General features: G+C 37.4%; 100 protein-coding genes, 1 tRNA gene, 1 riboswitch and 1 other annotated feature (2 of these 103 only partly in view). Of the genes, 74 read left to right on the forward strand and 27 right to left on the reverse strand.

The features are described from left to right. The 6 genes from IGJ37_RS02325 to IGJ37_RS02350 form a co-directional block, all read left to right on the forward strand. Positions 1-1183, forward strand: the 3' portion of a protein-coding gene (locus IGJ37_RS02325; protein WP_002384914.1) for an AI-2E family transporter. Its footprint begins 32 nt before the window's first position; only the last 1183 of its 1215 coding nucleotides appear in the window; the start codon falls outside the window, past its left edge; its stop codon occupies positions 1181-1183. A gap of 174 nt (positions 1184-1357) precedes the next feature. After that, a complete protein-coding gene (locus IGJ37_RS02330; protein ID WP_002363168.1) occupies positions 1358-2737 on the forward strand; it encodes a hemolysin family protein in 1380 nt (459 codons plus the stop codon). Between the two features lie 173 nt (positions 2738-2910). Next, positions 2911-4485 carry a peptide chain release factor 3 gene (locus IGJ37_RS02335; protein ID WP_002355543.1) on the forward strand — a complete coding sequence of 525 codons (1575 nt, stop codon included), beginning with the start codon at positions 2911-2913 and terminating at the stop codon, positions 4483-4485. Between the two features lie 174 nt (positions 4486-4659). After that, positions 4660-5103: a DUF3290 domain-containing protein gene (locus IGJ37_RS02340; protein ID WP_002361249.1), complete on the forward strand. Its 444-nt coding sequence runs from the start codon at positions 4660-4662 to the stop codon at positions 5101-5103. Between the two features lie 15 nt (positions 5104-5118). Next, a complete protein-coding gene (locus IGJ37_RS02345; RefSeq protein WP_002355545.1) occupies positions 5119-5766 on the forward strand; it encodes a DUF421 domain-containing protein in 648 nt (215 codons plus the stop codon). Positions 5767-5832: 66 nt separating this feature from the next. Beyond that, on the forward strand, positions 5833-6903 hold the full coding sequence (locus IGJ37_RS02350) for a hypothetical protein (protein WP_002363169.1): 1071 nt from the start codon (positions 5833-5835) through the stop codon (positions 6901-6903). A gap of 42 nt (positions 6904-6945) precedes the next feature. Here IGJ37_RS02350 and IGJ37_RS02355 read toward each other — a convergent pair whose 3' ends face one another. Continuing rightward, a complete protein-coding gene (locus IGJ37_RS02355) occupies positions 6946-7260 on the reverse strand; it encodes a DUF1827 family protein (RefSeq protein ID WP_002355547.1) in 315 nt (104 codons plus the stop codon). 194 nt (positions 7261-7454) lie between these two features. Next, a complete protein-coding gene (locus tag IGJ37_RS02360) occupies positions 7455-9695 on the reverse strand; it encodes an ATP-dependent Clp protease ATP-binding subunit (RefSeq protein ID WP_002386935.1) in 2241 nt (746 codons plus the stop codon). Between the two features lie 301 nt (positions 9696-9996). Between IGJ37_RS02360 and IGJ37_RS02365 the strand changes: the two genes are divergently transcribed. From IGJ37_RS02365 to ptsP, 3 genes are all read left to right on the forward strand, one after another. Beyond that, positions 9997-10188, forward strand: a complete 192-nt coding sequence (locus IGJ37_RS02365; RefSeq protein WP_002366170.1) for a hypothetical protein — start codon at positions 9997-9999, stop codon at positions 10186-10188. A 170-nt stretch (positions 10189-10358) separates the two neighbouring features. Further along, a complete protein-coding gene (locus tag IGJ37_RS02370) occupies positions 10359-10625 on the forward strand; it encodes a phosphocarrier protein HPr (RefSeq protein WP_002355551.1) in 267 nt (88 codons plus the stop codon). Next, positions 10625-12352 (forward strand): phosphoenolpyruvate--protein phosphotransferase, encoded by a 1728-nt coding sequence (gene ptsP, locus IGJ37_RS02375; RefSeq protein ID WP_002361251.1) that lies wholly within the window; start codon positions 10625-10627, stop codon positions 12350-12352. The genes IGJ37_RS02370 and ptsP overlap by 1 nt, the downstream gene beginning before the upstream one ends. Positions 12353-12396: 44 nt before the next feature. On the opposite strand, the gene IGJ37_RS02380 is transcribed toward ptsP, so the two are convergent. From IGJ37_RS02380 to IGJ37_RS02390, 3 genes are read right to left on the reverse strand one after another with little or no spacing between them, the layout of a single operon-like run. Continuing rightward, positions 12397-13476, reverse strand: coding sequence for a DUF916 and DUF3324 domain-containing protein (locus IGJ37_RS02380; RefSeq protein WP_025190676.1), 1080 nt, complete (start codon positions 13474-13476; stop codon positions 12397-12399). 35 nt (positions 13477-13511) lie between these two features. Then, complete coding sequence (locus tag IGJ37_RS02385; RefSeq protein WP_010777416.1) at positions 13512-14249, reverse strand: WxL domain-containing protein; 738 nt, start codon at positions 14247-14249, stop codon at positions 13512-13514. Positions 14250-14303: 54 nt separating this feature from the next. Further along, positions 14304-16679 carry a hypothetical protein gene (locus IGJ37_RS02390; protein WP_430598955.1) on the reverse strand — a complete coding sequence of 792 codons (2376 nt, stop codon included), beginning with the start codon at positions 16677-16679 and terminating at the stop codon, positions 14304-14306. Positions 16680-16942: 263 nt separating this feature from the next. On the opposite strand from IGJ37_RS02390, the gene tig reads away from it, so the two are divergent. Both tig and IGJ37_RS02400 read left to right on the forward strand, forming a co-directional pair. Then, positions 16943-18226 carry a trigger factor gene (tig, locus tag IGJ37_RS02395; RefSeq protein WP_430598956.1) on the forward strand — a complete coding sequence of 428 codons (1284 nt, stop codon included), beginning with the start codon at positions 16943-16945 and terminating at the stop codon, positions 18224-18226. A 111-nt stretch (positions 18227-18337) separates the two neighbouring features. After that, on the forward strand, positions 18338-19000 hold the full coding sequence (locus tag IGJ37_RS02400; RefSeq protein ID WP_002355557.1) for a hypothetical protein: 663 nt from the start codon (positions 18338-18340) through the stop codon (positions 18998-19000). Between the two features lie 46 nt (positions 19001-19046). On the opposite strand, the gene IGJ37_RS02405 is transcribed toward IGJ37_RS02400, so the two are convergent. From IGJ37_RS02405 to IGJ37_RS02420, 4 genes are all read right to left on the reverse strand, one after another. After that, positions 19047-20969 (reverse strand): PTS fructose transporter subunit IIABC, encoded by a 1923-nt coding sequence (locus tag IGJ37_RS02405; RefSeq protein WP_002366176.1) that lies wholly within the window; start codon positions 20967-20969, stop codon positions 19047-19049. A gap of 23 nt (positions 20970-20992) precedes the next feature. Then, positions 20993-21910: a 1-phosphofructokinase gene (gene pfkB, locus IGJ37_RS02410; protein ID WP_002363177.1), complete on the reverse strand. Its 918-nt coding sequence runs from the start codon at positions 21908-21910 to the stop codon at positions 20993-20995. After that, positions 21907-22659, reverse strand: coding sequence for a DeoR/GlpR family DNA-binding transcription regulator (locus tag IGJ37_RS02415; protein WP_002381250.1), 753 nt, complete (start codon positions 22657-22659; stop codon positions 21907-21909). Before IGJ37_RS02415 ends, pfkB begins: the two co-directional genes overlap by 4 nt. 135 nt (positions 22660-22794) lie before the next feature. Continuing rightward, positions 22795-24354, reverse strand: a complete 1560-nt coding sequence (locus IGJ37_RS02420; protein WP_002358694.1) for a ClC family H(+)/Cl(-) exchange transporter — start codon at positions 24352-24354, stop codon at positions 22795-22797. A gap of 164 nt (positions 24355-24518) precedes the next feature. Here IGJ37_RS02420 and pcrA point away from each other — a divergent pair, with 164 nt between their 5' ends. Next, positions 24519-26777 carry a DNA helicase PcrA gene (gene pcrA / locus IGJ37_RS02425; protein ID WP_002363179.1) on the forward strand — a complete coding sequence of 753 codons (2259 nt, stop codon included), beginning with the start codon at positions 24519-24521 and terminating at the stop codon, positions 26775-26777. Between the two features lie 125 nt (positions 26778-26902). Further along, positions 26903-28933 carry an NAD-dependent DNA ligase LigA gene (ligA, locus tag IGJ37_RS02430; protein ID WP_002363180.1) on the forward strand — a complete coding sequence of 677 codons (2031 nt, stop codon included), beginning with the start codon at positions 26903-26905 and terminating at the stop codon, positions 28931-28933. Here ligA and IGJ37_RS02435 read toward each other — a convergent pair. After that, positions 28930-29145 (reverse strand): hypothetical protein, encoded by a 216-nt coding sequence (locus IGJ37_RS02435; RefSeq protein ID WP_002384936.1) that lies wholly within the window; start codon positions 29143-29145, stop codon positions 28930-28932. The two genes, ligA and IGJ37_RS02435, sit on opposite strands and share 4 nt — an antisense overlap. On the opposite strand from IGJ37_RS02435, the gene IGJ37_RS02440 reads away from it, so the two are divergent. The 8 genes from IGJ37_RS02440 (at position 29111) to IGJ37_RS02475 (ending at position 35985) form a co-directional block, all read left to right on the forward strand. Beyond that, on the forward strand, positions 29111-29197 hold the full coding sequence (locus tag IGJ37_RS02440) for a hypothetical protein (protein WP_306173767.1): 87 nt from the start codon (positions 29111-29113) through the stop codon (positions 29195-29197). The two genes, IGJ37_RS02435 and IGJ37_RS02440, sit on opposite strands and share 35 nt — an antisense overlap. A 317-nt stretch (positions 29198-29514) precedes the next feature. Next, positions 29515-29820 carry an Asp-tRNA(Asn)/Glu-tRNA(Gln) amidotransferase subunit GatC gene (gene gatC / locus IGJ37_RS02445; protein ID WP_002355569.1) on the forward strand — a complete coding sequence of 102 codons (306 nt, stop codon included), beginning with the start codon at positions 29515-29517 and terminating at the stop codon, positions 29818-29820. Beyond that, positions 29820-31289 carry an Asp-tRNA(Asn)/Glu-tRNA(Gln) amidotransferase subunit GatA gene (gene gatA / locus IGJ37_RS02450; protein WP_002368026.1) on the forward strand — a complete coding sequence of 490 codons (1470 nt, stop codon included), beginning with the start codon at positions 29820-29822 and terminating at the stop codon, positions 31287-31289. Before gatC ends, gatA begins: the two co-directional genes overlap by 1 nt. Continuing rightward, positions 31289-32719, forward strand: coding sequence for an Asp-tRNA(Asn)/Glu-tRNA(Gln) amidotransferase subunit GatB (gene gatB / locus IGJ37_RS02455; RefSeq protein WP_002358703.1), 1431 nt, complete (start codon positions 31289-31291; stop codon positions 32717-32719). Before gatA ends, gatB begins: the two co-directional genes overlap by 1 nt. Positions 32720-32737: 18 nt before the next feature. Further along, positions 32738-33826 (forward strand): diacylglycerol kinase, encoded by a 1089-nt coding sequence (locus IGJ37_RS02460; RefSeq protein ID WP_002355572.1) that lies wholly within the window; start codon positions 32738-32740, stop codon positions 33824-33826. A gap of 199 nt (positions 33827-34025) precedes the next feature. Then, complete coding sequence (rlmD, locus tag IGJ37_RS02465; RefSeq protein ID WP_325814960.1) at positions 34026-35399, forward strand: 23S rRNA (uracil(1939)-C(5))-methyltransferase RlmD; 1374 nt, start codon at positions 34026-34028, stop codon at positions 35397-35399. After that, entirely contained in the window at positions 35400-35528 is a 129-nt protein-coding gene (locus IGJ37_RS02470) for a hypothetical protein (RefSeq protein ID WP_002355577.1), read from the forward strand. It begins immediately after the preceding gene. Positions 35529-35667: 139 nt separating this feature from the next. Further along, the gene (locus IGJ37_RS02475; RefSeq protein WP_325814961.1) at positions 35668-35985 is read left to right on the forward strand and encodes a thioredoxin family protein; all 318 of its coding nucleotides are present in this window, start codon (positions 35668-35670) and stop codon (positions 35983-35985) included. A gap of 42 nt (positions 35986-36027) precedes the next feature. Here the strand turns inward: IGJ37_RS02475 and IGJ37_RS02480 are convergent, their stop codons facing one another. Next, a complete protein-coding gene (locus IGJ37_RS02480) occupies positions 36028-36873 on the reverse strand; it encodes a helix-turn-helix domain-containing protein (RefSeq protein WP_002392183.1) in 846 nt (281 codons plus the stop codon). Between the two features lie 398 nt (positions 36874-37271). Between IGJ37_RS02480 and ptcA the strand changes: the two genes are divergently transcribed. From ptcA to IGJ37_RS02525, 9 genes are all read left to right on the forward strand, one after another. Next, positions 37272-38291 (forward strand): putrescine carbamoyltransferase, encoded by a 1020-nt coding sequence (gene ptcA, locus IGJ37_RS02485; RefSeq protein WP_002355587.1) that lies wholly within the window; start codon positions 37272-37274, stop codon positions 38289-38291. A gap of 66 nt (positions 38292-38357) precedes the next feature. Continuing rightward, positions 38358-39734, forward strand: coding sequence for an APC family permease (locus tag IGJ37_RS02490; protein ID WP_002355588.1), 1377 nt, complete (start codon positions 38358-38360; stop codon positions 39732-39734). Next, positions 39727-40824 (forward strand): agmatine deiminase, encoded by a 1098-nt coding sequence (gene aguA / locus IGJ37_RS02495; RefSeq protein ID WP_002364800.1) that lies wholly within the window; start codon positions 39727-39729, stop codon positions 40822-40824. The genes IGJ37_RS02490 and aguA overlap by 8 nt, the downstream gene beginning before the upstream one ends. A gap of 11 nt (positions 40825-40835) precedes the next feature. Beyond that, on the forward strand, positions 40836-41765 hold the full coding sequence (arcC, locus tag IGJ37_RS02500) for a carbamate kinase (RefSeq protein ID WP_002355590.1): 930 nt from the start codon (positions 40836-40838) through the stop codon (positions 41763-41765). Between the two features lie 196 nt (positions 41766-41961). Further along, complete coding sequence (locus IGJ37_RS02505) at positions 41962-43548, forward strand: amidase family protein (RefSeq protein WP_263307437.1); 1587 nt, start codon at positions 41962-41964, stop codon at positions 43546-43548. A 554-nt stretch (positions 43549-44102) separates the two neighbouring features. Then, positions 44103-44801 (forward strand): nicotinamide riboside transporter PnuC, encoded by a 699-nt coding sequence (pnuC, locus tag IGJ37_RS02510; RefSeq protein WP_002355593.1) that lies wholly within the window; start codon positions 44103-44105, stop codon positions 44799-44801. Between the two features lie 8 nt (positions 44802-44809). After that, a complete protein-coding gene (locus IGJ37_RS02515; RefSeq protein WP_002355594.1) occupies positions 44810-45454 on the forward strand; it encodes a deoxynucleoside kinase in 645 nt (214 codons plus the stop codon). Positions 45455-45803: 349 nt separating this feature from the next. Beyond that, positions 45804-46235, forward strand: coding sequence for a hypothetical protein (locus IGJ37_RS02520; RefSeq protein WP_002355595.1), 432 nt, complete (start codon positions 45804-45806; stop codon positions 46233-46235). 112 nt (positions 46236-46347) lie between these two features. Continuing rightward, entirely contained in the window at positions 46348-46734 is a 387-nt protein-coding gene (locus tag IGJ37_RS02525) for a DUF1149 family protein (protein WP_002407350.1), read from the forward strand. Positions 46735-46780: 46 nt separating this feature from the next. Here IGJ37_RS02525 and IGJ37_RS02530 read toward each other — a convergent pair whose 3' ends face one another. Further along, positions 46781-47116, reverse strand: coding sequence for a hypothetical protein (locus IGJ37_RS02530; RefSeq protein WP_325814965.1), 336 nt, complete (start codon positions 47114-47116; stop codon positions 46781-46783). A gap of 297 nt (positions 47117-47413) precedes the next feature. On the opposite strand from IGJ37_RS02530, the gene IGJ37_RS02535 reads away from it, so the two are divergent. The 15 genes from IGJ37_RS02535 to IGJ37_RS02605 all read left to right on the forward strand — a co-directional run bounded on the left by IGJ37_RS02535 (position 47414) and on the right by IGJ37_RS02605 (position 64084). Next, positions 47414-48805, forward strand: coding sequence for an L-cystine transporter (locus IGJ37_RS02535; protein ID WP_325814966.1), 1392 nt, complete (start codon positions 47414-47416; stop codon positions 48803-48805). Positions 48806-49079: 274 nt separating this feature from the next. Next, complete coding sequence (locus IGJ37_RS02540) at positions 49080-49460, forward strand: VOC family protein (protein WP_002358720.1); 381 nt, start codon at positions 49080-49082, stop codon at positions 49458-49460. A gap of 152 nt (positions 49461-49612) precedes the next feature. Further along, a complete protein-coding gene (locus IGJ37_RS02545; RefSeq protein WP_002355600.1) occupies positions 49613-50779 on the forward strand; it encodes a serine hydrolase domain-containing protein in 1167 nt (388 codons plus the stop codon). A gap of 98 nt (positions 50780-50877) precedes the next feature. Beyond that, positions 50878-51588, forward strand: a complete 711-nt coding sequence (locus IGJ37_RS02550) for a DUF1003 domain-containing protein (protein WP_002355601.1) — start codon at positions 50878-50880, stop codon at positions 51586-51588. 537 nt (positions 51589-52125) lie between these two features. Continuing rightward, entirely contained in the window at positions 52126-53076 is a 951-nt protein-coding gene (locus IGJ37_RS02555) for a rhodanese-related sulfurtransferase (RefSeq protein ID WP_002378042.1), read from the forward strand. Between the two features lie 178 nt (positions 53077-53254). Then, the gene (locus IGJ37_RS02560) at positions 53255-53638 is read left to right on the forward strand and encodes an LPXTG cell wall anchor domain-containing protein (RefSeq protein ID WP_002364792.1); all 384 of its coding nucleotides are present in this window, start codon (positions 53255-53257) and stop codon (positions 53636-53638) included. Next, on the forward strand, positions 53638-54369 hold the full coding sequence (locus IGJ37_RS02565; protein WP_325814968.1) for a WxL domain-containing protein: 732 nt from the start codon (positions 53638-53640) through the stop codon (positions 54367-54369). Before IGJ37_RS02560 ends, IGJ37_RS02565 begins: the two co-directional genes overlap by 1 nt. A gap of 16 nt (positions 54370-54385) precedes the next feature. Beyond that, a complete protein-coding gene (locus IGJ37_RS02570; protein WP_325814969.1) occupies positions 54386-55165 on the forward strand; it encodes a WxL domain-containing protein in 780 nt (259 codons plus the stop codon). 19 nt (positions 55166-55184) lie between these two features. Further along, complete coding sequence (locus IGJ37_RS02575) at positions 55185-57284, forward strand: lectin-like domain-containing protein (protein ID WP_002413653.1); 2100 nt, start codon at positions 55185-55187, stop codon at positions 57282-57284. A 22-nt stretch (positions 57285-57306) separates the two neighbouring features. Beyond that, positions 57307-58047, forward strand: a complete 741-nt coding sequence (locus IGJ37_RS02580; RefSeq protein ID WP_002375974.1) for a WxL domain-containing protein — start codon at positions 57307-57309, stop codon at positions 58045-58047. Between the two features lie 75 nt (positions 58048-58122). After that, positions 58123-59217, forward strand: a complete 1095-nt coding sequence (locus IGJ37_RS02585) for a DUF916 and DUF3324 domain-containing protein (RefSeq protein ID WP_325814970.1) — start codon at positions 58123-58125, stop codon at positions 59215-59217. A gap of 196 nt (positions 59218-59413) precedes the next feature. Continuing rightward, a complete protein-coding gene (locus tag IGJ37_RS02590; protein ID WP_002381257.1) occupies positions 59414-59863 on the forward strand; it encodes a hypothetical protein in 450 nt (149 codons plus the stop codon). A 3-nt stretch (positions 59864-59866) separates the two neighbouring features. Continuing rightward, positions 59867-61315 (forward strand): helix-turn-helix domain-containing protein, encoded by a 1449-nt coding sequence (locus IGJ37_RS02595; RefSeq protein WP_325814972.1) that lies wholly within the window; start codon positions 59867-59869, stop codon positions 61313-61315. Between the two features lie 109 nt (positions 61316-61424). Continuing rightward, positions 61425-63329: a heavy metal translocating P-type ATPase gene (locus tag IGJ37_RS02600; protein WP_325814973.1), complete on the forward strand. Its 1905-nt coding sequence runs from the start codon at positions 61425-61427 to the stop codon at positions 63327-63329. Between the two features lie 35 nt (positions 63330-63364). Further along, the gene (locus IGJ37_RS02605) at positions 63365-64084 is read left to right on the forward strand and encodes an MgtC/SapB family protein (RefSeq protein ID WP_002361276.1); all 720 of its coding nucleotides are present in this window, start codon (positions 63365-63367) and stop codon (positions 64082-64084) included. Positions 64085-64131: 47 nt separating this feature from the next. On the opposite strand, the gene IGJ37_RS02610 is transcribed toward IGJ37_RS02605, so the two are convergent. After that, positions 64132-64869 (reverse strand): amino acid ABC transporter ATP-binding protein, encoded by a 738-nt coding sequence (locus tag IGJ37_RS02610; RefSeq protein ID WP_002355616.1) that lies wholly within the window; start codon positions 64867-64869, stop codon positions 64132-64134. A gap of 1 nt (position 64870) precedes the next feature. Beyond that, the gene (locus tag IGJ37_RS02615) at positions 64871-67039 is read right to left on the reverse strand and encodes an amino acid ABC transporter substrate-binding protein/permease (protein ID WP_325814974.1); all 2169 of its coding nucleotides are present in this window, start codon (positions 67037-67039) and stop codon (positions 64871-64873) included. Positions 67040-67317: 278 nt separating this feature from the next. Between IGJ37_RS02615 and uvrB the strand changes: the two genes are divergently transcribed. The 8 genes from uvrB to IGJ37_RS02655 all read left to right on the forward strand — a co-directional run bounded on the left by uvrB (position 67318) and on the right by IGJ37_RS02655 (position 78024). Beyond that, complete coding sequence (uvrB, locus tag IGJ37_RS02620) at positions 67318-69315, forward strand: excinuclease ABC subunit UvrB (RefSeq protein ID WP_033601197.1); 1998 nt, start codon at positions 67318-67320, stop codon at positions 69313-69315. A gap of 117 nt (positions 69316-69432) precedes the next feature. Beyond that, positions 69433-72252, forward strand: a complete 2820-nt coding sequence (gene uvrA, locus IGJ37_RS02625) for an excinuclease ABC subunit UvrA (protein WP_325814975.1) — start codon at positions 69433-69435, stop codon at positions 72250-72252. 171 nt (positions 72253-72423) lie between these two features. Beyond that, a complete protein-coding gene (locus tag IGJ37_RS02630; protein WP_002366200.1) occupies positions 72424-73218 on the forward strand; it encodes a YusW family protein in 795 nt (264 codons plus the stop codon). 165 nt (positions 73219-73383) lie between these two features. Further along, positions 73384-74271 (forward strand): RNase adapter RapZ, encoded by an 888-nt coding sequence (gene rapZ, locus IGJ37_RS02635; protein WP_002355625.1) that lies wholly within the window; start codon positions 73384-73386, stop codon positions 74269-74271. Beyond that, positions 74271-75266, forward strand: coding sequence for a gluconeogenesis factor YvcK family protein (locus IGJ37_RS02640; protein WP_002355627.1), 996 nt, complete (start codon positions 74271-74273; stop codon positions 75264-75266). The genes rapZ and IGJ37_RS02640 overlap by 1 nt, the downstream gene beginning before the upstream one ends. 33 nt (positions 75267-75299) lie before the next feature. Continuing rightward, entirely contained in the window at positions 75300-76235 is a 936-nt protein-coding gene (gene whiA, locus IGJ37_RS02645; protein WP_002358736.1) for a DNA-binding protein WhiA, read from the forward strand. A 233-nt stretch (positions 76236-76468) separates the two neighbouring features. Then, on the forward strand, positions 76469-77392 hold the full coding sequence (locus tag IGJ37_RS02650) for a PEP phosphonomutase (protein ID WP_002358737.1): 924 nt from the start codon (positions 76469-76471) through the stop codon (positions 77390-77392). Positions 77393-77505: 113 nt separating this feature from the next. Further along, complete coding sequence (locus IGJ37_RS02655; RefSeq protein WP_002361283.1) at positions 77506-78024, forward strand: DsbA family protein; 519 nt, start codon at positions 77506-77508, stop codon at positions 78022-78024. A 44-nt stretch (positions 78025-78068) separates the two neighbouring features. On the opposite strand, the gene clpP is transcribed toward IGJ37_RS02655, so the two are convergent. Continuing rightward, the gene (gene clpP / locus IGJ37_RS02660; RefSeq protein ID WP_002355633.1) at positions 78069-78662 is read right to left on the reverse strand and encodes an ATP-dependent Clp endopeptidase proteolytic subunit ClpP; all 594 of its coding nucleotides are present in this window, start codon (positions 78660-78662) and stop codon (positions 78069-78071) included. 195 nt (positions 78663-78857) lie between these two features. Here clpP and IGJ37_RS02665 point away from each other — a divergent pair, with 195 nt between their 5' ends. Continuing rightward, positions 78858-79376: a hypothetical protein gene (locus tag IGJ37_RS02665; RefSeq protein WP_002355635.1), complete on the forward strand. Its 519-nt coding sequence runs from the start codon at positions 78858-78860 to the stop codon at positions 79374-79376. Positions 79377-79396: 20 nt separating this feature from the next. On the opposite strand, the gene IGJ37_RS02670 is transcribed toward IGJ37_RS02665, so the two are convergent. Further along, positions 79397-79801, reverse strand: coding sequence for a DUF1622 domain-containing protein (locus IGJ37_RS02670; protein WP_002383026.1), 405 nt, complete (start codon positions 79799-79801; stop codon positions 79397-79399). 464 nt (positions 79802-80265) lie between these two features. Between IGJ37_RS02670 and IGJ37_RS02675 the strand changes: the two genes are divergently transcribed. From IGJ37_RS02675 to IGJ37_RS02700, 6 genes are all read left to right on the forward strand, one after another. Next, positions 80266-83163, forward strand: coding sequence for an isopeptide-forming domain-containing fimbrial protein (locus IGJ37_RS02675; protein ID WP_430598959.1), 2898 nt, complete (start codon positions 80266-80268; stop codon positions 83161-83163). A gap of 24 nt (positions 83164-83187) precedes the next feature. Beyond that, on the forward strand, positions 83188-83571 hold the full coding sequence (locus tag IGJ37_RS02680) for a bacteriocin transport accessory protein (RefSeq protein WP_016616410.1): 384 nt from the start codon (positions 83188-83190) through the stop codon (positions 83569-83571). A 173-nt stretch (positions 83572-83744) separates the two neighbouring features. Beyond that, on the forward strand, positions 83745-84254 hold the full coding sequence (locus IGJ37_RS02685) for an SA1002 family membrane protein (RefSeq protein WP_325814982.1): 510 nt from the start codon (positions 83745-83747) through the stop codon (positions 84252-84254). 29 nt (positions 84255-84283) lie between these two features. Next, the gene (locus IGJ37_RS02690) at positions 84284-86071 is read left to right on the forward strand and encodes a glycerophosphodiester phosphodiesterase (protein ID WP_325814983.1); all 1788 of its coding nucleotides are present in this window, start codon (positions 84284-84286) and stop codon (positions 86069-86071) included. 25 nt (positions 86072-86096) lie between these two features. Further along, positions 86097-86504 (forward strand): NUDIX hydrolase, encoded by a 408-nt coding sequence (locus tag IGJ37_RS02695; protein ID WP_002355645.1) that lies wholly within the window; start codon positions 86097-86099, stop codon positions 86502-86504. A gap of 233 nt (positions 86505-86737) precedes the next feature. Then, positions 86738-86938: a cold-shock protein gene (locus IGJ37_RS02700; protein ID WP_002355647.1), complete on the forward strand. Its 201-nt coding sequence runs from the start codon at positions 86738-86740 to the stop codon at positions 86936-86938. A 656-nt stretch (positions 86939-87594) separates the two neighbouring features. On the opposite strand, the gene IGJ37_RS02705 is transcribed toward IGJ37_RS02700, so the two are convergent. Then, positions 87595-87666: transfer RNA gene (locus tag IGJ37_RS02705), tRNA-Arg, on the reverse strand. Positions 87667-87724: 58 nt separating this feature from the next. On the opposite strand from IGJ37_RS02705, the gene rpoN reads away from it, so the two are divergent. The 7 genes from rpoN (at position 87725) to IGJ37_RS02740 (ending at position 96461) form a co-directional block, all read left to right on the forward strand. Further along, positions 87725-89056 (forward strand): RNA polymerase factor sigma-54, encoded by a 1332-nt coding sequence (gene rpoN, locus IGJ37_RS02710; protein WP_002363213.1) that lies wholly within the window; start codon positions 87725-87727, stop codon positions 89054-89056. A gap of 200 nt (positions 89057-89256) precedes the next feature. After that, entirely contained in the window at positions 89257-91134 is a 1878-nt protein-coding gene (locus IGJ37_RS02715) for an acyltransferase family protein (RefSeq protein WP_325814984.1), read from the forward strand. 125 nt (positions 91135-91259) lie between these two features. After that, the gene (locus IGJ37_RS02720; protein WP_002378048.1) at positions 91260-91955 is read left to right on the forward strand and encodes an ABC transporter ATP-binding protein; all 696 of its coding nucleotides are present in this window, start codon (positions 91260-91262) and stop codon (positions 91953-91955) included. After that, entirely contained in the window at positions 91948-92640 is a 693-nt protein-coding gene (locus IGJ37_RS02725; RefSeq protein WP_325814986.1) for a hypothetical protein, read from the forward strand. The genes IGJ37_RS02720 and IGJ37_RS02725 overlap by 8 nt, the downstream gene beginning before the upstream one ends. Positions 92641-92715: 75 nt before the next feature. Continuing rightward, positions 92716-92811: riboswitch (SMK box riboswitch) on the forward strand. Continuing rightward, positions 92809-93993: a methionine adenosyltransferase gene (metK, locus tag IGJ37_RS02730; RefSeq protein ID WP_002355656.1), complete on the forward strand. Its 1185-nt coding sequence runs from the start codon at positions 92809-92811 to the stop codon at positions 93991-93993. (Overlaps the previous riboswitch by 3 nt.) A gap of 171 nt (positions 93994-94164) precedes the next feature. Beyond that, complete coding sequence (locus IGJ37_RS02735; protein WP_048949526.1) at positions 94165-95631, forward strand: MDR family MFS transporter; 1467 nt, start codon at positions 94165-94167, stop codon at positions 95629-95631. Positions 95632-95669: 38 nt separating this feature from the next. Next, positions 95670-96461, forward strand: a complete 792-nt coding sequence (locus IGJ37_RS02740) for an alpha/beta hydrolase (protein ID WP_002355660.1) — start codon at positions 95670-95672, stop codon at positions 96459-96461. A gap of 76 nt (positions 96462-96537) precedes the next feature. Here the strand turns inward: IGJ37_RS02740 and IGJ37_RS02745 are convergent, their stop codons facing one another. Then, complete coding sequence (locus IGJ37_RS02745) at positions 96538-97200, reverse strand: TetR/AcrR family transcriptional regulator (protein ID WP_010819775.1); 663 nt, start codon at positions 97198-97200, stop codon at positions 96538-96540. Between the two features lie 253 nt (positions 97201-97453). On the opposite strand from IGJ37_RS02745, the gene erfC reads away from it, so the two are divergent. The 5 genes from erfC to IGJ37_RS02770 all read left to right on the forward strand — a co-directional run bounded on the left by erfC (position 97454) and on the right by IGJ37_RS02770 (position 103844). After that, positions 97454-99169, forward strand: coding sequence for a multidrug ABC transporter ATP-binding protein/permease ErfC (erfC, locus tag IGJ37_RS02750; RefSeq protein ID WP_002355662.1), 1716 nt, complete (start codon positions 97454-97456; stop codon positions 99167-99169). Then, complete coding sequence (gene erfD, locus IGJ37_RS02755; protein ID WP_002358756.1) at positions 99169-100938, forward strand: multidrug ABC transporter ATP-binding protein/permease ErfD; 1770 nt, start codon at positions 99169-99171, stop codon at positions 100936-100938. Before erfC ends, erfD begins: the two co-directional genes overlap by 1 nt. Before the next feature lie 409 nt (positions 100939-101347). Next, on the forward strand, positions 101348-101953 hold the full coding sequence (locus tag IGJ37_RS02760) for a TetR/AcrR family transcriptional regulator (protein ID WP_002355664.1): 606 nt from the start codon (positions 101348-101350) through the stop codon (positions 101951-101953). 138 nt (positions 101954-102091) lie between these two features. Then, positions 102092-103171 (forward strand): ABC transporter permease, encoded by a 1080-nt coding sequence (locus tag IGJ37_RS02765; protein WP_002355665.1) that lies wholly within the window; start codon positions 102092-102094, stop codon positions 103169-103171. 4 nt (positions 103172-103175) lie between these two features. After that, on the forward strand, positions 103176-103844 hold the full coding sequence (locus IGJ37_RS02770) for an ABC transporter ATP-binding protein (protein WP_002363221.1): 669 nt from the start codon (positions 103176-103178) through the stop codon (positions 103842-103844). Positions 103845-103901: 57 nt separating this feature from the next. Here IGJ37_RS02770 and IGJ37_RS02775 read toward each other — a convergent pair whose 3' ends face one another. From IGJ37_RS02775 to IGJ37_RS02795, 5 genes are all read right to left on the reverse strand, one after another. Continuing rightward, positions 103902-104465, reverse strand: a complete 564-nt coding sequence (locus IGJ37_RS02775) for a class I SAM-dependent methyltransferase (RefSeq protein WP_002355667.1) — start codon at positions 104463-104465, stop codon at positions 103902-103904. After that, on the reverse strand, positions 104465-105433 hold the full coding sequence (locus IGJ37_RS02780) for a TIGR01212 family radical SAM protein (RefSeq protein ID WP_002355668.1): 969 nt from the start codon (positions 105431-105433) through the stop codon (positions 104465-104467). The genes IGJ37_RS02775 and IGJ37_RS02780 overlap by 1 nt, the downstream gene beginning before the upstream one ends. A 15-nt stretch (positions 105434-105448) precedes the next feature. Further along, on the reverse strand, positions 105449-106099 hold the full coding sequence (locus IGJ37_RS02785) for a phosphatase PAP2 family protein (RefSeq protein ID WP_325814988.1): 651 nt from the start codon (positions 106097-106099) through the stop codon (positions 105449-105451). A gap of 167 nt (positions 106100-106266) precedes the next feature. Next, positions 106267-107292: a DUF4097 family beta strand repeat-containing protein gene (locus tag IGJ37_RS02790; RefSeq protein ID WP_325814989.1), complete on the reverse strand. Its 1026-nt coding sequence runs from the start codon at positions 107290-107292 to the stop codon at positions 106267-106269. Then, a complete protein-coding gene (locus IGJ37_RS02795; RefSeq protein WP_002381265.1) occupies positions 107292-107951 on the reverse strand; it encodes a DUF1700 domain-containing protein in 660 nt (219 codons plus the stop codon). Before IGJ37_RS02795 ends, IGJ37_RS02790 begins: the two co-directional genes overlap by 1 nt. Before the next feature lie 316 nt (positions 107952-108267). On the opposite strand from IGJ37_RS02795, the gene IGJ37_RS02800 reads away from it, so the two are divergent. Beyond that, a complete protein-coding gene (locus IGJ37_RS02800; RefSeq protein WP_325814990.1) occupies positions 108268-110481 on the forward strand; it encodes an autolysin in 2214 nt (737 codons plus the stop codon). A gap of 50 nt (positions 110482-110531) precedes the next feature. Beyond that, positions 110532-110764, forward strand: a binding site (T-box leader). 120 nt (positions 110765-110884) lie between these two features. Next, entirely contained in the window at positions 110885-113299 is a 2415-nt protein-coding gene (leuS, locus tag IGJ37_RS02805) for a leucine--tRNA ligase (protein WP_002364766.1), read from the forward strand. Positions 113300-113353: 54 nt separating this feature from the next. Here the strand turns inward: leuS and IGJ37_RS02810 are convergent, their stop codons facing one another. From IGJ37_RS02810 to IGJ37_RS02825, 4 genes are all read right to left on the reverse strand, one after another. After that, the gene (locus IGJ37_RS02810) at positions 113354-113578 is read right to left on the reverse strand and encodes a DUF3955 domain-containing protein (RefSeq protein ID WP_002383054.1); all 225 of its coding nucleotides are present in this window, start codon (positions 113576-113578) and stop codon (positions 113354-113356) included. Positions 113579-113674: 96 nt separating this feature from the next. Next, positions 113675-114118, reverse strand: coding sequence for a DUF2798 domain-containing protein (locus tag IGJ37_RS02815; protein WP_325814991.1), 444 nt, complete (start codon positions 114116-114118; stop codon positions 113675-113677). Between the two features lie 175 nt (positions 114119-114293). After that, on the reverse strand, positions 114294-115127 hold the full coding sequence (locus IGJ37_RS02820; protein WP_002355679.1) for an amino acid ABC transporter substrate-binding protein: 834 nt from the start codon (positions 115125-115127) through the stop codon (positions 114294-114296). A gap of 10 nt (positions 115128-115137) precedes the next feature. Continuing rightward, positions 115138-115343, reverse strand: partial view of an amino acid ABC transporter ATP-binding protein gene (locus IGJ37_RS02825; protein WP_002358764.1) — the 3' end only. Its footprint extends 430 nt past the window's final position; 206 of the gene's 636 nt are visible here — the last part of the coding sequence; the start codon falls outside the window, past its right edge; it ends in the stop codon at positions 115138-115140.

Raw genomic sequence — 115343 nt, forward strand, 5'->3', positions numbered from 1 at the left:
ACAGCAACAATTGAATAAAAATAAAGGAGGAGCCGCTGTGATTAATCGATTTAAAGAATCGAAATTATTTTTCTGGTCAGTTGAATTACTTGTCGTGGCCATGCTATTATTTATTGCTTCGAAAATTAATTTCTTATTTGCACCGATTGGGACATTCTTTTCAACGTTGTTTGCCCCAGTCTTAGTAGCAGGCTTTTTGTATTATTTACTAAATCCTGTGGTCAATCTACTAATGAAGACGAAAATGAAACGAATTTATGCCGTCTTACTGGTATTTTTATTACTAATCATCGCATTAGTTCTGATCTTATTAACAATTATCCCTAAGTTGGCAGATCAGCTAGCTAGTTTAGCATCAAGTATGCCGGATTTCTTTAAACAAGTGGAGACCTGGATTTATGAGATTGCGGAGTTACCTATTTTTAAACAAATTGATTTAACAAGCTATATTGAAAAAATGGATATTTCTTATGCAAATATTATCCAACAATTTTTAAGTAGTTTATCAAGTAGCTTAGGTTCAATCGTATCAACGGTGGCGTCAACCACCATTGTTTTGGTCACTGCGCCATTTATTTTATTTTATATGTTAAAAGATGGAGACAAGCTAGTACCAGCGATTCAACGTTTTTTACCTGAAAAAAGAAAAGATGATATTGTGGATCTTTTAGGACAATTGAACCAAACCTTATCCAGTTATATTAGTGGACAAGCGATTGAATGTTTATTTGTCGGTACATTTACGATTATTGGGTATTCATTGCTTGGCGTTCGTTATGCCTTTTTATTTGGTGTCATTGCCGGCTTTACGAATTTGATTCCCTATCTAGGACCTTATCTAGGATTAGCGCCCGCTGTCTTAGTGACTATCTTTAATGAACCCGTCAAAGCAGCCTTATGTTGTTTAGTGGTGCTAGTGGTTCAACAATTGGACGGAAATATTATTTATCCAAACGTTATCGGAAAATCTCTAAAAATCCATCCATTAACGATTATTTTAATTTTATTGGTAGCAGGAAATTTAGCAGGTTTGCTAGGTATTTTCCTCGGTGTCCCATTTTACGCAATCTGCCGGACCATTATCTACTATGTTATTGATATGGTCAAAGCGGGTCGTAGTGAAAAAGTTACCAATGCTGTTCTTTTAGGGAATGAAACAAATACGAAAGAAAATAACGGTTAATGATTGAATCCGCTAATCTTTCGTGCTATGATTTTATGGATTAGGATAGAAAATAACCTGTCATAATACTGATTGTGTCTGTTTCTAAGCCTAACCATAAAAAGAGGAAGAACGTTAAAAGAGTACGAAAGTACAGCCTCGGAATTATCAACAATTAAGGAGAGAGAGAACATTATGAATAATGCTGACCCTGAGAGTCAGTCGCTAATTGCGCAACTTCTATTATTAGTCGTGTTGACGTTTATCAATGCCTTTTTGGCAGCGGCGGAAATTGCAGTCGTATCTGTTAACAAGAATCGTGTGGAACAAAAAGCGGAAGACGGCGACGCAAAAGCTCAAAAATTGCTTAAGGTATTGCAAGACCCCAATAACTTTTTATCCACAATCCAAGTAGGGATTACTTTGGTTAATATCCTATCTGGTGCTTCATTAGCAGAGACTTTATCTAGTCGTTTGGCCCCTGTATTAGGTGGCGGCGCCGCAGCTAAGAGTCTTGCCAGTATCATTATCTTAGCATTGTTAACGTACGTTTCTATTGTATTTGGTGAATTATACCCTAAACGAATTGCTATGAATAAATCAGAAGAAGTCGCTCAATTGACTTCTGGTGCAGTCCGCTTTTTAGGAGTTATCGCGCGTCCCTTCGTTTGGTTGCTATCGGCTTCGACCGATTTATTATCCAAAATCACACCAATGACTTTCGATGATGCCGATTCGAAGATGACACGAGATGAAATGCGCTACATGCTTGAAACAGAAGGTGTTTTGGAAAACGAAGAACTAGAAATGCTACAAGGTGTCTTTTCATTAGATACAAAAGTGGCACGAGAAGTAATGGTTCCTCGGACAGACGCATTCATGGTTGACATCCAAGATGATGTCCAAGAAAACATCAATTTAATTTTAGGAGAAAATTATTCTCGGATTCCTGTTTATAGTGAAGACAAAGATAAAATTGTTGGTATTTTACATACCAAAACGTTACTAAAAGCTGCACGTAATTTAGGCTTTGAAAACATTGAATTAGGCGCGATTATCCAAGAACCATTATTTGTCCCAGAAACCATTTTTATTGATGATTTACTTTATGAGTTAAAACGAACACAAAACCAAATGGCGATTTTACTAGATGAATATGGCGGTGTTGTCGGTTTAGCAACACTAGAAGATTTACTAGAAGAAATCGTTGGTGAAATTGACGATGAAACAGATGAAGTAGAAAATTTATATACACAAGTGGCTGACAATGAATATTTGGTTCAAGGACGCATGTTAATTGACGAATTTAATGAAGTATTTGAAACAGATTTACACATGAGCGATGTTGATACAATGGCAGGTTACTTAATTACAGCATTAGGAACCATTCCTGATGAAGGGGAAAAACCTTCTTTTGAAGTGGGCAATATTAAGTTAACTGCTGAAGAAATGGAAGGCACACGTTTGCTAGTCTTACGCGTTCATTTCTACGATGAAGAAACTGTCGATGAAGAACCAGAAGAAAATCGTCGTTTTTTCCGTAAAGAAATGGAAGATGACGAACCAAGACGTTAAAAATAACCTGTGACATCAGTCGTTTTGACTAATGTCGCAGGTTTTCCTTTTAAAAAACAGCCAACAGCAGCTCTTTATTCTCAAGGCTTGACATGATATACTAGCAAAGGTTAATCAAAAATTATGCTGAAGAAAATAAATAAATAAACATCACAAGTGATAAGGAGATTTTTATGACGATCAATCAAAAAGAAGCAGTCGATAGTCGCCGTACGTTTGCGATTATTTCCCATCCGGATGCTGGGAAAACAACGATTACTGAACAATTATTATTATTTGGGGGCGCCATCCGCCAAGCTGGAACAGTCAAAGGGAAAAAAACAGGGAACTTTGCCAAATCTGACTGGATGGAAATTGAAAAACAACGGGGAATTTCGGTAACGAGTTCTGTGATGCAATTTGACTATCAAGACAAACGGATTAATATCTTGGACACCCCAGGGCATGAGGATTTCTCAGAGGATACGTATCGGACCTTAATGGCCGTGGATAGTGCTGTGATGGTTATTGATAGTGCCAAAGGGATTGAAGCACAAACGAAAAAACTTTTCCAAGTTGTTAAAAAACGTGGTATTCCAATTTTTACTTTTATTAACAAATTGGACCGTGACGGACGGGAACCATTGGAACTTTTAGAAGAATTGGAAGAACTATTGGATATTGAATCTTACCCAATGAACTGGCCAATTGGTATGGGAAAAGGCCTAGAAGGTCTATACGATATTTATAATGAACGTGTGGAATTATATCGTCCAGAAAATAATGGTGGGGAGCGTTTTATTCCTTTAAAAGATGGCGATATCCCAAGCGATTTACCATTGCACAATAACAGCGTTTATCAACAAGTGTTGGAAGATGTTGAGTTATTGGTAGAAGCAGGCGATGAATTTAGCGAGGAAAAAATCGCTCGTGGTGATCAAACGCCAGTCTTCTTCGGTTCTGCTTTGACAAACTTTGGGGTTCAAACATTTTTAGAAACCTTCTTACAATTTGCGCCTGCGCCACATGCGCATAAAACAGAAGAGGGTGGCGAAGTAAGTCCTTACGAAAAAGAATTTTCAGGCTTTGTCTTTAAAATTCAAGCGAATATGAACCCAGCCCATCGTGATCGAATTGCCTTTGTTCGAATTTGTTCAGGTGTTTTTGAAAGAGGCATGGACGTGACCTTAGGTAGAACAGGTAAAAAAGTCAAATTAAGTAACGTGACACAATTTATGGCGGATGCCCGCGAAAACGTCACAGAAGCTGTTGCAGGCGATATTATCGGCGTGTATGACACAGGAAATTACCAAATTGGCGATACTTTGTATGAAGGGAAAATGAATGTTCAATACGAAGAGTTGCCGTCATTTACCCCTGAATTATTCATGAAAGTGACTGCCAAAAACGTAATGAAACAAAAATCTTTCCATAAAGGAATTTACCAACTGGTTCAAGAAGGAGCCATTCAATTATACAAAACATATTTAACAGAAGAATATATCATTGGCGCCGTAGGTCAATTGCAGTTTGAAGTTTTCCAATATCGAATGTCCAATGAATACAATGCTGAAGTGGTAATGACGCCAATGGGTTCTAAAATTGCCCGCTGGATTAATCCAGAAGATTTAGATGAACGCATGAGCTCTAGCCGAAACATTTTGGCACGGGACCGTTTCGACCAACCATTGTTCTTATTTGAAAACCAATTTGCGGAACGCTGGTTTGCTGATAAATATCCAGATGTTGAACTGAAAAGTTTGATGTAAAATTAATTTGTAATCAATCAGTAGCTGAATCTTTAGAAGATTGAAGCTCGGCGCAGTCATTCTCAAGATGATTGCGCTGAGCTTTTCTTGTTATAAGGTATTAAAGCAGGCGTGATTGTTTTTTTTGAGATAGAATACTTACTATAACGAACCTATCAAGGAGTGGACAAGAACATGAATTTTTATGGCATCGAGTATTTAAAAAGCCAATCTAATTTAAATGATTACTTAAAGTATTTTTTTATTTTTGCTTTGTTAATCGGGCTAGTCATTGTGTTTAGTTTTTATGTGCGACATCAAATTCAAACGAAATATCGTGAATTAAGTATTATTATTTTTTTATCATTATTATTTGTTTTAGGGGTTCAATATTCCAATTATCAACTGAACCAAAATCAGCATTCACAATCTTCACAAATGGTACATTTTGTCGAACAAGTGGCACGGGAAAAAAAGGTTTCTCCAGAAAAAGTTTATGTCAATGGTACACAATTGGCTGACGGAACCATAGTTAAAATTGACGAAGTGTTTTATAAAATGAGTTTAAGTACGGATCAGCAGTCTTATACGTTACAAGAAACGTATTTATTAACACCAACGATTGAAATCATAAAGTAAAGTGAGGGAAAATTAATGCAGTTTTATAGTCCAATTATTATTAAATTTGCTTTAGGTATTATTTGTTTAATTGTCCAAATTAATTTGATGGGAAAAGGCAATTTGGCGCCCACATCGGCTATGGACCAAGTGCAAAACTATGTATTGGGGGGCATTATTGGTGGTGTTATTTATAATGATTCAATTACGGTGCTCCAATTTGTATTAGTGTTAATTTTGTGGACATTATTAGTCTTAATTTTAAAATTTGCAAAAGAACACAATCGCTATGTGAAGCAAATTGTGGATGGTAAACCCATTACTTTAATCAAGGATGGACAGGTTGTGGTGAAGGAATGTTTGAAAAATGGTATTTCTGCAAATGATCTAATGTTTAAATTACGAGCAAATGGTATTTATGAAGTCCAGCTTGTTAAACGGGCGGTTTTAGAACAAAATGGTCAATTAACAATCGTCGAATATGGCGATGAAAGTATTCGTTATCCGATTATTGTGGACGGTCAAGCCAACATGGATGTCCTAGAGTTAATCAAAAAAGATGAGCACTGGCTATTAACGCAAATCCAAGAACAAGGATTCCAAAGATTACAGGAAATCTATTTAGGTGAGTATTTATCTGGACAGTTAAGTTTATCGCCGTATGAAGAAAAAACGATTTCTTAGCTATACTTTTCATTCTACTTATATTAAAATTAAATGGTAATTCAATGAGTTTTAAAAGGAGGAAAAATGAAAACTAAAAAGATAGTTGTCGGGTTATTTTGTTCAATGATTATTTTAATGGGGTGCCAACCAGATCAACGAACTGAAAAAATGAAAGAAAGTACTGAAGCAGAAGCAGTCCAAGTAACGAGTGGTGCCTCGGCAGCCACTAATGCCACTTCTGTAAAGCAGGAGGAGCAGACAAACACGAATGATCAACCGAAGGAGAGTGCTGCCAAAGTGAGTTATGAGCGTAATGGACATACCTTTGAAGTTGATGCTGTTTCTGGCGCTACAGTAGAAGCTAATAATGGACAATCAGGAATTAGTCCAGAAGAAAAAGCTCAGAAGATGTATTGGTCAGGTCGTCCAGAAATCGGGGAAGTTCAAGGGGATTATTATCATCATGAAGTCGTGTTTGATGGCGGCTATACGGCTTTAATTGATGTCGTTGTTAAGGATCAACAAATTCAGTTAGTAGAATTTGATGAACGTGGACCTAAAAACTATTATTCTGAAGAATGGGCAGGAGTGACAAAACGTTTATCCGGCTATGCAAATTTTCAAGCGAACAACGCCCGAACTGATCAATCGTTAGTGACCGTTGTTAATACGATGACTTTTCTAGAAAATCAAATGGTTGCTGAAAATCGCCTAGATGGCGCATTCCAGACAGCCAAAGGTCAATCCAATAGCGCTAATAATGGCTATCTTCCTGCTGCTAGGGCTTTAGCCAAGGAAATCAAAGAACCTTCAAAAGAACATTATACAAGTCTAACAGAAGATTTTGGGGAGGGGCTTTCTGGACGTTTAACTGTTATTACGTTAAAAGATTCAGGGAAAATAACCGATCTTCGTTATGATGAATATTTTGCAGATACAGAAGAAGAGATTAAAGACGCAAAACTGAAGGCTTATTCTCGCCAATCAAAATATTTTTCTAAAGATTATGCTCAAAAATCGGGGGAAAATTTCAAAAAAGAAGTGGATGACTTAAGAAAAAAAGCAATCGAGGAAAATAAATTAGTCAGTCCGACAAATGAGGAAGCCTGGTCGGAAAATTATCAAAGGCTTGTAAAAAAAATAACGTCACAATAAATTAAAAAAACTGCCAAAGTGGGGAAACTTCGGCAGTTTTTTTTAGTTTTCCATGAGGGAAACTTTTAATGGAACAGACACTTCGGTCACATGGTTTAACTCAATGATAGAAATTTCATCTGGGTCATAAGCCTCTTTAGGTAATCGTTTTAACAGTTTTGCTAAAATTTCTTTTACTTCTGTCGGACGAATGCGACGATTTTTATTCATAATCAGAACTTCCACATGGTGAGCTGCTTCTGAATAGACAGCGGTCGTGTTTCCTGCTGAGTAGACTTTTACAAAGTAAGCATCCGTGTTTTCCAATTGTTTATTTACTAATTGTTTGTAGCTATTGGTCACATTCACTAATTTCATTTTATCACCTCATTATAGTTGTGTGCTGCAAAAGAGCGTTTCCAATTATGTACAGGAGTTCCAGATTGAATTTTTTCTATGAGGAACAAGTATACGAATATCTTTCTTCTATTATAGTTTTTTTTGATGAAAATAAAAAGTGAAAAGCATAAAAAAATCCGCACGCATTGTTATTAATGCGTGTGGATTTTTGATTATTCTGCTTGGTCAGATGTTGAAGTTTCTGTTTTAGTCACTTCTTGTGCGCCAGTTACGATAATTTTACCTTCGTTATCTAACGCTGCGACTAATTGATGATTTTCAGGATGATCTAGATAGTATTCAGCAATGCCGTCTTCAATTTGTTCTTGAATTGTTCGACGTAAAGGACGAGCGCCCATTGCAGGATCATAACCTAAATCAACGAGTTTCTCTTTGACTTCTGTTGGAACCTCAATGTGTAATTTTTGTTTAGCTAATAAGCCATTTACTTCTTCTAACATCAAGCTGACAATGTTCATCAGGTTTTCTTTGCTTAATGCTTTGAATTCGATAATACCATCGAAACGGTTAAGGAATTCGGGGGTGAAGAAGTTGTTCAATTGACCTAAAACGGATTTAGTCACACCTTCACGGGCAGCACCGAAGCCAACGTTGGCTTCCACAGCTCCTGTTCCAGCATTACTTGTCATGATAATGATGGTGTCTTTAAAGCTGACCGTACGACCTTGTGCATCTGTTAAACGACCATCGTCGAGAATTTGTAAAAACATGTGTAAAACATCAGGATGCGCTTTTTCAATTTCATCCAATAAAATTAAACTATAAGGATTACGACGGACTTTTTCTGTGAGTTGTCCAGCTTCGTCATACCCAACATAGCCTGGAGGAGAACCAATCAGTTTAGAAACACTGTGTTTTTCCATATACTCACTCATATCAAAACGAACCATCGAATCTTCTGAACCGAATAGCTCAAAAGCTAATTGTTTTGCTAATTCTGTTTTACCAACGCCTGTTGGCCCAACAAATAAGAAGGAACCAATTGGGCGGTTTTGTTTGCCTAGGCCTACACGATTGCGACGAATCGCTTTAGCTACTTTATCGACGGCATCATCTTGTCCGACAACATGAGCTTTTAAGTCAACAGCTAAATTTTTCAATTGGGTTTGTTCTTTTTCTTTTAAGTCACCGACAGGAATGCCAGTTTTTTGTTCCACAATGGCTTCAATATCTTTTTCAGTGATGACGGGTGTTTCTTCATCGCTGATTTGTTTTTCTTTCATTGCTTGTAATTTATTGATTTGATCACGATAATAAGCCGCTTTTTCAAAATCTTCTTCTGCGGAAGCTTGTTGTTTTTGTTGTTCCGCTTCTGCTAATTTTTTATCAATTGTTTTTGGATCGACGAGTTGAATAGTTAGATTCATTTTTGAACCAGATTCATCTAACAAGTCAATCGCTTTATCTGGTAAAAAGCGATCTTGAATGTAACGATTGGATAAGTTTGCTGCTGCGTTAATCGCTTCATCTGTATATTTAACATGATGATAATCTTCATAACGTTTTTGCAAACCATGTAAAATCGTTATGGTTTCGGCAACGGTTGGCTCATCTACTTGGACTGGTTGCATCCGACGTTCTAAGGCAGCATCTTTTTCAATAATACGGTACTCATTTAAAGTTGTGGCACCGACTAATTGTAATTCACCACGTGCTAAGGCTGGTTTTAAAATATTGCCAGCATCCATATTGCCATCACCAGCAGCACCAGCACCCACAATTTCATGGACTTCATCAATAAATAAAATGACATTTTCAGCTTCAGTGATTTCTTCAATCAATTTTTGCATCCGTTCTTCAAATTGTCCGCGAATACCAGTTCCTTGAACAAGTGAAACCACATCTAAACGAATGACTTCTTTGTCCAATAATTTTTGGGGCACATCGCCATCGACAATTTTTTGGGCTAAACCTTCAACAACGGCTGTTTTACCAACACCTGGTTCACCGATTAAAACGGGGTTGTTTTTTGTACGGCGATTTAAGATTTCAATGACACGCTTAATTTCTTGATCACGTCCTACCACAGGATCGATATCTCCTTGGCGTGCCGCTTCGGTGATGTTAATCCCATACTCGCCTAGTAAACCTTGACCAGCGCCAGCGCCTCCGCGAGGGGGTTGACCTCCATTACCACCATCACCAAATTGAGTGGGTGGTGTTTGTTGTTCATAAGGATTACCTTGTTGCATTTGGCGAGAAAGAGAGCGATATAAATCGTCTAAACTCCCAAAGCCAAAAGGGTCTTGTCCCATATTTTGAGGGGAATTATTTGCTTGATTTTTTAATTTTTGATAGCAGCTTTGGCAATAGTCCAGTTGTTTTCTTTGACCATTCACATTTGCATATAAATGAATTGTTGCTTCATTTTGTTGACAATTTTGACAAATCATTGAATGAAACACATCCTTTCAAAATAACTGAGGCCAGAAAAATAGTTGTTTGCTCTATTATTTCTAGTAAACAGACCATTTTTCCTCAAACCAGCCAAGTACTAGATAGCAGGAATAAATTCTGTCTATAAAATCACTTGACCATTTTTGACCTTTGAGGTTATTATAGCATTTTTTGTAAGAGAATCAAGTAAAAGACCTTGTTTAAAAAAAGGCAAAGATTCGATTTTTTTACAGACAATTGCGCCATTTTCAAGTAAACTATAAGAGTTGATATTTAAGAGAAAGAGTGGTGAAATCAATGGCTGAAAATCCTTTTGTAGAAAAAATTGCTTCATTAAAAGCTGGAGAAATCTCTGAATTAATCGTGGAGCAAAATGAATTTTTCCAATTTCGTGATGCTTGGATTTCTTTGCCTGACCGCGCGGAAATTGTTGGAGAAGCGGGGTTAAATGGACGAATCATTTATCGTTACCAAAAAGAGGAAGAATAGTCAGTGCAAAACATCACGAAATTTAAGCAAAAAGTGTTGTGTAAGATAGAAAAAAATGGTAATCTTAGAAACTGAAAGGGTCTTTTTTCGAGTAGACGTTTGATTTTAGCGTATCAAGAAAGGAAAACCCTAACATAAAAATTTTTTATTTACGAAGGAGACCGATTTATATGGAAAAGAAAGAATTTCACATTGTAGCAGAAACAGGAATTCACGCACGTCCAGCTACTTTATTAGTACAAACTGCAAGCAAATTTAACTCAGATATTAACTTAGAATACAAAGGTAAATCTGTTAACTTAAAATCAATCATGGGCGTTATGTCTTTAGGCGTTGGTCAAGGTTCTGACGTAACAATCACTGTTGATGGTGCTGACGAAGCTGAAGGAATGGCAGCAATCGTTGAAACATTACAAAAAGAAGGATTGGCTGAATAATGTCTGAGATGCTAAAAGGGATTGCCGCAAGTGATGGCGTTGCTGTTGCTAAAGCTTACCTGCTAGTTCAACCTGACTTGTCTTTCAACAAAACTTCCGTAGAAGATACTGATGCAGAAGCAACTCGCTTAGACGATGCTTTAGCAAAATCTACTGAAGAGTTGCAAGCAATTCGCGACAAAGCAGCTCAAAGCCTTGGTGAAGCAGAAGCGCAAGTTTTCGATGCTCATTTAATGGTTTTATCTGACCCAGAAATGGTTGGTCAAATCAAACAAAATATCCAAGACAACAAAGTCAATGCAGAAGCTGCCTTGAAAGAAGTTACGGATATGTATATTGGTATGTTTGAAGCAATGGACGATAATGCTTACATGCAAGAGCGTGCAGCAGATATTCGTGACGTTGCCAAACGTATCTTAGCACATTTATTAGGTGTGACTCTTCCAAATCCTTCAATGATTAACGAAGAAGTAATCGTGGTTGCCCATGACTTAACACCTAGTGATACTGCACAATTAGACCGTACGTATGTTAAAGCCTTTGTTACAGACATCGGCGGACGTACTTCTCACTCAGCAATCATGGCTCGTTCGTTAGAAATCCCTGCAATCGTTGGTACAAAAGAAATTACTGACAAAGTAAAAGCAGGCGATATTTTAGCAGTGAACGGAATCATTGGGGATGTTATTATTGACCCAACAGATGCTGAAAAATCTGAATTTGAAGCAGAAGCAAAAGCTTATGCAGATCAAAAAGCAGAATGGGATAAACTAAAAAATGCAGAAACAGTGACAGCTGACGGCAAACATGTTGAGTTAGCTGCAAACATTGGTACACCAAAAGATTTAGAAGGCGTACACAAAAACGGCGGCGAAGCTGTTGGTTTATATCGTACAGAATTCTTATACATGGATTCATCTGACTTTCCAACTGAAGAGGACCAATACCAAGCGTATAAAGCAGTTCTTGAAGGAATGGAAGGAAAACCAGTTGTGGTTCGTACAATGGATATTGGTGGGGACAAAGAGCTTCCTTACCTAACATTACCACACGAAATGAACCCATTCTTAGGTTACCGTGCATTACGTATTAGCTTATCAGAACTAGGTGACGGCATGTTCCGTACACAAATGCGTGCATTATTACGTGCGTCTGTTCATGGTAACTTACGTATCATGTTCCCAATGGTTGCTACTTTGAAAGAATTTAGAGCAGCGAAAGCAATCTTTGAAGACGAAAAACAAAAATTAGTCAACGAAGGTGTTGAAGTTTCAAACGATATCCAAGTAGGTATTATGATTGAAATTCCAGCAGCTGCCGTATTAGCTGATAAATTTGCCAAAGAAGTAGACTTCTTTAGTGTTGGAACCAACGACTTAATCCAATACACAATGGCGGCAGACCGTATGAACGAACGCGTTTCTTACTTATACCAACCATACAACCCATCAATCTTACGTTTAATTAAAAATGTAATTGATGCAGCACACGCTGAAGGTAAATGGGCTGGTATGTGTGGTGAAATGGCGGGCGATCAAACAGCTGTTCCATTACTATTGGGTATGGGCTTAGATGAGTTCTCAATGAGTGCTACATCTATCCTTAAAACACGTAGCTTGATGAAACGTCTAGACACAACTAAAATGGCTGAACTTGCTGACCGCGCATTAAAAGAATGCGACACGATGGAAGAAGTCGTTGCATTAGTTGAAGAATATACAAAATAATTAAGTGATTATGAAAGCACATCGACAATTGTCGATGTGCTTTTTTATTGTTGCGATTCACGTATTTTTTTCTTGAAATAATAAATCGTGCTTCCCAAAATGAATAGAAAAACTAGCGTGATGCTACTCACCAGTTTCCAAGGGAAATTGGTGTGTTTTTCAGGTGGGAGGTTGACGGCGGTAGCATTGTATTTTTTAGCTTCTTTTTCTTGGATAACTAAGTGTTTTTCCCACGAATAGTCTTGATAGCCATCGTTTGCTTTGATTTTTACAGTATAATTTCCAGGAACAAAAGGTTGTTCCTTTAAGTCAATCCGATAATTAAAATTTGTATTAGGGGCCATTGTTAACGACTCTTGGTGATTTTCGTAGCGAGGTTTAGCTTCTTTTTCATAATATAAAGAGGCATCGACTTGTAATTTTTTAATCATAGCCGCTTGTTTGTTTTGGAGATTCATTAATACGCGGTTACGACCGTTAGCTTGATCGGTTTTTACTTCATTTAAAGATAATTCTGGCTGAACAGGTTCATCTGTTTCACTAAGTAAGACACCGACTACATAAGAAAAACGATTATTGATGGCCACGCCGTTTTCTGAGTGAGCAGGTTGTTCATCTGACTTTTGTTCAAAGTAGAGTCCTCCTAAAACATACCCATTAAATGGTTTTTCCGGTAAAGTAAGCTGACATTCAACAGTCTTGGTTGAGTGTTTAGGTAGGTGGATTTCTTTTGGTAATTGCGCAATCTCATTAAAAGTAAAAGGTGCAGACGGATCTTTTTTTGTTTCAGCATGAGAATAATCTGCCAAGCCATTATCATTAGTAATCGCTGCATTGGCTGAAGCTAGCACGGTAATGTCGTTGGCTGTTTGATTCGTTAGTTCGATTTGTAGCTTTTGTGTTTGGTTTGGAGCGACACGTAAATCAAAATAACTTGTTTCTTTGGTTCGTTGATTGTCGGGTAAAATGGCTTTTACAGAAAAAGTCATTTCGCTTGCTTCTACAGAATAAGAGCCAATAAAAAATAAAAAAATGATGACGCTAATAGCATGGAGCCATTTAAAAAGCTGCTGATTCATAGTGTGCACTCCTTTTTGACAATTTTTTATAACAAGGTATTGCATGAAACAACTTCATGCAATACCTTGTTTGTTTTCTTTTAAAGTGGTGTATCATCCAAAATCCAAGTAAGCGTTGTTTTATATTGTTTAGCTGCAACTTTTTTCGTTGTCGCAGGAACAGTTAATTGAATGCCTTGAGCAGCGGTCGCTCCGCTACCAAAAGCTAATGTCCAAGTGCCCATTCCTGTTGAAAGAGCGGCAGTCGCCACAGGAGAAGTGGCGGCACCAGTTGGATCCAAGGTTACTGGGACCGTTAATGGCGCCAAAGAAAGTAACTGTGTTGAATTGGGTGTTGCTGCTAAAAAGGTCAAGGACGCATTATCCAAAACAGCGGGTGTTGAATCACTTGTAGCAAATTGCGCACTCTGTTTAACTGATAATTTCCAGCCAAGATTTAGACCACGTTTGTCAGTTACTTGGACATAGTTTGGCACGCTAATTAAATCGCCAGTACTATTTTGCACTTGATCCAGTTGTGCCGAATAGATCGCTGTTCCGGCTTGAATTTGCTTTGATCCAAAATGGATATTTGAAACATAGTCAATACTAAGGGGGCCGGCTGTACCAGGTTGATGAGGATCAGCAGGATTAGGTGTCACAGGCTGAGAAGGGTTCGTCGGGTTGACAGGTGGCGTGACAGTATTATCAAGAGTAAACGTAATATCAGCGTTGGATTGAATAGAAGCGACTTGAGCTGCTTCAACTTTTGGACTATTTAAAAGCATAAGAGGCGTAGCAACGAACAAAATGCTTGAAATGCGCACGATCTTTTTCATTTTTTATTCCTTCTTTCTTGTTTATTTTTAACTTTTAAAAAAGCTAAATCCTAATTAGAGGGGTGTATCAGAAAGAATCCATTGTAATTCGGCAGTGTAAGATTCTTTGACCGTTAAGTTAAGGTCAGGAGCAACGCTTAAAAAAAGTCCATTTTGTTGGTTCCAAGGAATTTCTACATTGTTATCGTCCGTTGCGGTGTATTGATAAACTTCGGTTGCTAAAGAGGAGATAGGAAAATCACTACCATTTTTTCGATAAATGAAAGCTTGCTGGATCGTTTTATTTGTAGAAGTTGAATGCATGGGCTGACTCTCTCTTACCAACAAATGCCATGGTGTTTTTGCAACTCGACCATCGGCAATGAGGAAAGGAGCGCTGATGGTCAATGGTGAGTATATGGTTCGTTTGCTGGGAAAAGGTAAATTTTTAAAGGAAACTGTAGTTGGTATCTGCACAAAACGGAGGGTACCGTTTTTGATAGGTAAAGACTGTTCCTTAGTGATTGGCGTAATTGGCGTTCCGCCACCATCATTGCCAGTAACCGTGCTAGAAAATAAAAGAAATTGGTTTATCCATTCTTCTGTAACCGTTGCTGTATATTGTAAGGTGAATTGTGTATTGGCTTCTGTAAAATTATCTGCTGGCAGCGAATTGTGATAACTCCAATACGGCAAACCAGTGGAACTATCAGTTAAAAGTTGAAGCCCAGCTATTGGCGTACTTAAACCTGCTGCTGATTGTTTTGTTAATGTAGCAGCTGAAAGTTGGGACAGTCCTTTAGGCACCGTTGCTCGTAATTGCTGATTCATCCACGTTGCTGGTTGATTGGTTAAACGTGTGGTTAACGTAAAACGAATTATTTGACCACTTACGACAGAGTTTGCAGCTTCCCAGAGCCCTTGTGCATTTTTCCGCTCAATGATTTGCGTGACCGTTAGTTGAGGCACAGAATAAGCAACTGTTTGAGAAACAGTAGAACTGGTTAGCAAAGGCAGGCCAGTGCGATTGCTGAGCCCTTGGACCCACAAGCTGACCGTTTCTCCTCCTTGGAAAGTGGGTAAATTAGCAAATTGAAAATGGCCATTGGAATCTAAGGACGTTGTGTAAATAGAACCACCATTTATTTGTACTTTAACTTGATAGGTTCCGTTAGATACTTGAGAAGCTTTACCTGAAAGTTGAGTTGAGCCGGCATTGGCGACTACGTTTGTGACTGGTTGGATTGACCAATTGACACTTTGGTCAGCTGAGGGGCTGCTTTGAATATAGTCGGTTGACGTTTTGGAACGAGCAAAGACAATTGTAGAGAGAGTGTCGCCATATTCTAATGGTGAAGCTAACGATGTCGAGAAATTTCCGGCTGCATCGACAGAAATCCCTTTCACCACAATGGGGGTAGTGGTGCCATCATGGCGGTTCAAGGTTAATTGAACAGAGTAGTTATAGTTTGGGTCTTGTACTTGTTGAATGGTCCCTGTTACAGTAGTGTCCAGATGATTTGGTTGAGTTAGTTTGGCTGGTGTGACTTGAGGAACGGGATAATTCCCTAAACTAAGTTGAGCTTTGCTAATTACGCCTGTTTTTGTATTATTCCCAATAATAATATTAATTGCGCCTAATCCAGTGCCAACATCTGTAAAGGTTCCTCGAATCGGATAGTCTTTGCCGTTAAGAGCAGGAGGGATTGAAATTCCTCGTTTATAAAGTGCGCCGACATCAAACGAAATGGCGGCAGACCATTTGGTTCCGGGAAGTAACACCAAGGTGCTACTTGGAAAAGTCAGATAAACAGAATGATAAGTGCTACTATAAGAGAGACTGACGCCGTTAGTTGAACTGTGAATATCTTGAGTGGCTGTTCCTGGATAACTGACAGTCCCTGTTAAAAGAGTCAGAAAATCTTGTTGCTTTAGAGTGTCGTTATCTAACTGGCTTGAAATTTCTGTAGGAAGTTGAATAGCAATAATCGGTCGATCATTAATTGCTAAGCCGATAAGTGTCACACTGTATTCATACGAAAGTGTGATAATATCTTGGTTATACGTTCCCGTGCTTAAGGTACTTTTTAAGGTGCTATTACCAACAGAAACACTAGCTGGCGTAGGTGCCATAGGTTCATCGTTTTCAGAGGAATCATGGGTTTGCTCGGTTTCTTGTTCCACGATATCGGTTGCTTGAGTTGTTTGTTGTTCTGTTGAAACTGAGGTAAATGTTTTACTAAAAGTAGAGGCGTGAGTTGTAGGGTTCAGTGTTTCAGAATGAGCTATCAAAGGTTGAGTCAGCGATAAAAAAAGCCATGATATGATGCAAGAAAAGATTCCCCAGACGAACTTATTCAAAACCATCCTCTCCTTTTTTGATATTATATGTATAATGGCGAAAATATATAATGCGTAAATATTGAGTACATACATTCTATAATGGGCCATTCATAAAGTAAAGCGATTACATCCGATGGTAAACAAGATATTTTGTTCACAATCTTTTAGTGTTTTAAGAAGGAAATTTCTCGAAATTCTATGCTTTTTTAATCCGAAAAAATTAAAAAACTGATAGTTTGCTAAAAATCGAGTCTTTCTTTCACTTCTTAGCACTTAAAATATTTACATTTTCCTAGGGATAGTGTACTATTTAAAGGTATGCATAAATAAAGTTTGATGTATAAAATTAAATGTTATTCGGAGGGAAACAAATGTCTGCGAAATGGGAAAAAAAAGGCACTAATGATGGTGTATTAACTTTTTCAATCGAACAAGCAGTAATCGAAAAAGGATTAACGCAAGCGTTCAATAAAGTGAAAAAAAACTTAAACGTACCTGGTTTCCGTAAAGGAAAAGTATCACGTACTGTTTTTAACCGTATGTATGGAGAAGAAGCGTTATACGAAGATGCGTTAAACGCTGTTTTACCAGAAGCATATGAAGCGGCTGTTTTAGAAGCAGGAATTGAACCAGTAGCACAACCAAAAATTGATGTTGAAAGCATGAATAAAGGGGAAGACTGGGTTATCACTGCTGAAGTAACTGTAAAACCTGAAGTAAAATTAGGCGAATACAAAAACTTAACAGTGTCTAAACAAGACCGTGAAGTAACAGATGAAGACGTGGAAGCACGTTTGAAACGCGAACAAGAATCTCAAGCTGAATTAGTAATCAAAGAAGATGCCGCTGCTGAAAATGGCGACACTGTAGTTATCGACTTTGAAGGCTTCTTAGGCGACGAAGCATTTGAAGGCGGCAAAGGCGAAAATTACTCATTAGAACTAGGTTCTAATTCATTTATTCCAGGCTTTGAAGACCAATTAGTTGGCAAAAAAGCTGGCGAAGAAGTAGAAGTAAGCGTTACTTTCCCTGAAGATTACCAAGCAGAAGATTTAGCTGGTAAAGAAGCAGTCTTCAAAGTAACTGTTCATGAAGTAAAAGCAAAAGAATTACCAGAATTGGATGATGAATTTGCAAAAGACGTTGACGATTCAGTAGAATCATTAGACGAATTAAAAGAAAAATTCCGTAAAGAATTGACAGAAGCAAAAGAAGCAGCAGCTGAAGAAGCAAAAGACGAAGAAGCAATTCGTTTAGCTGTTGAAAATGCTGAAATCGTTGAATTACCACACGTAATGGTTCACGACGAAGTTCACCGTTCAATGGATGAATTCTTAAACAACATGCAACGCCAAGGAATTTCTCCTGAAATGTACTACCAATTAACTGGTTCTACAGAAGAAGATTTACACAAACAATTTGAAGGCGAAGCAGAAACACGCACAAAAACAAACTTAGTGATTGAAGCAGTTGCCAAAGCTGAAAACATCGAAGTAACACAAGAAGACATCGATGCTGAAGTGAAAGATTTAGCAGAACAATACAACATGCCTGAAGCGCAAGTACGCAAAGTATTAAACAACGACATGTTAGAACACGATATTCGTATGAAACGTGCTGTTGAAACAATTACTGAAACAGCTGTTGAAAAATAAACATTTTTAATAAGCTCTTCATTTGATAGAGTTTTCTAAAACTGTAGATGGAAGGTGTCTTTCATCTACAGTTTTTTTCATATAAAATAACTTTTGAAAGGGTGTGTCAAAATGGATAAAAATTATTCGAAAATTAAATATGGATTAGTGGTGTTTGGCATCTTATGCTTGACGTACAATCTCTGGGAATTTTTTACGGCTAAGTATTCAACAAAACAAGGTGTGACGTTCGTTATCGAATGTTTACTTGGAATTGGTCTAATCTTTTTACCGGATCTTGTCAATAAATTTTTAAAAATTATTATGCCACCGACTATCGTTTATTTTTACTGGTTTTTCTTATTTATTTCAGTATTCCTAGGAACCTCGTTGCATATGATCTCAATCATTTCGTTCTGGGATAAAATTTTACACTTTGTTAGTCCGATGCTGTTAACTGCTGTGGGTTATGGTATTGCTGCTTTCCTATTGAAGAAAACGAAGTACGCCGATGTTTCCCCGTGGTTATTTTTATTATTTGGGTTTGCATTTGCAGGGCTTTGTGGCGTCTTCTGGGAATTCTGGGAATTTATCTGCGATTCATTAGGGAACATGAACTTACAACGCTATAATATGTCCAACGGCCAACCATTTATTGGGCGTGCTGCTTTAATGGATACGATGGGGGATTTATTTACCAATACCCTTGGGGCCTTTGTGATGGGCGTGTACACGTATATCAGAAGCAAAGGAAATCCTGAGTATTTAGAAAATTATGCGATAAAGAGAAAATAATAAAAAAGCGATTCAACCATGGTTGAATCGCTTTTTTGCTGTTTTTTTAAGCAGGTACTTCGACAGGTTTTTTCAAAAGTCCGTAGACAATTCCTGAAATAATCGCCCCAATTAAGATGAACAATAGATATAGTAATGGATTACTTAATAGGAAGACGACGAAGATTCCTCCATGTGGTGCCAATAATTTGATACCAAACGCACCAACCAACGCACCAGTAAAGGCAGAACCTACCACGAAACTTGGAATCACACGTAATGGGTCAGCTGCTGCAAAAGGAATTGCCCCTTCAGTGACAAAAGAAAGTCCCATTACAATATTGGTTAAGCCGGCATCTTGTTGATCTTTTGTAAATTTATTTTTAAATAAACGAGTTGCTACGAAAATTGCTAATGGAGGAACCATTCCGCCAGCCATTACAGAAGCCATGACCACGCTGCCACCTTCTGCAACAGTACTTGCTAGCGTAGCTGTACCGAAAACATAAGCAGCTTTGTTAACTGGTCCACCTAAGTCGATGGCCATCATACCAGCTAATAAGGCACCAAGTAAAGCTGCATTTGTGCCATCTAAGCCAAGTAGGAAATGATTTAACGCATCATTAATTGCTTTCATTGGGATGTTAATGACTAACATTAATAAGCCTGTAATAATCAAACCAAAAACTGGATAGAATAAAATGGTTTTAATTCCATCTAATGATTTTGGCAAGCCTTTGAAAACTTTACGTAAAAGAACCACTACATAACCAGCTAAGAAACCACCGATTAGGGCCCCAAGGAACCCAGCTCCTCCAGCGTTTGCTAACGCACCAGCGGCGAAACCAGCAACTAAGCCTGGACGATCCCCGATACTAGAAGCAATAAAACCAGCTAAGACAGGTAACATAAAGCCAAATGCTGCGCCACCAATTTGGTTAAACCAGCTAGCTACGTCATTGTAATTCCCTAAATTGGCTAATTGATCTTGAGGAACCCCGATAAATTGATCAATCATAAAGGAAAGAGCAATGGCAATTCCGCCACCAATAACGAAAGGTAACATATGAGAAACACCATTCATTAAATCTTTATAGATACGAGAACCGATTGAACCTTCCGCTGAATCCTCTTGATCGCTTGCAGCCGAGTCACTGCCATGGAAAGTAGGAGCTTCACCACTAATGGCTAAGTTAATTAGTTCTTCGGTTTTACGAATTCCATCACTGACGGGACGATTGACTAATTTTTTACCATCAAATCGATTCATTTCTACTTTTTTATCGGCTGCAACAATCACGCCATCAGCACGAGCAATATCTTCAGCAGTTAAACGATTTTTAATTCCTTCTGAACCGTTTGTTTCTACTTTAATGTCTACGCCCATTTCTTTTGCTTTTTTCTTCAGCGCATCTTCGGCCATGTAAGTATGAGCAATTCCTGTAGGACAAGCAGTCACAGCAATAATATATTTACGATTGCTTTCTGGTGCTGGCGTTGTTTGTTCTTGTTCTGCTTTTTCTTCCGCTTCTTTTTGATCTTCTGCTGCTTGGAAAAGAGCTTGTACTGCTTCTGGAGTTTCCGCTTCTTTCAATTTACCAACAAATTCTGGATCGATAAGTAATCGAGAAAGGGCCGCAAGCGCTTGGAGATGTGTATCATTGGCGCCTTCTGGAGCAGCAATCATGAAGAATAGATAAGTAGGTTGTCCATCTAGTGCTTCATAATCAACACCTTTTTTACTTTTAGCGAAAAGAACTGTCGGTTCTTTTACGGCACTGTTTTTTGCGTGAGGCATAGCGATGCCGTCGCCTAAACCAGTCGATGTTTGTGCTTCGCGTTTTAAAATTCCTTCTTTGTAAGTGTCAATGTCAGAGATGCGGCCACCATCGTATAATTTTTGGACCATTTCATCAATCGCGCCTTTTTTATCAGTAGCTTGTAAATCCATAATCATGACATCTTTTATTAATAAATCATTAATGTTCACTCTATTTTCCTCCCTTAGTGGATTTATTCTGAAATTTTTTCAATTGTTACTTCGTGAATAAGTTCTTGGATAAAATCTTCTGAGGCTAAATCATCAGAAAATGCGGTCGCGCTACCGCAAGCGACACCCCATTTGAAAGCCTCTAAAGGATCTTGTGTTTTTGAAAAGTTGCCAATAAAACCAGCAATCATTGAGTCGCCAGCGCCGACAGAATTTTTCAGTGGACGTTTTAAAACGTTGGAACGATAAACACCTTCTGTTGTGAAAAGTAATGCACCATCACCAGCCATTGAGATAATTACGTGTTGTGCTCCTTCTTCTAGTAACCGATGTCCATAAGGTAAAATATCTTCAACACTTGTAAAGGTTGTATGGTATAATTCTGCCAACTCATGATTATTTGGCTTGACCAATAAAGGCTTTTGTGACAAAGCGTTCATTAAATCTTCACCTGTCGTATCAATAACAAATTCTGCGCCTTTTTCCTTCACAATTTGGATTAATTCTTCGTAAAATCCTTTGCGTAGAGAAGCAGGTGTACTTCCTGAAAGAACAACAATATCACCAGCCTGAACACGACTAACTGCTTGTTTTAGTTCTTGAATTTCTTCGTTTGTTAGAGCAGGTCCTAAGCCGTTAATTTCTGTTTCAGTATCTGATTTCAATTTAATGTTGATTCGTGTATCAGCAGACACGGGAGTGAAATTCGTTTGGATTTCTTCTTTTTTCAACCAATCGGCAATGAATGAGCCTGTAAAACCACCTAAAAAACCTAAGGCAGTGGATTCTGTCTCCATACGTTTTAAAATACGTGAAACGTTGATTCCTTTGCCGCCAGGTAATTTAAAATCATTCGTCATCCGATTTAAATCACCAATTTGTAGATGATCGACATGAACGATAAAGTCGATAGAAGGGTTTAAAGTCACTGTGTAAATCATTTGTTTGCCTCCATTAAAATAGTTTTTTGCTGGAATCCTTGAAGCGATTCAGCAGGGCAGTAGTCAGTTAGTAAAGTAACTGACTCTAATTCTTCCACTTTGGTAAACGTTACTTCATTAAATTTTGTATGATCCAGTAAAACATAGGCTGTTTCTGCTTGATGAATAGCCAAGGCTTTTAGCGCTGCTTCTTCGGGATCAGGCGTCGTTAAACCAAACTCTAAATGTGCGCCGTTAGTTCCTAAAAAAGCTTTGTTAAAACGAAAATGTTGTAGCTGTTCCATACTAGTGGCACCAATGATTGCTTTAGTGGAGAGCTTCAAAGTACCACCAAGCATAATAGTGGGAATTTCCATATCGCTAAGTTTTGCAGCGTGATGCACGGAATTCGTCACTACATGGATTTGTTTCCCAACTAAAAAAGGGATCATTTCTAACGTGGTTGAACCAGCATCTAAATAGATCATATCGCCATCTTGTACACAACTAGCGGCTAAAGAAGCAATCTTTTGCTTTTCGTGCGTGTTTTTGATTGATTTTTCCGTCATGTTTTGTTCAAAGCCTAAATTAAGAATACGCTTAGCGCCGCCGTGAATGCGTTCTAACAAATTGGCGTCTTCTAATTCTTGTAAATCGCGGCGGATTGTGGATTCTGAAGCATTGAACAAGCTAGCAAGTTCTTGCGATTTGACGACTGATTTTTGATCTAACAATTGTAAAATTTTTTGATGTCGTTCTTCCGTAAGCATTTTCATCCCTCATTTCATGGATATAATAGCACAAATGAAAACGCTAATCAATCTAAAACGGTCAAAAACATTCAAAAAAATTAAAAAACAGTCATAAAAAAAGAAAGCTGCTGAACTCAGGTTCAGCAGCTTTCTTTAATTCACTAAATCATTCGGTAAAGTTTTTTGATAAATCTCTTTTTTGACTTGGTAAGCGAGTTTTTCATCGGTCAAAATAATGAGCACATCGCCAACATGCATAACAGTATCACCATGTGTTAAAATTTCCGATTCGCCACGGCGAATGGAAGTGAGCAACATTTGTTTAGGCCAGACAAAATCACGTACCATCGTATCATCTAAGGAACTTTCTGCAGTGATAGGTAATTCAATAATCGTTTTGTGGCCACGAATATTACTTACTTTAGAAGGAACCAAACGTTCTAATAAGCTTTCATAAATTGGCTTGCCGCCAAGACTATCGATGGTAATATAACTAACTAAAGCGACAACCCCTAAAGACATTAAATGAGAAAAATTGCCGACCATTTCTGTTACTAAAATAATCGCTGTTAACGGTGCTTTACCAATCGCAGTAAAATAACCAGCCATGGCAAAAATTAAAAAGTTTTTCACAAAAATTGGATCCATCCCTACGTATTGGACAAGTAGACTGCCATACAATGTTCCGATAATGGCACCTAAAGTTAGAATAGGCAAGAAAATACCACCAGGGAGATTCGAACCGTAAGAAACCATTGAAAAAACAAAACGTAAAACCAGTAAGCCGACTAAAGCCCAAATAGTGGCCGGTTGATTGCCTAAAGCTAAAACAATTTGATTCCCACCGCCAAGTAAATGTGGAAAGAAATAACCAATCGGTAAAATCAAAATAAAAGGAACAAAACCATAATAATTAGAAGAAAGGCCTTTGATTTTTCCATATACTTTTGGTAAGGACAACAATGTTTTTTGATATATCCAACCTAATAATCCTAGCAAAACGCCCAGCAGTACTAATGTCCAATAGTACTCTAAAGGCAAAGATTTAACCGGACCAATATAAAGAACTGGCTGCAATCCGAAGAAATGCAAAGAAACAAAGTTAGCGGAAATGGCCGCAGAAAAAGAGGTTAACCAAACTAAAGGTGAAAAGGAATGGTGAACCTCTTCTAGAACAAATAAAAGTCCTGCGATTGGTGCATTAAAAGCGGCGGCTAAACCAGCACTGGCACCACTACTGATTAAAATTTTTTCTTCAGACTTGGTGCTTTGCCGCCATTGACTATAGCCTTGTCCAACCACTGCACCTAGTTGAATTGAAGGACCTTCACGTCCCAAAAATAGCCCAGGACTAATCGCTAAGATCCCACCGATAAATTTTTTCCAAAGCACTGGAAACCAATGAATTTCTAATTGACCTTGAAGTTGTCCTTCCACTTGGGGAATGCCACTGCCTTTAATTGCTGGTTCGCTTTTGATCAGTCGTCCTAATAAATAAGCAAGCACGAGAGAAAATAAGAACCAAGGAATCATCCAAAAGGGTTTTTCGTGAAACGTTTGATACAGATGCACGACTTGTTCGCCAATTTTTTCAATGCCTAAGCGAAATAAGCTGACAACAAAGCCGACCAGGATTCCGACGACGATGCCTTTAAGGATAAAGCCGATTCGGGTACCATCTAATTGTTTAATTTCATGTACATCATTATTCATTTCATTTTTAGCCTCCATCACTACTTACTAATGTACTGCGGTTTGACTTGATTTACAAGAAAATTTCATATAAAAAGAAAAAGATTTTTTGTTCTTTTCTAAAGAACTTCAAAGGGATTTTTGGTATACTGTATAAGATTGAAAAAAGAGAGAGGACGTTTAATATGACACAAAAACATGCCTTGGTTCAGGGAATGAATCCTCGACAAGAAGAAGCCGTTTTGCATACAGAAGGACCACTGTTAGTCATGGCTGGTGCTGGTAGTGGAAAAACGCGGGTTTTAACACACCGAATTGCCTATCTAATTGAGGAAAAAGAAGTAAATCCATGGAATATTTTGGCGATTACGTTTACCAATAAAGCTGCTAAAGAAATGAAAGAGCGTGTAAATAAATTACTGGAAACGGGTGGCGAAGATGTATGGGTCTCCACTTTTCACTCCATGTGTGTAAGAATTTTACGTCGTGATGTGGATCAGATTGGTTACAACCGTAATTTTACAATTATTGACCCATCGGAACAAAAAACATTAATGAAACGCATCTTAAACGACTTAAATATTGATTCAAAAAAATATGATCCTCGCTCAATTTTAGGTACGATTAGCAATGCCAAAAATGAATTACAAACGCCTGAAAAAGTTGCTGAAATGCAAGGTTCCTTATATGAAGAAATTGTCGCAAAATGCTATGAAGCCTATCAAAAAGAATTACGCAAAAACCAATGTATGGATTTTGATGATTTGATTATGAATACGATTCGTTTATTCAATGAACAACCAGATACGTTGGCTTTCTACCAAAATAAATTTCACTATATTCATGTGGATGAATACCAAGATACCAATCATGCACAATATACCTTAGTCAATTTATTGGCTGCACGTTTCAAAAATCTGTGTGTCGTAGGTGATGCCGACCAAAGTATCTATGGTTGGCGCGGGGCGGATATGCAAAATATCTTGGATTTTGAAAAAGATTATCCAGATGCCAGTGTAATTTTGCTAGAACAAAATTATCGATCCACCAAAAACATTTTGGCGGCTGCGAATGATGTCATCAAAAATAACCGTAACCGCCGCGAGAAAGAACTGTGGACAGAAAATATAGACGGTGAAAAAATTGTCTATTATCGTGGGGACACAGAACGGGATGAAACACAATTTATTGTGAGCCAAATCCAAAAAGAAATGCGGGAAAATGACCGAATTTATGGTGATTTTGCGGTATTATATCGGACCAATGCTCAATCCCGTGTAGTGGAAGAAATGCTCTTGAAATCTAATATTCCGTATACCATGGTGGGCGGACATAAATTCTACGACCGTAAAGAAATTAAAGATATTTTGGCTTATTTAAGTTTGATTGCCAATCCAGATGATTCGATTAGTTTTGAACGAATTGTCAATGAACCAAAACGAGGAATCGGTAAAAGTTCAATTGAAAAATTACGGCTATTTGCGGATACGCATGGTTGGGCTTTGCTGGAAGCTGCCCAAAATGTTGATTTGGCAAATATTTCAGGAAAAGCGGGTAAAGAGCTTGGTAATTTTGGCATGATGATTCAAGACTTAACGAAAACAGTGCCCTATTTAACGATTACAGAATTGGTGAAAGAAACTTTACAACGTAGTGGTTATCGGGAAGCTTTGATGGCGCAAAATAATTTAGAGTCTCAAGCTCGCTTAGAAAACTTGGACGAATTTTTATCTGTGACACAAGAATTTGATAAACGTTTTGAAGCGCAAAATAACGACGATCCAAATGGCGAAGAAACAAAATTGGCGGATTTTTTAACAGATTTAGCCTTGGTTTCTGATCTAGATAATTTAGAAGAGAGCTCTTCACAAGTAACCTTAATGACGTTGCATGCGGCCAAAGGGCTGGAATTTCCAGTGGTCTTTTTAATGGGCTTAGAAGAAGGGGTTTTCCCATTATCACGTGCCATGCTAGAAGAAAGTGAACTGGAAGAAGAACGGCGCTTGGCTTATGTTGGTATCACACGAGCGGAAGAAGCCCTGTTCTTAACGAATGCTTATTCGAGAACATTATATGGTCGCACGCAATATAATCGACCAAGTCGCTTTTTAGAAGAAATTGAGGCGGAGCGTTTAATGAAACAAGGGGCGGCGGCCAATTTACAGAAAGCTCCAGCGCGCACCTTTGATCCTAAAGTATTCAAGCCCAGCGCAAGTAAACCAGCTTATACACAGCCAGCTACAAAATCAGTTAGCAACAAAGTGGCAAGTGGTGGCGAAAAAGTTTCCTGGCAAGCAGGTGATAAGGTCCAACATAAAGCATGGGGCGTTGGTACAGTCGTTCGTGTAGGCGGTTCGGCCAAAGACTTAGAGTTGGACATTGCTTTCCCTGAAAAAGGCATAAAACGGTTGTTAGCGGCATTTGCACCTATTGAAAAAATTTAACATGCAAAATAGATCAGCGATTTAATGAGAAATCATCATTAGATAAATTCTTTTTATTTTCTATCTTAGTGTAAATGTGTTAAAAAGACGATAAGAGCATTACACTTATGAGGAGGAGTTCTACGATGGAACAACAACCATTAACATTAACGGCGGCGACAACTCGTGCGCAAGAATTAAGAAAACAACTCAATCAATATTCCCATGAATATTATGTCAAAGATCAACCATCCGTAGAAGATTATGTTTACGATCGTTTGTATAAAGAGTTAGTCGATATTGAAACGGAGTTTCCTGATTTAATCACGCCAGATTCGCCGACACAACGTGTAGGTGGCAAAGTTTTATCTGGTTTTGAAAAAGCTCCGCATGACATTCCAATGTATAGTTTAAATGATGGGTTTAGCAAGGAAGACATTTTTGCTTTTGATGAACGTGTTCGTAAGGCGATTGGTAAACCCGTTGCTTACTGTTGCGAGTTGAAAATTGATGGGTTAGCAATTTCATTACGTTATGAAAACGGGGTGTTTGTACGCGGAGCAACACGAGGCGATGGAACGGTTGGTGAAAACATTACAGAGAACTTACGAACGGTTCGCTCTGTGCCAATGCGTTTAACGGAGCCCATTTCAGTGGAAGTTCGTGGCGAGTGCTACATGCCCAAACAATCCTTTGTCGCATTGAATGAAGAACGTGAAGAAAATGGCCAAGATATTTTTGCCAATCCTCGGAATGCAGCGGCGGGAAGTTTGCGCCAATTAGATACAAAAATTGTGGCGAAACGGAACTTAAATACGTTTTTATACACAGTTGCTGACTTTGGGCCAATGAAAGCGAAGACGCAGTTTGAGGCATTAGAAGAGCTTTCTGCAATTGGTTTTAGAACCAATCCCGAACGGCAATTATGTCAGTCAATTGATGAAGTCTGGGCCTACATTGAAGAATACCATGAAAAGCGGAGCACTTTGCCATACGAAATCGATGGAATTGTGATTAAAGTGAACGAATTTGCGTTGCAAGATGAATTAGGTTTCACTGTCAAAGCACCTCGCTGGGCGATTGCCTACAAATTTCCACCAGAAGAAGCAGAAACAGTAGTGGAAGATATTGAATGGACAATTGGGCGCACGGGGGTGGTCACTCCTACTGCAGTCATGGCTCCTGTACGAGTCGCGGGAACCACGGTTAGTCGGGCAAGTTTGCATAATGCAGATTTTATTCAAATGAAAGATATCCGTTTAAATGATCATGTTATTATTTACAAAGCCGGCGATATTATCCCAGAAGTAGCGCAAGTCCTAGTTGAAAAACGTGCAGCCGATAGTCAGCCTTATGAAATGCCGACACATTGTCCAATTTGTCATAGTGAGTTGGTGCATTTAGATGAGGAAGTGGCGTTACGTTGTATTAATCCAAAATGCCCTGCGCAAATTAAAGAAGGGCTGAATCACTTTGTCTCACGAAATGCAATGAACATTGATGGCTTGGGGCCAAGAGTGTTAGCACAAATGTATGACAAAGGATTAGTGAAAGACGTAGCGGATCTGTATTTCTTAACAGAAGAACAATTAATGACTTTGGATAAAATCAAAGAAAAATCAGCAAACAACATTTATACTGCCATTCAAGGGAGTAAAGAAAACTCTGTCGAACGTTTGATTTTTGGCTTAGGGATTCGCCATGTGGGTGCGAAAGCGGCAAAAATTTTAGCGGAGCATTTTGGTGATTTATCAACCTTAAGTCGAGCAACTGCGGAAGAAATTGTGGCTTTGGATTCAATTGGCGAAACAATCGCAGACAGCGTTGTGACGTATTTTGAAAATGAGGAAGTTCATGAATTAATGGCTGAACTGGAAAAAGCCCAAGTGAACTTGACATATAAAGGTCTCCGGACAGAACAATTAGCAGAAGTGGAGTCACCTTTCAAAGACAAAACAGTTGTTTTAACAGGAAAATTAACGCAGTACACTCGCGAAGAAGCCAAAGAAAAAATTGAAAATCTTGGTGGAAAAGTTACAGGGAGTGTTTCGAAAAAAACTGACATTGTGGTTGCTGGCGAAGATGCAGGCAGTAAATTAACCAAAGCTGAAAGCTTAGGCGTGAGCGTTTGGAATGAACAAGAAATGGTCGATGCGTTAGATGCAAGTCATTTTTAAGAAGAAAAATTAACGTTGTCAGATTTTATGTAGTAATTTGATGGTATGCTTATTTTAGTCATAAAAGTTATATGAACGAGGAATTTCTGAGTTGAGAAAGGAGGTTGATGCTTATGCGCAATTCTTCTTACTTTAACGAAAGGAGCAATGTTTTTGTCCGTTGAAGCAGCGCTAGGACTGATGATTGGTTTTGCAACACTTGTTGTGACCATTATCTTCGGTATCTTAGCGCTTGTCTTAGACAACAAAAATAACCGTTCATAAGCTTTGAGGAGCTGAACGGTTAAGCGTTTGAAATAAAACCAATAACTCAGTAAGCCGCTAGTTCTTATAACTAGTAGTGGCTATTAGAGAGGTATGTTCCTGCATATCTCTCTTTTCATTTTCATAATAACATATTTCCGTCATTTTTGCGAGCGACAAATTATCAATGAAATTCAAGGTTTCATCTAAAATATCCGACCATTTTATGGTAGAATAGGAACAGAGTGAACAGCTGTGCTAAGCTGTTTAAAGAAATACAATCCAATTGATTAATCTGAAAATGAAAATTTCAGTAAATGATAGAAAGAAGGGTATCTATGGCAATTACAGAAGAACAAGTCAAACATGTCGCTAAATTATCAAAATTATCTTTCTCCGAAGAAGAATTAGCGGACTTTACCAATCAACTAGATAAAATTATTGATATGGTGGAATTACTAGAAGAAGTAGATACAACAGGGGTTCCTTTTACTTCAAATGTGAATGAATCAATCAATGTCATGCGTGAAGACGTAGCGACACCAGGAATGGACCGTAAAGAATTAATGCGGAATGTTCCGGAATCAGAGAATGGTTACATTAAAGTGCCTGCAATTATGGATAACGGGGAGGCAGGAGCCTAATGGAAAAATTATACGACAAATCGTTAACAGAGTTACATGATTTATTGGTCTCAAAAGAAATCACTGCAGTTGATTTAACCGAAGAAACATTAAATCGTATTCAAGATACAGAAGAACAACTAGGTTCTTTTATCACAGTTAGTGAAGAAAAAGCAATGGCATTAGCCAAAGCGATTGACTTAAAAGGCATCACTGAAAGTAATCCATTAGCTGGGATTCCTATTGGGATTAAAGACAACATTGTCACAAAAGATATTTTAACAACAGCTGGCTCAAAAATGTTACACAATTTTGACCCAATTTATGATGCGACCGTGATGGATAAAGTCTATCAAGCGGATATGATTCCAGTCGGAAAATTGAACATGGATGAATTTGCCATGGGCGGAAGTACGGAAACGTCTTACTTCAAGAAAACAAAAAATGCTTGGGATCAAACGAAAGTCCCTGGTGGTTCTTCTGGTGGTTCAGCTTCTGCTGTCGCAGCCGGACAAGTCCCAGTTTCTTTAGGGAGCGATACAGGTGGTAGTATCCGCCAACCAGCCGCATTCAACGGTATTGTGGGCCTAAAACCAACTTATGGACGTGTGTCTCGTTTTGGTTTGATTGCTTTTGCTTCAAGTTTAGACCAAATTGGTCCATTGACACGAAATGTTAAAGACAATGCCTTAGCTTTAAACGCAATTAGTGGTTATGACGAAAAAGACGGCACTTCTGCAGGCGTTTCTGTTCCTGATTTTACGGCAGATTTAACTGGCGACATCAAAGGCATGAAAATTGCTTTGCCAAAAGAATACTTAGGTGAAGGGGTACAACCTGATGTTCGTGAAGCGGTATTAAAAGCAGCAGAAACATTTAAATCTTTAGGAGCAACGGTGGAAGAAGTTAGTTTGCCACATTCTAAATACGGCGTAGCGGTTTATTATATTATTGCCTCTTCAGAAGCAAGTTCAAACTTACAACGCTTTGATGGTATTCGTTATGGCTACCGTTCCGAAAATGTCCAAAATCTAGAAGATGTCTATGTTAATTCACGTTCTGAAGGTTTCGGAACAGAAGTTAAACGTCGGATTATGTTAGGAACCTTCTCTTTAAGTGCTGGTTATTATGATGCGCACTTTAAAAAGGCTGGTCAAGTCCGTACACTAATCAAACAAGATTTTGAGAATGTCTTTGCGGATTATGACTTAATCATTGGCCCATCCACACCAACAGTTGCCTTTGGTCTAGGGGAAAACATCAATGATCCAATCACAATGTATATGAATGATATTTTAACCATTCCTGTCAACTTAGCAGGACTACCAGGCATGTCCATTCCAGCAGGCTTCTCAGAAGGCTTGCCAGTTGGTTTACAAATTATTGGGAAACATTTTGACGAGCATACAATGTATAAAGCAGCCTATGCTTTTGAACAAGCGACAGATTTCCATACGAAAAAACCAGTCATTTTAGGGGGGAACGATTAATGAACTTTGAAACTGTCATTGGATTAGAAGTCCACGTAGAATTGAAAACCAACTCTAAAATTTTCTCCTCTGCGCCAGCGCATTTCGGAGCAGAACCAAATAGCAACACAAATGTGGTTGACTGGAGTTACCCAGGTGTTTTGCCTGTCATGAATAAAGGTGCCTTAGAATTTGGTATGAAAGCAGCACTTGCCTTGAACTGTGAAATTTCAAAAGAAACACATTTTGACCGTAAAAACTATTTTTACCCAGATAACCCGAAAGCATACCAAATTTCTCAATTTGATCAACCAATCGGACATGATGGTTGGATTGAAATTGAAGTCGAAGGCAAAAAGAAAAAAATTCGCATTGAACGGGTGCATTTAGAAGAAGATGCTGGGAAAAATATTCACGGCACAGATGGTTATTCTTATGTAGACTTGAATCGTCAAGGTACGCCTTTAATTGAAATCGTTTCTGAAGCAGACATGCGCTCACCAGAAGAAGCGTATGCTTATTTAGAAGCGTTGCGTTCAATTATCCAATTTACAGAAGTTTCTGATGTGAAAATGGAAGAAGGTTCTATGCGTTGTGATGCCAATATTTCTTTACGTCCGTATGGTCAAGAAGAATTTGGTACTAAAGCGGAATTAAAGAACTTGAACTCTATGAACTTTGTAAAAAAAGGTTTAGCTTATGAAGAAAAACGCCAGGCCAAAGTCCTATTATCTGGTGGCGAAATTCAACAAGAAACACGCCGCTTTGATGAAGCAACTAGTACAACGTTGCTTATGCGTGTTAAAGAAGGCTCAAGTGACTACCGTTACTTCCCAGAGCCAGATGTTCCTCGTTTTTCAATTGATGATGAATGGATTGAAAAAGTTCGCGCTAGTTTGCCAGAAATGCCAGCCTCACGTCGTGCCCGTTATATCAGTGAATTAGGTTTACCTGAATACGACGCAATGGTCTTGACTTTAACGAAAGAAATGTCAGATTTCTTTGAAGCAACCTTAGCAAACGGTGCAGATGCGAAACAAGCATCAAACTGGTTAATGGGCGAAGTTTCTGCTTACTTAAACAGTGAAAAAGTTGAATTAGCTGATACTAAACTGACACCAGAAAATCTAGCGGGTATGATTACTTTGATTAACGATGGCACAATCAGCTCGAAAATTGCGAAGAAAGTGTTCAAAGAGTTAATTGAAAACGGTGGAGATGCTAAAGAAGTTGTCGAAGCAAAAGGCCTTGTTCAATTATCTGATCCAGCGCAATTATTACCAATGATTAACGAAGTTTTAGACAACAACCAACAATCAATTGATGACTTTAAAAACGGAAAAGACCGTGCAGTTGGTTTCCTTGTTGGACAAATTATGAAAGCAACTCGTGGACAAGCAAACCCAGGTGTGGTTAACAAGTTATTGCAAGAAGAGCTTTCAAAACGATAAGAAAGTAGCAGGCAAACCATGAAAAAAGCTAGAGTGATTTATAATCCAACGTCAGGAAAAGAGTTAATCAAAAAGAACTTAGCCGATATTTTATCTATTTTAGAAGAATGTGGTTATGAAGCCAGTGCATTTGCGACCACACCAGAAGAAAATTCAGCACGCAATGAAGCACATCGTGCTGCGCGTGCAGGATTTGATTTACTAGTAGCAGCAGGTGGAGATGGGACCATTAATGAAGTCGTGAATGGGATTGCTCCGTTGAAGCGGCGCCCTAAAATGGCCATTATTCCTGCTGGAACGACGAATGACTATGCACGGGCATTGAAGATTCCTCGTGATAATATCGTTAAGGCAGCAGAAGTGATTAAAAAAAATCAAACTGTCAAAATGGATATTGGCCAAGCCGGCAAAAATTACTTTATCAATATTGCGGCGGGTGGTCATTTAACGGAACTGACTTATGAAGTTCCATCAGAGTTGAAAAGTATTTTTGGTTACTTAGCGTACTTAGCCAAAGGAGCCGAAATGTTGCCGCGAGTGAAGCCGATTAAAATGCGCATGACGTATGATGAAGGTGTGTACGAAGGCAACGCATCAATGTTTTTCCTAGGGCTGACTAACTCGGTGGGTGGCTTCGAGCAAATCGTACCAGACGCTAAATTAGATGATGGTAAGTTTTCATTAATCATTGTAAAAACAGCCAATATTTTTGAGATTCTTCATTTAGTTGCGTTAATGTTAAATGGTGGAAAGCATGTTGAAGATCATCGACTAATCTATACAAAGACCAGCTATTTACATGCAGAAACGTTAGAAAAGAACAATAAAATGATGATTAATTTAGATGGTGAATATGGAGGCGATGCTCCAATGACCTTTAAAAATATGCATCAACACATTGAAATTTTTGCAAATGGTGATGCACTGCCGTCCAATGCAATTATGGGTTCTGTCTTAACTGGTAGCGATGAGATTGTCGTAGAATCAGAAGACGAAGAGGAAGAAGCATATAACGAAGCTAGCAAAGAATTTGTCAAAGAAGTTGAACGACTAACAGACGAAGATATTGATGGCGATGGAAAGATTGCCGAAAAAGAAAAGCACTAGGTAGTCCGTGAATAGCTAATGAAAGATTTAGTTGATAAGATCTTTCATTGGCTATTTTTTGACTAAGGGAAAGGGTCTCATTCTTTTATTTACCCAAAAAGCTCAAACGGAATTGCTAAATCGCCATGAAAATTCGTTGTTGCTTTTCTTAGGTATTTTCATTAGAATGAGTGAAGTGTATAAAAAGAAGGAGCGACTTATGAAAAATTATCCAGTAAAGAAAAATGACGTCATTGAAGTAGAAATCATTGACTTGACGCATGAAGGTTTAGGCGTGGCAAAAGTGGACCATTATCCATTGTTTATTGAAAATGCCTTACCAGGTGAAAAACTTGAAATCAAAGTCTTAAAAACAGGCAAAAGTTTTGGTTATGGGAAAGTGTTGACTGTCCTAAAAAGCAGTGAACAGCGTGTGCACGTGAAAGATGAAAACTTTACAAAAGTCGGGATTAGTCCGTTGCAACATTTAGCGTACGGCGCCCAACTATCATTTAAAACGCAACAAGTCGAAAATGTTATGCAACGTGTCGCTAAATTGCCAGGAGTCCCTGTTTTACCAACAATTGGGATGAATGATCCGTGGCATTACCGGAACAAAGCACAAATTCCCGTGCGTAAAATTGACAACCAATTACAAACAGGTTTTTTCCGGAAAAATAGCCATGATTTAATTCCGATGGAACATTTCTATATTCAAGACCCAGAAATTGATGCAGCAATTGTTAAAATCCGTGACATTATGCGTAAATATAGCGTAAAACCTTATAACGAATCTGATAATACAGGGAACTTACGCCATATTGTCGTTCGTCGTGGCTACCATACTGGGGAGATGATGGTTGTTCTAATTACGAGAACACCGAAATTATTCCCAATTAGTAAAATTGTGCCAGATATTTTGGAAGCTATTCCGGAAGTAGTCAGCATTGTACAAAATGTAAATCCAAAACGAACCAATGTCATTTTTGGCGACGAAACCATCTTATTACATGGGTCTGAAAAAATTACAGATACTATTTTTGATTTGAAATTTGAAATTTCCGCGCGTTCATTTTATCAAGTAAATCCACAACAAACAGAAGTGATGTATCAAAAAGTTAAAGAGTATGCGGCTTTAACAGGCAATGAAATTGTGGTGGATGCCTATTGTGGGATTGGAACGATTGGCTTAACTTTAGCCCAAGACGCAAAGCAAGTTTACGGTATTGAAGTAATTGAAGAAGCGGTCAAAGATGCAGAAAATAATGCTAAATTAAACAACATTGAGAATGCCACTTTCACGGCTGGTTTAGCGGAAGAATTATTGCCAAAATTAGTTGAAAATGGCTTGCAACCAGATGTTGTGGTGGTGGATCCACCACGGAAAGGGTTAGACGGTCAATTAGTAAACACATTAATTGAAACGCAACCTGAACGAATTGTTTATGTCAGCTGTAATCCAGCCACACTCGCTCGCGACATTGCATTATTAACAGAAGGTGGCTATGAAGCAAAAGAAATTCAACCAGTGGATAATTTCCCACAAACGACCCACATTGAATCTGTCACGTTATTAACAAAGGCGGTGGATTAAATGAATGAAAAAGAAAAAATGTTAGAATTAATTAAAAAGAAACAAGGTGGTGGCCGTTCTAAAAAAATGGAAACTCCCAAAAATGATCGTAAAAACATGCGCAAAGGGCCTAAAATTTTTAATAAATAAGCGGTTATCAGTAAAAAGTTGTCTCCCATTAATGAAATGGGCGACAACTTTTTTGTTAAAGCATTCCTAGCCAAACAAATAAGTTGTTATTTTGCTAGTAAATCTGTTATTTTAGACAAAAGACAAGGAGGGCTATTCAGTGGAATATGTAACAACATTAGAAGAATTAGAAGAAAAAATTACAGACAATCGTCTACAACCCGTCTTTTTGACAGCAAAAAATTGTAGTGTTTGTACAGTTGATAAACCGATTGTCGAAAAAATTGCAACAAAATATGAATTTCCTACATACATTGCAGAAGCTGATAAAAGTCCAGAAATAATTGGACAATTAAATGCTTTTTCTGCACCGACCATTATCTTATACTATGAAGGAAAAGAAATTCATCGCCAAGCTAAAATTATTAACTTTCAAGAAATTGAAAAGAGAGTTCGACAAGTACAAGAAAATAGTTAATCAAAAAGGAAGCCACCGATCACGGAGAGGCTTCCTTTTTAATTATCTCGCTAAATGTTCAGTTTGTTGTTGAGAAAAAAGTTGATAACTGACAAAAACTTCTGCTCTTTTATTTACTTCTAATTTAACGAAAATATTGTGGATATGTGTTTTTACTGTCCCGATTGATAGGAATAGTTCGTTGGCTATATCTTGATTTGTTTTGCACTCTAAAAGTAACGAAAGCACTTCTCGTTCTCGCTGCGTTAATTGATAGGCATCACAAAAAGGCGCCAAAAGTACGGGTTCATCTGATTGATTTTCTTCCAATTTAGCAGCGTCTTTTTCAAGAACCGACAGAGGAAAATCACGATTACAGAAGTAGATAATGGCGATCGAGAGAATGATTGTATAAATATCTTCAGAAACGTTTCGGTTGTTAATTTTAAAGACAATATCAGAATATTGGTCAATGTTAAAAATAACGAAGGTATCTTCCAAAAGAATCGCCACACCGAAACCAATGCTTAGCCAACCAATAAAACGAAGATATTTTTTCGCAAGGGCTGATAAAGGATCTATTCGTAATTGATAGAGCGCATAGCATCCAAGGTAAATTAAAAATAGCTGATTGGGTAAATAGTACAACCAAACTTTTAAGGCGGAATTTTGTGAAAATGGAATAGCTAGCATCCATAAACCAATTAAAAATAACCAGACAAATTGATAATTTTTAAAAGGACGACCACTAATAGTATTGATAATAGCCAGATAGGCAAAATTACAACAAATAAAAATGATGGTCTTTAAAAAAGGTGCGGTCATAAAGGTCTGATTATATTCGGTTGCAAACGAATTAATGAACTCAGTCATATAAACAATCACATTGTCACAAATAAAAATAACCATTAAAAAGAGAAGCAATAAAAAAATCGGTTGTTTATTTTTCAAGTAAAGATTTAAGGTAAAGGTTGAAGTAAACGAATATAAAATAATCAACAAGATGTTATAAATAAAAACAAATGTCACGATTGGAAACCCCTTTCATCTTTTATTTTAAGTGAATGATTTTTCAAAATAATTATACCATTTTCAAATCTATGATTGGTCAGAAATTAGAGAGAAATCCGCCTAAACTTTTATAAACCCCTGGTGTACCAACGGTTTATAACCATAAATAAACTTTTTTTAATGAAAAATTACGCCAAAAAAGAAAGCGTTTTCTAACTTTTGGTGGATAGTAAACTCTTCGCTAAACTTGGTAAAGTCAATGTGTAAACAAAAACAACTTTTAGGAGGAACACATCATGAAAAGAGATTACGTTACAACAGAAACATATACGAAAGAGGAAATGCACTACTTAGTCGATTTATCATTAAAAATTAAAGAAGCGATTAAAAATGGGTATTATCCGCAACTGTTAAAAAACAAATCTTTAGGAATGATTTTCCAACAATCTTCAACTCGAACACGAGTATCTTTTGAAACTGCAATGGAACAATTAGGTGGACATGGCGAATATTTAGCACCTGGTCAAATTCAATTAGGGGGACATGAAACGATTGAAGATACCAGCCGTGTATTGTCACGTTTAGTAGATATTTTGATGGCTCGTGTGGAACGTCACCATAGTATTGTTGATTTAGCTAATTGTGCTACCATCCCAGTCATTAACGGTATGTCTGATTACAATCATCCAACCCAAGAATTAGGTGATTTGTGTACCATGGTTGAGCATTTACCAGAAGGCAAAAAATTAGAAGATTGTAAAGTTGTCTTTGTCGGAGATGCAACACAAGTTTGTTTTTCTTTAGGATTAATCACAACAAAAATGGGCATGAATTTTGTTCACTTCGGTCCAGAAGGCTTCCAATTAAATGAAGAGCATCAAGCGAAATTAGCAAAAAATTGTGAAGTTTCAGGCGGTAGCTTTTTGGTCACAGATGATGCAAGTTCTGTTGAAGGCGCTGATTTCTTGTACACGGATGTTTGGTATGGCTTGTACGAAGCGGAATTATCTGAAGAAGAACGTATGAAGGTTTTCTATCCAAAATATCAAGTGAATCAAGAAATGATGGATCGGGCAGGTGCCAATTGTAAATTCATGCACTGTTTACCAGCAACACGTGGGGAAGAAGTAACTGATGAAGTAATTGACGGTAAAAATTCTATTTGTTTCGATGAAGCAGAAAACCGTTTAACATCTATTCGTGGCTTATTAGTATATCTTATGAATGATTATGAAGCAAAAAATCCTTATGATTTAATCAAGCAAGCAGAAGCGAAAAAAGAACTAGAAGTTTTCTTAGACACTCAAAGCATTTAACGGCCAACTGTCCACTGATTGAAAAAATGAATCAGTGGACAGTTTATAAAGAGAGGAAGAGTCTTCATGGAGGGGAAAAAGAAATTTAGTTTAACGAGTGCCATTTTATCAGTGATCTGTGTGGTTTTCGTTGCTGAAGCAGCGGCGCCTGTTGCTGCAATAGGTAATTCTCAGTTTTTTTGGTGGATTTTCTTATTAATTGCATTCCTATTGCCATATGGGTTAATTTCATCAGAATTAGGAACAACTTATATTGGTGAAGGGGGCATCTATGATTGGGTGACCAAAGCATATGGTCATCGTTGGGGTGCCAGAGTTTCTTGGTATTATTGGATTAATTATCCATTGTGGCTAGCTTCATTAGCCGTTATGACGCCAGAACTATTAACGACAATTACAGGTATTAAGTTTTCAACACCGATGATGATTATTGTTGAATTAATTTTTACTTGGATTGTGGTTTGGATTAGTTTTTATCCAGTCAGCGACAGTATCTGGATTCTAAATGGAGCTGCCGTAATCAAGATGGTTTTAGCAGTCTTAATTGGTGGGCTAGGATTGTATGTAGCCTTGACGAAAGGTGTTGCCAATGAATTTACCTTGAAATCAATGCTGCCAACGTTTGACTTAAGGAGTTTATCTTTTATTTCTGTAATCATTTTTAATTTGTTAGGGTTTGAAGTCATCTGTACGTTTGCAGATGATATGGAAAATCCTAAGAAGCAAATCCCACAAGCTATTGTAGCAGCGGGGTTAGTCATTGCGGCCATTTATATTTTTTCAGCCTTTGGAATTGGGGTAGCGATTCCCACCGATCAAATTAGTACCGGCAGTGGTATGATGGATAGCTTTAAACTATTGACAGGCTCGACAGAAGGTTGGTTCATTATGTTGATGGCTTTCCTATTCCTTCTTACGTTGTTCGGCAACATGATTTCTTGGTCATTAGGAGTCAATAATACAGCTTGTTATGCTGCTGAAAATGGTGACATGCCTAAATTTTTTGAAAAACGTAGCAAGAAAAATGACATGCCAATTGGGGCTGCTTTGATGAATGGCATTGTGGCATCGGTGGTCATTGTATTAGCACCAATTTTACCTAATCAAGATTTATTCTGGGCCTTTTTCTCCTTGAATGTCGTCCTATTCTTGTTATCGTATATCCCAGTTTTCCCAGCTTTTTATAAGCTTAGAAAAATTGATCCCGATACACCACGTCCGTTTAAAGTTAACGGAAAACCAGGATTTTTAAAAGTTTTAGTGGTTTTGCCAATGATTATGATTATTATTTCACTGATTTTCACAGCAGTGCCTTTAGATTTTAGTCCCGCAGCATTAAATGAAAAATTACCAATCACAATTGGGGCAATCATTTTTATTCTGTTTGGTGAAGTAATTATTTACGTGAAAAAAATTAAGAAGGGAACGAAAGAAAATGGCTAAACGAATTGTAGGAAGTACCCCTAAACAAGATGGCTTTAGAATGCCAGGAGAATTTGAACCACAAGAGAAAGTTTGGATGATTTGGCCAGAAAGACCGGATAATTGGCGCGATGGTGGTAAACCTGTCCAAGAAGCTTTTACTAATGTGGCCAAAGCAATTAGTCAGTTTACACCGATGAATGTGGTGGTTTCTCAACAACAATTTCAAAATTGCCGTCGCCAATTGCCGCCAGAAATTACGGTTTACGAAATGTCAAACAATGACGCCTGGGTCCGTGATTGTGGACCATCATTTGTCATTAACGACCATGGAGAAATCCGTGGTGTGGATTGGACATTCAATGCTTGGGGGGGATTAGTAGATGGTTTATATTTCCCTTGGGACCAAGACGATTTGGTTGCACAAAAAATTTGTGAAATTGAGCATGTAGATTCTTATCGTACAGATGATTTTGTTTTAGAAGGCGGTTCATTCCACGTAGATGGACAAGGAACAGTCTTGACTACAGAAATGTGCTTATTAAGTGAAGGTCGAAATCCACAACTTTCAAAAGAAGCAATCGAACAAAAATTATGCGACTATTTAAATGTTGAAAAAGTTCTTTGGCTAGGTGATGGAATTGACCCAGAAGAAACTAATGGTCATGTGGATGATGTAGCTTGTTTTATTGCACCTGGTGAAGTGGCTTGTATTTACACTGAAGATCAAAATAGCCCATTTTATGAAGCGGCACAAGATGCGTATCAACGTTTGCTTAAAATGACTGATGCTAAAGGACGCCAATTAAAAGTCCACAAATTATGCTGTCCTGTCAAAAATGTAACCATTAAAGGCTCCTTCAAAATTGATTTCGTGGAAGGAACCATGCCACGAGAAGATGGCGATATTTGTATCGCATCCTATATGAACTTTTTAATTACAAATGATGGCGTGATTGTGCCACAGTATGGTGATGAAAATGATCGTTTGGCTTTAGAGCAAGTTCAAACGATGTTCCCAGATAAAAAAATTGTCGGCGTTAATACGGTAGAAGTTGTTTATGGGGGCGGCAATATTCACTGTATCACACAACAAGAACCAAAGCGCTAGGAGGGAAACAGATGTCAAAAATAGTGATTGCATTAGGTGGAAATGCGTTAGGAAATTCTTCGAAAGAACAATTGGCAAAAGCACAAACCGCGGCAAAATCCATTGTTGATTTAATTGAACAAGGCCATCAAGTGGTGATTGCTCATGGCAACGGGCCACAAGTTGGCAAAATTCGCTTAGCTTTTGAGGAAACGAGTCAATCTCCAGAAGATGTCGTGCCGTTTCCTGAATGCACAGCAATGAGCCAAGGCTATATTGGCTATCATTTACAACAAGCAATTGATGAAGAACTAGTAGCCAGAAATTTAGGGGAACAACCAGTTGTTACGTTAATTACACAAGTCGTGGTGGATCCAAAAGACCCAGCGTTTACAAAACCAACAAAACCAATTGGTGGTTATTATGACGAAGAAACAGCCAAACAGTTGATGGCGGAAACTGGGAACGTCTATCAAGAAGATGCGGGTCGAGGCTGGCGACGGGTAGTTCCTTCACCAAAACCAGTTGATATTTACGAAAAAGTTAGCTTGCGAACACTTGTTGATGCAGGACAGATCGTAATTGCTTGTGGTGGTGGCGGGGTTCCTATTGCCTATGATGGTCCAGTCTATCATGGTGTAGATGCAGTCATTGATAAAGACTTTGCGGCAGCAAAAATGGCTGAACTCATTGAAGCAGATGTTTTTGTGGTATTAACTGCAGTAGAACATGTTTTTGTTAACTTTGGTCAAGCAAATCAACAAGCTTTGACCGATGTTACGGTTACGGCAATGCAACAATATATAGAAGAAAATCAATTTGCGCCAGGTAGTATGTTACCTAAGGTAGAAGCGGCCATCAGTTTTGCAGAAAGTAAACCAAACCGCCAGGCGATTATCGGGCTTTTAGAATTAGCTTCGGAAGCAATCAAAGGAGAAAGTGGTACACGAATTACACAATAAATTCTCAGTATTTAACTTTCACAAAAGACTAAAACAAACGCATTTAGCGGACTAACTTAATCGTTAGAGAGTAGGACATCGGTCGTTTTGACGGATGTCCTACTCTCTATTTTGTCTTTTTAACGAACAAAACTGTTAGTTGTCATGCAAAAATAAACATAGTAAGATAATCTTTAAATGGTATAGGAGGATAAAAATGTCTAAATTTTTTAAAGTAATCGGAATAATTGCTGTTTTGTTAGTCATAATAGGCGCTGCAGCGTATTGGTTTATACTCAAAAAGTTCACTCCTGAGGCAGAAACCCCAGCAATGTACAATCAAGAGAGAATCGTTAAAACGATTGAAGACCAATTAAAAGAAACAGATGTACAAAAAGCTCGGACCAAAGCACCGTTGATTATTGAAAAAAATATCACTGAATTACAGCAAGCGATTGCCAACGGAGCATTGACCTATGAAGAACTTACGGCGTTTTATTTGGACCGTATTTTACAGTTCGATCAAATAGATAATGGCATGAACAGCATCTCTGAAATCAATCCGCAAGCAATTAAGGAAGCCAAGGCATTTGACCAGCAAGCCTCTCAAACACCGAAGAAGCCTTTGTATGGTATTCCTGTGACTTTGAAAGAAAATATAAATACGACCAACATGATTTCGAGTGCAGGAGCGTATGCCTTACGCACGTTCAAGCCTAAGGAAGATGCGGAAGTAGTTAAGAAGTTAACAGAGGCGCAAACTTTGATTTTAGGAAAAGTAAACTTATCTGAACTAGCGAATTATATGTCAATGAAAGCACCAAGTGGCTATAGTTCCAAACATGGACAAACACTTAATCCTTATGGGCCACTCAAAATAACACCTTCAGGTTCAAGTTCTGGGAGTGCGGCTAGTGTGACGATGAATATCGGCGCCTTCTCTTTAGGCACTGAGACGATGGGATCGATTGTTTCCCCCGCTTCTCATCAATCAGTGGTTGGTTTTAAACCGACCCACAGTTCAGTAAGTGGCGAAGGTGTTTTGCCATTGGCACCGTCATTAGATACAGTTGGCCCGATTGCCCGAAGTGTCGTTGATGCTGCGCAAGGCTATAATGTGTTTAAGAAAGACACGGTTCCGAGCATTGATTCAACGAAATTTACTAAAAATAACTTACAAGGTCAACGCATTGGGTTGCTAGAAATGCCAAGTGCTGAAGAAGAATTTGCGACTGCTAAAAAGGCCCTCCAAAAAGCTGGAGCAGAAGTGATTCCGTTAACACCAGACATGGAAGGGATTGATGGCGGGAAAGTTATTTCCAATGAATTTAAGTTTGCATTGGAAGAATTTGCGAAACGTTATGACTTACCATTTAAAACACTGGAGGAACTAATTGCGTATAATCAACAAGATAAAAAGGTTCGTGCCAAGTATGGGCAAGATTTATTAGAAGCAGATGTTAAAAAGAAACAACCAGATAAAGAAATCATTCAAACAACCATTAAAAAAGCACAGCAAACGTTTGATGCGTTGCTAAAAAAACAACAATTAGACGGATATGCCTTTATTGATTCTGAAGGTACGGGTTTAAGTGCTGTGGCAGGATATCCTGAATTGACGGTTCCTTTGGCGAAAAACAGTGAAGGACAACCTTATGGGCTGACTTTTACACAAACTGCCAATAAAGAGCAAACGTTATTTGAGCAAGCTTACAGCTTTGAACAAAGTACAAAAGGACGGATAGTACTTTCAGACAACGAGCTGTTGGCAAACAGTAAAAAAATAAATAGAGATGAGCAGTAAAGGGAAACTAGGAATGGCGAAACATCTGTATCAAACCTAATAAAGATAATCGACCTACAAATGAAAGGAATTGCTTGTAGGTCGATTATTTAGGTGAGTCGTTTTTTTTGCTTTTTTAGGCGAATGTTTTCATGTAATAAGTTAATAAGTGGCCAGATTCGAGAAATAAGGCCGTCAATTTTTAAGCATTTCAATAAAAAGAGTGAACGATGGCTGTGTTTGAAGCATAAATATGTACGGTTGCTTCCGCTTTCGCAACATTAATTTGGAGCGCTACCGTCGTAAAGGGTTCTGCCGCAGGAATCATTAGATGGAAACAAATCCATGAATACATAGAAGATTAAAGCAAGATGAAGAAAATATTGTGGCAATAAAGGATATCAGAAAGCTTACGAAATAACTATATGTAGTGTGTTTTTATTTTTTTAATCAATATATAGTATTAAAATCTTCTTTTTATTCCGAAATCTGATTGACTTGTTTTTTAAAACGGAGTACTCTTATTGAGACGTCAACAAATAAAAGTTTGGTTTTAGGAAGGTCGGAAATTTGTTGTGAATAAGAATTTTTTGGTGAATGATTTTAAAGGTTGGGAAACGAGAAGTTACTTGTTTTTAGCTTTGATGGTGGGGGTACAGTTGATTGCATTTGCTATCAATCCATCGAATTGGATTACGTTAGTAGGTGGTTTAGCCGGCATCATTTGTGTGAATTTAATTGCCCAAGGAAAAGTCAGCAATTACATTTTTGGGTTAATCAGTGCAGTGATTATTGGCTATTTTGGGTTAGTGACACGGGTATATGCGGAAGTTCTTTTACAAAGCTTCTATATTATTATGGACATTACAGGGCTTTATGCCTGGCTTCGGGCTAGCGAGGATGGCTCGGGTCAAGTAACCGAAGTAAAAGTTTTAAAAGGTATTCAGTGGTTGTATGCCTTTTTCACGTGGCTGCTCATTGGCGTAGCTGCATATATTTTGTTAGGCTTTGTAAATGATGCGCAACAAACATTAGATGCAATCACGTTCAGTGTTTCAGCGACAGGGATGTTATTGATGATTAAACGTTATCAATCGCAATTCGTGTTTTGGTTACTAGGAAATATTTTTTCAATTTTGTTATGGTTCCGAGCAGGGACGCACGCTGGTGGTGATTATGCGATATTTGTTATGTATTGTATGTATACTTTTAACTCAATTTTTGGTATGTTTAATTGGTTGAAGATAAAAAATAAAATGGAAAAAAATAGGTAGGGAGTTCGATGGCAGTGATTGTTTTAGCAGGTACGATTGGCGCTGGTAAATCTAGTTTAACAGCTTTAATTGCAAACCGTTTAGGTTCAGAAGCCTTTTACGAATCAGTTGATGATAATGAGGTATTACCTTTATTTTATGCGGAACCGGAAAAGTACGCGTTTTTATTACAAATTTATTTTTTAAATAAACGTTTTGATAGTATTAAACAAGCATTAACGCATGAAAATAATGTATTGGATCGCTCGATTTATGAAGATTCATTACTTTTTCATTTAAATGCAGATTTAGGTCGTGCCAACGAAACAGAGGTCAAAGTGTACGATGACTTATTACAAAACATGCTCCAAGAATTGCCTTATGCTGCGCATAAAAAAAGACCTGATTTGTTAGTTCACATTCGTATTTCATTTCCCAAAATGTTGGAACGCATCAAAAAACGTGGCCGTCCTTATGAACAAATTGAGACAGATCCAACGTTGTATGATTACTATCAAATGTTGAACGAGCGTTATGATCAATGGTATGAAGACTATGATGAAAGTCCTAAAATTCAAATTGATGGCGATAAATATGATTTTGTCGAAGATCCTGAAGCGTGTCAATATGTCTTGGCGTTAATTGAGAAGAAAATTGAAGAATTAGAAAGATAAATAAAAAGAAGCAAGTCCGGACTTGCTTCTTTTTGACTTAAAATGTGGATAGATAGGCTAAAGTTGCTACTAAATAAAGGAGTGTAGTGCTAAATTATAGAATCGGATTTTAACCTTCCCCTAAGTTAAAATCGGATAATCTATCCATCGACAGTTTAAGTTTGTATAAAATAGCGGTAGCTATTATCAACGAAGTCATTCATCGGTTGACCTGACTTCTCTAGAAGTATACCATCGAAAATAACCAACAGTTGTTCAAAATTTGGACTTAGTAAGTGTAAATTTTGATTGAAAGTTTCTGTAAATCAATCATTTATTCAAAAAATAATACTCGAAAGAAGGAAGATAAATGGGCCAAATTTGGTTTGAACGCATTCTACGTTGGCGCAAAAAAGCGCAACGATTTTTACAAGGACGTTATGCACGGTTCGATGAATTGAATCGAACGCTGTTGCTAACAAGTGTCGTGCTGGCGCTCATCAATATTTTTACTGGCTATCTTTGGGTTCGGTTATTGATTTTAATCACAGTCGCCTACGTGTATTATCGCTTTTTTTCAAAACATATTCACCCGCGATTGAATGAAAATCAACGGTTTATTCTTCGAAAACAACGCCTAATGCAAAAGGTTCATGCTTTTCGCAAGCGACACATGACTCAGAAAGAGTATCGTTATTTTAAATGTCCAAAATGTCAGCAGTCATTACGTGCGCCGAAAGGACGAGGAACAATCAAAGTCACTTGTTCAAACTGCCAAAATCAATTTATCAAAAAAGTCTGACCTTCTGTGTTTTTTGGTCTAGGCAACTTTCGGACTTGTGGTATACTTGAGAAAAGAAACCATTGGATATTCTAAAAGGGGAATATCTTGTTAAAAAAGGAGAGAAAAAACAATGGAAATTAAACGCCAACAAGAAATTGTTGAAGCGTATCACTATGATATGCGAGTACCTGATTCAGAAGTAGAGACAGATTTACGTGTCAGTTTTTCACCAATTGAAGTAGAAGAAGAAAATTATCCAGAAAACAGCTCAGCACTTGTTGCTCGCTTAGAATTTCGAATTGTCTTTGACGAATTTGTTTTATCAGGGGCGATTAGCCAAATTAATCACATTGTTGATCGTAAAATTGAAAAACAAGAAGATATTTCGCAAGAAGAAGTCGATGAACTTGTGCGTCCTTTATTTAGCATCGTCGAACGTTTATCTTATGAAGTAACTGAAATTGCTCTGGATCGTCCAGGTGTTCAATTGAATTTTCAACAATCAGAAGAAGCTTAAACTTTAAAAACAGCGTTTATAACGGATTCCGTTACAAACGCTGTTTTTATTCTTGTGAAGATTTAGCAACCAAAGCTTTTTTAAACTGTTCATAATTTTTTGTAGCGATATCCACATAAGCAATCGGCTGACCAACTTTGGTGATTTTTTCGGAAAGATAGGGAGCGAGCATTTCATTGTACAAAATGAACGCAGCTTCTGGTACTTCCTCTGAAAGAACATCATAACTGATAAAGTCAATTTCATAGGTTGGTTGAAAAAAGGCTTTGATGTTTTGCTGCTCTTTATTTGAAAAGAGCCAAGGACCCGCATTTGCAGGGCTTCCCACAAATAACGTCGCTCCATCACGGTTGACAGAAAGGATCCAACAAATTTTTTGCATACGCTTACACCTCCTAGAACTAAGTATACCACGTCAGCTTAAAAGAAAGAGGACAAAAAACAAATTATTTTTACAGTGACTAGTAAAACAACGCTTGGTGATAGTTTTAAACTATCACAACGGTTATTTTCTATCAAAAAGTAAGCAAATTATCCCACTATTTGCTATAAAATAAGGTACAATAGAACTATCACTGGAAACAGTTTGCTGTTTTCAGGGTATTTACTGGAGAGTGAGTACCGGGAACCTTTACTTCCTTTGATGTACTTGTCATTAAAAACATAGGGAGGAACTAAAATGACAACATTCATCACTGTATTAGTGATCCTTGTATTTATTGCTGTGTTATTCGGTTTCTACCAAATGCAAAAGAAACATTTAAAATTCTCAACACGTGTCTTTTCAGCATTGGGCGTGGGGATTGTTTTAGGTGCAATTATTCAATTTGCTTTTGGTACAGACAGTAAAATTACTACGCAATCAATGGAATGGATCGGGATTGTAGGTAATGGTTATGTAGCGTTTCTACAAATGCTCGTAATTCCGTTAGTATTTGTATCTATTGTAGGTGCATTTACAAAAATGAAAGAATCCAATAAATTAGGAAAAATTAGCTTTAATGTGTTAGCCACCTTACTAGGAACAACAGCAGTAGCTGCCTTGGTGGGGATTGGAACAACCTTAGCGTTTGGTCTTCAAGGGGCAAAATTCACGCAAGGTGCTGCAGAAACGTCAAGAATTGCCGAGTTAGCGACGCGTCAAGATGCGATTCAAGATTTGACGATTCCCCAACAAATCGTTTCATTTATTCCTAAAAATGTCTTTGCTGACTTTGCGGGAACACGACCAATGAGTACCATTGGGGTGGTAATCTTTGCTGCGTTTGTTGGTGTCGCTTATTTAGGCGTTCGTCGTAAAGCGCCAAAAGAAGCTGAATTTTTTGCAAATTTAATTGATAGTTTATATAAAATTACCATGCGAATTGTTACCTTAGTTTTACGCTTGACCCCTTATGGCGTGTTAGCGTTAATGATTAATGTTGTAGCAACAAGTGATTTTGTTGCGATTATTAACTTAGGTAAATTTGTGTTGGCATCGTATGTGGCCTTAATCATTGTTTTTGCCATTCACATGTTGATTTTAATTACTTTAAAAGTCAACCCAGTTACGTATCTAAAAAAAGTTTTTCCAGTCTTGAGCTTTGCTTTTACTTCTCGTTCAAGTGCAGGAGCTTTACCATTAAATATTGAAACACAAACCAAAGCATTAGGTGTCGATGATGCCACAGCAAACTTTGCTGGTAGTTTCGGTTTATCTATTGGACAAAATGGTTGTGCCGGCGTTTATCCAGCTATGTTAGCAACCATCGTTGCACCAACTGTTGGAATTGATGTCTTTAGTTTACAATTTATTTTAATGTTAGTAGCAGTTGTCACAATCAGTTCATTTGGCGTAGCCGGTGTCGGCGGCGGAGCAACCTTTGCTTCTCTAATCGTTTTAGGCGCAATGAACTTACCAGTTGCAATTGTTGGTTTAGTAATTTCAGTTGAACCACTTATTGACATGGCGCGGACAGCTGTTAACGTTAACGATAGTATGGTTGCAGGCGTGTTAACAAGTGCTCGTATTCATGAATTAGATCGTGATGTCTTAAATGATCGCGACGTTGTCTTAGATGCAAATATCTAAATCAATAAAACGAAAAGAGGTCGGGACAGAAGTGTTTAACTCCGAGAAATAAGAAGAAATTTCCGGAAATTGTTCTTTAATTTTTGGAGAATTTCGGCTTATTTCCGAAGGAGTTGCTTCTGTTCCCGCCGTTTATTAGTTTTTGAGCGTGGGACAAAAATCCAAGGTGATTTTTGTTCCACGCTCTTTTTTTGGATTTTAAGCGAAAGTGCAGTAATTATTTAAAAGAACGTATATAATAAGTTGTTAACTAAATTCAAAAGGACGTGAAGGAATGTTTTCAAACCAAGTAAAGATTATGTTATATGTGAATAATGTTGAGGAATCTAGTCAATTTTGGCAAACGTTTGGCTTTGTTGAAAAGGAAAGAGAGGAAGTTGACGGTACATTGGTGGTAGAAATTGCACCAAGTGAATCAGCAGAAGCGATTATTGTTTTATATGATTTGGCCTTTATTCAAAAACATTCACCAGAAGTGGCGGGGAATACCCCTTCTTTAATGTTTGCTAGCGATGATATCATTGGTCTCTATAAAAAAATGCAAGAGGCTGGGGTTACTGTCGGTGAAATGGTTCAATTGCCAACAGGCTTAGTTTTTAATTTTGCAGATAACGATGATAATTACTTTGCTGTGATGGGGCAAGAAAGTAAATAAAAAACAGCTTGGCACCAGAATCTAGATTGATTCTGGTGCCAAGCTGTTTTTTATAAAAGTTGAAAGTTTTATAAATTTTACTAAAATCTGTAATTTTCATGAAAATATAGCGTATGATAATGCTGTTAATAGAATAGGCGGAGGTAAGCGGTATGCGTAAACGACATGCAAAGAAAAGACATGGAGGAGTGAATTGGCTTTTTATAGTGTGTTTGTTGGTGGTGATTGGTGGTAGTGGTTATTTAATAAAAACGTTCTTTTTCACTAGAGATTCACAAGTTAGTCAAGAATCGAAAGTGGTCTTGGAAGAAGATCGCCGAAGTGATAATTATGCGAATTTAACGAAAGAAATAGTTGCACCAGATAGTGGCGAACTTGATCAAAAAATTCAAGAAACAAATTATATTGGTTCGGCTTTGATCATTAAAGATGATCAGGTTTTAGTAAATAAAGGATATGGCTTTGCCAATTTTGAAAAGCAACAAGCCAACACGCCAAACACAAGGTTTCAGATTGGCTCAATTCAAAAATCTTTTACCACAACCTTGATCTTAAAAGCAATTGAAGAAGGTAAACTTACATTAGATACAAAACTCGCTACGTTTTATCCGCAAATTCAAGGTGCTGAGGATATTACGATTAGCGATATGTTGAATATGACAAGTGGTTTAAAGTTATCAGCAATGCCTAATAATATCGTTACCGATGAAGAAATTATTCAATTTGTTAAACAAAATACCATTCAAGTCAATAAAGGAAAATACAATTATTCCCCAGTAAATTTTGTCCTTTTAGCAGGAATGTTAGAGAAAATGTATCAACGTACCTATCAAGAATTATTTAATAATCTTTATCACAAAACGGCTGGTTTAAAGAATTTTGGCTTCTATGAAACCTTATTGGAACAGCCCAATAATTCAACAAGTTATAAATGGACAGAAGACAATTCGTATAATCAAGTGCTCTCAATTCCCGCAGCTAGTTTTGCCCATGAATTTGGGACTGGGAATGTGGATATGACGACAGGTGATTTGTATTGGTACTTACATCAATTAATGAGTGGACACTTAGTTTCCACCGCACTTTTGCAAAAATTATGGACGTCTTCTCAGCAAAGTTCTTATCATGGCGGCATCTATGTTCATGATAACTATTTACGCTTACACGGCGTTGAAGCGGGTCAACAAGCCCTGGTTTTATTTTCAAAAGATATGAAAACCGGGGTCATATTGCTAACTAATTGTGTGAATCCAGCGAAATACAAAGAATTAATTGGTTCGTTGTTCCATGATGTAACCAATTTAACTGTTAAATTTTAAAGCAGAAGCAACAACGATCACTCCAAAGCCTTTTTAGGTTTCTTCTGAGAGACTTTATATTAAAATAAAGGGAAGAACGATCAAAGGGAGTGACGAAGATGAAGCAATCAAAAAATAAACAAGTTGTAATTGGTGAATCAACGAAAAAAAACATTTATCTTCAAGATATAGAACAGGAAACGCAAGCTTTTATTCTCCAAAACAATCCACAATTGACAGCTGAATCGATGATTACATTGGCGGAGTTACTTAATTATCGTTTGGATTACATGAAACAATTGGTCGCAAATGATTCTGAAAAAATCCAACAACTGAATGAATTGGTGGTTCAACATATCAAAGAAGATAAGCTGATTTCCAATAATATGAATGAAAAGATGGAAAAGAAATTAACCTTTGGCCAACGAGCAGCGGATACCATTGCTAAATTTGGCGGTAGCTGGGTGTTTATTGGCTTCTTTTGCTTCGTGTTGATTGCTTGGATCGTGATTAACTCTACCACTTTATTGGGACAACCATTTGACAAATATCCTTATATTTTGCTAAATCTCGCCTTATCTTGTTTAGCAGCTATCCAAGCACCGATTATTATGATGAGTCAAAACAGACAAGAAGCCCGTGATAGAGAACAAGCGAATAATGATTATAAAATTAACTTAAAAGCAGAAGTAGAAATTAATTTATTACATGAGAAAATGGATTATATTATCAATAATCAACTAGAAAATTTGGTGAAAATCCAAAATATTCAAATTGAACTTTTAGGTGAATTGCAAGAACAACTCGCCGCGACTTCTGAAAAGGAGTAGTATATAGAAGAGGTCGGGACAGAACCGTTTAGCTCCGAGAACCAAGTAGGTACTGATTAACATCTATTTGCTTTGCAAATAGTGTTTCTCAGCAATAAGAAGAAATTTCCGAAAATTTCTCTTTAATTTTTGGAGACCAAGTAGGTATTGTTCATCATCGAATCACTACGTTCTTCGTGATTCTCAACAATTTCGGCTTATTGTTTTCTCGCCAAAGGCTCGTCACAGTTTTATCCTTGTAAGTTCCGAAGGACCTTCACCAAGTAGGTACGATGATTTCATCTGTTCATGCTTCACAGTGAAACATCGCAACTCTTAGAGCTGTAGCTCTTTTGAAGGCTGTACTGTGACGAGACGCATGTCGAGAAAACACCTTAGAAGTTGTTGAGATCGGAGCAACGCGTAGTGTTGGTTCTGTTCCCGCCGTTTATCAGGCTTTTTTTATTGTGTGTAAATACACAAGCAAAATAATCGCTTTCCCTTTTTTATTCACCGTATAATGGGATAGAATGACTTTATACAAAAGGGGAAAACAAGATGAAATACCAAGTATTACTTTATTACAAATATACAACAATTGAAGATCCAGAAGCTTTTGCGAAAGAGCATCTAGCTTTTTGCAAATCATTAAATTTAAAAGGCCGTATTTTAGTAGCGACAGAAGGGATTAACGGAACGTTATCTGGTACTGTCGAAGAAACAGAAAAGTACATGGAAGCAATGCAAGCAGATGAGCGCTTTAAGGATACATTCTTTAAAATTGATCCAGCAGAAGAAATGGCGTTCCGCAAAATGTTTGTTCGCCCACGTTCTGAATTAGTGGCGTTGAACTTAGAAGAAGACGTTGATCCATTAGAAACGACGGGGAAATATTTGGAACCTGCAGAATTTAAAGATGCCTTATTAGACGAAGACACTGTTGTAATCGATGCTCGTAACGATTATGAATATGATTTAGGTCATTTCCGTGGTGCCGTGCGCCCAGATATCCGTAGCTTCCGTGAGTTACCACAATGGATTCGCGAGAACAAAGAACAATTTATGGATAAAAAAATTGTTACCTATTGTACTGGCGGGATTCGCTGTGAAAAATTTTCTGGCTGGTTATTAAAAGAAGGATTTGAAGATGTTGCTCAATTGCATGGTGGTATCGCCAACTATGGAAAAAATCCAGAAACACGTGGCGAACTTTGGGACGGCAAAATGTATGTCTTTGATGACCGAATCAGTGTCGAAATTAATCACGTTGATAAAAAAGTTATTGGGAAAGACTGGTTTGATGGAACACCTTGCGAACGCTATATTAACTGTGCAAACCCAGAATGTAATCGTCAAATCTTAACTTCAGAAGAAAATGAACATAAACATTTAGGTGGCTGCTCATTAGAATGTAGCCAGCATCCTGCCAACCGTTATGTAAAAAAATATAATTTAACAGAAGCAGAAGTTGCTGAACGTTTAGCTTTGTTAGAAGCGGTTGAAGTATAAAAATAATAAAAAAATAAACAAAAAAACTTCGAAAATTATTTTTTGAAGTTTTTTTGTTTATTTTTTTGTCTTTAAAAGTGTTGATTTTAAAGCTTTCTTAGCTAAAACCATTTTATTTTTTAAAAGCGTCTGAAAAAAATAAAAAAATCTAATAAATATTTCTTTTATATAATGTTTATTGGCTGGGCCAGTCAATGTTGAAAATGGGGAAGGAGGAATTCAGATGAAAATCATAAAAAGGTTTAGTTTGGTATGTTTAGGGCTGTTGATCATTGGGTTGCAAACAAAAAGCGTTATGGCTGAAGAAAATAATTATGAATCAAATGGTCAAGCGAGCTTCTATGGTACCTACGTTTATGAGAATGAAAAAGAGTCAAATGACATAGCGTATACCCAACAATCAGAAGAACAGGGAAGAAACAATTTAACTGCTTCTGGACAAGCAGTTTTACCTAAAACAGGCGAGTCTGAAAATCCACTGTATTCCTTGATAGGAGTTAGTTTGTTGGGGGTAGTCATTTATTTAATTAATAAAATGAAACGAGAGAAGGAGCTTATTTAATGAAAAAAACTGTTTTACTTACATCGGCAACCATACTTTTAGGCGTAGGGTTTCAAGCAATAAACGCATCAGCAGCAGAAACTTTTCCGAAAGAATACAATACGGAAGGCACAATTACTTTTGAAGCAGGCGATAACGAAATCACACCGCCAGTTGATCCAGAAAATCCCGATCCTACTGATCCAGTAGACCCAATTGATCCTCCAGGGCCAGGAACGGGTGGTGCTTTATCAATTGATTATGGGTCAAAATTTAAATTTGGCACACAAAAGATTTCTACGGCAGATCAAACGTATTATGCTGCGCCAGATGAAATGAAAGATGGTTCAAAAAAACCAACCTATGTACAAGTAACTGATAAAAGAGGAACGTTAGCAGGATGGAAACTAACGCTTTCCCAACCTGAACAATTTAAAACAGCTACTGGAGAGGAACTAGTCGGCGCTCAATTAACGTTTACAAAGGCAGAAGCTGCCTCAATGGTGGATGAAAAATATAAACCTACTGAAGTCAGTAGTACTATTTCCTTAACACCTGGTGTAAATAATAATCTAGCGATGAACGCTAAAAAAGAAACAGGTGTTGGGACTTGGGTTTATCGCTTTGGTTTAAATGAAGCAACAAATAAAGAAGCTGTCCAACTATTCGTTCCCGGAAAATCTGTAAAGCTTGCACAACAATATTCAACGAAGTTAGTTTGGGCATTAGAAGATACTCCCGCTAATAATTAAATAAAGGAGAAAAGCAATGAAAAAACAATTCACAGGAATCGTTCTATGCAGTACATTTGCAGTTGCTGGTGGGTCCTTACAAGCGAAGGCAGAAGAGCCAAAAGAGTATCGTTCGAATGGTTTAGTAGAATTTATTCCGAACGTAGATCCGACAGACCCGGTTGATCCAGAAAATCCCGATCCAGAAAAGCCAGTCAAACCAATTGATCCGACAGACCCAGAAGGTCCTAATCCAAGTACTCAAGGGCCACTGTCTATTGATTATGCTTCAAGTTTTGACTTTGGGAAAAATCGTATTTCGAATAAAGACCAAGTATATTTTGCAAGAGCACAGCAATATCAAGAAAATCAAAAAGAAACACCAAATTTTGTGCAAATTTCTGATAATAGAGGAACCAATAGTGGTTGGTCTTTAACGGTTACGCAAAAGGAGCAATTTAAAGCAACAAAGGCGACTTTAAATAGTCAGTTGACAGGTGCGCAAATTTCTTTAGCTAACCCGACTGTTAATAGTAATGCGCAAAATGTTGTGAAACCAGAGGCAACAAATAAGATTGCCCTTGTTCCAGGGACCGCATCGCTAGTGGCAGCTGCGAAGCAAGGAACCGGTGCAGGAACTTGGGCTACTTATTGGGGCAAAGTAGAAGTGGTTGCAGAACGCGATGAAACCAATACGGTACACAATGTTAATGTTACAAAAGATGTTGCGCTATCAGTACCAGGGTCAACCCCTAAAGATGCCGTGAAATATCAAACAAAATTATTGTGGACGTTGACGGATGTACCAGGAATTTAAAAAGTAGAGGTGAAGAGAGATGCGAAACAAACAAAGCCTAGTCTTTTTGGCAAGTAGTTTATTCTTACTACTCCTTGCGCCTATTACTAGCGAAGCGATTAGTAATCCTTCGACAAATATCAACGAAGTCAATCGGGAAATAGTGGAGGAATCGGCCAATGATCAGGCAACTAGCGCTCCTTCTCACTCGGAAACATTAGAGCAAGAATCTTCCCTAGAAACGACAACAACAACCGATAATCATCCAGCAGAAACAGACCAATCAACGGCTACTTTAGAACCTAGCAAACAACAAAAGGATGACGATAACAGTGCAACGGAATCGGCGATAGTTGAACCACAGCCGCGCATGTTGGCTGCGCCATACGCTACTTCATTGCCAGATGATCCTAATATCATTCCAATCGACAAGGTATTTCAAGAGCCAATTGGAAATGCAACAAGTATTTTAGAAGGTGGGAAGTTATTACAACTAAACCCAGCTGTTAAATCACAAAAAGGAGCTATTTGGTCAAAAAAACCAATCAGTTTATTGTCGGATTTTACCTTTAAAAGTTATTTGTATTTAGGAAACGAGTATGCAAATGCTGGTGATGGTATGACCTTTACCTTAACGAATGATCCTAGAATGTCCACAACACCTCAAGAAGTCATTGGTTCACCTGGGATGGGAATCGGTGCATACTCCACGAAAGCGGGTCAACCTTATGTTAGAAATGCCTTATCGATTGAGTTTGATACCTATAAAAATACTGGTAGTTCCAACCGAATGGACCGAGAAATTTCACAAGATAAGGGAAATGGGCATTTAGCTTTTGTCACTCCGAAAGCTAATAACAACAGCTATACAGGGGAGCATTCAGGCGTCACCGTTGCGCCAACCTATCTATCTAATGGAACCTGGCGCATGTTGACTGTTCATTGGAATGCCGCAACCAAAGCATTAACATATGATTTAGAAGGTGTGGGCACGAATACGTATGTAGTTTCAGATTTAAATACACAATTTGGCGCAACAACGGTTTATTGGGGCTTTACATCATCCACAGGTGGCAAATACCAAGAGAATGCTTTAGCAATGACACAAATTCCTACCAACGTTACGTCACAAGCAGCCCTTAGCGTGAATGGTCAGGAGTTTAGCTCAGCTGTTGAAGCAGTGAAAAATGATCAGGTGAGGCTACGGAATACGTTGAATATTGACAATGACTTTATCGAAGATCGTCAACCGCAAGTAAGCATTGACTTACCTGATGAATTAGCATATGAAGAAAATTCATTAACGATTGATGGTAAAAAGGTAGCAGCCAAAGATCTGACACAAACAGGGAATCACTTAACAATTGCTTTAAATGACTACCTAGTTTTAAAGAAGGACATGATTATTGAATTAAAAACAACCCTTCAAGATAATACGCCCGAAAAAGTTTTAACTATGAACTTTGACTATTATGAAGAAGGAACCTTACTGCAAAAGTCAAATAATGTAACGATTACTATTCCTAAACCAACAGAAAAAACAGTAACCGTTTTTTATAAAGACGCGGAAGGTAAAGATATTGCTCCACCTAAAAGTGTAACAGGGAAAATTGGTGCACCCTATCAAGAAAAACCCCTAGATATTTCTGGCTATGTTTTTACAAAAGACTCAGGCAATGCGGAAGGAACAATGACAGAGGAAACAAAAGATATTTATTTTTACTATCGTTTAGGGGAACTATATTTTAAAGAGACACCAAAACAGATTACTTTTGGTACGGAAAAGATACGTAATCAACCACTAATTAAACTTGGGCATCCCACCGAAGGACTCAAAGTCGTGGATGAACGTAACGCAAATAATTGGCGCTTGCAACTAAAGCAAACGCAACCGTTAACAAATGATTCAATTGTAATGCCAGATGTTTTTTCTTTCGTTTCAACTGCTGGAAGCTCTCAGATTACAAATGAGGCAATTACGCTTTTAGAAAGTAATCAGAAAGGTGAAACAGATTTAACAGCATTACTTGATGAATCAAAACAACAAGGAATTCAAATCAATGTTCCTGTAGCTTATCAAAGAGTTGGAACATTTAAAGCTCGTTTATCTTGGGCGTTAGAAGACGTACCAGGAAATTAAAGAAAAGAATGGAGAAAAGAAAATGAAAAAAGTAACAACAGTATGTTTATCCACATTTATTTTAGGGAGCTTAGGCATGACTTCTCAAGCCTTTGCAGAAGATGGCGGTAGTTATACATCTAATGGTATCGTAGAATTTACACCAAGTGAAGATCCAACTAATCCGGTTGACCCAACGGATCCAACTAATCCAGTTGATCCTATTGACCCAACAGATCCTGAAGGTCCTAATCCAGGAACAAACGGTCCGTTGTCAATTGATTATGCGTCAAGTCTAGACTTCGGTGTTCAAAAAATCACGTCGAAGGATCAGACTTATTTTGCTGCTACCCAAAAATACAAGACGGTAGGCGCAACCGATGAAGTCAAAGAAGGTCCTAACTATGTCCAAGTAACAGATAACCGTGGAACCGAAGCTGGCTGGTCATTAAAAGTGAAACAAGAAGGACAATTTAAATCAACTTCTGGTAAAGAATTGACTGGGGCAGCTATCACGTTTAAAAACGGAAATGTAGTGACTGCTTCAGATTCAGGCAAACCAACAGGCCCAGCCACAATCACGCTAAATTCAGATGGTAGTCAATCAGATGTAATGAGTGCAGCGAAAGGAAACGGTGCAGGAACTTATTTATTTGATTGGGGAACCGATGCAACTACAGCTGCTAAAAGTATTGAGTTAACTGTTCCAGGTTCTACAACCAAATACGCTGAAAAATACGCCACAAAATTAACATGGACGTTGACAGACGCTCCAGGAAATTAAACGAGTTTTAAAAAGAAGAATAGCGGGGAACATAGTTACCTGCTATTCACTACATATAGAAAAGGAGTAAATAATTTGAACAGAAAAAAACAACGATTTCTTTTTTTTCTGATACTACTAATTCTTTTAGCGTTAGTACCTAGCAATGGTTTTGCCAGTGAATTTAATTTTGCGGTTACGCCTATTCCATCAGAAAAACAAGTAGATAAAGAAAAAACTTACTTTGATTTATTACTAGCACCAAATGAAGAAACTGAGTTGAAAGTGAACTTGCGCAATGATACAGATAAAGAAGTAAAGGTAGGTATTTCCATCAATAGTGCCATTACCAATTCAAATGTAATCGTGGAGTATGGTGAAAATAAGGGGAAAAAAGATCAAAGTTTAGCGTTTGATATAAAAGACTACGTTCAATACCCTAGCTCAGTTCGTTTAAAACCGAAAAGTGAACAAACGGTTTCTATTAACGTCAAAATGCCTAATACACCCTTTGATGGAGTGTTAGCTAGTGGTATCACTTTTAAAGAAGAAACGTCGGATGAAGGCAAACGTCAAGACGATAAGAGTCAGGGGTTATCCATTAAAAATGAATATTCGTATGTCGTTGCATTATTGATGCAACAAAACAAAAAAAAGGTTGAGCCGAATTTACTTTTGAAAAAAGTCTCACCAGGACAGATTAATGCTAGAAATGTGATTTTAGTCAATCTACAAAATGATCAAAAAACATATATTAACCAAGTTGCCTTTTCGGCAGAGATTACCAAAAAGGGACATGAAGAAGTTTTATATAAAGAAGAAAAAGCAAACATGCAAATTGCACCAAATACCAATTTTTCTGTTCCTATTGCGCTAAAAGGGCAACCACTTAAGCCAGGAGATTATCATTTGTCTATGACCGTTGTTGGGAATAAAGATGCTGCAGGCTCATTTAAAAAATCAATAAACAATGAATCGATATCTTTTAGAAATCAATGGCAATTTGAAAAAGACTTTACAATTAATGGTGAAGTTGCCAAAGAATTAAATGAAAAAGATGTCACCTTAAAAGAAAATCATTCGAATTTATATTTGCTGATTGGCTTACTACTATTATTGATAGTGATTTTAATCATTGCCTGGTTGATTTGGCGAAAAAAGAAACAGGAACAAAACGAAAGAGAAATATAAAGAGTAGTTAATTTTTGATTTGATCATCGGCAACGTTTTTGTTTGTTTTTACTTATCAAACATGCAGTTTATTCAACAAACCTAACTCAAAAAAAGAAATAATAAGAAGGAGTATTGTTAAATATCGTCTGATACCACTTTACTAGTTATATTTTTTGTTATGTAGCTAAAGTATTTGGCAATATATGTGAGAAAAATGGATAAATACAAACATTTACTATTATGGAGTACATTGTTACTCTCGTTTTTTCAAGTAACCAATGTGCAAGCAGCAGAAGAACGGAATCCAATTTATAATCCGACCAATCCAACAGAAGAAATTTATCCGATTGAGAATACTGGCACACCAGAAAAAATGGAAGAAACAAATGAAAGTACTATTACTAGCGAAACGCAAGCGGAAGAAAGTAGCGAAGACGTTAGTAAAAAAGAAGTGACAACCAATAATCCAAAAACAAATGAAGAAAGGCCTTCTTCCAAGAAAAGTCAGCATCAAGTATTTTTCACGGATGAATTATTTGATGCTAGCCATATCACCATTGTACCAAATAGCACAGGCGGTGCTGGAACGGAGGGGCAAAACACTTTTTACTTGAATTTCATACGGGAATTAGTAGGAACGGCTATTTATGGGAGAAAGAACTGATAAATGATGAATTATGAAATTTTTTTAAATAAAGAAGATCAACGAAGTTATTCCTTGCTAAGGCATTTAGAAGAAAGTCCCACGCTATCAGGTACTTTTATTGCACTTCGCGAAGAATTATCAATGTCGAATTTTTTAGTCAAAAAAACATTAGAAAAATTAAAAGCAGATATTGACAATCTAAAGTTAAGCGACAGCTTAACTTTAGTCGTTTCTGATGTAGATGTTACACTTGAAATTGATGGAAACTATTCAAGTAAACTTTTGCTCACGAAATACTTAACAGAATCGCTCTCTTTTAAATTAGTGTTGTCTTACTTTAGAGGAAATTATAGTTTGACAAAGTTTGCTGAATGTAATCATGTCAGCACCTCTGTGGCGTATAGTACCTTACAGCGGCTAAAAAAAGCCTTAAAGGAGTATCAGATCTATTTTAGTAAGCGGGAAATTGTCGGCAATCAAAAAGCAATTTCATTTTTTTTGTATAAATTGTTCACGCTTTCCAATCAACCAATTTCCGAATTATATTCGGTAAAAGTCTATAATGAAGCGAAACGTGTATTACAGTCTGTTGAGTTAAACTATACTTTCACCACCTATGAGCGACGCAATTTTTTCCATTATTTAGCTATTATGATTAACAACGAAGGACGTGCGGTGGAAGGGATCGATACGCGTGCACTGAATACATTTTCAGAGGAACTAATAAAAAAATCGCAAGTGGCATGGGCATTGGCCTCAAAATCATTAACGTATACGATTGTTTTTTTCTTGTATTTGCATGGCAAACTAGAGAAAAAATATGTCATTCACGAAGATCCTACGATTGAAAGCCTAACTCGTGTTTTCATTGGAAGTTTTGAAAAAGCATTTAATTGTTTAGAGGAGTCAACAAGGAATACTCTAGAAGAAGGGTTAGCAATTATTCATTTCAATGTTATTTACTTTCCGATTAATATGTTTGACGATTTTGAAATGGATTTACAGTTTTTTAAGCAAACATATCCGGAATTTTATTTTTATTTAATTGAATATATTCGTTGGTTAACAGCAAAACATAAAAAAATTGCGAAAGCCAATCACTGTTTGTTTTTTAACTATCTATTGTTGCTAATTAATCATGTTCCAGTTCATTTAATTGCAGAGCCAGCCAAGGTCCTAATTGATTTTTCTTATGGAAAAGAGTATAACCAATTCATCAAAAAAAATTTATCCGTCTATGTGAATTTAAATGTAGAAATTATTGACCCGTTATCAGATACCTTACCAGATGTGGTGATTACCAATTTAAATAACTTGTATCAAGAAGAACAGAGTAAAGTTATGGTTTGGCTGGATCCACCTCGTTCGATTGATTGGATCAATTTAACGCAATCATTATTGACTATTCAAGAAGAAAAATATCAACAACAAAAAGAATCGACAAAGACAAGCGGTGATCCTATCGAATAGAATCATCGCTTGTCTTTGTGTTTAAGTCTTTACAAAACCACCCAAGTGCTTTATAATATGAATATACATTCATATGAATAGAAAAACATTAATGAGGAGGCGCATAACAATGTCAAAACAAACAGGTGCACACGCACATGAAGAAAAAGGTAAAAACGTTCCAGTTATTCTCTTTTTTACAGGATTGGCTCTTTTCTTTATCGGTTTATTTTTAGGGAACATGCTCTTAGTGAAAAATATTCTTTTCTCGTTAGCTGCTATTTTAGCTGGTTATCATATTATTGGGGAAGGCTTTGGAGATACGTATCGGGATACGAAAAACAATCGAAAGTTTTCGCCTAATATTCATTTGTTAATGACCTTAGCTGCAGTTGGTTCAGCATTAATGGGAAGTTTTGAAGAATCAGCATTGTTGATTTTGATTTTTGCGGCGGCGCATTTCCTTGAAGATTATGCTCAAGGCAAAAGCCAACGTGAAATTACAAAACTATTAAATTTAAATCCAACAGAAGCTCGCTTGATAACAGATGACGGCTCAATTCAAACTGTGTCAGTTGAACAATTGAAGATTGGTGACCGCGTGCAAGTCCTCAATGGTGCGCAAATCCCGACAGATGGCGTCGTGATTGAAGGAAGTACCGCTGTGGATGAATCATCTATTAATGGGGAAAGTATTCCCAAAGAAAAAAATAGTGGTGACCCAGTTTTTGGTAGTACCATGAACGGTTCAGGCACAATTGTTGTTGAAGTAACGAAAGATAGTTCAGAAACAGTTTTTGCAAAAATCGTACAGCTCGTGAACCAATCACAAGAAAATCAATCAGAAATTGCAAGCAAAATTAAACGATTTGAACCGAAATATGTCACACTAGTTTTAGCAGTTTTTCCACTAATTGTTTTAGGTGGCGCATTGCTTTTCCAATTGACTTGGGCTGAAAGTTTTTACAGAGGCTTGGTCTTCTTAATTGCTGCCTCCCCTTGTGCTTTAGCAGCGAGTGCCGTTCCGGCAACTTTATCAGGAATTTCCAATTTAGCAAAACAAGGCGTTTTGTTTAAAGGTGGCTCATTCTTATCAAATTTAGCTGAAGTGAAAGCACTCGCTTTTGATAAAACAGGCACGCTAACAAAAGGCAAACCTGAGGTCACAGATTATCTTTTTGTTGATGGCTTAGAAGATCGCCAAGACGAATTAGTAGCTGTTTTAACAAATATGGAGAAAAAATCCAATCATCCATTGGCGACGGCGATTGTTAATCGCTTTGAAGCAGAAACAACGGCTTTAAATTTAGAAGTAGAAAATATTGTCGGGGTGGGTTTAGTAACGACCATTGCAGACACAACTTTTAGAATTGGTAAACCATCTAGTTTCGAACAAGTGCCAACAATCATTGAGAAACAAACAACGAAATTAGCAAGTGAAGGCAAAACGGTAGTGTACTTTGCCGAAAATGAACAAGTGATTGGTTTGGTGGCATTGATGGATGTTCCTAATGAAGAAGCAATGAACGCCATTCACTATTTCAAGTCACAAAATATTGAAACAACAATGATTACAGGAGATGCAAAACTTACGGGTGAAGCAGTTGGTCGCTTAGTAGGCGTGGACCAAGTTTTTGCTAATGTTTTGCCTGAGGAAAAATCAGCGATTGTTGATCAATTAAAACACGAAGTAGGAATGACTGGGATGGTTGGTGATGGCATTAACGATGCGCCCGCTTTAGTGAATGCTGATATCGGAGTGGCGATGGGTGATGGTACAGACATTGCTATCGATGTTGCAGACGTGGTAGTGATGAAAAATGATCTTTCTAAATTAGGCTATGCTCATCGTGTCTCAAAACGCTTGAATAAAATTGTGCAGCAAAATATTATTTTTTCAATGTTAGTGGTAGCAACGTTAATTATCTTGAACTTTTTAGGTATTGCGAATATCGCATTTAGCGTACTTATTCATGAAGGAAGTACCTTAGTGGTCATTTTTAATGGCTTGCGTTTATTAGTTAATACAAAATAAGTCAAATAGTCACTTGCAAGAAAGGAGAGAAAGCGATGAATTCTTTAAAAATGATTGAACTTTCTCTCACCGACGTTGTCATTCGGATGGCTCTAGCCGTGGTTTTTGGAGCATTGATTGGGTTAGAAAGAAGTATTAAAAGAAAAGGCTTCGGTATCAGTAGTAATGCCATTTTATGTTTGGCCTCCTGTACGATTTCCATTTTACAGATTCAATCGGTGGATATTTTAGTCGATGTGGTGAAACAAAATAGCGCCTTGGCATCCATTATTTCTATGGATATTACACGATATGGCGCCCAAGTGATTAGTGGTGTAGGCTTTCTCGGTGCGGGGATTATCGTTTTTAGAGAAAGGAAAGTTTCTGGGTTAACGACAGCAGTAATGATGTGGAATGTTACTATTATTGGTTTAGTCATTGGGATGGGCTTTTTAACCATTGCATTTATCAATCTCGTGGCAACTTTGCTAGTATTAGCTCTGGCCCATTTTAAACGAAAAACTCCTTTAAAACGATTGCAGCTTATCGTAAAAATGAAGGAACCCATGATTAAAGAAAGCCGACTGCATGAACAACTTCAAGCTTCTTTAGAAAAAGGGGAGCGCTTAGTAGAATTGACTTTGGAATCCGAACAAGAGGCAGTGACAGCAAAGATTTCTTATGTAGGCAAAGAAGATTTCTGGCATTCCAACTTGCACCATCTCTTAAAAGAAAAAGGGCACGTTCAATCTGTCTCTGTCACGGAAACAATTTAATCATAAAATAAAGCACTTGGGCGCTAGCGCGCGCCAAGTGCTTTTGTTTAAATATTTAATACTTTATCTAAGAAATCTTTTGTTCGAGGGTTTTGAGGATTTTCAAAGACTTGCTCTGGCGAACCATCTTCTAGGAAGTTACCGCCATCAATGAACATTACTCGATTAGCCACTTCTTTTGCAAAGCCCATTTCGTGAGTAACGATGACCATTGTCATTCCTTGTTTTGCTAAATCTTTCATTACACCAAGAACATCGCCAACCATTTCTGGATCAAGGGCTGATGTTGGCTCATCGAAAAGCATAATATCAGGATTCATCGCTAACGCACGTGCAATTGCGACACGTTGTTTTTGACCACCAGATAAAGAATCTGGATAGGCATCTTTTTTATCTGCCAACCCAACACGTTCTAAAAGTTCTAACGCTTTTTTCTCCGCTTCGTCTTTTGATAAGCGGCCTAAATCGGTTGGTGCTAAAACAATATTTTCTAAAATAGATAAATGTGGGAACAAATTGAAATGTTGGAAAACCATGCCGATATGTTGACGGACTTGGTTGATGTCCGTATTTTTATCTGTCAAGTTCGCACCATCAATAATAATGTCTCCGCTAGAAGCTTCTTCTAATTGATTCAAGCAACGTAAAAAAGTACTTTTACCAGAACCAGAAGGACCGATGACGCAGACTACGTCGCCTTCGTTAATAGAAACATTAATGTCGTTTAAGACCGTGTTGTCACCATATTTTTTTACTAAATGTTCAACTAAGATTTTTTCAGTCATATTAGTTCACCTTCTTTTCAAGGTTTTTCGCTAATTTAGTTAAACTAGTAATTAAAATTAAGTAGATTAACGCAATAACGAAGTAAACCATTGTACTTTGTAATGTCCGAGCAACAATAATTTTTCCTGTTTGTAGTAGTTCGATTAAGCCAATTGCTGAAAGGATAGTTGTATCTTTCAATGAAATAACAAATTGGTTAATGAATGAAGGAATCATAATGCGAATCGCTTGTGGTAAAATAATTTTTTGCATTGTCCGATTATAGGAAAGACCTAAACTTCTTGAAGCTTCCATTTGGCCAACTGGAACAGCTTTGATTCCGCCGCGCACAATTTCAGAAATATAGGCACTGGCATTTAAAGTTAATGTGATAATCCCAGCAATGAAGACCGGGATATTAAAGCCAAGCACACCAGGTAATCCGAAATAGATGAAGAACGCTAAGACCATTAAAGGAATTCCGCGAATTAAATCAACATAAATGGTTGAAAGTACACGTAATGCTTTGATTGGTGAAACGCTGAATAGCCCAAAAATAACGCCGACAATTAAAGCAAGTACGAAGGAAATCAACGTTAATAGAATCGTCATCCATAAACCGTGTAACAATTGTTTCCAGTTGTTTTGCATAAAGCCAACAAATGTAGATTCGTCAGCTGTTTCTTCTTTGGCTTCGTTGCCATCTTTCACGTAAGTGCCGATAATTTTATCGTATTCACCTGTACGTTTCATTTCTTTTAAGCCTTCGTTAAACATTTCAAGTAGTTCAGGATTTTGCCCTTTTTTGACAGCGAAACCGTAAGAACCACCTTTTTCACGAGGAATTGGCGTCGCTAGTGGTTGATTTTGCGCAACCCCATAGCCAATGACAGGATAATCATCCATCATGGCATCAACTTCGCCAATTTCTAATGCACTGTATAATGCATCAGTTGTGTCTAAATACTTAATTGAGTAATCATATTTCTTTTTATTTTTTTCTAAGAAATCAGCACTTTCAGTACCAATTTTTACACCGACTTTTTTGCCTTTTAAATCATCATACGATTTAATTTTGTCATTGCCTTTTTTGACCGCAATTTGAATACCGCTATCAAAGTAAGGAACAGAGAAGTCGAAGGCTTTTTTACGATCATCCGTAATCGTCATGCCTGCAACCATCCCGTCTGCTTGACCAGATTCAACAGCTTGGACAGCAGAACTAAAGCCAATAAATTTAAATTCAACAGTAAAACCTTGCAATTCAGCTGCGCGTTTGACTAAATCTACATCAATTCCGACATAATCGCCTTGGGCATTTTGAAACTCAAACGGAGCAAACGTAGAATCGCTAGCAATCACATATTTCTCTTTTTTAGGAGTGATTTTTTTCATCTGTTCGCCAGCGTCTTGTGTGTTTGTTTCATCGCCTGTCGCTAAGTAGTTGTTTAAAATTTTATCATAAGTACCATTGTCTTTAAGATTTTTCAAACCAGCGTTGAACTTTTTGATTAATTCAGGGTTTTGGCCTTTTTTCACTGCGAAACCATAAGAACTGCCTGTTTCTTTATCGCCAACTAATTGTAATTTTTGGCCATTTTTAACTGCGTAGCCCAATACAGGATAATCATCAACGATTGCATCCGCTTCACCGTTTTCTAAGGCTTTATAAAGACCCGTTGCATCGTCAAAATTTTTGATGGTGCAGTCATATTTCTCTTTATTTTTTTCAAGGAAATTGGCACTTTCAGTTCCAACTTTAGCCGCAACCGTTTTGCCTTTTAAATCATCATATGATTTAATTTTGTCGTTTCCTTTTTTAACCGCTAATTGTAAACCGCTATCGAAGTATGGATCTGAAAAATCAAAGGATTTTTTTCGCTCATCCGTAATACTCATTCCAGCAATCATGCCATCAATTTGTTTAGACTGAATCGCTTGGACTGCACTATCGAAGCCTAATGGTTTTAAATCCACTTCAAAACCTTGATCTTTGGCAATCGCATCTAATAAATCAACGTCAATACCAATGTATTTTCCTTTTGAGTCTTGGAATTCAAAAGGGGCGAATGTTAAATCCGTTCCAATTGTATATTTCTTTCCTTCTGCATGTGCTGAAGTGCCACTAATGAATGTTAGCAGAGTTACCATCATCACAAAGAAAGAAAGTAAAAAGTGTTTCCTTTTCATAAAATACCTCCTAGTTTTGCATATTGAACAATTATATAGTAAGAAATAGGAAGCTGACAAGTATTTGAACGCTAAAAAGAGAAAAAAACTCTAATTTCCTTACATTGCATGTTATAAAATGTGACATAGAAATTAAGAACAAAAGATTAAGATCAGTTGAAGTCCGAAACAGCAAAAGTGGCGAAAATATGTTCGGTATGTTAAACTAATAAGTGGACATTCTGCCAGAATGGGCCGATAATTTAAGAGAAATTAGACACTTTGAGGGGGAGTTATAAATGATCGAAAGAGAAACTTCCAATACCTTTCATTTGGCTTCTAAATATGAGCCTGCCGGAGATCAGCCAGCCGCTATTGCTGAACTAGTTGACGGTGTCAAAGGTGGAGAAAAAGCTCAAATTTTACTTGGAGCGACCGGAACAGGTAAAACATTTACAATCTCTAATGTGATTCAAGAAGTGAACAAACCAACATTAGTGATTGCACATAATAAAACACTAGCTGGACAATTATACGGGGAATTTAAAGAATTTTTCCCAGATAATGCGGTCGAGTATTTTGTCAGTTACTATGATTATTATCAACCAGAAGCATATGTACCCTCAAGTGATACATATATTGAAAAAGATTCCAGTATTAATGATGAAATTGATAAACTACGCCATTCAGCGACAAGTTCTTTATTGGAACGAAACGATGTCATCGTGGTAGCATCAGTTTCTTGTATTTTTGGTTTAGGGGATCCGCGGGAATACAGTCAACAAGTTGTTTCATTACGTGTGGGAATGGAAATGGATCGTAATGAGTTACTAAAAAGCTTAGTCGATATTCAATTCGAACGAAATGATATTGATTTTCAACGGGGGCGTTTTCGTGTCCGCGGTGATGTGGTTGAGATATTCCCAGCTTCACGGGATGAGCATGCGCTACGTGTTGAATTTTTCGGAGACGAAATTGATCGAATTCGTGAAGTAGATGCGTTAACTGGTGAAATTGTCGGCGAAACAGAGCATGTCGCTATTTTTCCGGCAACACACTTCGTGACGAACGAAGAACATATGGAACACGCCATTTCGCAGATCCAAGAAGAATTAGAAGCACGTTTGAAAGTGCTTCGCAGTGAAAACAAATTATTGGAAGCCCAACGTTTGGAACAGCGAACCAACTATGATATTGAGATGATGAGAGAGATGGGCTATACGTCAGGGATTGAGAATTACTCTCGACATATGGATGGTCGCCAAGAAGGGGAGCCGCCATATACGCTGTTGGACTTTTTCCCAGATGACTTCTTACTTGTAATCGATGAGTCTCATGTAACAATGCCGCAAATTAGAGGAATGTATAATGGCGACCGAGCACGGAAACAAATGTTAGTGGACTATGGTTTCCGTTTACCAAGTGCACTTGATAACCGACCGCTTCGTTTAGAAGAATTTGAACAACATGTAAACCAAATTGTTTATGTATCGGCAACACCAGGCCCTTATGAAATGGAACAAACAGAGACGGTTGTTCAACAAATCATTCGACCAACAGGTTTACTAGATCCAGAAGTAGAAATCCGCCCAATTATGGGTCAAATTGATGACTTGGTGGGCGAAATTCATGAACGGATCGAAAAAGATCAGCGAGTGTTTGTCACAACCTTAACGAAGAAAATGGCTGAAGATTTAACCGACTATTTCAAAGAATTAGGCTTAAAAGTTAAATATTTGCATAGTGATATAAAAACACTGGAAAGAACGGAGATTATTCGCGATTTACGATTAGGCGAATTTGATATTCTAATAGGTATTAACTTATTACGTGAAGGAATCGATGTGCCAGAAGTTTCCTTAATTGCGATTCTAGATGCGGATAAAGAAGGCTTCTTACGTAGTGAACGCTCGTTAGTGCAAACGATGGGACGGGCTGCCCGGAACGCTGAAGGAAAAGTCATTATGTATGCAGATAAAATCACCGATTCGATGCAACGAGCTATGGATGAAACGGCACGACGTCGGGCAATCCAAAAAGCATATAATGAAGAACATGGCATTGAACCAAAAACAATTATTAAAGAAATTCGTGATTTGATTTCTATTTCCAAAACAGCTGATAAAGATGAAACAGTGGTTCAATTGGATAAATCATATGAAGATTTATCAAGACAAGAAAAAGCTGATTTATTAATGAAACTTGAAAGAGAAATGAAAGATGCGGCCAAAGCGTTAGACTTCGAAACTGCAGCCACATTACGAGATACCATTCTTGAATTGAAAGCTGCCAAATAAGTCAACCAACGGATTAAGTAAAAGATACGATGAACCATCGTATCTTTTACTAATCTTTTCTCTATAGAATGACTTGAAATGATTTGACGTAAGAGATTTAGTAAAAGGAGAACATATATGGCAAATGATAAAATTGTGATTCATGGTGCACGCGCCCATAACTTAAAAAATATTGATGTCACGATTCCTCGTGACAAAATGGTTGTTGTAACTGGACTATCTGGTTCTGGCAAAAGTTCATTAGCGTTTGATACGCTTTACGCAGAAGGGCAACGACGTTATGTAGAGAGTCTCTCTGCTTATGCGCGACAATTTTTGGGACAGATGGATAAACCAGATGTTGACAGCATCGATGGTTTAAGTCCAGCTATTTCAATTGATCAAAAGACGACAAGTAAAAACCCGCGCTCAACGGTGGGGACGGTCACGGAAATCAATGATTATTTACGATTGTTATTTGCTCGGGTAGGTCATCCAATTTGTCCTAACGATCATATTGAAATTACCAGTCAGTCTGTTGAACAGATGGTTGATAAAGTCTTAGAGCTACCAGAGCGAGCAAAAATTCAAATTTTGGCGCCTGTTGTGGTCAAGAAAAAAGGCCAACATAAAAAAGTGTTTGAAATGATCCAACGTGAAGGGTATGTCAGAATGCGGGTGGATGGTGAAACCTATGATGTTAGTGAGGCACCAGAACTTGAAAAAAATAAAAAACATGATATTGCGATTGTGATTGACCGTATCGTTGTGAAAGAAGGCATTCGCTCTCGGTTGTTTGATTCGTTTGAAGCGGCTTTGCGTTTAGCTGAAGGTTACGCAATTGTTGATGTGATTGGTCAAGAAGAGATGTTGTTTAGTGAACATTATGCTTGTCCTTATTGTGGGTTCACAGTCGGTGAATTGGAACCGCGCTTGTTTTCATTTAATGCACCATTTGGCGCTTGTCCCGATTGTGATGGTTTAGGTGTTAAATTAGAAGTGGACAAAGACTTAGTGATTCCAGATCCCACTAAAACCTTGAGAGAAGGAGCCATTGTTCCGTGGAACCCTATTAGTTCCCAATATTATCCACAAATGTTGGAACAAGCAGCCACCAGTTTTGGGATTGATATGGATACGCCGTTTGAAGAATTACCTGCAGACCAACAAGAAATTATTTTAAATGGTTCTGGCGAGAAAAACTTTCATTTTCATTATGAAAATGACTTTGGTGGTGTTCGTGATGTGGAAGTGCCATTTGAAGGGATTTTAAAAAATATTAAACGACGTTATCATGAAACAAATAGCGATTTTACACGAGATCAAATGCGGTTATACATGACAGAATTGACTTGTCGAAGCTGTCAAGGGTATCGTTTGAATCCGCAAGCTTTAGCTGTAAAAATCAATGGCACGCACATTGGTGAAGTCAGTGAATTAGCAATAAAAAATGCGGTCCAATTTTTTGAAGGTGTGTCTTTATCTGAACAAGAAACAACGATTGCTCGGCCAATTTTAAAAGAAGTCGAAGATCGGTTAACCTTCTTAAAAAATGTCGGGTTAGATTACTTAACCTTAAGTCGAGCTGCCGGCACACTTTCTGGCGGAGAAGCACAAAGAATTCGCTTAGCAACACAAATTGGATCAAACTTATCAGGCGTTCTTTACATTTTAGATGAACCATCAATTGGTTTGCATCAACGAGATAACGACCGCTTGATTGACTCATTGAAAAAAATGCGGGACTTAGGCAATACATTAATTGTGGTGGAACATGATGAAGATACAATGATGGCTTCGGATTACTTGATTGATGTGGGACCTGGCGCTGGACATCTGGGCGGTGAAATTGTAGCCGCTGGTACGCCGGAAGAGGTTGCTAAAAATCCGCATTCATTGACTGGACAATATCTTTCTGGGGAAAAAGTGATTCCTGTACCAAAAGAACGTCGCAAAGGTAATGGCAAAGCGATCAAAGTCACTGGTGCCAGTGAAAATAATTTAAAAAATGTCAGTGTTGAATTTCCGCTAGGTGAATTTGTTGCTGTCACAGGCGTTTCAGGTTCAGGGAAAAGTACTTTAGTCAATCAAATTTTGAAAAAAGCGCTGGCCCAAAAATTAAATCGTAATTCCAATAAACCTGGGAAACACAAAAGCATCACTGGTTATGAAACCATTGAAAAGATTGTTGACATTGACCAAAGTCCAATTGGTCGAACACCAAGAAGTAATCCAGCGACTTATACTAGTGTTTTTGATGACATTCGCGATTTGTTTGCCCAAACAAATGAAGCCAAGGTTCGTGGCTATAAAAAAGGCCGCTTTAGTTTTAACGTCAAAGGTGGCCGTTGTGAAGCTTGTCGCGGGGATGGTATCATCAAAATTGAAATGCACTTTTTACCTGACGTCTATGTGCCTTGCGAAGTTTGTCATGGCAAACGTTATAATTCTGAGACGTTAGAAGTTCATTATAAAGGCAAAAACATTTCTGATATTTTAGATATGACGGTGGAAGATGCCGTAGAATTTTTCAAACATATCCCTAAAATTCATCGTAAATTGCAAACAATTGTGGATGTAGGCTTAGGCTATGTGACATTGGGGCAGCCAGCAACTACTTTATCTGGTGGAGAAGCACAGCGGATGAAGCTAGCGAGTGAACTTCATAAAAATTCTAATGGGAAAAACTTTTATATTCTGGATGAACCAACAACCGGCTTGCATACCGATGATATTGCGCGATTGCTTCTAGTATTAGAGCGTTTAGTGGAAGCGGGCAATACCGTTTTAGTGATTGAACATAACTTAGATGTCATCAAATCTGCGGATCATGTGATTGATCTAGGGCCAGAAGGTGGCGACGGTGGTGGGACGATCGTGGCGACAGGAACACCAGAAGAAGTTGCTAAAGTCAAAGACAGTTACACAGGATATTATTTAAAACGTGTTCTGAAATAAACATTAATGATTAGATAAAGAACCTTGTTTTTATGGGAAACAAGGTTCTTTTATTATAAAATAACAAATAATTTTTAATAAAAATTAAAAATAAATGTTGACTTAATGTGTAATTAAAAGATATACTATGTTTGTTAACAAAATAACAATGAACACGAAGGGAAGTCTTAAATGAAAAACAAAAAAATAACAACAAGTTTATTAACGGCAGGAATGGTCTTAGCTATCGGAATCACACCTTTTGTACATAGTAACACAATGGAAGCAGCAACTTTAATTTCACAATCAGACCATGAAAAAGTAATGAGTTTTACCAAGAAAGACTTAAAAGAAGCAACGGGCATTCAATTGGAGCCGGCGACAGTACAAGCCGTTCATCAGGAATTAAAGCAACAAATCACCTGGGAAACATTAGGCTATTCCACAATTGATGCGCAAAATATTGCGACACGTTTTACACAAAATACATATCAGGCTCTGGGGATTTTAACAGATATCGCCAACCATTCAGACCTTCAATTGAAAGTCATTACCATTAATAATCCCTATCTAGCAACAGCTAAAATTGGTACCTTTAAGTGGGAAACTGTAACTCCTGAAGTTGGTGGGGACCATGAAACAGCAGACAATGAACTAACAACACCGACACCGACTGTTGCCAGTCTTCAAGAGATTGACGTAGAAATTGAATACGACGAAAATGAAATTGAGTTCACCTATGAAATAAAATCGAACGGAACAATTGAAGCAACGTATGAAGATGAATCTGCTGATTTAGAATTAGAAGGTAAGGCAGCACAAGACAAAATCATGACTCTTTTAGATGGATTGTCAATCAAAACAGCTACAAATGAACAAATTAAAGAACACATTACGAAAAAGTTAGCCGTGAATGAACAAGTAAAACAATTTGAGTTTGAAGCTAATTTTACTGATAAAACAGAAATTGAGTTTGTATTAAAATAACACACAGTTATATAGTATAATTCAGCAATTAAAACAGCGTTGACAAAAATGTCAATGCTGTTTTTCTATGAAAGAATAGAAATCTTTATAAGAATGATTGAAAAGCTTTCTTTGATACGCCCGGGGTGTTATAATATAGTGATGCAAGTGAAGGGAGTGTTGAATATGCCAGAAAATTTACAACTGGTTATTATTACAGGAATGAGTGGCGCTGGAAAAACAGTCGCTGTTCAAAGCTTTGAAGACATGGGCTATTTCTGTATCGACAATTTACCACCAAGCTTAATCCCAAAATTTTGGGAATTAATTAAAGAATCTGGAAAAGTTACCAAGATTGCGTTAGTGATCGATTTACGTTCACGGACCTTCTTTAGAGAAATTCAGGATATGTTAGTCGAACTTGAAAATACTAATTTTATTGATACAACGATTTTATTTTTAGATGCCACCGATGAAGAGTTGGTTTCTCGTTATAAAGAGACACGGCGTGCGCATCCAATGGCGATGGATGGTTTAGTGACAGAAGGTATTCGTAAAGAACGTGCAATGCTGGAAGAAATCAAGGCGGATGCTCAGTTGGTTATTGATACCACGGACTTGTCCCCTCGTCAATTGCGGGAACGTTTGAATAAAGAACTAGCAACGAGAGAGACACACGAATTTCGAGTGGAAATGGTGTCCTTCGGCTTTAAATATGGGTTGCCGATTGATGCAGATATCGTTATGGATGTTCGCTTTTTACCTAATCCCCATTATATTGATGAACTACGGCCGTTAACTGGAATGGATCAACCTGTTTATGATTATGTGATGGGCTTCCCAGAAACAGATGAATTTTATACCAAATTTATCGATTTACTGCGAACAGTCTTACCTGGATATAAAAAAGAAGGTAAAAGTAGCGTCACCATTGCAATTGGCTGTACTGGCGGACAACATCGCTCTGTTGCATTGACAGAACGTGTTGGCGCTGAATTAAAAGAGGAAGATTACCATGTAAATATTACCCACCGCGACCGCTTAAAAAGAAAAGAAACGGTTAATCGCTCTTAATGAAAACCTATCGAATTCGTAAACCGAAGATTGTGGTTGTTGGTGGTGGAACAGGCTTGCCAGTAATTTTAAAAAGTTTAAGAAATCAAAGTGTTGATATTACTGCCGTCGTAACGGTCGCTGATGATGGCGGTAGTAGTGGCGAGCTTCGTTCCTCTATTAATAACATGACACCTCCGGGAGATTTAAGAAATGTTTTAGTGGCATTGTCAGATATGCCACAATTATATGAAGATATTTTTCAATATCGTTTTGATAAATCAGATAGTCATTTTGCCAATCATGCAATCGGTAATTTAATCATTGCTGCTGTCTCGGAAATGAGAGGAAGTACGTATGAAGCGATTCAATTGCTTTCAAAAATGATGCATGTTGATGGACGGATTTATCCATCATCAGAACGGCCATTAACGTTACATGCCGTATTTAAAGATGGCTCAGTGGCGGTGGGAGAATCAAAAATTGCACTGGATCGCAAGACGATTGACCATGTGTTTGTAACAAATACACACGGAGAAGAACAGCCAAGAGCTGCGCGCAAAGTCGTCAAAGCAATTGAAGAAGCAGACATGGTCGTGTTAGGACCAGGGAGTCTTTTTACAAGTATTTTACCTAATTTAGTTATTACAGAAATTGGTGAAGCCATCAAACAAACGGCAGCCGAAGTAGTCTATATTTGTAACATCATGACCCAAAAAGGGGAAACGGAACATTTTACGGATGCCGATCATGTTCGTGTCTTAAACGAACATCTACAAGCGCAGTTTGTTGATACAGTGCTGGTTAACACAGAAAAAGTACCAGAAAATTACATGGATCCTGAAATTTATGATGAATATTTAGTTCAAGTAAAGCATGATTTTCAAGGATTACGTGAAGAAGGATGCCGAGTCATTTCGACAGACTTTTTAGAATTAAGAGATGGCGGAGTTTTTCATGATGGGGAAAAAGTTGTTGAAGAACTTTTCCGTATCGTATTTGGAACGAAATATTAATTAATCAAAAGAATCAAGAGAGGAGGAGCTTAGATGTCTTTTGCCTCGGATGTCAAAAAAGAGTTAACTGGTTTAGAAGTCCATCGAGAACACGCGAAAGCAGAATTAGCAGCATTAATTCGGATGAACGGCTCACTTAGCTTAGTTAATCAACAGTTTGTCTTGAATGTACAAACGGAAAATGCTGCAATTGCTCGTCGAATGTATTCATTGCTGAAAGATCATTACCATGCACAAGCAGAATTATTAGTTCGTAAAAAAATGAAACTAAAGAAAAATAATGTTTACATTGTGCGTCTAAAACAAGATACACAAAAAATTCTAGCTGATTTGGATATTATGGATGGGGTCGTTTTTAATGGCAATGTGTCAAATGAAATCATGGGTAACGCGCAAAAAATGCGTTCCTATTTACGCGGGGCCTTTATGGCTTCTGGCTCAGTTAATAATCCGGAAACAAGTCGCTATCATTTAGAAATTTTTTCAATTTATGAAGAACACAATAATGATATTTGTAAGATGTTGAATTACTATGACTTAAACGCTCGAACATTGGGACGCCGAAATGGGTATATTTGTTATTTAAAAGGTGCTGAAAAAATTGCCGACTTTTTAACATTAATTGGTGCCACGAACTCTATGTTGAAATTTGAAGATGTCCGGATTGTCCGTGATATGCGGAATTCAGTAAATCGTTTAGTGAATTGCGAAACAGCGAATTTAAATAAAACCATTGATGCGGCTTCAAAACAAATTGAAAATATTCAATTTATTGAAAGTACAGTAGGGCTGACGTCATTACCGGAGAAACTTCAGGAAATCGCAGAATTACGGTTAGAGTATCCGGAAGTTAGTCTCAAAGAACTAGGGGAAATGATTCCTTCAGGAGCTATTTCTAAGTCAGGTATTAATCATCGTATTCGAAAAATTAATGAATTTGCAGAAAAATTACGAGAAAAAAGTGCGTAACTTTTCTGCTCCAGAAGTGAAGAATAACATTTCCGTTTGAAGTGCTATCCTTCACTTTTTTTTTAAGCGTGTAAAAAAAATTAAAGTGTGTAAAAAGTGTGTAGCACTGAAATGTAGTGTTGACCTGTGGTTTAAAGAAACGACGTTGGCACGAATGTTGCATGTAATAAAATGCAAGCGATTACTTATTGCTGTTTTTAACTAAAACATTAAAAACTATTGGAGGGGTCAAAATGGTTCAACGATTAATTAGTGCAAATGCATCAGAAATCAAACGGATGTCAAAAGAAGAGCTGTTTCAGAGTATTAAAGCGAGCGAAGGGCGCGTAATTTTATCGGAAAATGTGGTAGTTCATCCATCCGTAGCAGGTGATATCACTTGTGCGGAAATGTCAAAAGCATATGGCGCAGACATGATTTTATTGAATGTTTTCGATGTTAATCAACCGATTGTAGTAGCCGCTTATGAAGGGCAATATACTGCGGAAACATGTGTCCCTAATGATGAGGTTGTTCATCGTTTGAAAGAACTAGTCGGTTTACCGATTGGCATGAATGTCGAACCTGTTGATGAAAATTTAGACTTAGCTTCAACGAGAGTTTCGATTGAACCAGGTAGAAAAGCATCAGCAGCTACTTTCAAAAAAGCCAATGAACTGGGTTTGGATTTTATCTTATTGACAGGTAATCCAGGAACTGGCGTGACCAACGACTTGATTGCTAAGAACGTGGCCTTAGCCAAAAAACATTTTGACGGCATCATTATTGCCGGAAAAATGCACAGTTCAGGCGTAGATGAACCAGTGGTCAGTTTAAAATCTGCTGAACAATTTATTGAAGCGGGCGCTGATATTGTCTTAGTCCCAGCAGTCGGCACGGTTTGGGGCATCGATGATCAACAAGTCAAAGAAGTTGTGGATTTTGCACATTCAAAAGGAAAATTAGTTATGAGTGCCATTGGAACTTCACAAGAAAGTGCTCAACCTGAAGTTATCCAAGCAATCGGCATTAGAAATAAAATTTTAGGCGTAGATATTCAACATATTGGCGATGCCAATATGGGCTTAGTTGGTATTGAAAATATTAAAGAGCTTTCTGATGCGATACGTGGGAAAAGACATACTGTTGCTAGAATGGCTCGTTCGATTAATCGTTAAAAAAGTGAACAGAGGCACGAATTCAGAAAATTTGAATTCGTGTCTTATGATTTTTTTATTGAAAAACGGTATACTAAAAGAGAAATAAAGGTTTGAAAGGATGAGGTTTTTTTATGGATATTTCAGTAATTGATGCAACAAAAGTTAACACAGAAACAGGGCTTCACATTGGTGAGAGCAATGCCCCTGTCAAAATGATAGAATTTATCAATGTTCGCTGTCCTTATTGCAGAAAATGGTTTGAAGAGTCTGAGGAACTGTTAGCACAATCTGTCAAAAGTGGTAAAGTTGAACGTATCATTAAGTTGTTTGATAAAGAAAAAGAAAGTTTACAACGCGGCAATGTGATGCATCACTACATTGACTATTCAGCGCCTGAACAAGCACTGTCAGCATTGCATAAAATGTTTGCTACGCAAGATGAATGGGGAAACTTAACCTTAGAAGAAGTAGCGACGTATGCTGAAAAAAATCTGGGCTTAAAAGAACAAAAAGATGCAACGCTTGTTTCCGCAGTGATTGCTGAAGCCAATGCGGCGCACATTCAATTTGTACCAACGATCATCATTGGTGAGCATATCTTTGACGAAAGTGTCACTGAAGAAGAATTACGTGGATACATTGAAAAATAAAAAAAATGGAAACAGCGACTGTCGCTGTTTCCATTTTTTTATTTTTAATTTAAGGCGCTACTATTTTCCATTACTTCATCGATTAAACCATATTCTTTTGCTTGTTCGGCAGTCATATAGTTATCACGATCGGTATCACGTTCAATCACTTCAATTGGTTGGCCAGTTCGTTCAGCTAAAATTGAATTTAAACGTTGACGAGTGTCTAAAATGTGACGAGCAGCAATTTCAATTTCTGTTGCTTGCCCTTGAGCGCCACCAAGTGGTTGGTGAATCATGATTTCCGCATTTGGTAAAGCGAAACGTTTGCCTTTTTGACCAGCTGTTAATAAGAAGCTACCCATAGAAGCTGCCATTCCTAATACGATAGTTTGGACATCCGCTTTAACGAAATTCATGGTATCGAAAATCGCTAAACCTGCAGAAACGCTGCCACCAGGAGAGTTAATGTACAAGTAAATGTCTTTTTCTGAATCTTGGGCATCTAAGAATAATAACTGTGCAATCACTGAGTTTGCCACGTTATCATCGATAGGGCCGCTTAGCATAATGATGCGGTCTTTTAATAAACGAGAGTAAATGTCATAAGCACGTTCACCGCGAGATGATTGTTCAATAACTGTTGGAATTAAATTCATAAGTAAATCCTCCTATATAAAGAAACTTTTAAAGTCATTCTATCACAAAGCACTTTGAATGCCTATGAAAAGTATACCTCTTTGGTCAATAAAGGTCAACGAAGTCGCTTGAAAAATTTTGTGTCATTTTTTATCCGAAACTTTTGGATTATGTTATACTAAAATGGAAAATTAGAAAAGAGCGAGGGGAAAAATATGTTTGTTTTTATCGCCGGAATGGTCGGTGTAATCGTCGGTGCGCTAATAGTCACAGCAAGTGCTGCCTTACATTCATCTTACAAAGAGCGAAAAGAAGTACGTTATCGTGAACTAGAACATTTGGTTAAAGAAATTGAATCATTGAATTTATTAAATAAAAAAGTCAAAGAAATTTTACAAAAGCGTGAATTATATATAGACAGATCAATTGAATACTTATCGATGGATGATTGTTTCATCAGCATCGATGATTTTATTTATTTGGAATCATTTTCTGCTCAAAATAATTTTTACTTACCGACGTACTTAATTGAAGAATTTTTCAAAAAAATTGCGCATCGTAAAGTCATTTTGACGGCCAGCGAAGTTGCTGAAATGGGTGGTCACACCTATAAAGGCGGCCGTGTTATTTTGGAAAATTTTTCAGACGAGATTTTAGCAATTATTGAAGATAAAAAACGTAAAATGCAGCGTTTGTCTAACGAACCACTTCATTATTTTAAAGCGATTAAATAAAAAAAGAACCAGCGTACCCGCTAATTTTTTGGGGTATCTGGTTCTTTTTCTTGTTGTTCCATATCGGTCATAGTGTCTTCAATTTCTTTATGTAAGAAATAAGAAATAACTGTACGAATGATTACCAAGGTTGCCAATTTCAAAATATCTTGAAAAGTTGGTTTGACAATGGATTCAATAATATCAGCAGCAATTAAAATTTCTAAACTTAACAGAATGTAGCTACCAAGGAAGTTTTTGATGAACGTATTCATTTTGGTTAAGGTAAAGCGGCTTTGATTTTGTCGTTCACTTTTAATGAAATCTTTTCCTGCTAAACAAACACCCCAAACTAAAACAATAATCGAAAAAACATTCAGTCCTAAAATACATAGCTCAAAAAGTGGGGTTAAAAGCGTCATTAACTGATGGGGCCACTCATTCATCGTATTCACTCCTACCAAAAAGCCTTTTCTTTAACTATAACGAAACGGCTGACTAACGTCAAATATTGTTGAAATAAACGGGCTAAACTATTCAGCTTATAGAACAAAACTAAGAAAATTATGAATAGCATCTAACAATTAAGTAAAAGAACTGTAAAGGTTCTTTTACTTTTTTTGTGTAAAAAAAGAGTCTTAAAAGGAATCAAGTAGCAAAAAGTAAGTGAAAACCAACTTTGTCAGTGGATAGTCTTTTCATTAATTTTTAAAAGACAAATTTTACGTTTTCAAGAGCCGAATACTGCCAAGTTTTAGCCTTTAAAGGTGATAGAATCAGAAATTGAGTAAGAGATGTGTCACAAAAGCAAGGAGACACATCGACTTGATGAAAGATTTAAGGAGCTGTAGTTGAAGTAAAGAGAAGCAAGTGTCCCAAACACTAGCGAAAGAAAATAGGGAGGATTAAAATGTTTAAGAAAGCAACGAAATTATTATCGACAATGGTGATTGTCGCTGGAACAGTTGTGGGAAATTTCAGTCCCACGTTGGCTTTAGCCGAAGGAGTGGATAAAGCAGGAGATACAGAAGGAATGACCAATACGGTGAAAGTGAAAGACGACAGTTTGGCTGACTGTAAACGGATATTGGAAGGACAAGCTGCTTTCCCAGTTCAAGCGGGTGAAACGGAACCGGTTGATTTAGTGGTTGTTGAAGATGCCAGTGGTAGTTTTTCAGATAATTTTCCACATGTAAGACAAGCGATTGATGAAGTGGTTCAAGGTTTATCTGATCAAGACCGCGTGATGCTGGCTTCGTATCGTGGCGGAAAACAATTTATATTTCCTGATGGAAAAGTAAAAATTAATTCAGCTGATTATGATATGAATGTGCGTGTTGATACTCAATTAACCCATGATAAAAGCCAATTTGTCTCTGGATTTGGAGATGTTCGGACGTATGGTGGTACACCAACTGCCTCAGGATTGAAACTTGCTTTAGATACGTACAATCAAACACACGGAGATTTAACGAATCGAAAAACATATTTCTTATTAGTGACAGATGGGGTCGCTAATACACGTTTAGATGGTTACTTGCATAAAACCAACACCAATGATTCAATCAATGAATATCCAGATCCAAGACATCCTTTTCAAGTTTCGGTTGAGTATAGTAATGACTATCAAGGTGCAGCAGCAGAAGTTTTAGCGTTAAACCAAGAAATTACTAACCAAGGCTATGAAATGATTAATGCGTATTGGGAAAGTGTTGAATCTTTAAGTTCAGTAAATTCATATTTTGATAAGTATAAAACAGAAGTGGGTCCTTTTGTAAAACAAGAGTTGCAACAAGGATCTAGCACACCAGAAGATTTTATTACAAGCCAATCTATTGATGATTTTACAACCCAATTAAAACAAATTGTCAAAGATCGTCTGGCGCAATCGACACCAGCAACAGCTTCATTAACGATTGCCAATCAATTTGATATTCAATCGGCGACCGCTACGGACGATGCTGGAAATGATGTGCCTGTTCAAATTAACGGACAAACCATTTCAGCAACTAGTACAGAAGGTTACGTAGGAAACATCACGATTCACTACGAAGTCAAAGAAAATACAGCGATTGATGCAGCAACCCTTGTAAGTAGTGGGACAATGAATCAAGGAACAATTGCTAAGGAATTTCCAGAAGCGACGATTCCTAAAAATGACAATGCGCATGCGTGTGACGTGACGCCAGAAGATCCAACGATTACAAAAGATATCGAAAATCAAGAACATTTAGACTTAACCAATCGTGAAGATAGTTTCGATTGGCATGTCAAAACAGCCTTTGGTAACGAAACAAGTACTTGGCAACAAGCCAGTTTAGTAGATGATATTAACCAATTATTAGATATCCAAAAAGTCGTTGTCACAGATGAAAATGGTAAAGATGTTACAGCTAACGGCAAAGTAACACAAGAAAATAACAAAGTAACTTTTGAAATGAATAAAAAAGACGACAGTTATACCTACTTAGCTGGTCACACATACACAATGACTATCACCACTAAAATTAAAGCTGACGCAACGGACGAAGAATTAGCGCCTTATATTGAACAAGGCGGGATTCCCAACCAAGCGGACTTAAACTTTGGCAACGAAGGTGACGTGTTGCATTCCAACAAGCCAACCGTAACACCGCCTGCACCAACGCCAGAAGATCCAACGATTACAAAAGATATCGAAAATCAAGAGCACTTAGATTTAACCAATCGTGAAGATAGTTTCGATTGGCATGTCAAAACAGCTTTCGGTAACGAAACAAGCACGTGGACCCAAGCCAGTTTAGTGGATAACGTCAACCAATTATTAGATATCCAAAAAGTCGTTATCACTGATGAAAATGGTAAAGATGTTACAGCTAACGGTACAGTAACACAAGAAAATAACAAAGTAACTTTTGAAATGAACAAACAAGCAGACAGCTACTCATACTTAGCTGGACATACGTACACAATGACTATTACCACTAAAATTAAAGACGGCGCAACCGATGAAGAATTAGCGCCTTATATTGAACAAGGCGGGATTCCCAACCAAGCGGACTTAAACTTTGGCAACGAAGGGGACGTGTTACATTCCAACAAGCCAACCGTAACACCGCCTGCACCAACGCCAGAAGATCCAACGATTACAAAAGATATCGAAGGTCAAGATCACTTAGATTTAACCAACCGCGATCAAGAATTTAAATGGAACGTCAAAACAGCTTTCGGTAACGAAACAAGCACTTGGACCCAAGCCAGCATGGTGGATGACATTAATAAAGTGTTAGACATCACAGACGTGAAAGTTACTGATGAAAATGGTAAAGATGTTACAGCTAACGGCACAGTAACACAAGAAAATAACAAAGTAACTTTTGAAATGAACAAACAAGCAGACAGCTACTCATACTTAGCTGGACATACGTACACAATGACTATTACCACTAAAATTAAAGACGGCGCAACCGATGAAGAATTAGCACCTTATATTGAACAAGGTGGCATTCCCAACCAAGCCGACTTAAACTTTGGCAACGAAGGTGACGTGTTGCATTCCAACAAACCAACCGTAACACCACCTGCACCAACACCAGAAGATCCAAAAAAACCTGAACCTAAACAACCGCTAAAACCGAAAAAACCGTTGACGCCTACAAATCATCAAGCACCAACGAACCTAGTCAATTTTGGAAAATCAGCAAGTAAAGGAATTCATTTACCAATGACTAATACAACAGTAAATCCACTTTACATGATCGCAGGTTTAATTGTCCTTATAGTGGCTATTAGCTTTGGCATAACAAAAAATAAAAAAAGAAAAAATTAGACAAACTAAAAAGGAAGAAAAAACATGAATAAAAAAATTTCGTTCAGTCTGTTAATTTTGTTACTTAGTTTGTTGGTAGGTTTTACATTTATTCCGCATAAAAAGGAACTAAGTTTTAATGAGTATCAAGAAAAAAAACACTCTGGCGAAACATTTTATGTTGTTTTAAAAAAGAAAAACTGTTCAGATTGTCAGGATTTCGAGAAACTATTACAAGCACCTAAACAGGTTTACTATGTAGAATTAACAAACAAAGAGACCATGAAGGAATGGTCAACATTTATCCGAGAAAATAAAGTTTTACATGTGCCATCTATGTTTAAAATAGATAACGGCCATCTCAAAAAAATTGATGGAGAAGGAGATGCGAATCAATTATTCGCAAACTATCAAAAAATAATGAAGTAAAAAGAATAAAAAGACAAGCCAAGTTTCCTAAATAAAGGAAACTTGGCTTGTCTTTTTTATAGTAATAGTCGTTTATTAAATAACATGTGAAATGTTTTACAAATACATTTTGGTTTGATAAAATAAACACGAATATATGAATTTTCTTTCATTTGTTTTGGGAGGAGGAACGAATGCTTGAATTGATTTTACTTTTGTCGGTGATTCTTTTAGGTTTATTGATTGGAAATAAAAGAGTTGATAAGTGGCTTTTTCTTAAGGCATTACTTTTGTTTTCTGTTATGCTAAGTGTGAGCATCTTAATTTCGGTAGCTATGTATTTATTATTAACAATAGGCGTTGCAAACGTAATAGGGCAGCGGTTAGAGTCGTTATTTCTTTTAGGGATAGTCGTTATCATCAGTACGAGTCTTTTGTTATATTTTTTATTGAATTTAACGACGAAAAAAATTGTTTTACCCATCGCTTTAATGAAAATAATTGAATATTATATTCAATGGGTATTGATTTATGTTACTATTTATCAAGTGATTTTTGATCAGTTTATTGTTTCTTCAGAAGTAAAAAATATGTTACAAGGGACTATTGATGAGCCAGTCGCAATCATTATTGTTATTTTGCCATCATTTATTTCAATTTGGATTGCCGTTGTTTTATTTAGGATTCGTATGGAAGAACTTTAATCAGATACTTTTAGAATGGAGGAGTTTGTATGTCTGCTTGGCAAACATTTAAAAATGGAACAAGGCAATTTTTTAAAGACATCTTGCAGTACTTATGGTTATTTTTTACTTTAAATGTCTTATTATTATTGGTGGGTGGGGCTTTTAGTTGGGCTACTTCCAACGCACTAAAAACTCAAGGTATTCCTTATCTTTCGTTTAATAACCTGAATTTACTGTTAGAAAAGCCGCTTGCTCTGGTTTTATTAATTCTCTTGTTGTTACTTTTTTTAGGTGCAGTTTTTTATCAGTTTACCTTTTTATTATTAGGGATTTTTCAAATACGGCAAGACCATCGCTTTCATTTTAAAGGAGTTACCAAGGCATCTTTTAAGGTTCTTAAAAAGCAAGGTGCCCGTTCGTGGTTATTCTTTTTCGGTTATTTTGTTGTCATTGTCCCTTTTGGTAACCTGATTTTCCAAAGTAATCTATTGACGAAATTTGTGATTCCAGATTTTATTGTTGAATTTTTGTCCCAACGAATTCCTTACTTGGTTGGGTTACTGGCCTTTGGGTTATTAGTCTGGTATTTAGCTATTCGTTTCATTTACACGCTTCCATTAATGATTCTGGAGAGAAAAAAAGCGGGCGAGGCAGTTAAGGCTAGTTGGTCAATGACAAACAAACGATTATGGTTCATTATTCGTAATATTGCATTTGTGACGATCGCGGTATTTGTTTCAACGTATGTTATTTATGTGTTACTTTATCTTCTACAGTTGAAGTTAGATACCTTGAGCGATACCATTAGCTTGCTAGGTGGTATTTTAAATTTAACGGTTGTCCAATTTTTACAGTTTGTCTCTAATGCTTGGCTTTCAGTATTACTGATTAATTTCTTATATACACAATTAAATGTTCAAGCAGAAACGACGAAAAAAGTTGCCTTTGACAAAGAAACGAAACGTAATAAATTAGTGACTATCGGAATGGGCCTAGGACTATTCACCATTTTTGGCGGCTATATAATTTTCAATGCTGTTTACTTAACAGGGCTATTAGAATCAAAACCTTTGATTATTGCGCATCGAGGGGTCACCAATAGTAATGGCGTGCAAAATACTATTCCTGCTATGGAAAGAACCATTAAATTTAAACCAGATTATATTGAAATTGATGTTCAAGAAACCAAAGACCATCAATTTGTTGTGATGCATGATGCAAACCTTCAAGAACTCGCCGGCGTTGATGGCACGCCGCAAGAATTTACGTTGGCTGAATTAACAAAAATGACCGTTAAAGAAAATGGCCAAGAAGCACCAATTGCCAGTTTTGATGATTATTTAGCGAAAGCAAACCAAGCCAAACAAAAATTACTAGTAGAAATTAAAACGTCTAAACAAGATAGTCAAGGTGCGCTATCTAACTTTATTGAAAAATATGAACGTCCTTTGATAAAGAATAACCATCAGGTTCAATCTCTCGACTACAATGTGATCAAAGCGTTTAAAAAAGCCAAATCAAAAGTAAAAGTAAGTTTTATTTTGCCCTATAATTTCACTTTTCCAGAAACACAAGCTGATTTGTATACAATGGAAGCTACCACGTTGAACGATACCTTCATTTTAAAAGCTGACCAACAGAAAAAAGCAGTTTATGCTTGGACAGTTAATGACTCAGAGGTATTGAGTAAAATGCTCTTTATGGACGTTGCTGGAGTGATTACCGATGATTTGGAGTTAGTCAATGAAGAAGTCAATGACTTTGAAAAAAATCCATCGTATGCGGATCGTATTTTGCATTATATTTTTATGCTGCCAAGTGTGGCTTCTCAATAAAAAATGAAGAAAAGGGTTAAACGAAATGAAAAAAGAATTTTCGCGAGTACTTCTTAAAAATCAATCTGATGAAATTCTTATCTTAAAAGATCGGCCAGACACATGGAATTTCCCTGGCGGAAAACAAGAACTTGGTGAATCAGCGCTGGAATGTGCGATTCGTGAAATGAAAGAAGAATTAGCAGTAGAAATTACTGAACTTGAAGAAATTTTTACTGGACCACTCGTTTTTGATTCAATCGTTTGGCAAGGACATTTTTATTTTGCCAAACAAGCCCAAGGAAAAGTTACCCTGAACGAACCAAATAAAATTAAAGGCGTACAATTTATTAAGCGATTTGAGGAAGTAAATTTTTCACCAGGATTAGCTCCGCTATTTGATTATTTGGCGTGTAGCGATTATTTAAAGTTAAACAAAACTAACTGGAAATAGAAAGAATAGGAGTGTCTTTTGCTGGGGCTTTGTCAAGCGCATCTTTGATTATTTTAGAAAGTCCAAGGAAAAGTCGTGGGCATTGTTTATTCCTAATAAATGTGTTATAGTAATTAAGTAATCAATTTTGATAAGTAATTTGAGTTATATATTTAAAAACTATACTTCTCCTTTTGCCACTCAACATTTTTTGCAATAACTTGCATATTTTTATGCACTAGGAGGAAATATATATGAACAACGGTACAGTAAAATGGTTTAACGCAGACAAAGGTTTTGGATTTATTACAGGTGAAGATGGCAATGATGTATTTGCACATTTTTCAGCTATTCAATCAGATGGATTTAAAACTTTAGACGAAGGCCAAGCAGTAACTTTTGATACTGAAGAAGGTCCACGCGGCTTACAAGCAACGAACATCGTAAAAGCTTAATAATGAATGAAAACGGACCACGTGTTGGTCCGTTTTTTTGATAGCTGTTGTCTGATCTCGCCATTAATTACATAGCAAAACAAAGCAGAGGCCATTTAAAGGAGGAGAATCTGAAGACGACCTTAACTGAGCTGTTACTTGTAAGTGGATTATTTTGGCTAGTAATCATAATTGGTATGATTGCTGGTAGCATATTTCTAATTAAGTATTTTAGAGGTCGGAGCTGAACAGTTCTGTTCCCGCCAATTATCAGGTTTTAAGCCTGGGACAAAAATCCAAAGTGATTTTTGCCCTAGGTTCTTTATTTAATTAGGGTATTAAGTTTTAGGTAAAATAATTAACAAATTAAAAGCAATTTACTATATAATCAGAAAGGGATCTTTAAGAGAGAAGCAGGTGTTTGCTTGTCGTAATACTTTGTTTAGCAGATAGAAAAAGGAAACGTTATGCGTTACAATAGGAACGGAGGAATTTTAACCTTATTGGATTTGTAGCTGAAGCAGAACAAATGTTGTCGCGTTAAGTGCGATTGAGCTTACCACAAGCAACATTTGAAAAAAATACGGATAGAAAAATCATTCCTAAACAAGAAAAAAACACTCTTTAGATGAATAAAGAGTGTCCAGAAACGTTGATAAATCAACATATTTAAATAACGCGCCCTGAGGGAATCGAACCCCCGTCTCAAGAACCGGAATCTTACGTGATATCCACTACACTAAGGGCGCGGCACGAATACTAGTTTAGCTGATATTGACAAAAATTACAAGAGGGAGGACGAAAATAATGAAATTTGAGCAACGAATGTCCCAACAACAAAAACAAGTCCAGAAGTTGGCCATGACTCAACAGCTTCAACAATCCATTCAAATTTTACAATTTAATACGGAAGAACTCGCTGCCTTTGTTGAAGCGAAAGCATTAGAGAATCCATTGATTGATTTACAAGTAGACACGCAGTACACCACAGATTTTCCGACAACTAGTCGTTCTTACACCAATCAAGACGAAGAAAATAATTATATGAATCAAATTCCAGACTATCATTTATCATTATTTGAGTCTTTAATTGATCAAATTCATTTGAATTACCGCGATACATACTTGCGAACATTGGTTTTGTTTTTAGTAGAATATATAGATGTGAATGGTTATTTAACGATTTCGTTAGAAGAAGCGGCAGAGAAAACCGAAGCAAGCGCCATTCAAATGCTAGATGCATTAACTTTGTTACAACAGCTAGATCCAGCAGGTGTGGGGGCACGCAATTTACAAGAATGTTTGATGCTACAAACAGAACGAGACGATACCGCGCCTAATTTAGCGTATATTTTATTGGAGGAAGAGTTTGATGCCTTAGTGAGTCGTAAATGGGGCCCGTTAGCTAAAAAATTTGGGATTGAATTAGCAGAAATTCAATTGATTTTTGATTATATACAAACGTTATCGCCAGCGCCAGGGAATATTTTTGATGCGACCGAGGAATTGTATATTCGACCAGATTTAACTGTCCGAATCAAGGAAGATCGAATAGTGGTGATTTCCAACAAAGCTGGTCGACCGACATTAAATTTTCAAGAAAATTATTTCAAACGAATGCAAGAGACTGACGACAAAGAAGTCCAAGAATATATTAAGGATAAGAAAAACGAATTTGAATGGTTAGAGCGCGCAGTGAATCAGCGGGGGGATACAATTTTACGTGTAGGGCAAGAAATTGTGCGCCGTCAAGAAGCCTTCTTTTTAGAAGCAGATCGGCCATTAAAACCAATGACTTTAAAAGAAATTGCGGATGCTTTGTCTATTCATGAATCGACAGTTAGTCGTGCGGTCAATGGAAAATATCTAGAAACCACGTTTGGCGTCTTTGAATTGCGCTCATTCTTCTCAACAAGTATTCTTTCATCAGAAGAAGATGGCGAGGATGTCTCAACAACGATGGTTAAAAAGCAACTACAAAAATTAATTGATGAAGAAGTAAAAAGTAAACCGTTATCTGATCAAAAATTAGTCGAGCGATTAAAAGATTCAGGCATGGAAATATCCCGGCGAACGGTAGCAAAATATCGTGAAGCCCTAGGGATTCCATCTTCATCTAAACGAAAACGATATGAGTAAACAACCAAAGCTTATGAGTGATTTTCATAAGCTTTGGTTGTTTTTTTGTGATTTAAAAAATGCTGGTTTTTTGAATTGTAAAAAAAGCCTAAAGGAGGCAAAGTTTGCTTGCCATTTCCTAGGAAAAAACGTATATTAAAGTTACTTGCTTCTTTAAATAAAGGAAAAGAATAATTTTATAGAAAAGTTGGAAAGCACAAATGAATCAGACAGCAAATAGCAAGAAAAAACGCTATATTACAGGTTTTGATGGCATTCGGACGATCGCTGTAATTGGCGTGATTTTGTATCACCTTTTTCCCCAAGTCATGCGAGGTGGCTACTTAGGTGTTCCGATTTTCTTTGTTGTTTCAGGTTATCTTATTAACGACTTGTTGCGGCAAGAATGGGCAGAAAATCAGACCATTGATTTAAAAGGATTTTATGTGCGAAGGATGAAACGGCTGTATCCAGCATTAATCGTGATGCTTTTAAGTGCAGTTAGTTATATTACACTCTTTCAGCAGGATTTATTAAACAATATTCGCAGCGTTGTCGCTAGTAGTGTTTTTTATTACAACAACTGGTGGCAAATTCTTAAAGGGTTTTCTTATTTTGATGGATTTGCGACACAATCGCCATTTGTACATATTTGGTCATTGGCAGTTGAAGCGCAAAATTATTTAATTTGGCCATTACTTTTTATTCTTCTGGAACGCTTTGTTCGTAAGCGCGGTCGAATTTTCAGTTTAGTTTTAATCGGCGCTTTAATTTCGGTGACGCTGATGGCCGTTTTATATGTTCCTGGCGCAGATCCTACACGTGTCTATTATGGAACAGACACACGTGTTTTTTCTATTTTACTAGGTAGTGCATTGGCGTATGTTTGGCCAAGCACACGTTTGAAAGAAGAAATTCCAGAAGCCTCTAAAAAAATCTTAAATGGCGCTGGTTTAAGTGCCTTAATTCTTTTAGTATTAGCCTTTTTAACATTATCAGATCATACAAATTTTGTTTATTACGGCGGCATGTTTTTAATTAGTTTGGCAGCCACCGTTTTAGTGGCCGTCACTGCACATCCAGGGGCAGATATGAATCGTTGGTTAACGAATCCAGTCTTTACGTGGATAGGTAAACGGAGTTATGGCATTTACTTGTATCAATTCCCAATCATGATTTTTTATGAGGCCAAAATTAAGACCTTATCGGACCATGTTTTTCTACATTCATTGGTTGAAATAGCATTAATTTTAGTCGTGAGCGAATTGTCTTATCGTTTTATCGAACATCCACTGACACGATTGTCTTATAAGGATGTCTGGACTCAATTCACTGAGTTCTTACGGAAACCGTGGGACCTTCGTGAAAAAGGGACAATGGCCTTTATGACAGTGATTAGCGTGATTGCAGTATTCGGTTTAATTGTGGCTCCAGCAAACGCTAAAAGTGCGCAACAAGAGCAACTAGAAAAAAATATTGCGAAAAATCAGCAAAAAATTGAAGAACGTAAAAAAGAAGTCCAAGAAAGTGGCACGAAAAATAGTAGCACGTCCACAGAAAGTAGTACAAAACCGAGTGAAAGCCAAGACGTTCTACCCGCACAACTCACCCCAGAGCAAGTAAAAAAAGCGCAGAATTTAGAAATCACAACTATTGGTGATTCTGTTATTCTAGATGGTGCTAGCGGGTTACAAGATATTTTCCCTAAAATGATTATCGATGGGGAAGTGGGCCGTCAATTGTATAGTAGCATTTCACTAATTGGTGAACTAGACAAAAAGAAAATGCTTAAAGATACTGTTTTAGTGAGTTTAGGTACGAATGGTCCTTTTACAGAGGCACAATTTGATGAATTTATGAAAGCGTTAGGTAATCGAAAAGTTTATTGGATTAATGTTCGCGTCCCAACTAGAAGATGGCAAAATCAAGTGAATAGTTTACTTAGTCAAATGGACAAAAAATACGATAACTTAACGGTCATTGACTGGTTTAATTATAGTAACGCCCATGATGATTGGTTTTATGATGACCGAGTTCATCCAAATGTGGCAGGTGGCGAGCAATATACACACTTTATCGCGGAGAAAATTTTACAGTAGCAAGAAACTTCCAGCTCAGATGAAAGGGGCTGGAAGTTTTTTGTTGCAGATAAAGAAATCGTTTACAAAATATGGTGTTTACGTTACGATAAATAAATAATCATCGTTTTTATAGGAGGTAGATAATGAGAGAAAATCGGAGTGAAAACAGCGAAATTTATGCTGAAGATATTAGTTTTTTCTACAAAAAAAATTATTTTGTTTTGGAAGATATTAATTGGAAAATCGAAAAAGGACAATGTTGGGGGATTCTCGGGCACAACGGTGCGGGAAAAACGACACTAAGTTATTTAGTTTTAGGTTTGCTGAAGCCGAGCAAAGGTGTAGTACATAATTATATAAAAAAAGTAGAATATCTTCCGGAAATGGGTGGTTTCTATGAACGACTGACAGTCAGAGAAAATATACTTTTTAAATTGGAGTTGTCGGGGGAAAAACAAAAGTCAAAAAAACTAAAACAAGTGTTAAAAGAATTTGGATTAATAGACTATGAGTTTAAACGTGTAGATAAATTGTCACAGGGATTAAAAAAAAGAGTTGCTTTAGCAATGCTTTTTTTAAGAGAGAGTGAAGCTTATTATTTTGACGAACCTACGAATGCTTTGGATCCAGAAATGAAAAAGAAGTTACGACAATTAATTATTCATTTAAAAGAAGCAGGAAAAATCATTTTAATTAATAGTCATGATTTAGCTTTCGTTGAAGAAATATGTACTAATTTTTTAATATTAAATAATGGAAAAGTCTGCTTCAATGAGCCAAATATAGGAGTCAATTTAGAAGAAATCTATTTGGAAAAAGTAGGTGAACGCCATGAATAAAGAATTTTTTTATGAAATCCAAGTAGTGATTAAACGTGAGTTTCTGGAATTAAAAAGTCATCTTTGGAAATATTTCGGCTTAATGCTTTATTTGATTTTTTTTACAGTTTTCATTAGTAAAAGCGGCGGTTCAGAAGGAATTGTTTTGCCAAATGAAGCTAACTTATTTTCCAGCTTTACTTTGGCCGGTAGCTTTGCTGCTATGTTTATCATGAGTACAATGCTTCAAGAAAAAAAGCAAAGGACTTTACCTTTATTACTTCTGTCTTCTGTCAGTATAACTAGGGTAGTTATTGGAAAAATAGTGGTTGCTGTAATGATTAGTGTACCTTTTCAAGTGTTTCAACTACTTATTAGTTTTGTTATTTTAAATAACCAACAGAGTCCATATCTTTATCTATTGGCACCACAGAACGTAGTTACTTTACCTTTTATTACTTACCTGTTAGGAAGTTTAGTTCTATTGCTTTCGGTAATTATCAAAGATAAAAAGGTGGCAGAGTATCTTTCTATTTTTTGTTCGCTGACTTTAGGTGGCATTCTCGCAAGTGCCTATATTTTATTCAATGTACAGTTTTCTTTAGTAAAGATTTTACTTTATTTTCTTTTTTTAATAAGTTGTAGTATTTTGCTGACTATGGCAACAAGTAAGATAGTTAAAAATTCGCTATTCTTTATTGAATAGTGTGATAGAAATTTATAATAGGTTAATGATTTTCTTGAAAACCTAAGCTTTTTTTTTAGATATCTGGTATACTGTTTTTGTTACAAGTTCCCGAAAGGATTTAGCAAGTAATTGTCGTTACTTACTAAAGATGCCTTGTAACCGAAACTATTTAGGGGGAATAACATTATGACAGAAAGACATTTATTTACATCAGAATCCGTTTCAGAAGGACATCCAGATAAGGTAGCTGACCAAGTCAGTGATGCAATTTTAGATGCGATTTTGGAGAAAGATCCGATGGCCCGCGTGGCATGTGAAACATCCGTAACAACTGGTTTAGTCCTAGTATTTGGAGAAATTTCTACAACAGCTTATGTAGATATCCAAAAAATTGTTCGTCAAACTGTGAAAGATATTGGTTATACACGAGCAAAATATGGATTTGATGGAGAGACTGTCGCAGTTCTTGTAGCAATCGATGAGCAATCACCTGATATCGCTCAAGGGGTTGACGCAGCCTTAGAAGTGCGTGATCAAGATGAAAAAGACGATATTGGCGCTGGTGACCAAGGCTTAATGTTTGGTTTTGCCGTTGACGAAACACCGGAATTAATGCCATTACCGATCGCGTTAAGTCATCGTTTGGTTCGCCGTTTAGCAGAATTGCGGAAGGAAAAAGTCTTACCTTACTTACGTCCTGATGCAAAATCTCAAGTAACAGTGGAATATGATGATCAAGGTCAACCACAACGTGTGGATACGATTGTCATCAGTACACAACATGATGATGAAACAACCTTAGAACAAATCGAAAAAGACATTAAAGAACAAGTAATCAATGAGGTGATTCCTCATGAACTTTTAGATGATGAAACAAAATACTTTATCAACCCAACTGGTCGCTTTGTAATCGGTGGCCCTCAAGGAGATGCCGGCTTAACTGGTCGTAAAATTATCGTTGATACTTATGGCGGTTATGCTCGTCATGGCGGCGGCGCTTTTTCTGGAAAAGATGCAACCAAAGTTGACCGCTCTGCTAGTTATGCTGCGCGTTATATCGCGAAAAACATTGTTGCTGCTGGTTTGGCGAAAAAAGTAGAAGTCCAATTAGCTTATGCAATTGGTGTGGCGCAACCAGTGTCTATTTCTATTAATACGTTTGGTACGAGTGATCTTCCAGAAAGTAAATTAATCGAAGCAGTTCGTAAAAACTTTGATTTACGTCCAGCAGGTATTATTGAAATGCTAGATTTACGTCGCCCAATTTATAAACAAACTGCGGCTTATGGTCATTTTGGTCGAACAGATATTGATTTACCTTGGGAACAAACAGATAAAGTTGAAGCGTTAAAAGCTAGTTTAGCTGAATAATTAAATAAAAAAAAACAAGAAGTCAGCCAATACTTGGCTGACTTCTTGTTTTTTTTTGCAATAATTTTTTTATGAAAAAGCATTTTTTTAAGACATTTTGTTCTTTTTTGTATAGAATAGCTATGGAGCAATTTAGAAAATTGACAATTGAATAGAAAAGGATGTGAACAAATGGCAAAAGAAACAAATGTGAAGTTAGTCACGGTGAGTGTTTTTGTGGCAACATTTATGACAGCCATTGAAGGGACCATTGTGTCTACTGCGATGCCAACGATTGTCGGCTCGTTACATGGCATGGAAATTATGAACTGGGTATTTTCAATTTATTTATTAACGAATGCGATGTTAACACCGATTTATGGGAAACTTGCGGATAAAATTGGTCGTAAACCTGTCTTCATGATTGGCATTATCATTTTTATTTTGGGCTCCTCGTTGTGTGGCTTTGCTCAAGATATGTTGACTTTAATTATTGCCCGCGCAATTCAAGGTGTGGGGGCAGGCGCAATTTTACCAGTTGCGTTAACGATTATTGCCGATATGTATACATTGGACAAGCGAGCGAAAATTTTAGGCTTAAACAGCGCCGCCTGGGGAATTGCCAGTATTTTTGGTCCGTTAGCAGGTGGTTTTATTGTAGATACAGTCGGTTGGCATTGGATTTTCTTCATTAACGTTCCTATTGGACTTGTTTTATTGGGCTTGATTAGTATTTTCTTAGTTGAACCAAAGCGGGAACGGACCAAGATGCCAATGGATATTTTGGGCAGCGTTACTTTGATGGCAGTGTTGCTAACGTTATTGCTAGGTTTTCAAATGATTAGCGATAATGGTTTTACATTAGTAACATTTGGTTGTTTGAGTTTGAGTGTGCTCTTTTTTGTAGCGTTTGTGATGATAGAAAAACGCGCGCAAGACCCAGTGATTGATTTGCATTTATTTAATCAACCAACGTTTGTTTTAGTAAATCTTATTGCGGCGCTTATTAGCGGTTTCTTAATGGGGATTGATGTCTACATTCCGATGTGGATGCAAGGTGTCTTAGGAAAAAGTGCAGGAATTGGTGGCTTAGTTTTAGCGCCTATGTCGTTACTGTGGATGGCTGGATCATTTATAGCAAGTAGCTTTATGGAAAAATATGCTATGAAAAAAGTTTTAACGATTGGGTTATCGATTCTATTAGTCGGGGCCATCTTTTTAGTGGTAATGCCAATGGCCGTTCCGTTTTGGCTTTTCTTTGTAGTGTCTTCTGTCTTAGGAGTTGGTTTTGGGATTACTATCACAACGACTACGGTGACCGCACAAAGTACAGTGGAGCCTGAAAAAATGGGGGTTGCAACATCGTTTAATACGTTGGTGCGTACAATTGGGCAGACTGTGATGGTGTCAATTTTTGGTGTGATTTTAAATGCAGGAATGTTTGCGAAATTGGAAGCGAGCGCGTTAAACGTCGATGCAGATGTCATGAATCAATTAGTGAATCCACATACTGCAAATTTAATTCCAGCTACGTTGTTAAAACCATTACGCGGTATCCTCTATGCAGGTCTGCATAATGTTTACTTAGTCGGTGCGGGCTTAGTTGTTGTCGCTCTTTTGTTAAATATTTTCGCAAAAGCGCAACGAGCGAAGGTTTAGTGGTACACTAATAGAAAGAGTATTGGAGGGAAAAGTAGATGGCCTTTTTACAAGCAAATATTTATTCAAATGTATTGGAAATGGAAGTGAATGTGAACGTAATTTTACCACAAGAAACGGTAAAAAAAGTGGGCACAAGTACCCAAGCAGCATTGACAGATATTCCCGTGTTGTATTTATTACATGGGATGGGAGGAAATCACAGCGTCTGGGCTCGCAGAACCTCTATTGAGCGGTATGTCGCTGATTTGGGGATTGCTGTCATTATGCCGTCCACGGATTTAGCTTGGTATACGGACACGCAATACGATATGAACTATTGGACGTTTATCTCAGAAGAATTACCGAAAATTTGTCATCAACTCTTTCCACAGTTAAGTACAAAACGAGAAAAAACCTTTGCCGCTGGTTTGTCAATGGGTGGTTATGGCGCCTTGAAATTAGGATTAGCGAAACCAGAATCTTTTGCAGCCGTTGCTTCTTTGTCTGGGGCAGTCAGTTTATCATCCACTAGTTTTGGGGAATTATTAAAAGTCCGTAAGCGAAGCTATTGGGAAGGTATTTTTGGCCCGTTAGATCAAATTGAAGGTTCTATTCACGATCCGCTGTATTTACTACAACAATTAGTAGAAAGCCAAACAGAAATGCCCCAATTTTACCTTTGTTGTGGGGAGCAAGATATGTTACTTTCTGCTAATCAACAGATGGCTCAAGCGTTGGAACAGGCACAGGCAAGTTACACTTTTGAAACTGGACCAGGAGAACATGACTGGGTGTTCTGGGATGAATGGATTCAAAAAGCCTTGGCTTGGCTACCAATACCAAAATAGAGAAAGTAGTTTTCGCTATTTATTTTAAAAGTTAACCCTTGGTCCGTTACTTCGATTGACGGACCAAGGGCTTTTTTTATTTAGATGAAGAGGTGTTGTCTGCTTGCAACCCATCTAAGTAGGTTTTAACGGCTTGAATAAAGGCGGATTTTTGGTGGATGGAGTGTCGAAATTGAATGCTTTCCTCCATGTACGTTAACTCATTGTCGGAGACATATTGTTTCATGTGCAGCACTTGTTCTTTTAAATAGTCATCTCCGTTCAACACTTGCGAAACGAGCTGTTTTTCCTCCGTTGCGTCCATAATCATCCCAAATAAAAGATGTTGTAAAGACGTTACTGCTAAATGAGTCATTTCTGGTGAAAAACCTGCTTTTCTTAAAATGCCCATCATTTGATTTAAATGGCATAATCGTTGGGGATAGGCAGGGACGGTTTGGATTTCGATAGCTACGGCACAGGGAAATTGTTGATAGAGATCATAATAGTTTTCCATGAAGGCCAGTAAGTCAGAATACCATTCACCACATAATTCAGGTTCTTGAAAGTGCTCTTCAATCGCTTCAGCCATACTTTGAAGTAAGGCTTGCTTATTTTTAAAATACCAATAAATTGCGGGCGCCTGTACACCAAGCTGTTTGGCGACTTTACGCATAGAAAGTTGTTCTAAAGTGGGACTTTTTTCTAACAAAGAAAATGCGGCTGCAATAATCGTGTCTTTTGATAATTTCGGTTCCATGATTTTAGCTCCTATTAAACGTTATCTTCGTAAGTTTATCAAAAAGAAGGTACACTTTATGATAGGAAAAACTTGTGAAAAATTAACTTGTTCGCTTGTATTTTACCACTAAAAATGGTAAATTATGAATCGGCCTTATTTTACAGTGTTAAATTGGTGAAGTCAATGAGCAAATTGATTTTTTTGTAATGGGGAAGAATTCGCAGACCAACACTGAAGAAGCAGGGAACTATTTTAAGAAAGTAGGGATAAGATGGACCTTATTATTCAACACGCCAAAAAATACAAAGGCTCGGTAGTTATTGCCTTGTTGGCGGTGATCGTAATGGTTGTCTCAGCACTTTGGCAACCAAAATTGTTACAACAAGTGTTGGAAGCAATTATGAATGACGATAGCGACAAAATGAAAAACTTAGGGATTCAATTAATTGCCATTGCAGGATTAGGACTCGTTGCAGGGGTTATTAATACAATTTTTTCTGCCAAAGTTGCCCAAGGTGTCAGTGCTGACATTCGTGAAGCAACTTTCCGCAAAATCCAAACCTTTTCATTTGGCAATATCGAAAAATTTTCAGCAGGTAACTTAGTTGTTCGTTTAACAAATGACGTTACTCAAATTCAAAATGTCATTATGATTGCGTTGCAGACACTTTTTAGAATTCCTTTTTTATTTATCGGGAGTTTTATTTTAGCGATGCTAACCTTGCCACAACTATGGTGGGTGATTGTTGCACTTGTCATCGCAGTTATTTTGATTTCTATGCTGTCCTTTTCGCAAATGGGCAAGCATTTCATGATTATTCAAAACTTGATTGATAAGATTAATGGTATCGCAAAAGAAAATTTGTTAGGCATTCGTGTCGTCAAATCATTTGTTCAAGAAAAAAATCAATTGTCACGTTTTACAAAAGTGAGTGAAGAATTAACCACCCATAACTTAATCGTAGGTAGCTTATTTGCTGTGATGATTCCAGCGTTTATGTTGGTGGCGAACTTAGCTGTTGTAGGCTCAATTTTCTTTGTGAGTAACTTAGTCAAGGACGATCCAACTTTAATCGGTGGTGTCGCTTCCTTTATGAACTATTTAATGCAAATCATGATGGCGATTATTATCGGCGGAATGATGATGATGATGACTTCTCGTGCCGCTGTTTCCATTAAGCGGATTAAAGAAGTGATGGAAACAGAACCAGATGTTACCTACAAAAAAGTCCCAGAACAAGAGTTAATTGGTAGTGTTGAGTTTGACCACGTATCTTTCCGTTATCCTGGGGATGAAGAAGATACCTTGAAAGACATCTCTTTCTCTATTCAGCCAGGTGAAATGATTGGGATTGTGGGCGCAACTGGGGCTGGTAAATCTACATTGGCACAATTAATTCCACGTTTGTTTGATCCGACAGAAGGAAAGATTGAAGTTGGTGGTGTCGATTTACGAGAAGTGAACGAACACAGTTTACGAAAAACAGTTTCCTTTGTGTTGCAAAAAGCAATCCTGTTCTCTGGAACGATTGCGCAAAATCTACGCCATGGTAAACGTGACGCTTCTGAAGCGGACATGGAACGGGCTTCAGGCATCGCCCAAGCCAAAGAATTTATTGAAAAATTAGCAGAAGGTTATGATGCACCCGTCGAAGAACGGAGTAATAACTTTTCTGGTGGACAAAAACAACGGTTATCAATTACAAGAGGTGTGATTGGTGAGCCTAAAATTTTGATTTTAGATGATAGTACCAGCGCGTTGGATGCTCGTTCGGAGCGGTTAGTCCGAGAAGCGTTGGATAAAGAGTTAAAAGAGACTACCACGATCGTTATTGCCCAAAAAATTTCTTCTGTTGTCCATGCAGATCGTATTTTAGTATTGGATAATGGACGTTTAGTCGGGGAAGGCACGCATGAAGAATTAGCAGCTACGAACCCCGTGTATCAAGAAATTTATGAAACTCAAAAAGGAAAGGAGGAAGCTTAATGACTGATTTAATAAAAGCTAGTAAATTTTTCTATCATTATTTAAAGCGTTACAAAGTTTCTTTCCTCTTTATTTTCTTAGCAATTTTCGCAGCGACTTATTTACAAGTCAAAGCGCCGCAATTCGTTGGGGAAGCTATTCAGGAATTAGCGAAATATGCGGTTAATGTGATGCAAGGAAAAGACGATAAAAGTGCGTTCGTTTCTGTCATTTGGAAACTGCTCATTTTTTATGTCTTAACTAGTGCCGCTAGTTTCATTTACAGTATTCTCTTTACACAAGTCGTGGGGAAATCGACAAACCGCATGCGGATTGGTTTGTTTAACAAATTAGAAAAATTGACGATTCGTTTCTTTGATTCTCATCAAGATGGTGAAATTTTAAGTCGTTTTACTAGTGACTTAGACAACATCCAAAACAGTTTAAACCAAGCGTTGCTACAAGTATTAACCAATATTGCCTTATTGGTTGGTGTCTTAATCATGATGTTCCGTCAAAATGTGGAACTGGCATGGGCCACAATTGCTTCTACGCCGATTGCGATTTTAATTGCGGTCTTTGTGATTAGCAAGGCGCGCAAATATGTCGATTTACAGCAAGATGAAGTGGGTAAATTAAATGGCTATATGGATGAAAAAATTAGTGGGCAACGTGTGATTATCACTAATGGCTTACAAGAAGAAACCATTGACGGCTTTTTAGAGCAAAATGAAAAAGTTCGTGCCGCTACGTATAAAGGTCAAGTGTATTCAGGATTACTTTTCCCAATGATGCAAGGAATGTCATTAGTCAATACGGCAATTGTTATTTTCTTTGGTGGTTGGTTAGCAATCAATGGCTCTGTTGATCGTGCCGCTGCGCTAGGTTTAGTCGTTATGTTTGTCCAATATTCCCAACAATATTATCAACCATTAATGCAAATTTCTTCAGGTTATAGCATGATTCAATTAGCTGTTACAGGCGCTCGTCGTTTAAATGAGATGTTTGATGAACCAGATGAAATTCGTCCCGAAAATGGCGAAAAATTAGAAGAGATTAACAAAGCTGTGGCTTTAAATCATGTTGTTTTTGGCTATAATCCAGAAACGCCTGTGTTGAAAGATGTTTCTATTCATGTGGATAAAGGTGAAATGGTCGCTTTAGTCGGACCGACAGGCTCAGGAAAAACAACGATTATGAATTTAATGAATCGCTTTTATGATGTGAATGAAGGCGCCGTGACGTTTGATGGTGTGGACATTCGTGAAATGGATTTAGATAGCTTGCGTTCACATGTAGGCATTGTTTTGCAAGAGTCCGTTCTATTTTCAGGAACAATTCGTGAGAATATTGCTTTTGGTAAGCCAGAGGCCACGGATGAAGAAATTGTTCAAGCAGCGAAACAAGCGAATATCCATGAATTTATTGTAAATCTTGAGCAAGGCTACGATACTGAGATTACGGAAGAGAATAACCTTTTCAGTACGGGGCAAAAGCAATTAGTAAGTATTGCACGAACGATTATTACCAATCCAGAATTATTAATTTTGGATGAAGCAACAAGTAATGTTGATACAGTAACAGAAGCTAAAATCCAAAAAGCGATGGACGAAGCAATTAAAGGGCGCACCAGTTTTGTGATTGCCCATCGTTTGAAAACGATTCTAAATGCGGATCGGATTATTGTTTTACGAGACGGTGAAGTCATTGAAGAAGGCAACCACCATGAACTAGTTGAACAAGATGGATTCTATGCGGAACTTTATAAAAATCAATTTGTTTTTGAATAAGTCGAAAAAGAAGCAAAATGAGTCATTCTCATTTGCTTCTTTTTTTGCTATGCTAAATAGAAAAAGGAGAAATGTCAATGGAAAAAATGAGGAATGTACGGCAATTACGGCGCACGTTTTTGGTGCTAAATACTTTATTTGTACTGAGTGTATTCAGAGAGAATCGATGGACAAAATCGGCACTACTTTTTTGGTTGTTGGCTAATAGTTTTTTATATGGACTGCAGTGGTTGATTTATTTTGGGGGCGAAAAAGGCTGGCTGATACATCTGCAGCGGTGGTATTATTGCGCGATTCTTCTCCAAATAGTAGGCACATTGATTGTATATTTTTCGTTTTTTGTATAAAGGTCTCTCGTTTCTTGCCGGAGAATATGCTAAAATAAAAAGCAGCAGGGGGCGAGAAAACCATGGAAAAGCCAAATAAACGCAAAGCTGATTTAGAACGTACACGGCAAATTATTTTGTCTGTCGCTTCTGAATTATTCATGACAAAGGGGTTCAAAAATACCTCCACTCGTGAAATTGCTTTAAAAGCGAACATTACCCAACCGAATCTCTATCACCATTTTAAAAATAAAAAAGAACTGTATTTAGCTGTGATTGAAGAATTAACGTCCCGTGTTCAGGAAGAATTAGTCCCAATTGTTTCTGGAAATGCATCAGTAGAAGAAAAACTTTATCAATTAATCAAAGTTTTGTTAGATGAACATCCGACCAATCTTTTCTTAATGTTGAACGACATGTTTCAAGAAATGGGCCCTGATTACAATCGTACGCTGTATCAAATTTTCAAAAAAACCTATATCAATAATATTGCGGCTATTTTTGAAAGTGAACCTGAAACCAATTGCTTACAAGAGGGCATCAGTGTAGATGATGCAACTCGGTTTATTTTATATAACGTTAGTGCATTATTAAGTATTGAAAAAACGTACCAGCGAAAAACAGTGGATGACGATGTCAAAAAATTTATTCAATTTATGCTACATGGCGTTCTGAAAAGTCACAAATAAAAAATAGAGAAGCCCTGTTGAAAAACAGACTTCTCTATTTTTTTGTAAAATTCACTTATCAATCGATAAATAATTATTGATTTATCGATTGATAAGTGATATAGTTTATTTCGAAAAGAAGAAAGAGGTGAACCATTCATGTTTTTAGGATTTAATGAAATGAAGTATTCAAAAGGACGGTACGTCCTTGTAGTCTTAGTAATGGTCTTGATTGCTTGGTTGATTTTTATTTTGTCAGGTTTAGCGAACGGGTTAGCTCAAGGAAATCGTTTAGCCGTAGATCAATGGCAAGCGAATCAAGTGGTTTTATCAAAAGAGGCCAATAGTAATTTAAATGTATCAGTGTTAGATGAAAACGTGAAAGAAACGATTTCAGGAGGCAAGATTGCACCGATTGGTCAACAATCTTTAGCCATCCGCCCAGCAGATGACAAAAAGGCTGAATTAACGAATGTTAGCTTATTTGGAATTGAAAAAGAAAGTTTTTTAATGCCAAAAGTGATTGAAGGAAACGCATTTACTGATAAAAATCAAGTGATTGCTTCAGAAACATTGAAAAATCAAGGATTTAAAATTGGCGACAAATTAACTGCAGGGAAATATGATGAGCAATTAGAAATTGTCGGCTTTATTTCTAAAAGTAGCTATAACATTGTGCCAGTTATTTACACTTCTCTGGATACTTGGCGGTCAATTAAATATGGTGACAATCCAGCAATGGCCAAAATGGTTAATGGTTTCATTGTTCGCAGCAAGGACAACGCGGAAGTTAAAACGACTAATAAAGACAGCCAAGTTCTTTCAATTTCAGATTTTATTGAAAAACTGCCAGGATACAGCGCTCAAAACTTGACCTTGGATGGCATGATTTATTTCTTGATTGTGATTGCAGCGTTCATTATCGGTATTTTTATCTTTGTGATGACTTTACAGAAAACAGCAATGTTCGGTGTCTTAAAAGTTCAAGGGGTGCCGACTAGTTTCTTAGCAAAGGCAGTCATGCTACAAACCGCTTTATTGGCTGTTCTAGGAGTGGCGATTGGTCTTGCTTTAACGGGAATTACCGTGCTCTTTTTACCAGAAGCGATGCCTTATGCAACTAATGGACCACGCATGATTTTGTTTAGTGTACTATTGATTTTATCTGCATTAATTGGCGGGGCATTTTCAATTCGAACGATTGCTAAAATTGATCCGTTAATCGCGATTGGAGGTTAGAGACATGGCAAATGTTTTAGAAATGAAAAATATTTATAAAAAATATGGTGAAAAACATACAGAAGTGATCGCGTTAAAAGAATTATCTTTTGCGGTTCAGCCAGGTGAATTTGTCGCAGTAATTGGTCCTTCTGGTTCTGGTAAAAGTACCTTTTTAACGATTGCAGCTGGTTTACAGGCACCGACAAGTGGTGAAGTCATTGTTGGCGGGCAATCACTAAATAAGTTAACGAAAAAGCAACGTTTGGCGCAACGTTTTCAAAAAATCGGCTTTATTTTACAAAGCTCTAATTTGGTGCCATTTTTAACAGTGGAAGATCAATTTCACTTAATTGAAAAAGTTGATAAGTCACGTAAAAATAGTGAATTAAAAGAGCAATTGTTAGAGACGTTGGGGTTAAAAGAATTACGAAATAGTTATCCTCGTGATCTCTCTGGTGGGGAAAGACAACGGGTAGCCATTGCGTGTGCATTGTATCATGAGCCAGACGTAATTTTGGCAGATGAACCAACGGCTAGTTTAGATACAGAAAAGGCGTTTGATGTTGTCCAATTACTAGCGAAAGAGGCCAAAGAGAAAGATAAAGGGATTATCATGGTGACACATGATGAGCGTTTGTTGAAATACTGTGATCGAGTGGTTCGTATTCGTGATGGTGAATTGACAGAGTAACAAAACAAATAAAAGAGAACATGATCGGATTGCTGGAGACAATCCGACCATGTTCTCTTATTTCTTTTCAATACAGAAAAGAACAGGTGGCTGATTTTTTTGATTGATAAACTCATAACGTAAGACACTGTAAACATCTTGTGGTAAGGCTTGCGTGTAATTCGTGACCAAATCAAGTTCCTCTGAACCACCTTCGTGGCCATAATAAACGACTAAAATAATGCGACTTCCTTTTACCAAATGAGGCAGTAACCCATCTAACGCCTGTTTAGTCGTAGCGGGTTTTGTAATAATTTCCTTATTACTTTTAGGTAAATAGCCTAAGTTAAAAATAGCGGCAGTGATTTCTGTTTCTTCATCAAGGACAGCATGAAGATGTTCATGTCCTAATGGAAATAACGTAGTTTGTGGGAGTAAATTAAGTTCTGTTAACTTTTGTTCTGTATTGATCAACGCTTCTTTTTGGATATCAAAGGCGAAAACTTCACCAGAAGGGCCAACCAGCTCTGCTAAGAATGCTGTATCATGACCATTTCCCATTGTTGCATCAATGACGAAGTCGCCAGGTTCCACTACTTCTTTTAAAAGTTGGTGACTAAAATGTAGGGCTGTTTGTAGCATTAATTGAAAACTTCCTTTCCTGAAATGACAGTATATTTTCCTTGATAACTGTTGCGGCGTTTCATTTCCGCATCAATCGCATTGAGAACTTCCCATTTTTTCAAGCTCCACATCGGTCCGATAATTGTTTCAAAGGGAGCATCGCCTGTCAAGCGATGAATAACAATTTCGGGTGGAATCATTTCTAACTGATCACAAATCACTGAAACATAGGCTTCTTTGCTCATCAATTGTAAGCGTCCTTCATTATAATCCCGCATCATTTTGGTATTTGTCATTAAATGAAGTAAGTGCAGTTTAATCCCTTGGATATCTGAATCCTGAATAGTTCGCCGCACATTTTCGCGCATCATGGCAGGTGTTTCCCCAGGTAGCCCGTTAATTAAATGTGTACAGACCCGAATCCCGTGTTTCCGTAATTTAGCCACACCATCTAGATATGTTTGATAATCATGAGCGCGATTAATGGCAGCGCTAGTTTCCTCAAACGTGGTTTGCAAACCCAACTCTACCCATAAATAAAAGCGTTCATTTAATTCAGCTAAATAGTTCACTACCTCATCAGGCAAACAATCAGGACGGGTACCAATGGATAAACCAACGACACCTTTTTCATTGACTACTTGTTCAAACCGATGACGAATAACGTCAACAGGCGCATGTGTATTGGTGAAATTTTGGAAGTAAACAATGTATTGATCGACAGTTGGCCATTTTTGATGCATCAATTGGATTTCTTTTTGAAATTGAAGCGGCAGGGGATCGCTAGGTGCAACAATCATGTCGCCTGAGCCAGAAACACTACAGAACGTACAACCACCTTTGGCAACCGTCCCATCACGATTGGGGCAATCAAAGCCACCATCAATTGGCACTTTAAAAATCTTTTCACCAAACTGTTGACGAAGTGCATAGTTCCAAGTGTGATAGCGTTTATTTGGATCATCTGAATAAGGAAAAATTTGCATAATCAAGACTTCTTTCTAGCGTTGTTTGCTTTGAAATCGCCAAACAAAGCGTTTTTCTAAATAAATAGGGTAACTTAATAACAACCAAGCTAAACCAAGACAAAAACCACCTAAGATATCGCTAGGGAAATGGACACCTAAATAGATTCGACTAACCCCAATCATGAAAATCCCAATACCTAGTAAAATTTGCACACAAAGGCGGACCGTTTTATTTTTAATGAAAATTGGCAGAATCAATAAAATAGTGCCGTAGAACAAGGTACTTCCTACAGCATGTCCGCTAGGAAAACTATACGTATGTTCAGTTACTAAATGCTCCAAAGTAGGACGTTGGCGCATAAAGAATAATTTTAATAAAGAATTACCTACGCCAGCAATTAAGGCAGTATTAATAAAGAGCCATAATGCTTCAGCATAATATTTCCAAACAATAAACAGAGCAATGACAACGATTGTTAAGATGATAATCGTCAATGAATTGGCAAATTTGGTGTACCAAATAAAAAAGTTATTTAGCTGTGGAAAAGGACGACGAACAAAAGAAGTAATCGTTTGATCAAAGCCTTTGAGCCAGGTTGGATAAAAACGAACAACATAGCCTAAAAACATAAATACTAAAAGAAAACAACTACCTGCAAATTGATAATAAAGTTTGTTTTTCATAAAAAATCCTTTCAAAATTTAATCGCAACAATCCGTATTATACCATCAAAAGGGTAAAAAATTAAAAGATAATTTCATTGCCTGATTAGAGGGGATACAGATATTAAAAAAGTTCTGGCAGCACAATCTCTCATTGTGGTGCTAGAACTTTTTTAAATGGCGCATGTTTATTGATTATCATCATCAGGAGTATCAACGGTAATATCGCCGAATTCGCTAGAAAGGTTAAACTCTGTATCCGCACGACCATTCTTATAAGATGTTCGCTCTTTGTTTAAAAGTTGAACATCGCCTAATTTTGATTCCCCTTTGATTGAAATGTTACGCAAAATTTCTCCAGAATTTACATAAATATCTCCATGGACAAGAGCGACAGTTAATTTTTTAGGCACAGCAGGCATGTCTAAAGAAAAATCACCATTTTCACTTGAAAAGTTAGCTTCTCCTTTGAAATCATAGACGCTAATATCGCCATCTGTCGTTGTTGCTTGGATGTTTCCACGAGCATTTTGCACTCGAATATCACCAGAAGTAGTAGTATTTTTGATTTCATCGAAATAGGCTGAATCCAACGTTATATCGCCGTCAGTGGTTTCAACTGTTGCTTTTTTAGCGGAAGTATCCGCTGAAAGGTAGATACCATCTGAAGAGTTAAGCGTCATTTTTTTGGCTTTAACACCCGATAGACTAACATAAGAATTTGGTAGATTAGTTGTTAATTCGTCTACGTTAAAAGCATTCAATGAAACTTGTGAATGGGTTGAGCCATCAATTACTAACTTTTTCACATTATTAGGAATCTGGACACTCACGTTCGGTGTGAAGTCACTAAAAATACCAATATTAAAGAATGACAATTCGGGTTGGTTTTGTGTACGAGTGGTATTGATGGTTGCTGTTATTTTATTTTTTTCTTCTTTGACATCTAAGGTGCCTTCAGCTTTTGAATGAAAGGCATTATTCGGTGATCGTAATCCCATGTTGTTACTATCAGTTTTATAAATGGTATAAGGGCCTTTGCCTTTTAAGGATAAGTGAAGTTCTTCGCCTGCTTGTTTATTTTTTAGTGTATAACTTTCTTTTAGCGGCGTGACTGATTTTTCCGCTTGTTTGTAAAAATAGACGGCGCCAGATCCACCAATTAGCATCGCTAAGACAGCAATGGATAAGAGAATCCCTGTTGTTTTTTTCATTAGATATCACCTCGTAAAACAGCAATGTTCCATTGGAAATAACGCTTAAAGACATGTGCTGAAAATTTTAAAATTGGTAGAAAAAGTAACCAACCAATGATTGATGCACCAAATAAAAAGAGACTCATAGATAATTGGAAAAAGGAAGCGGCATTTGCTTGGGTAATAACACTATAAATACCATAAATTGGTGAAAATAAAGTTGCAGCTCCGGCAATGCCACAACCGACGTACATTAAGGCAATCCCTAAAATAACCCAAAACATGAAGAAAAAATTTAAACAGAAAATACCAAGCACTTGGAAAAATCGGGTTAGCGGCCGATGCTGTGGTCGTTGATAGTATGGAGAATCATTATCATAGTAAAATTCAGATTCTTCTTCATAGGGATGATCATAAGCAGGTGTAGCCGCTGGAATTTCTTGCCAGCCATTATTTTCAATTTTTCGTTCCGTCAATTCGATGCCTTGTTCTTTTAAAATTTCTTCTGCGATAACCCGTGGTTTCCCCAATGATTTTGCCACTTGTTCTTCTGTTTCGCCTTCCGCAACACGAGCATCAAATAACGCCTTGTATTTCGCAAGAATAATAGCTTGATCTTTTGGATTTAATGCTTTTAAATAAATTTTCAGCTCAATAATAAAATGTTCTTTATTCATTCCGCTCCCTCTTTCTACACGATTCATTTCTCATCTTAAACTATAATTTCTTTTTGAGCGAATAACAAGAGGAATTAAAAAAATCAGACTAAGGTAAAGAAGCATCTACAACTAAAGTCGCAGTTTTTTTCCGAGTAGTAACAAGAGAGGAAATCCATGTTAAAAAACATTACTTCTTTACAATCTAGTTACAGTAATATGAAATTTTGTTGAAGTGTTTTTAATTCGCTAGAAAAAAAGGTATACTTGTTATAATAACAAAACTAAAAAATTACATTTACATATAAGTTAAAAAAGGAAAGTTGGGGACGTATCAATGAAGAAAGAATCAATGTCACGTATCGAAAGAAGGAAAGCACAACAAAGAAAGAAAACGCCAGTACAATGGAAGAAAAGCACTACTTTATTCAGCTCGGCGTTAATTGTTTCATCTGTAGGAACGCCCGTTGCGTTACTACCAGTGACTGCTGAGGCAACAGAAGAGCAGCCAACAAATGCGGAAGTTGCCCAAGCACCTACTACGGAAACTGGCTTAGTAGAGACACCAACAACAGAAACTACGCCAGGAACTACGGAACAACCGACAACGGATTCGTCAACAACGACTGAATCGACAACTGAATCATCAAAAGAAACACCAACAACACCAAGTACCGAGCAACCAACAGTTGATTCAACTACACCTGTGGAATCAGGAACGACTGATTCTTCAGTAGCAGAAATCACGCCAGTAGCTCCTTCAACAACCGAGTCTGAAGCAGCGCCTGCGGTTACACCCGATGATGAAGTAAAAGTACCAGAAGCTAGAGTAGCTTCTGCGCAAACTTTTTCAGCGTTATCACCGACGCAAAGTCCTTCAGAATTTATTGCCGAGTTAGCACGTTGTGCACAACCTATTGCGCAAGCCAATGATTTATATGCATCAGTGATGATGGCTCAAGCAATCGTTGAAAGTGGTTGGGGAGCAAGTACGCTATCTAAGGCACCAAACTATAACTTATTTGGGATTAAAGGCAGCTACAATGGACAATCTGTCTATATGGATACATGGGAATATTTAAACGGCAAATGGTTAGTGAAAAAAGAACCTTTCCGTAAATATCCTTCTTACATGGAATCATTCCAAGATAATGCGCACGTGCTAAAAACAACTTCTTTCCAAGCGGGCGTTTACTATTATGCTGGGGCTTGGAAAAGCAATACAAGTTCGTACCGCGATGCAACTGCTTGGTTAACAGGTCGTTATGCGACAGATCCTAGCTACAATGCTAAATTAAATAATGTCATTACCGCATATAACTTAACTCAATATGATACACCATCTTCTGGTGGAAATACTGGGGGCGGAACAGTTAATCCAGGAACAGGCGGCTCGAACAATCAATCAGGAACGAACACGTACTATACTGTAAAATCAGGAGATACCTTGAATAAAATTGCCGCGCAATATGGTGTGAGCGTTGCTAATTTACGCTCATGGAACGGCATCTCTGGCGATTTAATTTTCGTTGGTCAAAAACTTATCGTGAAAAAAGGTGCTTCAGGTAACACTGGTGGCTCAGGCAGCGGTGGTTCTAACAATAATCAATCAGGAACGAACACGTACTATACTGTAAAATCAGGGGATACCTTGAATAAAATTGCCGCCCAATATGGCGTGAGCGTTGCTAATTTACGCTCATGGAATGGCATCTCTGGCGATTTAATTTTCGTTGGTCAAAAACTCATCGTGAAAAAAGGTACTTCAGGTAACACTGGTGGCTCAAACAACGGTGGCTCTAACAATAATCAATCAGGAACGAATACGTACTACACAATTAAATCAGGCGATACCTTGAACAAAATTGCCGCGCAATATGGCGTGAGTGTTGCTAATTTACGCTCATGGAATGGCATTTCTGGCGACTTAATCTTCGCTGGTCAAAAAATTATTGTGAAAAAAGGTACTTCAGGTAACACCGGCGGCTCAAGCAATGGTGGTTCTAACAATAATCAATCAGGAACGAATACGTACTACACGATTAAATCAGGCGATACCTTGAACAAAATTTCTGCACAATTCGGTGTTAGTGTGGCTAACTTACAAGCCTGGAATAACATCAGCGGTAGTTTGATTTTTGCTGGTCAAAAGATTATCGTGAAAAAAGGCGCCAACTCAGGTTCAACGAATACGAACAAGCCTACGAATAATGGTGGCGGTGCGACAACATCCTACACGATTAAATCAGGCGATACGTTGAATAAAATTTCTGCACAGTTTGGCGTGAGTGTTGCTAATCTACGTTCATGGAACGGGATCAAAGGCGATTTAATTTTTGCTGGTCAAACAATCATCGTGAAAAAAGGCGCTTCTGCAGGTGGCAATGCTTCTTCAACAAATAGTGCATCAGGCAAACGCCATACAGTTAAAAGCGGTGATTCACTTTGGGGCTTATCAATGCAATACGGAATCAGCATCCAAAAAATCAAACAATTAAATGGCTTAAGCGGGGATACAATTTATATTGGTCAAACTTTAAAAGTTGGTTAATTTAAGATTGAAAAAAATAGCTATCTTTGGTAACATGAGTCTTATAATAGAAAAAAACAATGAGAAGGAATAGTAGAAAGAACCATGTGATAGAGAGCGTATGGCTGGTGGAAATACGTACAGAAGCTTTTGAACTCGCCTTTAAGTTACTTTTTTGAACAAACCAAGTAGGAAAAGTCGGTGACGATCGTTAAGACGTTTGAGGTTAAGGTGACGGTGACTGACCGTTTCTTTGACGAATTTAGGTGGTACCACGTTGCATTTGTATGTTCACGTCCTATAGGAATTTTTCCTATAGGACTTTTTTTTATCACTAAGTGGCTAGTTTAAGTCAGAATAGTGACAATGGCTGCAGGTGGCAAATTTTAAGAATGAAAAATTTTATATTACTAGGAGGAATAACATGAGCTACAATCACAAAGAGATTGAGAAAAAATGGCAAAAATATTGGGCTAAGAACAATTGTTTCAATACATTGGACGACCCAAATAAAGAAAAATTTTATGCACTAGATATGTTTCCCTATCCATCTGGACAAGGCTTACACGTAGGTCACCCGGAAGGCTATACAGCAACCGATATTCTTTCACGTATGAAACGTGCGCAAGGCTATAATGTGTTGCATCCAATGGGCTGGGATGCGTTTGGTTTGCCAGCAGAGCAATATGCGTTAGATACAGGAAATGACCCAGCTGAATTTACTAAGAAAAATATCGAAACATTCCGTCGCCAAATTAATTCACTAGGATTCAGCTATGATTGGAATCGCGAAATTAATACCACTGATCCTGAATATTACAAATGGACACAATGGATATTTACAAAATTATATGAAAAAGGGTTAGCTTATGAAGCAGAAGTTGCGGTTAACTGGGTACCTGAACTAGGAACTGTTATTTCAAATGAAGAAGTCATTGATGGAAAAAGTGAACGTGGTGGTTATGATGTGGTTCGCCGACCAATGCGTCAATGGATGCTGAAAATTACTGCTTATGCAGATCGCTTATTAGAAGATTTAGAGCTTGTTGATTGGCCAGAAAGTATTAAAGATATGCAACGAAATTGGATTGGACGTTCTGAAGGAGCCAATGTGACCTTTAAAGTCGCTGGTACAGAAGAAAGTTTCACGGTGTTTACAACCCGTCCTGATACCTTGTTCGGTGCAACCTATACTGTTCTAGCTCCTGAACTAGAACTAGTGAAAAAAATTACGACACCTGAACAAACAGCAGCTGTAGAAGCATATATTGAAGAAACCTCAAAAAAATCTGATTTAAATAGAACGGATTTAGCAAAAGAAAAAACAGGTGTTTTCACAGGTGCGTATGCGATAAATCCAGTCAATGGCCAAGAAATTCCAATTTGGATTGGCGATTATGTTTTAGCAAGCTATGGCACAGGCGCAATCATGGCGGTCCCAGCGCATGATGAACGGGATTACGAATTTGCGAAAACATTTGGCATTGATATCCTACCAGTAATCGCAGGTGGCGACATTACAACAGAAGCCTATACAGGGGATGGACCGCATATCAATTCTGATTTCTTAAATGGATTAAACAAAGCAGAAGCCATCGCTAAAATGAATGAGTGGCTAGAAGAAAATCACGTAGGGAAAAAAGAAGTATCTTATCGTTTACGTGACTGGTTATTCTCTCGTCAACGCTACTGGGGTGAACCAATTCCTGTGATCCATTGGGAAGATGGAACAACCACAACGGTTCCTGAATCTGAGTTACCTCTACGTTTACCAGTAACATCGGATATTCGCCCAAGTGGAACTGGGGAATCGCCATTAGCAAACATTGATGAATGGGTCAATGTCGTCGACCCTGAAACTGGCATGAAGGGAAAACGTGAAACGAATACTATGCCACAATGGGCTGGAAGCTCTTGGTATTACTTACGATTCATTGATCCTCATAATAAAAATGAAATTGCTGATTTTGAAAAATTAAAACGTTGGTTACCAGTTGATATCTATATTGGTGGTGCCGAACATGCGGTGCTGCATTTACTGTATGCTCGTTTTTGGCATAAATTCTTATATGATATTGGTGTGGTTCCTACCAAAGAACCTTTCCAAAAATTATACAACCAAGGTATGATTTTAGGAGAAAACAACGAAAAAATGTCTAAATCACGTGGCAATGTTGTAAATCCCGATGATGTGGTGGCTAAATATGGTGCGGATACGTTACGTCTTTATGAAATGTTCATGGGCCCGTTAGATGCTTCCATTGCTTGGAATGAAAATGGCTTAGAAGGAAGTCGTAAATTCTTAGATCGCGTTTGGCGTCTGATTGTTGATGAAGAAGGAAAAATGCGTGACCGAATTACCACAATTAATGATGGCCGTTTAACGAAAGTTTATCACCAAACGGTTAAAAAAGTGACAGAAGATATGGCAAACTTGCACTTTAATACAGCGATTTCTCAATTAATGGTTTTTGTGAATGAAGCCAATAAAGTGGATGCCTTACCTTATGAATATGTGGAAGGATTTGTCCAATTACTTGCGCCAATCGCGCCACATATTGGTGAAGAACTATGGCAAATTTTAGGTAACGAGGAAAGTTTAACTTATGTCCCTTGGCCAACCTATGATGAAGCAGCCTTAGTAGAAGATGAAGTGGAAGTAGTTTTCCAAGTGAACGGAAAATTACGTGGCAAACAAAATGTCGCTCGTGGGTTAAGCAAAGAAGAATTAGAACAAATTGCAATGAACCATGAAGCTGTTAAAGAATTTATTGAAGGAAAAACAGTGCGCAAAGTGATTGCTGTTCCAGATAAATTAGTAAATATTGTTGCAAATTAAGTTATATGTTTTTATTAAAAAAAGAGCCGGACGTATCAAAACGTCAGGCTCTTTTTAAGGTTGTTTTGTTTTACCTTTTTGATTCATATGTTCTTTACATGTGATTGTTATAACCGAAAGCAAGGCGATGAAGAGAAAAAAGTAACCGAGCGGCGTACAGAAAAAGGCGGGTTCTTTTAAAAGTCCATCGCTAGATAATGTTGATCCAACTAAAATAGAGATCATAAATAATAAAAGACTAATCAAGCCAAGAAATAAGCTAATACGATATTTTTTCAACTTCAGTTCCTCCTTTAATGAACTATCACTAAGATAAATCAAAAAGGTTAACTTTTTTTTAGGCAACTGTTAAAACTTAGATAAGAAATCTATTTTCTAAGTTTGTCGTTGTTGGTAATTGGTTAAGATCATACGTGAAAAGGGACCGACAATCAGCAATTGATAAGGAAGGGCAACAATAAAGTTCAGGCCCCAAGCTTGGAAATACGCACTTAGTGACAACGTCTGACCTTCCATTAATAAGCCAAATAAAGACATACAAGTCACCATGCCGATAATCATGAGACTCGAAATGGTCAGAATAAGTAATAGCCGTTTTTCTTTATTAAAGGGTAAAGAAAAAGCGATTTTCTTAGCTAAGACACCAACGATGAAAACGTCTAAAATAAAAGCAACGATAAATCCAGGAATCAAACCTTTTGATAAGGCGTACAATGAAAATTCTCCATGCAATAATAAATTATAGGTGCTCATTCCGAAAACCATCAGAAAGCACATTAACGTAGTAAAAAGCATTCCTTCTTTTTTATTAGTAGGCATTTTTTTCTCCTTTCATTTATTGAGAGTAATGATTGTTCTAGGCAGAAAAGGACAAATTCTCTCGACTTTTACTAGTGTAGCAAAAATAAAAGTTCTTCATAAGTTAGAATTTGCTAAGAATTTGATTCAAATAAAAAGGTGTACTAAGTCAGCAGTACACCTTTTTATTCGTTATTTAGTTTATTTTTGTGTTATTTGTAACGTCCTCTCCAAACCATTTTTGAGAAATTTTACTAAGGGTGCCATCTTTTCGTAACGTTTCAAAGGCAGTATTGATTTTTTGGACTAATTGATTGTCTGATTTGCGGACGCCCACAGCAAAATCTTCATTGTCATAGCCGACATGAGAAATAGTATAGTTTTTTAAATTATCTTCGTGGGAAAGATAGTAGTTGGCGTAGACGCGATCAATTAGGAGCCCATCAATTCGGCCAGATTTTAAATCTAAGAAAGCTTCATTAAAGCCGTCATATAAAATAGGCGTTTGGTCTTTAACAAATTTTTTCAAAACGTCAGGCTGACTTTCGAAGCCATCATAGCCAGAAGAGCCGTTTTGAACCCCTAAAATTTTGCCTTGCATGTCGCTCGCTGTTGCAATGTTTTTTTCTTTTAAAGAAACAAGTACTTGGTCGTTCGTCATGTAAGGTTGTGTGAATTGAACTTTTTCGGCCCGCTCGCTCGTTTTAGTGTAGCCGTTCCAAATAAGATCAATGGTTTGATTTTGTAATTCTGTTTCTTTCATGGACCAATCAATCGGTTGGAAGTCAACGGAAATGCCATAAAGTTTAAAAACCGCTTTGGCTAAGTCGACATCAAAGCCGACAATTTTGCCTGATTTATCTTGAAAACCCATGGGAACAAAGGAGTCATCTAAGCCAATAATAATCCGTTTTTCTTCGTTAATCCGTGTCCATTGATCTTCGTTGCTTTTTCTTTTACCACAACCTGCAAATAGGAGTAAACTACAACAGATAACCAGCAAGGCTAAAGAATATTTCTTTTTCATCATAAACTCCTTTCTATTGGACGGGGGCAACCGTCAAAAGATTGTCTGCAATTTTTTCAGCGAAAGCCATATCGTGGGTCACGACAATCTGTGTCATGCCTTGTTTCCGTAAATCTAAAATAACTTCTTCCACTTGTTGGCGTAAAGCTGGATCTAGCGCGCTCGTTGGTTCATCGTACCCAAGAACTTTTGGCTTCATTGCTAAGGCACGAGCAAGTG

The sequence above is a fragment of the Enterococcus sp. AZ104 genome (assembly GCF_050546705.1).
Classification (GTDB): domain Bacteria; phylum Bacillota; class Bacilli; order Lactobacillales; family Enterococcaceae; genus Enterococcus; species Enterococcus faecalis.

Bases quoted from the DNA above. Each gene is read 5' to 3' on its own strand.
- IGJ37_RS02330 (WP_002363168.1), top strand. From the start codon at position 1,358: ATGAATAATGCTGACCCTGAGAGTCAGTCGCTAATTGCGCAACTTCTA.
- IGJ37_RS02335 (WP_002355543.1), top strand. From the start codon at position 2,911: ATGACGATCAATCAAAAAGAAGCAGTCGATAGTCGCCGTACGTTTGCG.
- IGJ37_RS02340 (WP_002361249.1), top strand. From the start codon at position 4,660: ATGAATTTTTATGGCATCGAGTATTTAAAAAGCCAATCTAATTTAAAT.
- IGJ37_RS02345 (WP_002355545.1), top strand. From the start codon at position 5,119: ATGCAGTTTTATAGTCCAATTATTATTAAATTTGCTTTAGGTATTATT.
- IGJ37_RS02350 (WP_002363169.1), top strand. From the start codon at position 5,833: ATGAAAACTAAAAAGATAGTTGTCGGGTTATTTTGTTCAATGATTATT.
- IGJ37_RS02355 (WP_002355547.1), bottom strand. From the start codon at position 7,260: ATGAAATTAGTGAATGTGACCAATAGCTACAAACAATTAGTAAATAAA.
- IGJ37_RS02360 (WP_002386935.1), bottom strand. From the start codon at position 9,695: ATGATTTGTCAAAATTGTCAACAAAATGAAGCAACAATTCATTTATAT.
- IGJ37_RS02365 (WP_002366170.1), top strand. From the start codon at position 9,997: ATGGCTGAAAATCCTTTTGTAGAAAAAATTGCTTCATTAAAAGCTGGA.
- IGJ37_RS02370 (WP_002355551.1), top strand. From the start codon at position 10,359: ATGGAAAAGAAAGAATTTCACATTGTAGCAGAAACAGGAATTCACGCA.
- ptsP (WP_002361251.1), top strand. From the start codon at position 10,625: ATGTCTGAGATGCTAAAAGGGATTGCCGCAAGTGATGGCGTTGCTGTT.
- IGJ37_RS02380 (WP_025190676.1), bottom strand. From the start codon at position 13,476: ATGCAATACCTTGTTATAAAAAATTGTCAAAAAGGAGTGCACACTATG.
- IGJ37_RS02385 (WP_010777416.1), bottom strand. From the start codon at position 14,249: ATGAAAAAGATCGTGCGCATTTCAAGCATTTTGTTCGTTGCTACGCCT.
- IGJ37_RS02390 (WP_430598955.1), bottom strand. From the start codon at position 16,679: ATGGCCCATTATAGAATGTATGTACTCAATATTTACGCATTATATATT.
- tig (WP_430598956.1), top strand. From the start codon at position 16,943: ATGTCTGCGAAATGGGAAAAAAAAGGCACTAATGATGGTGTATTAACT.
- IGJ37_RS02400 (WP_002355557.1), top strand. From the start codon at position 18,338: ATGGATAAAAATTATTCGAAAATTAAATATGGATTAGTGGTGTTTGGC.
- pfkB (WP_002363177.1), bottom strand. From the start codon at position 21,910: ATGATTTACACAGTGACTTTAAACCCTTCTATCGACTTTATCGTTCAT.
- IGJ37_RS02415 (WP_002381250.1), bottom strand. From the start codon at position 22,659: ATGCTTACGGAAGAACGACATCAAAAAATTTTACAATTGTTAGATCAA.
- IGJ37_RS02420 (WP_002358694.1), bottom strand. From the start codon at position 24,354: ATGAATAATGATGTACATGAAATTAAACAATTAGATGGTACCCGAATC.
- pcrA (WP_002363179.1), top strand. From the start codon at position 24,519: ATGACACAAAAACATGCCTTGGTTCAGGGAATGAATCCTCGACAAGAA.
- ligA (WP_002363180.1), top strand. From the start codon at position 26,903: ATGGAACAACAACCATTAACATTAACGGCGGCGACAACTCGTGCGCAA.
- IGJ37_RS02435 (WP_002384936.1), bottom strand. From the start codon at position 29,145: ATGGTCACAACAAGTGTTGCAAAACCAATCATCAGTCCTAGCGCTGCT.
- gatC (WP_002355569.1), top strand. From the start codon at position 29,515: ATGGCAATTACAGAAGAACAAGTCAAACATGTCGCTAAATTATCAAAA.
- gatA (WP_002368026.1), top strand. From the start codon at position 29,820: ATGGAAAAATTATACGACAAATCGTTAACAGAGTTACATGATTTATTG.
- gatB (WP_002358703.1), top strand. From the start codon at position 31,289: ATGAACTTTGAAACTGTCATTGGATTAGAAGTCCACGTAGAATTGAAA.
- IGJ37_RS02460 (WP_002355572.1), top strand. From the start codon at position 32,738: ATGAAAAAAGCTAGAGTGATTTATAATCCAACGTCAGGAAAAGAGTTA.
- rlmD (WP_325814960.1), top strand. From the start codon at position 34,026: ATGAAAAATTATCCAGTAAAGAAAAATGACGTCATTGAAGTAGAAATC.
- IGJ37_RS02470 (WP_002355577.1), top strand. From the start codon at position 35,400: ATGAATGAAAAAGAAAAAATGTTAGAATTAATTAAAAAGAAACAAGGT.
- IGJ37_RS02480 (WP_002392183.1), bottom strand. From the start codon at position 36,873: ATGGTTATTTTTATTTGTGACAATGTGATTGTTTATATGACTGAGTTC.
- ptcA (WP_002355587.1), top strand. From the start codon at position 37,272: ATGAAAAGAGATTACGTTACAACAGAAACATATACGAAAGAGGAAATG.
- IGJ37_RS02490 (WP_002355588.1), top strand. From the start codon at position 38,358: ATGGAGGGGAAAAAGAAATTTAGTTTAACGAGTGCCATTTTATCAGTG.
- aguA (WP_002364800.1), top strand. From the start codon at position 39,727: ATGGCTAAACGAATTGTAGGAAGTACCCCTAAACAAGATGGCTTTAGA.
- arcC (WP_002355590.1), top strand. From the start codon at position 40,836: ATGTCAAAAATAGTGATTGCATTAGGTGGAAATGCGTTAGGAAATTCT.
- IGJ37_RS02505 (WP_263307437.1), top strand. From the start codon at position 41,962: ATGTCTAAATTTTTTAAAGTAATCGGAATAATTGCTGTTTTGTTAGTC.
- IGJ37_RS02515 (WP_002355594.1), top strand. From the start codon at position 44,810: ATGGCAGTGATTGTTTTAGCAGGTACGATTGGCGCTGGTAAATCTAGT.
- IGJ37_RS02520 (WP_002355595.1), top strand. From the start codon at position 45,804: ATGGGCCAAATTTGGTTTGAACGCATTCTACGTTGGCGCAAAAAAGCG.
- IGJ37_RS02525 (WP_002407350.1), top strand. From the start codon at position 46,348: ATGGAAATTAAACGCCAACAAGAAATTGTTGAAGCGTATCACTATGAT.
- IGJ37_RS02530 (WP_325814965.1), bottom strand. From the start codon at position 47,116: ATGCAAAAAATTTGTTGGATCCTTTCTGTCAACCGTGATGGAGCGACG.
- IGJ37_RS02535 (WP_325814966.1), top strand. From the start codon at position 47,414: ATGACAACATTCATCACTGTATTAGTGATCCTTGTATTTATTGCTGTG.
- IGJ37_RS02540 (WP_002358720.1), top strand. From the start codon at position 49,080: ATGTTTTCAAACCAAGTAAAGATTATGTTATATGTGAATAATGTTGAG.
- IGJ37_RS02545 (WP_002355600.1), top strand. From the start codon at position 49,613: ATGCGTAAACGACATGCAAAGAAAAGACATGGAGGAGTGAATTGGCTT.
- IGJ37_RS02550 (WP_002355601.1), top strand. From the start codon at position 50,878: ATGAAGCAATCAAAAAATAAACAAGTTGTAATTGGTGAATCAACGAAA.
- IGJ37_RS02555 (WP_002378042.1), top strand. From the start codon at position 52,126: ATGAAATACCAAGTATTACTTTATTACAAATATACAACAATTGAAGAT.
- IGJ37_RS02565 (WP_325814968.1), top strand. From the start codon at position 53,638: ATGAAAAAAACTGTTTTACTTACATCGGCAACCATACTTTTAGGCGTA.
- IGJ37_RS02570 (WP_325814969.1), top strand. From the start codon at position 54,386: ATGAAAAAACAATTCACAGGAATCGTTCTATGCAGTACATTTGCAGTT.
- IGJ37_RS02575 (WP_002413653.1), top strand. From the start codon at position 55,185: ATGCGAAACAAACAAAGCCTAGTCTTTTTGGCAAGTAGTTTATTCTTA.
- IGJ37_RS02580 (WP_002375974.1), top strand. From the start codon at position 57,307: ATGAAAAAAGTAACAACAGTATGTTTATCCACATTTATTTTAGGGAGC.
- IGJ37_RS02590 (WP_002381257.1), top strand. From the start codon at position 59,414: ATGGATAAATACAAACATTTACTATTATGGAGTACATTGTTACTCTCG.
- IGJ37_RS02595 (WP_325814972.1), top strand. From the start codon at position 59,867: ATGATGAATTATGAAATTTTTTTAAATAAAGAAGATCAACGAAGTTAT.
- IGJ37_RS02600 (WP_325814973.1), top strand. From the start codon at position 61,425: ATGTCAAAACAAACAGGTGCACACGCACATGAAGAAAAAGGTAAAAAC.
- IGJ37_RS02605 (WP_002361276.1), top strand. From the start codon at position 63,365: ATGAATTCTTTAAAAATGATTGAACTTTCTCTCACCGACGTTGTCATT.
- IGJ37_RS02610 (WP_002355616.1), bottom strand. From the start codon at position 64,869: ATGACTGAAAAAATCTTAGTTGAACATTTAGTAAAAAAATATGGTGAC.
- IGJ37_RS02615 (WP_325814974.1), bottom strand. From the start codon at position 67,039: ATGAAAAGGAAACACTTTTTACTTTCTTTCTTTGTGATGATGGTAACT.
- uvrB (WP_033601197.1), top strand. From the start codon at position 67,318: ATGATCGAAAGAGAAACTTCCAATACCTTTCATTTGGCTTCTAAATAT.
- uvrA (WP_325814975.1), top strand. From the start codon at position 69,433: ATGGCAAATGATAAAATTGTGATTCATGGTGCACGCGCCCATAACTTA.
- IGJ37_RS02630 (WP_002366200.1), top strand. From the start codon at position 72,424: ATGAAAAACAAAAAAATAACAACAAGTTTATTAACGGCAGGAATGGTC.
- rapZ (WP_002355625.1), top strand. From the start codon at position 73,384: ATGCCAGAAAATTTACAACTGGTTATTATTACAGGAATGAGTGGCGCT.
- IGJ37_RS02640 (WP_002355627.1), top strand. From the start codon at position 74,271: ATGAAAACCTATCGAATTCGTAAACCGAAGATTGTGGTTGTTGGTGGT.
- whiA (WP_002358736.1), top strand. From the start codon at position 75,300: ATGTCTTTTGCCTCGGATGTCAAAAAAGAGTTAACTGGTTTAGAAGTC.
- IGJ37_RS02650 (WP_002358737.1), top strand. From the start codon at position 76,469: ATGGTTCAACGATTAATTAGTGCAAATGCATCAGAAATCAAACGGATG.
- IGJ37_RS02655 (WP_002361283.1), top strand. From the start codon at position 77,506: ATGGATATTTCAGTAATTGATGCAACAAAAGTTAACACAGAAACAGGG.
- clpP (WP_002355633.1), bottom strand. From the start codon at position 78,662: ATGAATTTAATTCCAACAGTTATTGAACAATCATCTCGCGGTGAACGT.
- IGJ37_RS02665 (WP_002355635.1), top strand. From the start codon at position 78,858: ATGTTTGTTTTTATCGCCGGAATGGTCGGTGTAATCGTCGGTGCGCTA.
- IGJ37_RS02670 (WP_002383026.1), bottom strand. From the start codon at position 79,801: ATGAATGAGTGGCCCCATCAGTTAATGACGCTTTTAACCCCACTTTTT.
- IGJ37_RS02675 (WP_430598959.1), top strand. From the start codon at position 80,266: ATGTTTAAGAAAGCAACGAAATTATTATCGACAATGGTGATTGTCGCT.
- IGJ37_RS02680 (WP_016616410.1), top strand. From the start codon at position 83,188: ATGAATAAAAAAATTTCGTTCAGTCTGTTAATTTTGTTACTTAGTTTG.
- IGJ37_RS02685 (WP_325814982.1), top strand. From the start codon at position 83,745: ATGCTTGAATTGATTTTACTTTTGTCGGTGATTCTTTTAGGTTTATTG.
- IGJ37_RS02690 (WP_325814983.1), top strand. From the start codon at position 84,284: ATGTCTGCTTGGCAAACATTTAAAAATGGAACAAGGCAATTTTTTAAA.
- IGJ37_RS02695 (WP_002355645.1), top strand. From the start codon at position 86,097: ATGAAAAAAGAATTTTCGCGAGTACTTCTTAAAAATCAATCTGATGAA.
- IGJ37_RS02700 (WP_002355647.1), top strand. From the start codon at position 86,738: ATGAACAACGGTACAGTAAAATGGTTTAACGCAGACAAAGGTTTTGGA.
- rpoN (WP_002363213.1), top strand. From the start codon at position 87,725: ATGAAATTTGAGCAACGAATGTCCCAACAACAAAAACAAGTCCAGAAG.
- IGJ37_RS02715 (WP_325814984.1), top strand. From the start codon at position 89,257: ATGAATCAGACAGCAAATAGCAAGAAAAAACGCTATATTACAGGTTTT.
- IGJ37_RS02720 (WP_002378048.1), top strand. From the start codon at position 91,260: ATGAGAGAAAATCGGAGTGAAAACAGCGAAATTTATGCTGAAGATATT.
- IGJ37_RS02725 (WP_325814986.1), top strand. From the start codon at position 91,948: ATGAATAAAGAATTTTTTTATGAAATCCAAGTAGTGATTAAACGTGAG.
- metK (WP_002355656.1), top strand. From the start codon at position 92,809: ATGACAGAAAGACATTTATTTACATCAGAATCCGTTTCAGAAGGACAT.
- IGJ37_RS02735 (WP_048949526.1), top strand. From the start codon at position 94,165: ATGGCAAAAGAAACAAATGTGAAGTTAGTCACGGTGAGTGTTTTTGTG.
- IGJ37_RS02740 (WP_002355660.1), top strand. From the start codon at position 95,670: ATGGCCTTTTTACAAGCAAATATTTATTCAAATGTATTGGAAATGGAA.
- IGJ37_RS02745 (WP_010819775.1), bottom strand. From the start codon at position 97,200: ATGGAACCGAAATTATCAAAAGACACGATTATTGCAGCCGCATTTTCT.
- erfC (WP_002355662.1), top strand. From the start codon at position 97,454: ATGGACCTTATTATTCAACACGCCAAAAAATACAAAGGCTCGGTAGTT.
- erfD (WP_002358756.1), top strand. From the start codon at position 99,169: ATGACTGATTTAATAAAAGCTAGTAAATTTTTCTATCATTATTTAAAG.
- IGJ37_RS02760 (WP_002355664.1), top strand. From the start codon at position 101,348: ATGGAAAAGCCAAATAAACGCAAAGCTGATTTAGAACGTACACGGCAA.
- IGJ37_RS02765 (WP_002355665.1), top strand. From the start codon at position 102,092: ATGTTTTTAGGATTTAATGAAATGAAGTATTCAAAAGGACGGTACGTC.
- IGJ37_RS02770 (WP_002363221.1), top strand. From the start codon at position 103,176: ATGGCAAATGTTTTAGAAATGAAAAATATTTATAAAAAATATGGTGAA.
- IGJ37_RS02775 (WP_002355667.1), bottom strand. From the start codon at position 104,465: ATGCTACAAACAGCCCTACATTTTAGTCACCAACTTTTAAAAGAAGTA.
- IGJ37_RS02780 (WP_002355668.1), bottom strand. From the start codon at position 105,433: ATGCAAATTTTTCCTTATTCAGATGATCCAAATAAACGCTATCACACT.
- IGJ37_RS02785 (WP_325814988.1), bottom strand. From the start codon at position 106,099: ATGAAAAACAAACTTTATTATCAATTTGCAGGTAGTTGTTTTCTTTTA.
- IGJ37_RS02790 (WP_325814989.1), bottom strand. From the start codon at position 107,292: ATGAAAAAAACAACAGGGATTCTCTTATCCATTGCTGTCTTAGCGATG.
- IGJ37_RS02795 (WP_002381265.1), bottom strand. From the start codon at position 107,951: ATGAATAAAGAACATTTTATTATTGAGCTGAAAATTTATTTAAAAGCA.
- IGJ37_RS02800 (WP_325814990.1), top strand. From the start codon at position 108,268: ATGAAGAAAGAATCAATGTCACGTATCGAAAGAAGGAAAGCACAACAA.
- leuS (WP_002364766.1), top strand. From the start codon at position 110,885: ATGAGCTACAATCACAAAGAGATTGAGAAAAAATGGCAAAAATATTGG.
- IGJ37_RS02815 (WP_325814991.1), bottom strand. From the start codon at position 114,118: ATGCCTACTAATAAAAAAGAAGGAATGCTTTTTACTACGTTAATGTGC.
- IGJ37_RS02820 (WP_002355679.1), bottom strand. From the start codon at position 115,127: ATGATGAAAAAGAAATATTCTTTAGCCTTGCTGGTTATCTGTTGTAGT.